The 86,784-nt window shown below is 49.6% G+C and carries 86 protein-coding genes and 1 pseudogene; 39 read left to right on the top strand and 48 right to left on the bottom strand.

Translation table 11 applies throughout. The features are described 5' to 3' along the window. From rsxC to blr, 6 genes are all read right to left on the bottom strand, one after another. A partial coding sequence (rsxC, locus tag FEK47_RS01100; protein ID WP_240730965.1) for an electron transport complex subunit RsxC occupies positions 1-1,799 on the bottom strand: 1,799 nt, incomplete at its 3' end. Then, positions 1,792-2,370, bottom strand: a complete 579-nt coding sequence (gene rsxB / locus FEK47_RS01095) for an electron transport complex subunit RsxB (protein WP_130224750.1) — start codon at positions 2,368-2,370, stop codon at positions 1,792-1,794. The genes rsxC and rsxB, both read right to left, overlap by 8 nt. Further along, positions 2,370-2,951 carry an electron transport complex subunit RsxA gene (gene rsxA / locus FEK47_RS01090; RefSeq protein ID WP_000133193.1) on the bottom strand — a complete coding sequence of 194 codons (582 nt, stop codon included), beginning with the start codon at positions 2,949-2,951 and terminating at the stop codon, positions 2,370-2,372. The genes rsxB and rsxA overlap by 1 nt, the downstream gene beginning before the upstream one ends. 76 nt (positions 2,952-3,027) lie before the next feature. After that, positions 3,028-3,468 (bottom strand): DUF2569 domain-containing protein, encoded by a 441-nt coding sequence (locus FEK47_RS01085; RefSeq protein ID WP_130209359.1) that lies wholly within the window; start codon positions 3,466-3,468, stop codon positions 3,028-3,030. Between the two features lie 86 nt (positions 3,469-3,554). Continuing rightward, the gene (gene ydgT / locus FEK47_RS01080) at positions 3,555-3,770 is read right to left on the bottom strand and encodes a transcription modulator YdgT (RefSeq protein WP_064530017.1); all 216 of its coding nucleotides are present in this window, start codon (positions 3,768-3,770) and stop codon (positions 3,555-3,557) included. A 272-nt stretch (positions 3,771-4,042) separates the two neighbouring features. Next, entirely contained in the window at positions 4,043-4,168 is a 126-nt protein-coding gene (blr, locus tag FEK47_RS01075) for a division septum protein Blr (protein WP_001296096.1), read from the bottom strand. A 242-nt stretch (positions 4,169-4,410) separates the two neighbouring features. Between blr and FEK47_RS01070 the strand changes: the two genes are divergently transcribed. Further along, the gene (locus FEK47_RS01070) at positions 4,411-5,451 is read left to right on the top strand and encodes an oxidoreductase (protein WP_064530016.1); all 1,041 of its coding nucleotides are present in this window, start codon (positions 4,411-4,413) and stop codon (positions 5,449-5,451) included. 35 nt (positions 5,452-5,486) lie between these two features. Here the strand turns inward: FEK47_RS01070 and add are convergent, their stop codons facing one another. From add to malX, 3 genes are all read right to left on the bottom strand, one after another. After that, complete coding sequence (gene add, locus FEK47_RS01065; RefSeq protein WP_130219027.1) at positions 5,487-6,488, bottom strand: adenosine deaminase; 1,002 nt, start codon at positions 6,486-6,488, stop codon at positions 5,487-5,489. A gap of 103 nt (positions 6,489-6,591) precedes the next feature. Next, on the bottom strand, positions 6,592-7,764 hold the full coding sequence (malY, locus tag FEK47_RS01060; RefSeq protein WP_138183074.1) for a bifunctional maltose regulon transcriptional repressor/cystathionine beta-lyase MalY: 1,173 nt from the start codon (positions 7,762-7,764) through the stop codon (positions 6,592-6,594). Between the two features lie 9 nt (positions 7,765-7,773). Next, complete coding sequence (gene malX, locus FEK47_RS01055) at positions 7,774-9,366, bottom strand: PTS maltose transporter subunit IICB (RefSeq protein ID WP_130224756.1); 1,593 nt, start codon at positions 9,364-9,366, stop codon at positions 7,774-7,776. Positions 9,367-9,540: 174 nt separating this feature from the next. Here malX and malI point away from each other — a divergent pair, with 174 nt between their 5' ends. From malI to uidC, 6 genes are all read left to right on the top strand, one after another. Beyond that, entirely contained in the window at positions 9,541-10,569 is a 1,029-nt protein-coding gene (malI, locus tag FEK47_RS01050; protein ID WP_135487747.1) for a mal regulon transcriptional regulator MalI, read from the top strand. A gap of 111 nt (positions 10,570-10,680) precedes the next feature. Continuing rightward, positions 10,681-11,448 carry a 7-alpha-hydroxysteroid dehydrogenase gene (gene hdhA / locus FEK47_RS01045; RefSeq protein ID WP_130219035.1) on the top strand — a complete coding sequence of 256 codons (768 nt, stop codon included), beginning with the start codon at positions 10,681-10,683 and terminating at the stop codon, positions 11,446-11,448. Positions 11,449-11,680: 232 nt separating this feature from the next. Beyond that, positions 11,681-12,268: a DNA-binding transcriptional regulator UidR gene (gene uidR / locus FEK47_RS01040; protein ID WP_075332258.1), complete on the top strand. Its 588-nt coding sequence runs from the start codon at positions 11,681-11,683 to the stop codon at positions 12,266-12,268. A gap of 384 nt (positions 12,269-12,652) precedes the next feature. Next, on the top strand, positions 12,653-14,464 hold the full coding sequence (uidA, locus tag FEK47_RS01035; RefSeq protein ID WP_135487748.1) for a beta-glucuronidase: 1,812 nt from the start codon (positions 12,653-12,655) through the stop codon (positions 14,462-14,464). Next, positions 14,461-15,834, top strand: coding sequence for a glucuronide transporter (gene uidB / locus FEK47_RS01030; protein WP_130219039.1), 1,374 nt, complete (start codon positions 14,461-14,463; stop codon positions 15,832-15,834). The genes uidA and uidB overlap by 4 nt, the downstream gene beginning before the upstream one ends. Before the next feature lie 38 nt (positions 15,835-15,872). Next, positions 15,873-17,138, top strand: a complete 1,266-nt coding sequence (gene uidC, locus FEK47_RS01025) for a glucuronide uptake porin UidC (protein WP_135487749.1) — start codon at positions 15,873-15,875, stop codon at positions 17,136-17,138. 225 nt (positions 17,139-17,363) lie between these two features. Here the strand turns inward: uidC and FEK47_RS01020 are convergent, their stop codons facing one another. Next, a complete protein-coding gene (locus FEK47_RS01020) occupies positions 17,364-18,872 on the bottom strand; it encodes a YdgA family protein (RefSeq protein WP_135487750.1) in 1,509 nt (502 codons plus the stop codon). Positions 18,873-18,972: 100 nt separating this feature from the next. After that, positions 18,973-20,148, bottom strand: a complete 1,176-nt coding sequence (gene manA, locus FEK47_RS01015; RefSeq protein WP_130258957.1) for a mannose-6-phosphate isomerase — start codon at positions 20,146-20,148, stop codon at positions 18,973-18,975. 198 nt (positions 20,149-20,346) lie between these two features. On the opposite strand from manA, the gene fumB reads away from it, so the two are divergent. Then, entirely contained in the window at positions 20,347-21,993 is a 1,647-nt protein-coding gene (gene fumB, locus FEK47_RS01010; RefSeq protein WP_130258958.1) for a class I fumarate hydratase, read from the top strand. Between the two features lie 142 nt (positions 21,994-22,135). Beyond that, positions 22,136-23,539 carry a class II fumarate hydratase gene (gene fumC, locus FEK47_RS01005; RefSeq protein ID WP_135405875.1) on the top strand — a complete coding sequence of 468 codons (1,404 nt, stop codon included), beginning with the start codon at positions 22,136-22,138 and terminating at the stop codon, positions 23,537-23,539. On the opposite strand, the gene tus is transcribed toward fumC, so the two are convergent. The 3 genes from tus to rstA form a co-directional block, all read right to left on the bottom strand. Beyond that, a complete protein-coding gene (tus, locus tag FEK47_RS01000; protein ID WP_130219049.1) occupies positions 23,536-24,465 on the bottom strand; it encodes a DNA replication terminus site-binding protein in 930 nt (309 codons plus the stop codon). The genes fumC and tus overlap by 4 nt on opposite strands. A 74-nt stretch (positions 24,466-24,539) precedes the next feature. After that, the gene (gene rstB / locus FEK47_RS00995; protein WP_135487751.1) at positions 24,540-25,841 is read right to left on the bottom strand and encodes a two-component system sensor histidine kinase RstB; all 1,302 of its coding nucleotides are present in this window, start codon (positions 25,839-25,841) and stop codon (positions 24,540-24,542) included. Positions 25,842-25,844: 3 nt separating this feature from the next. Continuing rightward, positions 25,845-26,564 (bottom strand): two-component system response regulator RstA, encoded by a 720-nt coding sequence (gene rstA, locus FEK47_RS00990; protein ID WP_130209325.1) that lies wholly within the window; start codon positions 26,562-26,564, stop codon positions 25,845-25,847. 127 nt (positions 26,565-26,691) lie between these two features. Between rstA and FEK47_RS00985 the strand changes: the two genes are divergently transcribed. Next, the gene (locus FEK47_RS00985; protein ID WP_130209323.1) at positions 26,692-27,027 is read left to right on the top strand and encodes a GlpM family protein; all 336 of its coding nucleotides are present in this window, start codon (positions 26,692-26,694) and stop codon (positions 27,025-27,027) included. On the opposite strand, the gene folM is transcribed toward FEK47_RS00985, so the two are convergent. The 3 genes from folM to ydgH all read right to left on the bottom strand — a co-directional run bounded on the left by folM (position 27,024) and on the right by ydgH (position 30,299). Continuing rightward, a complete protein-coding gene (folM, locus tag FEK47_RS00980) occupies positions 27,024-27,746 on the bottom strand; it encodes a dihydromonapterin reductase (protein ID WP_135405877.1) in 723 nt (240 codons plus the stop codon). The two genes, FEK47_RS00985 and folM, sit on opposite strands and share 4 nt — an antisense overlap. Before the next feature lie 37 nt (positions 27,747-27,783). Further along, positions 27,784-29,166, bottom strand: a complete 1,383-nt coding sequence (locus FEK47_RS00975) for an amino acid permease (protein WP_130209319.1) — start codon at positions 29,164-29,166, stop codon at positions 27,784-27,786. A 188-nt stretch (positions 29,167-29,354) separates the two neighbouring features. After that, positions 29,355-30,299 carry a DUF1471 family protein YdgH gene (gene ydgH / locus FEK47_RS00970; protein WP_130209317.1) on the bottom strand — a complete coding sequence of 315 codons (945 nt, stop codon included), beginning with the start codon at positions 30,297-30,299 and terminating at the stop codon, positions 29,355-29,357. Positions 30,300-30,821: 522 nt separating this feature from the next. On the opposite strand from ydgH, the gene pntA reads away from it, so the two are divergent. Continuing rightward, positions 30,822-32,354 carry a Re/Si-specific NAD(P)(+) transhydrogenase subunit alpha gene (gene pntA / locus FEK47_RS00965; RefSeq protein WP_135385941.1) on the top strand — a complete coding sequence of 511 codons (1,533 nt, stop codon included), beginning with the start codon at positions 30,822-30,824 and terminating at the stop codon, positions 32,352-32,354. A 10-nt stretch (positions 32,355-32,364) separates the two neighbouring features. Continuing rightward, the gene (gene pntB, locus FEK47_RS00960; protein WP_130219057.1) at positions 32,365-33,753 is read left to right on the top strand and encodes a Re/Si-specific NAD(P)(+) transhydrogenase subunit beta; all 1,389 of its coding nucleotides are present in this window, start codon (positions 32,365-32,367) and stop codon (positions 33,751-33,753) included. A gap of 24 nt (positions 33,754-33,777) precedes the next feature. Here pntB and tqsA read toward each other — a convergent pair whose 3' ends face one another. Further along, complete coding sequence (tqsA, locus tag FEK47_RS00955; protein ID WP_135385943.1) at positions 33,778-34,812, bottom strand: AI-2 transporter TqsA; 1,035 nt, start codon at positions 34,810-34,812, stop codon at positions 33,778-33,780. Between the two features lie 406 nt (positions 34,813-35,218). Between tqsA and mdtJ the strand changes: the two genes are divergently transcribed. Both mdtJ and mdtI read left to right on the top strand, forming a co-directional pair. After that, positions 35,219-35,584: a multidrug/spermidine efflux SMR transporter subunit MdtJ gene (gene mdtJ, locus FEK47_RS00945; protein ID WP_130219059.1), complete on the top strand. Its 366-nt coding sequence runs from the start codon at positions 35,219-35,221 to the stop codon at positions 35,582-35,584. Further along, positions 35,571-35,900: a multidrug/spermidine efflux SMR transporter subunit MdtI gene (gene mdtI, locus FEK47_RS00940; RefSeq protein ID WP_130219061.1), complete on the top strand. Its 330-nt coding sequence runs from the start codon at positions 35,571-35,573 to the stop codon at positions 35,898-35,900. Before mdtJ ends, mdtI begins: the two co-directional genes overlap by 14 nt. A 38-nt stretch (positions 35,901-35,938) precedes the next feature. Here mdtI and FEK47_RS00935 read toward each other — a convergent pair whose 3' ends face one another. The 4 genes from FEK47_RS00935 to FEK47_RS00920 all read right to left on the bottom strand — a co-directional run bounded on the left by FEK47_RS00935 (position 35,939) and on the right by FEK47_RS00920 (position 39,011). Next, the gene (locus tag FEK47_RS00935) at positions 35,939-36,760 is read right to left on the bottom strand and encodes a serine protease (protein ID WP_130209303.1); all 822 of its coding nucleotides are present in this window, start codon (positions 36,758-36,760) and stop codon (positions 35,939-35,941) included. A gap of 99 nt (positions 36,761-36,859) precedes the next feature. Continuing rightward, positions 36,860-36,943, bottom strand: coding sequence for a hypothetical protein (locus FEK47_RS00930; RefSeq protein WP_000233091.1), 84 nt, complete (start codon positions 36,941-36,943; stop codon positions 36,860-36,862). A 92-nt stretch (positions 36,944-37,035) separates the two neighbouring features. Then, the gene (gene asr / locus FEK47_RS00925; protein WP_240727875.1) at positions 37,036-37,344 is read right to left on the bottom strand and encodes an acid resistance repetitive basic protein Asr; all 309 of its coding nucleotides are present in this window, start codon (positions 37,342-37,344) and stop codon (positions 37,036-37,038) included. Positions 37,345-37,757: 413 nt separating this feature from the next. Continuing rightward, positions 37,758-39,011, bottom strand: coding sequence for an MFS transporter (locus FEK47_RS00920; protein WP_135487755.1), 1,254 nt, complete (start codon positions 39,009-39,011; stop codon positions 37,758-37,760). A gap of 106 nt (positions 39,012-39,117) precedes the next feature. On the opposite strand from FEK47_RS00920, the gene FEK47_RS00915 reads away from it, so the two are divergent. The 3 genes from FEK47_RS00915 to bioD all read left to right on the top strand — a co-directional run bounded on the left by FEK47_RS00915 (position 39,118) and on the right by bioD (position 42,187). Then, a complete protein-coding gene (locus tag FEK47_RS00915) occupies positions 39,118-40,011 on the top strand; it encodes a LysR family transcriptional regulator (protein WP_135487756.1) in 894 nt (297 codons plus the stop codon). A 134-nt stretch (positions 40,012-40,145) separates the two neighbouring features. Then, complete coding sequence (gene mlc, locus FEK47_RS00910) at positions 40,146-41,366, top strand: sugar metabolism global transcriptional regulator Mlc (protein ID WP_130219069.1); 1,221 nt, start codon at positions 40,146-40,148, stop codon at positions 41,364-41,366. A gap of 125 nt (positions 41,367-41,491) precedes the next feature. After that, a complete protein-coding gene (bioD, locus tag FEK47_RS00905) occupies positions 41,492-42,187 on the top strand; it encodes a dethiobiotin synthase (protein WP_130209293.1) in 696 nt (231 codons plus the stop codon). On the opposite strand, the gene clcB is transcribed toward bioD, so the two are convergent. From clcB to FEK47_RS00885, 4 genes and pseudogenes are all read right to left on the bottom strand, one after another. Beyond that, positions 42,140-43,432 carry a voltage-gated ClC-type chloride channel ClcB gene (gene clcB, locus FEK47_RS00900; RefSeq protein WP_130258967.1) on the bottom strand — a complete coding sequence of 431 codons (1,293 nt, stop codon included), beginning with the start codon at positions 43,430-43,432 and terminating at the stop codon, positions 42,140-42,142. The genes bioD and clcB overlap by 48 nt on opposite strands. 159 nt (positions 43,433-43,591) lie before the next feature. Continuing rightward, positions 43,592-44,206, bottom strand: coding sequence for a Tat proofreading chaperone DmsD (gene dmsD, locus FEK47_RS00895; RefSeq protein ID WP_135487757.1), 615 nt, complete (start codon positions 44,204-44,206; stop codon positions 43,592-43,594). A gap of 42 nt (positions 44,207-44,248) precedes the next feature. Next, positions 44,249-44,347: pseudogene (locus FEK47_RS00890) on the bottom strand (dimethylsulfoxide reductase); the annotation flags it as partial. Positions 44,348-44,398: 51 nt separating this feature from the next. Beyond that, positions 44,399-44,704, bottom strand: coding sequence for a DUF1161 domain-containing protein (locus FEK47_RS00885; RefSeq protein WP_135487773.1), 306 nt, complete (start codon positions 44,702-44,704; stop codon positions 44,399-44,401). A 106-nt stretch (positions 44,705-44,810) separates the two neighbouring features. Here FEK47_RS00885 and FEK47_RS00880 point away from each other — a divergent pair, with 106 nt between their 5' ends. Next, a complete protein-coding gene (locus FEK47_RS00880) occupies positions 44,811-45,521 on the top strand; it encodes a YnfC family lipoprotein (protein WP_130209287.1) in 711 nt (236 codons plus the stop codon). Positions 45,522-45,523: 2 nt separating this feature from the next. Here FEK47_RS00880 and speG read toward each other — a convergent pair whose 3' ends face one another. Then, positions 45,524-46,084: a spermidine N1-acetyltransferase gene (gene speG, locus FEK47_RS00875; protein WP_064529978.1), complete on the bottom strand. Its 561-nt coding sequence runs from the start codon at positions 46,082-46,084 to the stop codon at positions 45,524-45,526. Between the two features lie 34 nt (positions 46,085-46,118). Beyond that, positions 46,119-46,460: a DUF1283 family protein gene (locus FEK47_RS00870; protein WP_130219077.1), complete on the bottom strand. Its 342-nt coding sequence runs from the start codon at positions 46,458-46,460 to the stop codon at positions 46,119-46,121. A gap of 134 nt (positions 46,461-46,594) precedes the next feature. Between FEK47_RS00870 and FEK47_RS00865 the strand changes: the two genes are divergently transcribed. The 5 genes from FEK47_RS00865 (at position 46,595) to FEK47_RS00845 (ending at position 52,360) form a co-directional block, all read left to right on the top strand. After that, positions 46,595-46,921: a YnfA family protein gene (locus FEK47_RS00865; RefSeq protein WP_064529976.1), complete on the top strand. Its 327-nt coding sequence runs from the start codon at positions 46,595-46,597 to the stop codon at positions 46,919-46,921. 219 nt (positions 46,922-47,140) lie between these two features. Next, on the top strand, positions 47,141-48,355 hold the full coding sequence (gene rspA / locus FEK47_RS00860; protein ID WP_135487758.1) for a starvation-sensing protein RspA: 1,215 nt from the start codon (positions 47,141-47,143) through the stop codon (positions 48,353-48,355). A gap of 11 nt (positions 48,356-48,366) precedes the next feature. Beyond that, positions 48,367-49,386 carry a Zn-dependent oxidoreductase gene (locus tag FEK47_RS00855; protein ID WP_135487759.1) on the top strand — a complete coding sequence of 340 codons (1,020 nt, stop codon included), beginning with the start codon at positions 48,367-48,369 and terminating at the stop codon, positions 49,384-49,386. A 57-nt stretch (positions 49,387-49,443) separates the two neighbouring features. Continuing rightward, on the top strand, positions 49,444-50,811 hold the full coding sequence (ydfJ, locus tag FEK47_RS00850) for an MHS family MFS transporter YdfJ (protein WP_135487760.1): 1,368 nt from the start codon (positions 49,444-49,446) through the stop codon (positions 50,809-50,811). 88 nt (positions 50,812-50,899) lie between these two features. Further along, entirely contained in the window at positions 50,900-52,360 is a 1,461-nt protein-coding gene (locus tag FEK47_RS00845; RefSeq protein WP_138183073.1) for a mannitol dehydrogenase family protein, read from the top strand. A 39-nt stretch (positions 52,361-52,399) separates the two neighbouring features. On the opposite strand, the gene ydfZ is transcribed toward FEK47_RS00845, so the two are convergent. The 3 genes from ydfZ to ydfG form a co-directional block, all read right to left on the bottom strand. Then, positions 52,400-52,603 (bottom strand): putative selenium delivery protein YdfZ, encoded by a 204-nt coding sequence (gene ydfZ, locus FEK47_RS00840; protein WP_000214710.1) that lies wholly within the window; start codon positions 52,601-52,603, stop codon positions 52,400-52,402. 174 nt (positions 52,604-52,777) lie between these two features. Next, complete coding sequence (gene rspR / locus FEK47_RS00835; protein WP_135487761.1) at positions 52,778-53,464, bottom strand: DNA-binding transcriptional regulator rspR; 687 nt, start codon at positions 53,462-53,464, stop codon at positions 52,778-52,780. A gap of 88 nt (positions 53,465-53,552) precedes the next feature. Next, entirely contained in the window at positions 53,553-54,299 is a 747-nt protein-coding gene (ydfG, locus tag FEK47_RS00830) for a bifunctional NADP-dependent 3-hydroxy acid dehydrogenase/3-hydroxypropionate dehydrogenase YdfG (protein WP_130224796.1), read from the bottom strand. A 136-nt stretch (positions 54,300-54,435) separates the two neighbouring features. Here ydfG and dcp point away from each other — a divergent pair, with 136 nt between their 5' ends. From dcp to FEK47_RS00815, 3 genes are all read left to right on the top strand, one after another. After that, positions 54,436-56,481, top strand: coding sequence for a peptidyl-dipeptidase Dcp (gene dcp, locus FEK47_RS00825; RefSeq protein ID WP_138183072.1), 2,046 nt, complete (start codon positions 54,436-54,438; stop codon positions 56,479-56,481). Between the two features lie 278 nt (positions 56,482-56,759). Then, the gene (ydeI, locus tag FEK47_RS00820) at positions 56,760-57,152 is read left to right on the top strand and encodes a YdeI family stress tolerance OB fold protein (RefSeq protein WP_138183071.1); all 393 of its coding nucleotides are present in this window, start codon (positions 56,760-56,762) and stop codon (positions 57,150-57,152) included. Between the two features lie 260 nt (positions 57,153-57,412). Continuing rightward, the gene (locus FEK47_RS00815) at positions 57,413-58,303 is read left to right on the top strand and encodes a diguanylate cyclase (RefSeq protein WP_135487763.1); all 891 of its coding nucleotides are present in this window, start codon (positions 57,413-57,415) and stop codon (positions 58,301-58,303) included. Between the two features lie 114 nt (positions 58,304-58,417). Here FEK47_RS00815 and FEK47_RS25270 read toward each other — a convergent pair whose 3' ends face one another. The 3 genes from FEK47_RS25270 to ftrA form a co-directional block, all read right to left on the bottom strand. After that, complete coding sequence (locus FEK47_RS25270) at positions 58,418-58,522, bottom strand: hypothetical protein (RefSeq protein ID WP_240725485.1); 105 nt, start codon at positions 58,520-58,522, stop codon at positions 58,418-58,420. Then, a complete protein-coding gene (mgtS, locus tag FEK47_RS00810) occupies positions 58,522-58,617 on the bottom strand; it encodes a protein MgtS (protein ID WP_064529968.1) in 96 nt (31 codons plus the stop codon). The genes FEK47_RS25270 and mgtS overlap by 1 nt, the downstream gene beginning before the upstream one ends. Positions 58,618-58,724: 107 nt before the next feature. After that, complete coding sequence (gene ftrA / locus FEK47_RS00805) at positions 58,725-59,696, bottom strand: transcriptional regulator FtrA (protein WP_135487774.1); 972 nt, start codon at positions 59,694-59,696, stop codon at positions 58,725-58,727. Positions 59,697-59,790: 94 nt separating this feature from the next. On the opposite strand from ftrA, the gene FEK47_RS00800 reads away from it, so the two are divergent. Continuing rightward, complete coding sequence (locus FEK47_RS00800; protein WP_001271101.1) at positions 59,791-60,186, top strand: rhodanese-like domain-containing protein; 396 nt, start codon at positions 59,791-59,793, stop codon at positions 60,184-60,186. A gap of 40 nt (positions 60,187-60,226) precedes the next feature. On the opposite strand, the gene ydeE is transcribed toward FEK47_RS00800, so the two are convergent. Continuing rightward, a complete protein-coding gene (ydeE, locus tag FEK47_RS00795) occupies positions 60,227-61,414 on the bottom strand; it encodes an efflux MFS transporter YdeE (protein ID WP_130258980.1) in 1,188 nt (395 codons plus the stop codon). 194 nt (positions 61,415-61,608) lie between these two features. Between ydeE and eamA the strand changes: the two genes are divergently transcribed. Then, positions 61,609-62,508, top strand: a complete 900-nt coding sequence (gene eamA / locus FEK47_RS00790; RefSeq protein WP_135405888.1) for an O-acetylserine/cysteine exporter — start codon at positions 61,609-61,611, stop codon at positions 62,506-62,508. A gap of 30 nt (positions 62,509-62,538) precedes the next feature. On the opposite strand, the gene marB is transcribed toward eamA, so the two are convergent. The 3 genes from marB to marR are packed head-to-tail and all read right to left on the bottom strand — an operon-like array spanning position 62,539 to position 63,626. After that, entirely contained in the window at positions 62,539-62,757 is a 219-nt protein-coding gene (gene marB, locus FEK47_RS00785) for a multiple antibiotic resistance protein MarB (RefSeq protein ID WP_135487764.1), read from the bottom strand. A 30-nt stretch (positions 62,758-62,787) separates the two neighbouring features. Beyond that, positions 62,788-63,171: an MDR efflux pump AcrAB transcriptional activator MarA gene (gene marA, locus FEK47_RS00780; RefSeq protein WP_130209255.1), complete on the bottom strand. Its 384-nt coding sequence runs from the start codon at positions 63,169-63,171 to the stop codon at positions 62,788-62,790. 20 nt (positions 63,172-63,191) lie between these two features. Beyond that, complete coding sequence (gene marR, locus FEK47_RS00775) at positions 63,192-63,626, bottom strand: multiple antibiotic resistance transcriptional regulator MarR (RefSeq protein ID WP_130209253.1); 435 nt, start codon at positions 63,624-63,626, stop codon at positions 63,192-63,194. Between the two features lie 210 nt (positions 63,627-63,836). Here marR and marC point away from each other — a divergent pair, with 210 nt between their 5' ends. Continuing rightward, complete coding sequence (marC, locus tag FEK47_RS00770; RefSeq protein WP_130209251.1) at positions 63,837-64,502, top strand: NAAT family transporter MarC; 666 nt, start codon at positions 63,837-63,839, stop codon at positions 64,500-64,502. A 24-nt stretch (positions 64,503-64,526) separates the two neighbouring features. Here the strand turns inward: marC and ydeA are convergent, their stop codons facing one another. Together ydeA and FEK47_RS00760 are read right to left on the bottom strand one after the other, a co-directional pair. Continuing rightward, a complete protein-coding gene (gene ydeA, locus FEK47_RS00765; protein WP_138183070.1) occupies positions 64,527-65,717 on the bottom strand; it encodes an L-arabinose MFS transporter in 1,191 nt (396 codons plus the stop codon). Between the two features lie 88 nt (positions 65,718-65,805). After that, positions 65,806-66,687: a LysR family transcriptional regulator gene (locus FEK47_RS00760; RefSeq protein WP_135487765.1), complete on the bottom strand. Its 882-nt coding sequence runs from the start codon at positions 66,685-66,687 to the stop codon at positions 65,806-65,808. A 100-nt stretch (positions 66,688-66,787) separates the two neighbouring features. On the opposite strand from FEK47_RS00760, the gene sad reads away from it, so the two are divergent. From sad to FEK47_RS00730, 6 genes are all read left to right on the top strand, one after another. After that, a complete protein-coding gene (sad, locus tag FEK47_RS00755) occupies positions 66,788-68,176 on the top strand; it encodes a succinate-semialdehyde dehydrogenase (protein ID WP_138183069.1) in 1,389 nt (462 codons plus the stop codon). Positions 68,177-68,239: 63 nt separating this feature from the next. After that, on the top strand, positions 68,240-69,166 hold the full coding sequence (glsB, locus tag FEK47_RS00750; RefSeq protein WP_064529958.1) for a glutaminase B: 927 nt from the start codon (positions 68,240-68,242) through the stop codon (positions 69,164-69,166). Further along, positions 69,166-69,525, top strand: coding sequence for a DUF4186 domain-containing protein (locus FEK47_RS00745; protein ID WP_001191034.1), 360 nt, complete (start codon positions 69,166-69,168; stop codon positions 69,523-69,525). The genes glsB and FEK47_RS00745 overlap by 1 nt, the downstream gene beginning before the upstream one ends. Positions 69,526-69,663: 138 nt before the next feature. Then, positions 69,664-71,082, top strand: coding sequence for a diguanylate cyclase (locus FEK47_RS00740; protein ID WP_135405891.1), 1,419 nt, complete (start codon positions 69,664-69,666; stop codon positions 71,080-71,082). 245 nt (positions 71,083-71,327) lie between these two features. Beyond that, complete coding sequence (gene uxaB, locus FEK47_RS00735) at positions 71,328-72,779, top strand: tagaturonate reductase (RefSeq protein WP_130219107.1); 1,452 nt, start codon at positions 71,328-71,330, stop codon at positions 72,777-72,779. A 206-nt stretch (positions 72,780-72,985) separates the two neighbouring features. Then, entirely contained in the window at positions 72,986-73,900 is a 915-nt protein-coding gene (locus FEK47_RS00730; RefSeq protein ID WP_135487766.1) for a bestrophin family protein, read from the top strand. Positions 73,901-73,903: 3 nt separating this feature from the next. Here FEK47_RS00730 and tam read toward each other — a convergent pair whose 3' ends face one another. Genes tam through lsrA form a run of 7 tightly spaced genes read right to left on the bottom strand, consistent with a single transcriptional unit; the run spans position 73,904 to position 80,517 of the window. Next, complete coding sequence (gene tam / locus FEK47_RS00725) at positions 73,904-74,662, bottom strand: trans-aconitate 2-methyltransferase (protein WP_135487767.1); 759 nt, start codon at positions 74,660-74,662, stop codon at positions 73,904-73,906. A gap of 56 nt (positions 74,663-74,718) precedes the next feature. After that, entirely contained in the window at positions 74,719-75,009 is a 291-nt protein-coding gene (gene lsrG / locus FEK47_RS00720; RefSeq protein WP_138183068.1) for a (4S)-4-hydroxy-5-phosphonooxypentane-2,3-dione isomerase, read from the bottom strand. Between the two features lie 22 nt (positions 75,010-75,031). Continuing rightward, positions 75,032-75,907, bottom strand: coding sequence for a 3-hydroxy-5-phosphonooxypentane-2,4-dione thiolase (lsrF, locus tag FEK47_RS00715; protein WP_000774182.1), 876 nt, complete (start codon positions 75,905-75,907; stop codon positions 75,032-75,034). A gap of 26 nt (positions 75,908-75,933) precedes the next feature. Beyond that, positions 75,934-76,956 (bottom strand): autoinducer 2 ABC transporter substrate-binding protein LsrB, encoded by a 1,023-nt coding sequence (gene lsrB, locus FEK47_RS00710; RefSeq protein ID WP_135487769.1) that lies wholly within the window; start codon positions 76,954-76,956, stop codon positions 75,934-75,936. 11 nt (positions 76,957-76,967) lie between these two features. After that, complete coding sequence (gene lsrD / locus FEK47_RS00705; RefSeq protein ID WP_105288422.1) at positions 76,968-77,960, bottom strand: autoinducer 2 ABC transporter permease LsrD; 993 nt, start codon at positions 77,958-77,960, stop codon at positions 76,968-76,970. Continuing rightward, entirely contained in the window at positions 77,960-78,988 is a 1,029-nt protein-coding gene (gene lsrC, locus FEK47_RS00700; protein ID WP_130219116.1) for an autoinducer 2 ABC transporter permease LsrC, read from the bottom strand. Before lsrC ends, lsrD begins: the two co-directional genes overlap by 1 nt. Further along, entirely contained in the window at positions 78,982-80,517 is a 1,536-nt protein-coding gene (lsrA, locus tag FEK47_RS00695; protein ID WP_135487770.1) for an autoinducer 2 ABC transporter ATP-binding protein LsrA, read from the bottom strand. The genes lsrC and lsrA overlap by 7 nt, the downstream gene beginning before the upstream one ends. A 248-nt stretch (positions 80,518-80,765) precedes the next feature. On the opposite strand from lsrA, the gene lsrR reads away from it, so the two are divergent. The 4 genes from lsrR (at position 80,766) to hipA (ending at position 85,223) form a co-directional block, all read left to right on the top strand. After that, on the top strand, positions 80,766-81,719 hold the full coding sequence (gene lsrR, locus FEK47_RS00690) for a transcriptional regulator LsrR (protein ID WP_130258990.1): 954 nt from the start codon (positions 80,766-80,768) through the stop codon (positions 81,717-81,719). Positions 81,720-81,797: 78 nt separating this feature from the next. Then, positions 81,798-83,390, top strand: coding sequence for an autoinducer-2 kinase (gene lsrK / locus FEK47_RS00685; RefSeq protein WP_135487771.1), 1,593 nt, complete (start codon positions 81,798-81,800; stop codon positions 83,388-83,390). Between the two features lie 244 nt (positions 83,391-83,634). Further along, positions 83,635-83,901 carry a type II toxin-antitoxin system antitoxin HipB gene (hipB, locus tag FEK47_RS00680; protein ID WP_130219125.1) on the top strand — a complete coding sequence of 89 codons (267 nt, stop codon included), beginning with the start codon at positions 83,635-83,637 and terminating at the stop codon, positions 83,899-83,901. After that, positions 83,901-85,223: a type II toxin-antitoxin system serine/threonine protein kinase toxin HipA gene (gene hipA / locus FEK47_RS00675; protein ID WP_138183067.1), complete on the top strand. Its 1,323-nt coding sequence runs from the start codon at positions 83,901-83,903 to the stop codon at positions 85,221-85,223. The genes hipB and hipA overlap by 1 nt, the downstream gene beginning before the upstream one ends. Before the next feature lie 141 nt (positions 85,224-85,364). Here hipA and FEK47_RS00670 read toward each other — a convergent pair whose 3' ends face one another. After that, on the bottom strand, positions 85,365-86,762 hold the full coding sequence (locus FEK47_RS00670) for an ISNCY family transposase (RefSeq protein ID WP_089644703.1): 1,398 nt from the start codon (positions 86,760-86,762) through the stop codon (positions 85,365-85,367). Positions 86,763-86,784: the final 22 nt, after the last annotated feature.

Below are 86,784 nucleotides of genomic sequence, written 5' to 3'. Positions count from 1 at the left end.
GCTTTAGCACGGGCGATAGCCGCTTCGACGGCAGCTTTACGCGGGTCAACCTGTTCCTGCGGTTCTTCGTTAGCAGGCTGTTGCTCCTGCTTGCGTGCTTTAGCACGGGCAATTGCGGCTTCCACTGCCGCTTTACGCGGATCGGCAACGGTTACGGCTTCGTTAGTCTGTTGCAATTCAGCCTGTTTCGCTCTGGCTTGCGCTTTACGCGCTTCCCGTGCCGCAATAATCGCGCTGTTATCCGGGCGTTCGCCAGCTTTTATCACAATAGGTTGTGTGGCCTGGGCCTGTTTTTCTTTTACGCGTGCCAGTGCGGCAGCAATCGCATCTTTGTCTTTGGCCGCAGGTTGAACCGCCGCGTTCTTGTGTCGTTCAAGACGGGCGGCTTTTTCACGTTCCAGACGTGCCTGACGAGCTTCAAAGCGTGCTTTTGCTTCGGCTGCGCGTTTTTCTTCCTGACGAATGGCGGCAATCTCGGCTTTTTCCTGACGGAAATATTGCACAAGAGGGATATTGCTTGGGCAAACCCACGCACAGGCCCCACATTCAATACAATCGGCAATGTTATGTGTGGTGGCTTTATCGTGCTGCTGACCTTTGCTGAACCAGTACAACTGTTGCGGCAGGAGATCTGCAGGGCAGGCATCAGCACAGGCGCTACAACGGATGCAGCTTTGTTCTTCCTGTGGTTCGCCAAGTTCATTGGCAGACGGTGCCAGTAAACAGTTGGTTATTTTTACGACCGGGACATCCAGCCACGGCAAGGTAAAGCCCATTAGCGGGCCGCCCATAATCACCATTTGATCGGCAGAAGGGCAGAATCCTGCATCGTTCAATAAATGACGGACCGGCGTACCCAGTCGTGCCCAGACGTTGCCGGGGCGTGCAATTGCTTCGCCAGTTAGCGTTACGACACGCTCGGTAATCGGCTCGCCATCAATAACGGCTCGTTTCACTGCGTAAGCCGTGCCGACGTTTTGCATTAACACGCCGATATCTGATGAACGACCGCCGTGTGGAACCTGCTTTCCGGTCAGGATGTAGGTTAACTGTTTGGCGCCGCCAGAGGGATATTTGGTCGGAATAACTCGCAGAGAAATATCGTGAGAATCCGCCAACACCGCACGCAGCATGGAAATTGCCTGCGGTTTGTTATCTTCAATGCCGATCAGAATTTCGCGTGGCTGTAGAATATGCGCAAGAATGCGAATACCTTCCACGACCTGGGCGGCGCAATCCTGCATCAGTCGGTCATCGGCGGTAATATACGGCTCGCATTCTGCGGCATTAATGATCAACGTTTCGATTTTATCGCCGCCGCCCTGCAATTTAACGCCAGTAGGGAAGCCAGCACCACCCAGTCCGGCGACGCCAAATTGATGAATGCGTTCGATTAATTCTTCCCGAGTGCGTGAGCGGTAATCGGTCCAACCGTCACGTGGGATCCAGCAATCTTCCCCATCGGCGTCAATAATCACGCTTAATTCAGCTAAAGCTGAAGGATGAGCCGTAGAGTGGGGCGCAATAGCCGTAACGGTGCCAGACGTTGGTGCGTGAACCGGTAGCATTTTGCCGCGTCCACGGGTGAGTGGCTGTCCGCGCAGTACCTTATCACCAACGTTAACGCACAGCTCGCCTTCAGCACCAATATGCTGTTTAAGTGGAATAACAAATCGCTGCGCCAGCGGAACCTGGCGCAGGGGAGTACCGTTGGACTGAGTTTTCATCTCCGGTGGATGAATGCCGCCATCGAAGTCCCAGATTTTATTTTTTTTGAAAGCAGAGAATAACTTAAGCATGGTGTTCCACGGGAATGATGCGCACGGGAATGGTGTTCAGATCCCATTTCCAGCTGTCTGGCGTTTCTGCAACCGGTTGTAAGGAGATGCAATGCGTTGGGCATGGGTCTACACACAGATTACAACCTGTGCACAGATCGCTCATGACGGTATGCATTGCTCGGGTAGCACCGACAATGGCGTCCACCGGACACGCCTGAATACACTTAGTGCAGCCAATACAGTTATTTTCATCGATAACCGCTACCATACGCGCAGGCGTCAACTCTTGCACTTCGCCATCCAGCGGCTGTGGTTCGACGTTGAGCAACTCGGCAATTTTCAGCATTACTGCTTCGCCACCAGGGGCGCAGCGGTTGATTTTTTCACCGTTGCAACTGATAGCCTCCGCATACGGGCGACAGCCAGGATAACCGCATTGACCACACTGGCTCTGCGGTAAAATTTCGTCAATTTTCTCAACGACCGGATCGTCTTCCACCGCAAAACGGCGGGAGGCATAACCCAGAATGGCGCCAAACGCCAGGCCCAGCAGGCTTATGGCGGCAACGGCAATCCAGATAGCATTCATTACAACTTCACCAAACCACTAAAGCCCATAAAGGCCAGAGACATAAGACCTGCGGTAATCAGCGCAATGGCATTACCACGAAAAGGTGCCGGGACATCAGCCACAGCCAGGCGCTCGCGGATGGCTGCGAAAAGCACCATCACCAACGAGAAGCCGACAGCTGCTGAAAAACCGTACAGCGCCGACTGCAAGAAATTATGCCCGAGATTAATATTCAGCAACGCGACACCAAGCACCGCACAGTTGGTGGTAATAAGCGGCAGAAAAATCCCCAGCAGACGATAAAGCACCGGGCTGGTTTTACGCACTACCATCTCGGTGAACTGCACGACAACAGCGATCACTAAAATAAACGCTAGCGTGCGCAGGTAAATCAGATTGAGTGGAATCAAGATCCACGTGTCGATAAGCCAGGCGCAAATTGACGCCAGCGTCATCACAAATGTTGTTGCCAGCCCCATCCCCATTGCAGTTTCCAGCTTTTTGGAAACGCCCATAAACGGACAGAGGCCCAGAAACTTAACCAGTACAAAGTTATTGACCAGTACAGTTCCGACAAACAGTAACAGGTAGTCAGTCATTTTTCGGCCTGAAATAAAAAAGCCGCCTATTATCCGTTAATCCAGAGCAGGCGACAACAGGTTAACTGTAAGGTTATTACGGATTCACAAACGTCGCTTTGACCCGCAACGAGCGTTTGAAATAGGGGACTATCAATGCGGTTGCCAGCAAAGTGAACAACAACTGGCGCACGGCTACGCCATCTGCTACTGGCGAAAAAGCGAAGGTTTTAACAGCCAGTAATACGGAGATCAGTAGCCAGATAATATAGTGTTTAGGAACACAACGCCGACGTTTAAAGAAAGCGATGGTCAACCACAAAGTGTAATACCACATGGCGATGGCGGTAATAAAAGAAACGCCCCATAAGATTTGCGTTGTCAGTGCTTGTTCGCCGATCGTTTTATATGTTTGAGGAGAAGATAACGCTGCGGTATACAGTAACAGCGTCAGCGTCGTACTCAATAGAGCGACTAACAGCCAGGCCAAAGGGCCAAGCAACCAGCCTCCAATACGTTGTGGCGTTGTGGTGGTCATAGGTTCTCCAGAATAGCGACAGCAAACAGGCAAATCTAATTTTAGGGGCGTTATTATAAGGTTTTTATTATCAATCGCTACTTTCTTTATTGGACATAATGCCAGACGGACTTCGGCACCTGGCCCAGGTCAAACAAACGCCCGCCAGACACCAGCTCTGCGCGGCGGTGATCGGCGGCGCGATACATGTTGATAAGGTCCTGATCGTCGGTCAGTGTGTAATTAAGATGATCGTAGAGTTTTTCCAGGCTTTCGAGTGAACTGATTTTGCGAAATTTTAATAAGTAGTCCTGAACAGTCATAAAAGGCCCATAAAATAATTAATACCAAAGTGGTAGGTATTATATGTAATGATAAAACTTCACCAAAAGTGAACGCTTATGTAATAACAATAATAAGAATGTGCTGATGGTAAATATTCAGGGATAAAATACTGTCATGAAAAGAGTAACGCGCTTTACTATCCCTGCCAATCGCCGACAACACACCACAAGATAATAAATTCCTGGTTTAATACCCGACAAGTTAAAACATGCATCCGGACGGGCTGCATGCTGGTCTGCAAGTGCAGGTATTACTTATGTTGTACTGTTGTACTCTGTTCTGGCGGCTGGTAGTTGTCAATGTGACTCGCCACGCCAAGGAGAATGACAGAAACGACAAGAACGATCCAACCTGTTAATTCAATAAGACGATTCATTACTGCCCACATCTATGTTGAGTGATCCATTAACTTCAGGGGGTAAATGTTACTTAGCAATAATTGCCCCAGCAAGATTTTTGCTGAGGTTTTTGCGATATTTAGCTTTTATCATTAGAAAATTCGCCATTTCTTTGACTTAAGTTAAATAACATCCCTTATTGCGGGCAGGTTATTAAACTGTTGAGAGAGGGTAAAGGATAGTGTCAAATAGCGATCGTACTTCTCTGAGAGGCAATGACATGAGCGACAACATCCGTGTTGGGTTGATTGGGTATGGTTATGCGAGCAAAACCTTCCATGCGCCCCTGATAGCGGGCACGCCCGGACTAGAACTGGCAGTAATTTCCAGCAGTGACGAAACAAAAGTAAAAGCCGACTGGCCAACAGTGACGGTTGTCTCTGAACCAAAGCATCTTTTTAATGATCCCAACATAGACTTGATTGTCATTCCCACACCAAATGATACCCATTTCCCGTTAGCCAAAGCGGCGCTTGAAGCGGGTAAACATGTGGTCGTCGACAAGCCTTTTACCGTGACACTGTCACAAGCTCGAGAACTGGATGCGTTAGCAAAAAGTCTGGGTCGCGTATTGTCGGTGTTTCATAATCGTCGCTGGGATAGCGATTTTTTGACACTAAAAGGTTTGCTCGCGGAAGGCTCGCTGGGTGAAGTTGCGTACTTTGAGTCTCATTTTGACCGCTTCCGGCCGCAGGTGCGCGATCGCTGGCGTGAACAGGGCGGCCCTGGCAGCGGTATCTGGTACGATTTGGCACCGCATTTGCTCGATCAAGCTATTACGCTTTTTGGCTTACCTGTCAGTATGACGGTGGATTTAGCACAGTTGCGCCCGGGGGCGCAGTCGACTGATTATTTCCACGCCATTTTGTCCTACCCACAGCGGCGGGTCATTTTACACGGCACCATGTTGGCGGCAGCTGAGTCAGCGCGTTATATCGTGCATGGCTCCCGTGGCAGCTATGTTAAATACGGTCTCGATCCGCAGGAAGAGCGGTTGAAAAATGGTGAGCGTCTGCCGCAGGAAGACTGGGGCTACGATATGCGTGACGGTGTACTAACCCGCGTTGAAGGCGAGGAACGTGTTGAAGAAACGCTGTTGACCGTGCCGGGGAATTATCCGGCTTACTATGCTGCCATTCGTGATGCGTTGAATGGCGACGGTGAAAACCCGGTGCCAGCAAGTCAGGCCATTCAGGTAATGGAGTTGATTGAGCTGGGTATCGAATCCGCCAAACATCGCTCGACTTTGTGCCTTGCTTGAAAAGGGGATGGTGCAATTAGCACCATCCATTTTTGTTACTTCGCTGCGACTTTTTCTCGCAGTGCGCGTTTTTCCTCTGCGCTGAGGAAAGCCATTTCCAGACCATTAATCTGCGCCTGGCGGATTTGCTCGCGAGATAAACCTGCAGCGGGCGCGGCAACGGTATATTCGTGAATGATATCGACGCCCTGAACACCCGGGTCGTCGGTGTTAATACTGGCGCAGATACCATGCTCAAGGAACATTTTCAGCGGATGTGCCGCCAGAGATGCCACGGTACTGGTCTGAATATTGGAGGTCAGGCAGGATTCTATGCCAATTTGTTGCTCGGCGAGGAAATCCATCAGCGCCCGGTCTTCAATGGCTTTTACGCCATGCCCAATGCGTTCAGCTCCCAGCTCACGAATGGCTTGCCAGATACTTTCTGCCCCGGCAGCTTCGCCTGCATGGACGGTAATATGCCAGCCTGCATCACGCGCGTGGTTGAAGTGAGAGAGGAACAAACTCCCAGGAAAACCAAGTTCATCACCGGCTAAATCCAGTGCGGTAATCTGATCACGGTGGGCTAAAAATGCCTCCAGCTCTTGCTGGCAGGCAGCTTCGCCAAAGGTCCGGCTCATAATGCCGATAAGTTTCGCCTGCACACCAAAGGTGCGACAACCTTCACGTACGCCGTCAATAACGGCTTCGACAACGCCCGCAACAGGCAACTGATGCGTCATTGCCATATAACCTGGCGAAAAACGCAGTTCGACATAGTGCAGACCGTTTCGGGCAGCATCTTCAATATTTTCAAACGCCACGCGACGGCATGCGTCGAGCGAGGCGAGAACTTTAACGCCCCAGTCAAGCTTAGTCAGAAAACTCACCAGATCGGGTTCGTTGGCAATGACCTGAACGTGTGGAATTAGCGTTTCCAGGGATTGTGCAGGTAGCGAGATATTATACTGGCGGCCAAGTTCAAGGATGGTCTGGGGACGAATGTTGCCATCAAGGTGGCGATGGATATCAGTTAATGGCAGGGTGGTATCAATCATGGTCGCACTCTTTTTCTGGATATAAAAGTGCGCACCATTATAAAAACAAAGCAGGGTAAAAATCTACGATTGCGCAACGATTATTTGCGTTGCGCAATCGCAATTAGCGTACAGCTCGGATGGCGTTAATTAATCCAGCGACACCTTTTTCCAGTTTAGAACGTGGGCATCCAGCATTGAGCCGAACAAAGCCACGGCCTTCTTCACCGTAGGTATATCCCGGCATGATTGCGACTTTTTCTTGTTCAATCAGGGCTTTTTGCAACGCGTTGTCATCAATGTTCAACGGACGTAAATCAAGCCATGCGAGATAAGTGGATTGGGGAATCTGCCAGTTGAGTTCAGGGAACGCGGCGTTCATCATCTCTGCGATATACGTCAGGTTATCTTTCAGATAGACGCGTAAGGCATCAAGCCATGGTGCGCCTTGCTGATAGGCGGCGATATGGGCGGTTAACGCCAGTACCGCAGGGGAGGAAAGCCCATCACGGCTTTTCAGGGCCGATAAATACGCTTCACGGCTGTCGTTATTTTCAATAATCCCGTAAGCCCCGGTCAGAGCCGGAATATTGAAACTTTTCGAACCAGAAGTTAGTAGCGCCCAGTCGCCGCGAGCTACATTGCTCCAGGGAATATGCGGTTGCTCACCCCATACCATATCCATATGGATTTCATCGGAGATAACGCGCACACCATAGCGTTCGCACAGGTCAGCCATTGTTTCCAGTTCATCGCAAGTCCAGACTTTACCGGTAGGATTCTGAGGGCTACACAGGAGCATAATTTTACACTCCGGTTTCGCCAACACGGCTTCCAGTTTGCCCATATCGCAAAACCAGCCATCAACCCGCTTCTCTAAAGCAACGGGCATCACGGTGCGCTGATTACCTTCAATGGCTTTGTAAAATGCGTCGTAGGCCGGGGTATGGATCACCACACCTTCACCGACAGCGGACCACTGACGAATCAGTTCCGACACCATATAGATAACGGAAGGGCCATATACCACCGACTGCGTATCAATGGCAGTGTAATGCTGTGTGGAAAACCAGTGGGCGATAGCCGCGAGAAATTCATCGTTTTTCCAGCGACTGTAGCCAAACACGCCGTGCATCAGGCGCTGGTTCAGCGCCTCGATAATGCAGGGAGCGGTGGCAAAATCCATGTCTGAAATCGTGAACGGTAACAGATCAGCAGTGCCGAAACGGTCAGCGACATAATCCCACTGTGTGCACCATGTGCCATGACGATCCACGACCTTCGAAAAATCGAACATATCTTATCCTTATGCCTGAACAGTACGCATCAGACCGTCCATTTCATCTTTGACTGACTGAACTTGCGGCCCGATAACAACCTGCAGGTTATGTTGATTAAGTTGTACTACGCCAATTGCCCGATTGTCCTTCAGTGCCTGCACATTAACAAGGGACATATCTTTCACTGACAAACGCAGACGAGTAATGCAATTATCGAGGCTGACAATATTGTCGGCACCGCCTAAGGCTTCGAGGATTGCCGGAACGTTGTAACCTGATTTACCCGGCGTACCGGCAACGGCTTTTTCGATTGAGCTGGCAATTTCGCTATCGCGGCCAGGGGTTTTCAAATTGAAGCGGGTAATAGCGAAACGGAAGATGACGTAGTAAACAACAAACCAGATTGCCGCCACCACTGGCACCATGTACCACTTGGTTGACAGGCCATGCAGAATACCGAACACCACAAAGTCGATGATATTGCCGTCGGTATTACCGATGGTGACACCGAGCACAGACATGACGGTGAAGCCGAGGCCGGTTAACAGCGCGTGGATGACGTACAGAACTGGCGCTACGAACAGGAACAGGAATTCCAGTGGTTCGGTAGTGCCGCCAACGACACAGGCGATCAGGCCAGAAATCAGCAGGCCTTTAATTTTATGGCGATTTTCCGGGCGCGCACAGTGATACATCGCTAACGCTGCACCTGGCAGACCACCGAGGAATGCAGGCATTTTGCCCTGCGAGAGGAAACGCGTGGCGCTTTCAGAGAAACCGTGAGTGGTCGGGCAACTCAATTGCGCCTGGAAGATGGTTAGTGCGCCGCTGACGGTTTGACCGCAGACTTCCTGCGTGCCGCCCGCGTCGGTAAAGCGAATTAATGCCACCAGAATGTGATGCAGACCAAACGGCAACAGCAGACGTTCACCCGTACCAAACAGCATCGGTCCGAAATCGCCTGCGCTGTTGATCATATGGCCTAATCCACTAATACCCATGGCGAAAATCGGCCAGACTAACGGAATCACCAGACCGACAAGGCCCATCACCAGTGAGGAGATAATGGGTACGAAGCGCGTACCGCCGAAGAATGCCAGCGCATCCGGCAGGCGAATATTATGGAAACGTTCATGTAACATCCAGACGATAATACCGGCGATCACTGCACCGAGGATCCCAGTGTCGATCGACTGGATCCCAAGAATGCTCTGGATATTATTGGCTTTCAGCACGGCAGCATCGGTGGTCGGCAGAATGCCTTTATTGGTCAACCAGAAGTTTACCGCCAGGTTCATCACTGCGTAACCAACAAAACCAGCGAACGCCGCGACGCCTTTGTTTTCGCGCGCCAGACCCAGCGGGATGGCGATACAGAACATCACTGGCAGGAAACTAAACGCGAACGAACCAACCTTGCTCATCCAGGTAAAGATGGCCTGCAACACAGGGTTACCCAATGCCGGGATCAGTGTGATGACATCGTGGCTACTAAGGGAACTGCCAATCCCCAACATAATGCCGCAGAACGACAGTAATGCGACAGGTAACATAAAGGTTTTGCCTAACTGCTGGAAGAATTCCCACAGCGTGACTTTCGGTGCTGCTTTCGCCGTCATAAAACGACTCCTCGTAGAGAACAATCTGGATTCAATAAATTGCGCGAGAAGATAAAACGTTTTATCAAATTTTAGTGAGGCATAAATCACATTACGCAACGATAATAGCGGGTATAAGATAAATAAAAGGTAAAACGTTTTATCTGTCACATAATCAGGGAGTAGGTCATCTGCATGGCTACCGCCAAAAAAATCACCATTCATGATGTTGCGCTCGCTGCGGGCGTGTCGGTCAGTACCGTTTCGCTGGTGCTTAGTGGCAAAGGGCGAATCTCTACCGCCACAGGAGAACGTGTTAACGCCGCCATTGAAGAACTGGGGTTTGTGCGCAATCGCCAGGCGTCGGCACTACGCGGCGGGCAGAGTGGTGTGGTTGGCTTAATTGTGCGTGACTTGTCTGCGCCGTTTTACGCTGAATTAACAGCCGGGCTGACGGAGGCACTGGAAGCGCAGGGGCGAATGGTTTTTTTGCTCCACGGCGGTAAAGACGGCGAGCAACTGACTCAGCGCTTTTCACTGCTACTGAACCAGGGCGTCGATGGTGTCATCATTGCCGGTGCGGCAGGGAGCAGTGATGACCTGCGGCGCATGGCAGAAGAAAAAGGTATCCCGGTGATTTTCGCTTCCCGCGCCAGCTATCTTGATGATGTTGATACTGTTCGCCCGGATAACATGCAGGCAGCGCAGTTATTGACGGAGCATCTCATTCGCAATGGACACCAGCGTATTGCCTGGCTGGGAGGGCAAAGTTCCTCTTTAACCCGTGCGGAACGAGTGGGTGGCTATTGCGCGACACTATTAAAATTCAGCCTGCCGTTTCATAGTGATTGGGTACTGGAGTGTGCCTCGAGTCAGAAGCAAGCTGCGGAAGCCATTACGGCGCTTTTGCGCCATAACCCGACCATTAGCGCCGTGGTTTGTTACAACGAAACTATTGCGATGGGGGCATGGTTTGGTTTGCTGAAAGCAGGGCGGCAAAGCGGGGAAAGTGGCGTCGACCGTTACTTTGAACAACAGGTTTCACTGGCGGCATTTACCGATGCGACGCCAACCGCACTTGATGATATACCCGTTACCTGGGCCAGCACCCCTGCGCGGGAACTTGGTACGACACTTGCGGATCGCATGATGCAAAAAATCACTCATGAAGAGACGCATTCACGTAATCTTATTATTCCTGCCCGGCTCATTGCGGCGAAATAATCCTCCCTTTATCTGCTATACCTGGTAGTGTCCTTTCCTCAAAGTTAATGATAAAAAATGTGGCACACAGGCGGTGCCTTTTATTTTTACTGAAGTTCACAGGAGGTTTATGTGTTTAATTCTGACAACCTGAGACTCGACGGAAAATGCGCCATCATCACAGGTGCGGGTGCAGGTATTGGTAAAGAAATCGCCATTACATTCGCGACAGCTGGCGCATCTGTGGTGGTCAGTGATATTAACGCCGATGCAGCTAATCATGTTGTAGATGAAATTCAACAGTTGGGTGGGCAGGCATTTGCCTGGCGCTGTGATATTACTTCCGAACAGGAGTTATCTGCTCTGGCAGGCTTTGCCATCAGTAAGCTGGGCAAAGTTGATATTCTGGTTAACAATGCTGGTGGTGGTGGTCCTAAACCGTTTGATATGCCAATGGCTGATTTCCGCCGCGCTTATGAGCTGAATGTGTTTTCTTTTTTTCATCTGTCACAACTCATAGCGCCTGAAATGGAAAAAAATGGCGGAGGCGTTATTTTGACCATCACATCTATGGCGGCAGAAAATAAAAATAAAAACATGACCTCCTATGCGTCATCTAAAGCTGCGGCCAGCCATCTGGTCAGGAATATGGCGTTTGACCTGGGTGAAAAAAATATTCGGGTGAATGGCATAGCGCCTGGGGCAATATTAACTGATGCCCTGAAATCCGTTATTACACCAGAAATTGAACAGAAAATGTTGCAGCACACGCCAATCAGGCGTCTGGGCCAGCCGCAAGATATTGCCAACGCGGCGCTATTCCTCTGTTCACCAGCTGCCAGCTGGATAAGCGGACAAATACTCACCGTCTCCGGCGGTGGGGTACAGGAACTGAATTAATACGCTAACAGGTCGGTAAACAACCGAGTGAGTGTTGTTTACCGACACCGCTTGTAGAGTAGGGAAAACCTCCGCCAGATAACTGGTAGCCAAATTCCGCCTGCTGGTTGACCAATTATCGTGCAAATAGTAAACGAAACGGGTGTACCTTCGCACAATTCAACTGCAATGATAGGCGCTCACCGGACAACGCGGTAAACTAGTTATTCATGCTAACTATATTGGTTTAACGATGGATAACATGCAAACTGAAGCACAACCGACACGGACCCGGATCCTCAATGCTGCCAGAGAGATTTTTTCAGAAAATGGATTTCACAGTGCCTCAATGAAAGCCATCTGTAAATCCTGCGCTATCAGTCCCGGGACGCTTTATCACCACTTCATTTCGAAAGAAGCCTTGATTCAGGCGATTATTCTCCAGGACCAGGAGAGGGCGTTGGCCCGTTTCCGGGAACCGATTGAAGGGATCCATTTCGTTGACTATATGGTCGAGTCGATAGTCTCTCTCACCCATGAAGCCTTTGGACAACGAGCGCTGGTGGTTGAAATTATGGCAGAAGGGATGCGCAATCCACAGGTTGCCACCATGCTTAAGAATAAACATCTGACCATCACGGAATTTATTGCCCAGCGCATGAGGGATGCCCAGCAAAAAGGCGAGATAAGCCCTGACATTAACACGGCAATGACCTCTCGTTTACTGCTGGATCTGACCTATGGCGTGCTGGCCGATATCGAAGCGGAAGACCTGGCGCGAGAAGCGTTATTTGCCCAGGGGCTGCGCGCGATGATTGGCGGTATCTTGACCGCATCCTGATCCTCACTTTCCGCGGGCCGGTGAAGAGAGGGCCCGCGTTCAATGTCTCAATGCTGCTGAACAAAAAACGTTCTCCCCTGGTCGAAAAATCCCACTAAAACATTCGTCGAAACCATATGTCATGGGAATTTATCGCTTTATAAGTAGTCGAACGAGCGTTCGATTGCTTATTTTGTGTCTTCTGTCAACGCTGTTTTAAAGATTAATGCGATCCATATCACGCTGTGGGTATTGCAGTTTTTGGTTTTTTGATCGCGGTGTCAGTTCTTTTTATTTCCATTTCTCTTCCATGGGTTTCTCACAGATAACTGTGTTCAACACAGAATTGGTTAACTAATCAGATTAAAGGTTGACCAGTATTTTTATCTTAATGAGGAGTCCCTTATGTTACGTCCTGTAGAAACCCCAACTCGTGAAATCAAAAAACTCGACGGCCTGTGGGCATTCAGCCTGGATCGGGAAAACTGTGGAATCTCTCAGCGTTGGTGGGAAAGTGCGTTACAAGAAAGCCGGGCAATTGCTGTGCCGGGCAGTTTTAACGATCAGTTCGCTGATGCAGATATTCGTAATTATGTGGGCAACGTCTGGTATCAGCGCGAAGTCTTTATACCGAAAGGTTGGACGGGCCAGCGTATCGTCCTGCGTTTCGATGCGGTCACTCATTACGGCAAAGTATGGGTAAATAATCAGGAAGTGATGGAGCATCAGGGCGGCTATACGCCGTTTGAAGCCGATGTCACGCCGTATGTTATTGCCGGGAAAAGTGTACGTATTACCGTTTGTGTGAACAACGAACTGAACTGGCAGACTATCCCGCCGGGAATGGTGATTACCGACGAAAACGGCAAGAAAAAGCAGTCTTACTTCCATGATTTCTTTAACTACGCCGGGATCCATCGCAGCGTAATGCTCTACAGCACACCGAACACCTGGGTGGGTGATATCACCGTGGTGACGCATGTCGCGCAAGACTGTAACCACGCGTCTATTGACTGGCAGGTGGTGGCAAATGGTGATGTCAGCGTTGAACTGCGTGATGCGGATCAACAGGTTGTTGCGACTGGACAAGGCAACAGCGGGACTTTGCAAGTGGTGAATCCGCACCTCTGGCAACCGGGTGAAGGCTATCTTTATGAACTGTGCGTCACAGCCAAAAGCCAGACTGAGTGTGATATCTACCTGCTGCGCGTCGGCATCCGGTCAGTGGCAGTGAAGGGCGAACAGTTCCTGATCAACCACAAACCGTTCTACTTCACTGGTTTTGGTCGTCATGAAGATGCGGATTTACGCGGTAAAGGGTTCGATAACGTGCTGATGGTGCACGATCACGCATTGATGGACTGGATTGGTGCCAACTCTTACCGTACCTCGCATTACCCTTACGCTGAAGAGATGCTCGACTGGGCTGATGAAAATGGCATTGTGGTGATTGATGAAACTGCTGCCGTCGGCTTTAACCTCTCTTTAGGCATTGGATTTGAAGCGGGTAACAAGCCAAAAGAACTCTACAGCGAAGAGGCAGTCAACGGGGAAACTCAGCAGGCGCACTTACAGGCGATTAAAGAACTGATTGCGCGTGACAAAAACCACCCCAGCGTGGTGATGTGGAGCATTGCCAACGAACCGGATACTCGCCCGCAAGGTGCACGGGAATATTTCGCACCACTGGCGGAGGCAACGCGTAAACTGGACCCGACGCGACCGATCACCTGCGTCAATGTAATGTTCTGCGACGCTCACACCGATACCATCAGCGATCTCTTTGATGTGCTGTGCCTGAATCGTTATTACGGTTGGTATGTCCAAAGCGGCGATTTGGAAACGGCAGAGAAGGTACTGGAAAAAGAACTGATTGCCTGGCAAGAGAAACTGCATCAGCCGATTATCATCACCGAATACGGCGTGGATACGTTAGCGGGTCTGCACTCGATGTACACCGACATGTGGAGTGAAGAGTATCAGTGCGCATGGCTGGATATGTATCACCGCGTCTTTGATCGCGTCAGCGCCGTCGTCGGTGAACAGGTATGGAACTTCGCTGATTTTGCGACCTCGCAGGGCATTATGCGCGTTGGTGGCAACAAGAAAGGGATCTTCACTCGTGACCGCAAACCGAAGTCGGCGGCTTTTCTGCTGCAAAAACGCTGGACTGGCATGAATTTCGGTGAAAAACCGCAGCAGGGAGGCAAACAATGAATCAACAACTCTCCTGGCGCACCATCGTCGGCTACAGCCTCGGTGACGTCGCCAATAACTTCGCCTTCGCAATGGGGGCGCTCTTCTTGTTGAGTTACTACACCGACGTCGCAGGCGTCGGTGCCGCTGCGGCGGGCACTATGCTGTTACTGGTGCGGGTATTTGATGCCTTCGCCGACGTCCTCGCCGGACGAGTGGTGGACAGTGTGAATACCCGCTGGGGAAAATTCCGCCCGTTTTTACTCTTCGGTACTGCGCCGTTAATGATCTTCAGCGTGCTGGTATTCTGGGTGCCGACCGACTGGAGCCATAGCAGCAAAGTTGTATATGCATATTTGACCTACATGGGCCTCGGGCTTTGCTACAGCCTGGTGAATATTCCTTATGGTTCACTTGCTACCGCGATGACCCAACAACCACAATCCCGCGCCCGTCTGGGCGCGGCTCGCGGGATTGCCGCTTCATTGACCTTTGTCTGCCTGGCATTTCTGATAGGACCGAGCATTAAGAACTCCAGCCCGGAGGAGATGGTGTCGGTATACCATTTCTGGACGGTTGTGCTGGCGATTGCCGGAATGGTGCTTTACTTCATCTGCTTCAAATCGACGCGTGAAAATGTGGTGCGTATTGTGGCGCAGCCTTCGTTGAAGATCAGTCTGCAAACGCTGAAACGAAATCGCCCGCTGTTTATGCTGTGCATTGGGGCGCTGTGTGTGCTGATCTCGACCTTCGCGGTCAGTGCCTCATCGTTATTTTACGTACGCTACGTTTTGAATGATGCAGGATTGTTCACGGTGTTAGTGCTGGTACAGAACCTGGTCGGTACAGTGGCGTCGGCACCGCTGGTACCGGGGATGGTCGCCAGGATCGGTAAAAAGAATACCTTCCTGATTGGCGCGCTGCTGGGGACTTGTGGTTACCTGCTGTTCTTCTGGGTATCCGTCTGGTCGCTGCCGGTGGCACTGGTTGCGTTAGCCATTGCCTCAATTGGTCAGGGCGTTACCATGACGGTGATGTGGGCGCTGGAAGCCGATACCGTAGAATATGGTGAATACCTGACTGGTGTGCGGATTGAAGGACTTACCTATTCGCTATTCTCATTTACGCGCAAATGCGGCCAGGCAATAGGAGGATCAATTCCCGCCTTTATTTTGGGATTAAGCGGATATATTGCCAATCAGGTGCAAACACCGGAAGTTATTATGGGGATCCGCACATCAATTGCCTTAGTACCCTGCGGGTTTATGCTACTGGCATTTATAATAATCTGGTTTTATCCGCTCACGGATAAAAAATTCAAAGAAATCGTAGTTGAAATTGATAATCGCAAACAAATGCAGCAGCAATTAATCAGCGATATCACTAATTAATATTCCATAAAAATAATCAGAACATCAAAGGTGCAACTATGAGAAAAATAGTGGCCATAGCCGTTATTTGCCTGACGGCTGCCTCTGGCCTTACCACCGCTTACGCTGCACAACTGACTGACGATGAAGCGGGACTACGCATCAGACTGAAAAATGAATTACGCAGGGCTGACAAACCTAGTGCTGGCGCGGGAAGAGACATTTACGCGTGGGTACAGGGAGGATTACTTGATTTTAATAGTGGCTATTATTCTAATATTATTGGTGTCGAAGGCGGGGCATATTATGTTTATAAATTAGGTGCTCGTGCTGATATGAGTACCCGCTGGTATCTTGATGGTGATAAAAGTTTTGGCTTTGCCCTGGGGGCAGTAAAAATAAAACCCAGTGAAAATAGCCTGCTTAAATTAGGTCGCTTCGGAACAGATTATAGTTATGGCAGCTTACCTTATCGTATTCCGTTAATTGCTGGTAGTTCGCAACGGACATTGCCGACTGTTTCCGAAGGAGCATTAGGTTACTGGGCTTTAACGCCAAATATTGAATTGTGGGGAATGTGGCGTTCACGAGTATTTTTATGGACCGATTCAACAACCGGTATTCGTGATGAAGGGGTTTATAACAGCCAGACGGGAAAATACGATAAACATCGCGCACGTTCTTTTTTAGCCGCCAGTTGGCATGATGATACCAGTCGCTATTCTCTGGGAGCATCGGTACAGAAAGATGTTTCCAACCAGATACAAAGTATTCTCGAGAAAAGCATACCGCTCGACCCGAATTATACGTTGAAAGGGGAGTTGCTCGGCTTTTACGCGCAACTCGAAGGCCTAAGTCGTAATACCAGCCAGCCCAATGAAACGGCGTTGGTTAGTGGACAATTGACCTGGAGCGCGCCGTGGGGAAGCGTATTTGGCAGTGGCGGTTATTTGCGTCATGCGATGAATGGAGCCGTGGTGGACACCGACATTGGCTATCCCTTTTCATTAAGTCTTGATCGTAACCGCGAAGGAATGCAGTCCTGGCAATTGGGCGTCAACTATCGTTTAACCCCGCAATTTACGCTGACATTTGCACCGATTGTGACCCGCGGCTATGAATCCAGTAAACGAGACGTGCGGATTGAAGGCGCGGGTATCTTAGGTGGCGTGAACTATCGGGTTAGCGAAGGGCCGCTACAAGGGATGAATTTCTTTCTTGCTGCCGATAAAGGGCGGGAAAAGCGCGATGGCAGTGCGCTGGGCGATCGCCTGAATTACTGGGATGTGAAAATGAGTATCCAGTATGACTTTATGCTGAAGTGAGAAAAAAAGCCGGAGTGAAAATTCTCCGGCGTTTCAGATTGTTGACAAAGTGCGCGTTTTTTATGCCGGATGCGGCGTAAACGCCTTATCCAGCCTACAAAAGCTCATAAATTCAGGATGTTGCAGGAAAAGGTAGGCCTGATAAGCGTAGCGCATCAGGCAATCTCTGGTTTGTAATCAGACGAATACGCCGGAGTGAAGATTCTCCGGCGTTTTGGTCGTGAATTACTGCTGCGGAATTGCCGGTACAGCCGGAACGTTAAGAGCTGGCATCGCAAACATGCCAACAAAATCTTCTAACGACATTTTCTGTCCGTTTAACGTGATCTGACCGTTAGCATACTGCAGGCTGGTGGTGATGGTATTGTCCTGCAAGGTGGTCAGACGGAACATCTGCCCCATTGCTGATGCACCTTCAACTTGCTGTTTCGCCAGTTTTTTCGCTTGATCTTCCTGATATCCTTCCAGCTTCGCTACCTGAGTCATCAGCTCAGTTGCCATATCCACCGGAATGGTCAGTTTCGCATCCAGAGATTTGACCGAGCGGTCCACTTCCTGTGCCAGCGTTTGCGGCGCTTCTTTAGTCGTTGCCGGATCTTTCAGGAACAGCGACAGATTCAGCGCACTTTCACCCTGACTGTTTTTCCAGCTCAATGGTGCGATAGTAATCACCGGATCGCCTTTCAACATCAGCGGCAGGGCGCTAAAGAAGGCTTCCGTCACTTTCTCCTGATAAAGTTCAGGATTGTTGGCAATTTCTGGCTGTGCCAGCAGCGCCTGAGTTTGCGCGTTATATTGCTGGCTAAACTGATGCCAGGCCTCGCCATCAATCTGGCCGACTTTTAAGGTCAGCTTGCCACTGCCCAGATCCTGATTCTGTACCTTCAGGCTATTTAGCGAGTAATCCAGTTGGCTATTGATCGTTTTACCGTCATTGACCAGATCCGATTTACCGCTGATCTCCATGCCTTCCAGCAGTGCCAGTTCTTTGCCTTCCACTGAAATGGTCATTTTTTCCAGCGACAGTTTTTGGTTACCTACGCGCTCACCAAAACTTGCCAGCGTGCTGGAACCGTCAGTTTTCAGATTATTAAAGGTCAACTGTACTTTCTGGTTATACTCATTAACCGCATCCACCCGACCGCTTTGTGCTTCCCCGGACAGGGAGATGGCTTTGCCGTCTCTGTCAGCATTTAACTGGAACTCGCCGCCGCTAAAGGCGACCTTTTCATCCTTTTGCTCGTAATTCAGTGGCTTGAGTGAAATATCGGAACTGGAATCACCGCTGTAACCAATGCGGGAGTTAATCTCAAAAGGCGTTTCACCTTTTGCCATATCAAACAGTGGCTTGCTTACTTCGTTATTGACCAGCGTGGTTTGAATTGATGCCATCGACGGAATCAGGTTCAGTTTTTTAAGCTGGGCAAGGGGGAAGGGACCATGATCAACCGATTCGTTGAAGATGACGCTCTGACCGCTTTTAATCCACGGATTTTCTTTCCCGGCAATGGGTTTCACCACCAGTTGCAACTGGCTGCTGAATACGCCGCGATGATAGTTTTGATAACTTACTTCCAGGTTGGATTCAGGAGCTGTCAGTTTGAGTTGCGCGTTTGCCTGCGCGACCATGTCTTCGAGATGGGTTTCAATCTTCTTGCCTGTGTACCATGCGCCGCCTGTCCAGACTACGCCGAGCGCAACAATGACGCCTACCGCTACCAGCGATTTATTCATAATGATTATCCATAAAATAAAATCAGGCGGACTGGCCGCCTGAAGGTGTTATAAGCCTTTAATAAGCTTAGCAAGAGATGTTAATTTTTTCAGTAAGCTCTTACAGCTTGTTGTAAACACGGGCTAAACGGCCGTGGCCTTTGACCGTCACCGGTGACTCGTTGGCGGCAATAAACGCTGATTCACCCGGTTTAAGCTGTAACTGCTGAGAACCTTTACACAGCGTTGCATCGCCCTCGACGCAGAACAAAATGGCGGCACTCTGCTGGCTGATGGTGGTTTCTTGATCGCTAAGGTCATGCAGCGAGAAGGCAAAATCATCCACCGGAATCGGGAAGTCCAGCTCTGAGCCTTGTTTCACCGGCTGGGTCAACAACTGGTTGGCCGGTTTGGCTTCAAACTTCACGTTGGCAACCAGCTCCGGAATATCAATGTATTTAGGCGTCAGACCTGCACGCAGCACGTTATCGGAGTTCGCCATCACTTCTAATGCCACGCCTTGCAGGTAAGCGTGCGGTGTTTCAGCGAACAGGAACATCGCTTCGCCAGGATTCAATTTCACGACATTCAGCAACAGCGGGGAGAACAGACCGCTGTCATCCGGGTAAAATTCAGAAATTAAACGAATCGTTTGCCACGGTTCGCCCTGCTGACTGTCGAGCGCCGATTTCAAAATCGCCAGCGCGCGGGATTTCTCTTCACCCTGCATATTTAACAGGCTGGCAAACAGTTCGCTTAAACGTTCGGCATTGGGCTGCTGCAAAAAGTGAGCAATGGCCGGATGTGCGCCCGCGACGGGCTGAAGCAGGGAGACGATGTCGGAAAACTCACGAAACGCGTTCATCGCGAGGAAAGGGGTCAGGGCGAAAACCAGCTCAGGCTTGTGATTAGGATCTTTATAGTTACGCTCGGCGGCATTCATCGGAATACCTGCGGCATTTTCTTTGGCAAAACCGATTTCAGAATTGCGTTTGTTTGGATGCACCTGAATGGAGAGCGGCTGGGCTGCGCATAATACTTTGAACAGGAAAGGCAACTCGCCAAAGCGTTTGGCAACGGCATCTCCCAAAAGAGTCGCTTTATCACTCTCAATCACATCACGCAGTGAAACGATATCTCCTGCGGCATCGTGCACACGTGAACTGCTCTTTGGATGCGCGCCCATCCACAACTCGGCCATCGGCTGGCTGGACGGATTTTCCATGCCATAAAGTTCAGTCAACGCCGTTTTGCTGCCCCAGGCATAGTTTTGCACTGAGTTAATGAGTTTTTGCATGATCAATCCCTGTTTAAATGTGGAAATTAATCTCGCTATTAAAGCAAGAATCCTACGGGAAGTAACCTGGAGCCGCAAAAAGTCGTACTAGTCTCAGTTTTTGTTAAAAAAGTGTGTAGGATAATGTAACTCGCTTTTAACAGGGCAATGGAACACCCGCCCAAAGCATAACCAAACCAGGCAGTAAGTGAGAGAACAATGTCAAACAAACCCTTTCATTATCAGGCTCCTTTCCCACTCAAAAAAGATGATACCGAGTACTACCTGCTGACCAGCGAATATGTCAGCGTATCTGAATTTGAAGGGCAGGAGATTTTGAAAGTTGCACCAGAAGCGTTAACTCTTCTGGCGCGTCAGGCGTTTCATGATGCGTCATTCATGCTGCGTCCGGCCCATCAACAGCAGGTAGCCGATATTTTGCGTGACCCGGAAGCCAGCGAAAACGACAAGTATGTGGCACTGCAATTCCTGCGAAACTCCGATATCGCCGCAAAAGGCGTTCTGCCAACCTGCCAGGACACCGGCACCGCGATCATCGTTGGTAAAAAAGGGCAGCGTGTATGGACCGGTGGTGGCGACGAAGCGGCGCTGGCGCGCGGTGTCTATAACACTTATATCGAAGATAACCTGCGCTACTCGCAAAACGCGCCGCTGGATATGTATAAAGAGGTGAATACCGGCACCAACTTGCCAGCGCAGATCGATCTTTATGCCGTTGATGGCGATGAGTACAAATTCCTCTGTATCGCCAAAGGTGGCGGTTCGGCAAACAAGACGTATCTCTATCAGGAAACCAAAGCGTTACTGACGCCGGGGAAACTGAAAAATTACCTGGTTGAGAAAATGCGCACACTGGGTACGGCGGCGTGTCCTCCATATCATATTGCGTTCGTTATTGGCGGAACTTCTGCGGAAACTAACCTTAAAACGGTGAAACTGGCTTCCGCTAAATACTATGACGAACTGCCAACGGAAGGGAACGAGCACGGTCAGGCGTTCCGCGATGTGGAACTGGAAAACGAATTGCTGATTGAAGCGCAAAATCTCGGTCTGGGCGCGCAGTTTGGCGGGAAATATTTCGCCCATGACATTCGAGTGATTCGCCTGCCACGCCATGGCGCATCCTGCCCGATTGGTATGGGCGTCTCTTGTTCTGCTGACCGTAATATCAAAGCGAAGATTAACCGTCAGGGGATCTGGATCGAAAAACTGGAACATAATCCTGGCAAATACATCCCTGAAGAACTGCGTAAAGCGGGGGAAGGCGAAGCGGTACGCGTTGACCTTAACCGTCCAATGAAAGAGATCCTCGCACAGTTGTCGCAGTATCCCGTTTCTACACGCTTATCGCTTAACGGCACGATTATCGTCGGTCGTGATATCGCTCATGCCAAACTGAAAGAGCGGATGGATAACGGTGAAGGGCTGCCACAGTACATTAAAGATCATCCAATTTACTACGCGGGTCCGGCCAAAACGCCGGAAGGTTATGCCTCCGGTTCTCTTGGCCCAACGACTGCCGGACGTATGGATTCTTACGTCGATCAACTGCAAGCGCAGGGCGGCAGCATGATCATGCTGGCGAAAGGTAACCGCAGCCAGCAGGTGACGGATGCCTGTAAAAAACATGGTGGTTTCTATCTCGGCAGTATCGGCGGGCCTGCGGCAGTGCTGGCGCAGGGGAGTATTAAGAGTCTGGAATGTGTTGAATATCCGGAACTGGGAATGGAAGCCATCTGGAAAATCGAAGTGGAAGATTTCCCGGCGTTTATCCTGGTGGATGATAAAGGAAATGACTTCTTCCAGCAGATACAACTCACGCAGTGTAGCCGCTGCGTGAAATAAGCAGAGCCGCCCTTCGGGGCGGCTTTTTTACATGGCACGAAATACCAAACATTTGTTATCAAATAGTAAATAATGAGTGAGCTAAAAGTTGCTTAACGAAAGCAAAACAGAAAGAAAAAATTAATCAGGTGAGGAGCAGGCCATGAAAACAGTACGCAGCGAAAAAGATTCGATGGGTGCGATCGATGTCCCGGCAGATAAGCTGTGGGGCGCACAAACTCAACGCTCGCTGGAGCATTTCCGCATTTCGACGGAGAAAATGCCAACCTCACTGATTCATGCGCTGGCGCTAACCAAGCGCGCAGCGGCAAAAGTTAATGAAGATTTAGGCTTGCTGTCTGAAGAGAAAGCGAGTGCCATTCGTCAGGCGGCGGATGAAGTACTGGCGGGGCTGCATGACGACGAATTCCCGCTGGCAATCTGGCAGACCGGCTCCGGCACGCAAAGTAACATGAACATGAACGAAGTGCTGGCTAACCGGGCCAGTGAATTACTCGGCGGCGTGCGCGGGATGGAACGTAAAGTTCACCCTAACGACGACGTGAACAAAAGCCAAAGTTCCAACGATGTCTTTCCGACGGCGATGCACGTTGCGGCGCTGCTGGCGCTGCGCAAGCAACTCATTCCGCAGCTTAAAACCCTGACACAGACGCTGAGTGAAAAATCGCGTGCATTTGCCGATATCGTCAAAATCGGTCGAACCCACTTGCAGGACGCCACGCCGCTGACCCTGGGGCAGGAGATTTCCGGCTGGGTAGCGATGCTCGAGCATAATCTCAAACATATCGAATACAGCCTGCCTCACGTAGCGGAACTGGCTCTTGGCGGTACAGCGGTGGGTACTGGACTAAATACCCATCCGGAGTATGCGCGTCGCGTGGCGGACGAGCTTTCGGTCATTACCTGTGCGCCGTTTGTTACCGCACCGAACAAATTTGAAGCACTGGCGACCTGTGATGCGCTGGTTCAGGCGCACGGTGCGTTAAAAGGATTGGCGGCGTCACTGATGAAAATTGCCAATGACGTCCGCTGGCTGGCTTCCGGTCCACGTTGCGGCATTGGCGAAATCTCAATCCCGGAAAATGAGCCGGGCAGTTCAATCATGCCGGGAAAAGTGAACCCAACGCAGTGTGAAGCGTTAACCATGCTTTGCTGCCAGGTGATGGGGAATGACGTGGCAATCAACATCGGCGGCGCTTCTGGTAACTTCGAACTGAACGTCTTCCGTCCGATGGTGATCCACAATTTCCTGCAATCGGTGCGCTTGCTGGCAGATGGCATGGAAAGTTTTAACAAACACTGCGCGGTGGGAATTGAGCCAAATCGCGAGCGTATCAACCAACTACTCAATGAATCGCTGATGCTTGTGACCGCGCTAAACACCCATATTGGCTATGACAAAGCTGCGGAGATCGCCAAAAAAGCGCATAAAGAAGGGCTGACCTTAAAAGCTGCCGCCCTTGCGCTGGGCTATCTTAGCGAAGCCGAGTTTGATAGCTGGGTACGACCAGAACAGATGGTCGGCAGTATGAAAGCAGGGCGTTAATCTGCAACATACAGGTGCAGCCGGGGAATGATCAAACGAAGCGGCTGCGCCTGGGGTTTAAAACGATGCTGAACATTGTCGGCATCGTAATTTAACAGCTCACCAACGTCTGGCATGCCTGCGCCATTATCCCGATTAATCAGCGCGATAAGCGGTGTCGGGCAGGCGTGCTGAACTTGTTTTTGATCCCCCTTGTACCAGACACGGGCAATTGGCTGAACCTTCACCGGACGTTTGATTTTTAACTTCGCGTCCTGTGGCAGGGCGGCAATATCCTGATACTCGCGTTCCAGTTTTCCCTGCCACTCCTCGCGCGTCCACGGTGCAACGCTACGTGGTGATTTCAGGCTCTTTTCCAACTGCGCCAGCACCTCATCACGATGCAAATTTTTAATGATATGTTTATTCGCCCAGCCAAAACGTAAAGTGGCGGGGTCGTGCAGAACGGTGAGCGTGCGATAAGCATTAAGGGTAATCAGCCCCGGCAAATGACGATGTACCCATTCAAAACGCGCTGCCGTAGGCAGTTCTGACTCAACCGTGACGATATGTTCGAAAGTGGTTTTAAGTTGATTGATGCGCTGTATATGACTTGCCAGCGCCGTTTGTGAAAGGTTATCGACCTGATAGCACAACACGCCAGGCAGACGAACAGCCGCCTTGCTGCTGCGATTTTCGGACTGTTGTTGAATAAACAAATGGCGGAAATGACGTAGTGCCAGCGCCTGCGCTTCTTTCCCGAGATGTTGCTTAACCTCAATGCGATTAAGCGGATTATGCTCATCCTCCTTTTTGACCTCCGGTAACGAGAACACGCGGGCAACCAGCAACTTGTGCTGTTCAAGTTCAGCGGCAAACGCTGCCAGTTCTTGTTCCATCTGGCGAAAAGTCGTATTGAGTCGGTCAACAAGATCGTAACGGGCCATAAAATTACCACTTTAGTTACAACATACTTTATTTATAGCACATTGACGACAACTTAACCACCGTGCGTTTGGTGTCAGGCAGAAGTGAATTGCGGGATGTTGTGCCACAGTGGCCAGCTGAACGAGAAGCGGGCGCCCCCCAGTTCGCTGGTGTCACAATTGACCGTACCGCCCATTGCCAGAGCGATGGAGTGGACAATCGCCAGCCCCAGCCCACAGCCACCAGTTGCACGGTCCCGGCTGGGATCGAGGCGAACAAAGGGTTCAAAGATATGCTCGCGATTTTCTGCCGCAATTCCCGGACCATCATCTTCAACAATCAATGTTGCTCTGTTTCCTGCCAGTAGCAGGCTGGTTTCAACGGTTGAATGGCAGTAGCGCAGGGCGTTGTTGAGTAAGTTATCCAGCACGCGCTCCATTAAGCGCATATCCAGTGCCGCGTAATTACCTGGCGTGATCGTTTTTATCCGTACCGTTTTGTCGGGGGTTACGGCCTGAATATCTTGCAGATGTGTTGACAGCCACAACGGCAGGTCTGGTTCGCTAAGATGCAGTTCATTTTGTGGGCGATCGAGCCGGGCATAAGTCAGCAGTTCTTCAATTAAGGCTTCCAGTTGACTGATATCGCGATTCAAGGCCTGGGACTCTATGGCGTTCAGGTTGTCGCTCATCTCCAGCCGATAACGCAGGCGCACTAATGGCGTTCGCAGTTCATGGGCAATGCCATCGATAAGCTGCTTTTTACTGGCAATCAACGCGTTGATATTGTCCGCCATCTGGTTAAACGCCACGCCAAGTCGTTCAAAGCTTGAACCATCATCAAAGTGAATACGTTCATTGAGATGCCCATCGCCGAATCGTTGCGACGCCGCTTCCAGTTTTAACATGTCTTTCCAGTGCGGACGCATCCAGATAAACACCGGAAAGGCGAGGGAGATGGCAATAAAGGCGATCAGCACGATATCCAGCAAACGCATTTGATGGAGGAAATAAAGATAAGGAACGGGACCCACGGCAAGCACGTAGTGGCTGCGCGGGATACGCTGTAAAAAAGTGTACTGATCATCCAGAGCAACAATCTCTCCGCCACGCAATCGGTGCATGGCGTTATTATCGAGATGATATTTACTCAGCGGCTCGACGCGCAGATCGAAAGAGAGATTTAAATCCATCTCCTTCAGCGTTTTTCCCCAGTCGTGCGGAGGGATCTCGCGTAATTCGCTACGCATCAGATACAGCGAACTGTTCATCAAATCATCCAGTGACTGTTTGCCCGCGCGTTCGGCGGTAAATTTGTACACCAGCCCAACCAGCAGAGACATCACCAGAAAGCAGACAAACAGCAAAAGATAAAACTGGATAAACAGTTTTTTCATCGCTTATTCCCACGCATGAGGCGCAAAAAGATAGCCTTTGTTACGCACGGTTTTAATGCGGTAGGGTTCGGCAGCGTTATCGAGCAGTTTTTTTCGTAACCGCGAAATAGCTACATCCACGCTACGATCCAGCCCGTCATAACTGACGCCGCGTAAATTCTTCAGCAACGCATCGCGGTCCATAATTTGTCCGGCATGGGTAGCTAATTCCCATAACAATTCAAAATCAGCCGTCGAGAGTGAAATCTCATGGTTAGCAAGTGTCACTACGCGGTTGATGGGGTCGATAGTTAACGTACCGAAATGCAATGGTTTGTAAGGTGTCAGAGACGTTTCCTGAATACCTTTGGTCAGCGTCGCTTGTTCGTTCTGGCGCAAATGTAAACGTAAACGCGCCAACAGAACAGCGGGGGGCGTTGTTTTGAGAATATAGTCGCAGGCGCCCATTTCCAGCGCCAGAATGTGGTTCATATCGCTATCGAGAGAGGTCAGCAGAACAATCGGCCCGGACCACTTTGCGCGTAAATCGCGGCAGATGGACATTCCGTCTTTGCCAGGCAGCATGATATCGAGCAGCACCAGATCCGGATTTTCCCGCAGAATTGTCTCTTCGGCATGGTCGCCGCGCGGTTCCACGGTAACCTGCATATCATGCTTTGCCAGGTACGCAGCAATCAGTGAACCGACTTCTGTGTCATCTTCCACAAATACGATAGTGTTCATATTATTCACGGCAGATATAAAAACGTCACAATACACCGCGCTGATTTTACTTACTATCAATCGTTTCTAAACAAGGTTGCATCGGGTATTCTACAGATAACTTGTTATGGAAGTGTTAAGGTAAAAAATGGGGCTGGTAATCAAAGCCGCGCTTGGTGCGCTGGTGGTGGTGTTGATTGGTGTATTAGCAAAAACGAAAAATTACTATATCGCCGGGCTGATCCCGCTTTTCCCGACCTTTGCGCTTATCGCGCATTATATTGTTGTCAGTGAACGCGGCATTGAAGCTTTACGCGCCACAATCGTTTTCAGTATGTGGTCGATTATTCCCTATTTTGTTTATCTGGCGTCCTTGTGGTATTTCACCGGAATCATGCGCTTGCCCGCTGCTTTTGTGGGTTCTGTTGCGTGCTGGGGGTTAAGCGCATGGGTGCTAATTATTTGCTGGATGAAGCTGCATTAACGCAAATGACGGCCGCCATCAAGCGGGAAACTGCGTCCGGTTACAAAGCAACTGGTGAGTAAGTAATCGACAAGATCGATAACTTCTTTCTCACCAGGCGCGGTTTTCATCAGTGATTTATTCAGCGCCTGTTGGCGATATTCGGCATCATCATGCTCGTTAAACAGGATCAGCGATGGTGCAATAGAATTCACTTTCACTTCCGGTGCCAATTTGCGGGCAAACGAACGGGTCATATTATCCAGTGCCGCTTTGCTTGCAGCATAGGCAATATGTTTGTCGCTTCCGCGCTCCACCACATAATCGGTGAAGTGAATGATATCGCTGGCGGCGTGTCCGTGACCGCGCAGTAATCTTTCCAGCGCATGGTTGAGCAGGTAAGGGGTATTAACATGGATCTGCATCATGCAGGCCAGAACATCAGTCAGTGGCGTACCTGGTTTTTCTGCCATCCACGCACTGGCGTTATGCAAAATGGCACGCAGGCCGTGGGTGGTTTTTAACACTTCATCGGCAAACGCCATCACGCCGTCGTTCGTTGAAAAATCAGCCTGAATACACTGCGCGCCCGCATTAATCAGTCCATCAATGGCAGGATAGTGCGTTCGATAGCTGACAATCACCGGTTGCTTTTGATGAATGAAATGCCAGGCGAGAGCGAGGCCGATACGACGGCCTCCACCAGTGATTAATATTGGCAAGGGCTGGGTTTTCCCCATCGTTAATCTCCTTTGCAAGCATACGATGGGACGAACGTTATCCCACCAGCATCCAGGTTGCCGGAACTGCGGCAATTAACAGCATGCCAATCAGCACCATTTCCTGACGATTCAGTACATTATCATGTGTATGCGTTTTACGCGCGTACAGGAAAACCAGCAGCCCTGGCGCATACAGAACGACGGACAACAACAGGTGCATTGGGCCCGAAGCGTATAATAACCATAAGCCATAAATGCAGGCACCGACACCTACCGCTTTATGCAGCGGACGAGTAGCGATTTTCAACAAGAACGCGCCAACCAGGAAATAGGGCACCAGAATCATTTCTGAGGCGATGGTCAGCAACGTGTTGTAATCGGAACCAGTCAGCCAAATCAGCACCAGACAAATTTGCACGCAGATGTTGGTCAGCCACAGCGAGGCAGACGGCGCTGCTTGTGCATTCTGGCGCGCAAAAATACGCGGGAATGCCTTATGGGTAGCTGCCAGGAAGGGGACTTCTGCCGCCATAATGGTCCAGCTTAAATACGCGCCACAAACAGAAACGATCAATCCGGCAGCGATGATAATCTCGCCCCACGGCCCCATCATTTTCACCATCAGACCGGCCATAGACGGGTTACGAATCTCAGCCAGTTCAGGACGAGCAACGACCCCCAGCGAAAGCAGCGTGACCAATAAATAAACGCCCAGTGCAGAAAGCACCGCCAGAAGCGTTGCTTTGCCAACATCATGTTTATTCCGCGCCCGTGAAGAAACAACCACCGCACCTTCCACACCAATGAATACCCACAGTGTGATTAGCATGGTGTTTTTCACCTGTTCCCATACTGGCACGCCAAGCGCAAGGCCTGTAAAGTCGAGCTTGAAGGTGTCCAGTTTGAACATCATCATCGCCAGCACAATAAACAAACCAAGCGGCAATAATTTTGCCAGTGTCGCCACCAGGTTAATGCTGGCGGCGGTTTGTACGCCGCGCAGAATCAAAAAGTGAACAATCCACAACAATGCCGATGCACCGACGATCGATTGCCAGGTATTACCATCGCCAAACAGGCGTAGTTCCGGCGTATCGGTGAAGAAACTTAATGCGGAAAAGACGATAACCAAATAAGAGACGTTGGCGATAACCGCACATAGCCAGTATCCCCATGCGGAGCAGAAGCCGATTAACTCGCCAAACCCCTCCCGTGCATAGGTAAAAATACCGCCGTCAAGGTCGGGACGAATGCGTGTCAGGATCAGCATGGCAAAGGCCAGCAATAAGATGCCAGCGCCAGTAATACCCCAGCCGATGAGCAGTGCTGCCGGGCTGGCAACCGCCGCCATATTTTGCGGCAGACTGAAAACACCCGCGCCCAGCATTGAGCTTAATACCAGCGCGGTGAGTGCGCTCAGTCCCAGTTTCTTTTCCATCGATATCCAGTATTTAAAACGTGTTCAGAAGAATAAATATTAGGGCAAAACGCATAAAAATGGTGAATGCCACTAAAGCGCGGGATTTTACGAAGAGAAGTGGCGGCATGCAATGGTTGCGGGAAAATTTGTAGCTAAAAATCTGAAAGGCGGCATAAAGCCGCCTTAATGTGATACTGAATAGTTATTTATTTATACAGGTCTGCACTGATGGTCAGGTTGTTACCACGTTCCTGCCACTGGCGGGTGATGTGGTAATACTTAGCACCTTTCTTCGCGGCACGTTTAGCAACCTGGTAGGAGACTTCGGTCATGTTGCCGTAGTTACCCGAGAACTTAATGCTATCGAACGGGACCATCATTGCTGCGGTCGCTTTGTTTAATTCTTCTACTTTTGTGCCGTCAGGAAGCGTGACAGTGTAACGTCCGCCTTTTGAGGACTGAGTTTCAAAGAAACGACCAACTTCAGCACTTGGTGATGCAGTGGTGGCAACCCCCGGGATTTCAACTTTCTTCGCGGCTTCGCCACCTGCGGCCAGTGCCGCGCGACCAGCATCAGAATCCGCAGGGATCACATCCGGGCTCTGGACGATGCGTTTTTTAGCATCTTGTTTGTAGATGAACGCAGTAATACGCTGGTTGCCGCCCTGGTTGGCATCTATCTGGCGAACGATGTAGTAAGAGTAGGCACCTTTCGCTTTTGCTGCTTTGGTGATGGCATCGTTCACTTCCGGTTGGCTGCGGAAGAAGCCCTGGACGGTAACGGTGTCATACGGTTCGATCAAAACAGCCTGGTCTTTAGGCAGTTCAATAACGCCATTAAAAACGCGATTCTTATCAGCTTCTGCTTTTTCAGCATCGGCTTTATAAAGATCGGCAACTACACGCCAGTTACCGCTGTTACCGAAATCTGAAGTGTCGACAACATAAAAAGAGGCGGCGCCTTCTTTATCAGCGCGACGGGAAACGGCTTTAACCGCTTCGCCAATGGCATTAAAACGACCGGTAACCACTACACGGTCAAAAGGTTTAACCGCTGCCGCTTGCTCCGGTGTCAGTTCTGTTGCTGCGTTAACGGAAAATGCCGTAGCAGAAAGCAGTGCCGACGCCAGGAGGGTGTTCTTAAGCTTCATAAAAATAATCCTTCGCCTTGCGCAAACCAGGTACTGGTATTGTTATTAACGAGAAACGTGGCTGATTATTGCATTTAAAGTGTGTAACTGTCTGCGTGATTTTTTCATATCAGACTTCTTGATTTGATTTTAAATCTGATCGAATGAGCGTCCGTGCTTAAAAAATAGCCACAATAACAGAAGAATGACTGAACTGGCTGAATTGTATAAGTTAATTTAATGTTAACCGGTGGCTGGCGTCGGTGATATCTCATGTTTTAGCTGATTATCAAAGACAATTATCGCCCATTATCCTGTGTTCTATGGTGTTTATCCCGCTATCAAGGCTGAATCGTTAATATTTTGCGAGTTCACGCCGAAATACTGATTTTTGACGCTAGATCACAGGCATTATTTTCAGTACGTTATAGGCGTTTGTTACTAATTTATTTTAACGGAGTAACATTTAGCTCGTACATGAGCGGCTTGTGTATCAAAAACACAGGCAAACCATCATCAATAAAACCGATGGAAGGGAATATCATGCGAATTGGCATACCAAGAGAACGGTTAACCAATGAAACCCGTGTTGCAGCAACGCCGAAAACAGTGGAGCAGTTGCTGAAACTAGGTTTTACCGTCGCGGTAGAGAGCGGCGCAGGTCAACTGGCTAGTTTTGACGATAAAGCGTTTGTGCAAGCGGGCGCCGAAATTGTAGAAGGGAATAATGTCTGGCAGTCAGAGATCATTCTGAAGGTCAATGCGCCGTTAGATGATGAAATTGCGTTACTAAATCCGGGAACCACGCTGGTGAGCTTCATCTGGCCCGCGCAGAATCCGGAGTTAATGCAAAAACTCGCGGAGCGTAACGTGACGGTGATGGCGATGGACTCTGTACCACGCATTTCTCGCGCGCAATCGCTTGATGCGTTAAGTTCGATGGCGAATATCGCCGGCTATCGCGCCATTGTTGAAGCGGCTCATGAGTTTGGGCGTTTCTTTACCGGGCAAATCACTGCAGCAGGTAAAGTGCCGCCCGCAAAAGTGATGGTGATTGGTGCGGGTGTTGCTGGTCTGGCCGCCATTGGCGCAGCAAACAGCCTCGGCGCAATTGTGCGTGCATTTGATACTCGCCCGGAAGTGAAAGAACAAGTTCAAAGTATGGGCGCGGAGTTCCTCGAGCTGGATTTTAAAGAGGAAGCAGGTAGTGGCGATGGTTACGCCAAAGTGATGTCGGAAGCGTTCATCAAAGCAGAAATGGAACTCTTTGCCGCCCAGGCAAAAGAGGTCGATATCATTGTGACCACTGCGCTTATTCCAGGCAAACCAGCACCGAAACTGATTACCCGTGAAATGGTTGATTCTATGAAGTCGGGTAGTGTGATTGTCGACCTGGCATCCCAAAACGGTGGTAACTGTGAATACACCGTGCCGGGTGAAATATTCACCACGGAGAATGGCGTCAAAGTGATTGGCTACACCGATCTTCCTGGTCGCCTGCCGACGCAATCCTCACAGCTTTACGGCACCAACCTTGTCAATCTGCTGAAACTGTTGTGCAAAGAGAAAGACGGCAATATCACGGTTGATTTTGATGATGTGGTGATTCGCGGCGTGACTGTGATCCGTTCTGGCGAAATTACCTGGCCGGCGCCGCCGATTCAGGTTTCAGTCCAACCGCAGGCAGCACAGAAAGCGGCACCTGATGTTAAAACCGAAGAAAAATGCGCCTGCTCACCGTGGCGTAAATATGCGCTGATGGCGCTGGCAATCATCCTTTTCGGCTGGTTGGCAAGCGTAGCACCGAAAGAATTCCTCGGGCACTTTACCGTTTTCGCGCTGGCCTGCGTCGTAGGTTATTACGTGGTGTGGAATGTCTCCCACGCGTTGCATACGCCGCTGATGTCGGTTACTAACGCGATTTCAGGGATTATTGTTGTCGGAGCTCTATTGCAGATTGGCCAGGGCGGCTGGGTTAGCTTCCTTAGTTTTATCGCGGTGCTTATCGCCAGCATTAATATTTTCGGTGGCTTTACCGTGACTCAGCGCATGCTGAAAATGTTTCGCAAAAACTAAGGGGTAACATATGTCTGGAGGATTAGTTACAGCTGCATACATTGTTGCCGCGATCCTGTTTATCTTCAGTCTGGCCGGGCTTTCTAAACATGAAACGTCTCGCCGTGGTAACAACCTCGGTATTGCCGGGATGGCGATTGCGTTAATTGCAACTATCTTCGGGCCGGATACTGGCAATGTTGGCTGGATCCTGGTTGCGATGGTCATTGGTGGCGCGATTGGTATCCGTCTGGCGAAGAAAGTCGAAATGACCGAAATGCCGGAACTGGTGGCGATCCTGCATAGCTTCGTGGGGCTGGCGGCGGTGCTGGTTGGCTTTAACAGCTATCTGCATCATGACGCGGGAATGGCACCGATTCTGGCCAATATTCACCTGACGGAAGTGTTCCTTGGCATCTTTATTGGTGCGGTAACCTTTACCGGTTCGGTTGTGGCGTTCGGTAAGCTGTGCGGAAAGATTTCGTCTAAACCGTTGATGCTGCCAAACCGCCATAAAATGAACCTGGCTGCATTGGTCGTTTCCTTCCTGCTGTTGATGGTGTTTGTTCGTACCGATAGTGTTGGCTTGCAGGTGCTGGCATTGCTGATAATGACCGCTATAGCGCTGGTCTTCGGTTGGCATTTGGTGGCTTCCATCGGTGGTGCAGATATGCCAGTGGTGGTGTCGATGCTGAACTCCTACTCCGGTTGGGCGGCGGCAGCGGCGGGCTTTATGCTCAGTAATGACCTGCTGATTGTGACCGGTGCGTTGGTCGGTTCGTCGGGCGCGATTCTTTCTTACATTATGTGTAAGGCGATGAACCGTTCCTTTATCAGCGTCATTGCGGGCGGTTTCGGCACTGATGGTTCCTCTACCGGCGATGATCAGGAAGTGGGCGAGCACCGCGAAATCACCGCAGAAGAGACGGCGGAGCTGCTGAAAAACTCGCACTCAGTAATCATTACTCCTGGGTACGGCATGGCGGTAGCGCAGGCACAGTATCCGGTCGCAGAAATCACCGAGAAACTGCGCGCCCGTGGTATCAATGTGCGCTTCGGGATTCACCCGGTTGCGGGCCGTTTGCCAGGGCATATGAACGTGTTGCTGGCGGAAGCGAAAGTACCGTATGACATCGTGCTGGAAATGGACGAAATCAACGATGACTTCGCTGATACCGATACCGTACTGGTGATTGGTGCCAACGATACGGTTAACCCGGCGGCACAGGACGATCCGAAGAGCCCGATTGCTGGTATGCCTGTTTTGGAAGTGTGGAAAGCGCAGAACGTGATTGTCTTTAAACGCTCGATGAACACCGGCTATGCTGGCGTGCAAAACCCGCTGTTCTTCAAGGAAAACACCCACATGCTGTTTGGTGACGCCAAAGCCAGCGTGGATGCAATCCTCAAAGCTCTGTAACCTCAACGGCCTCTACGGAGGCCGTCACTCTTTATTGAGATCGCTTAACAGAACGGCGATGCTTTGACCTCCCGCTGTTTGTTCAAGCGCAATTTTGACAATAATTGTCAACGGCACGGAAAGCAGCATACCCACCGGTCCTAACAGCCATCCCCAAAAAATCAACGACAAAAATACTACCAATGTCGAAAGCCCCAGCCCACGCCCCATGATGCGCGGCTCCAGAATATTGCCGAAGACCAAATTAATCAGCAGATATCCAGCCAGTACAAGTAACGCCTCGTAGAAACCATTAAACACCAGTACCTGAGCGATAGGGGGAATCGCTGCCAGCACTGAGCCAATATTGGGTATGTAATTAAGCGCAAAGGCCAGCAATCCCCAGACAAAAGCAAAGCGAACATCCAGTGCAGCGAGCATCGCCCAGGCGACCAGTCCGGTGATGATGCTGATAGCCGTTTTTAGTACCAGGTAATGCGACACACTGTCAATCGCGCGCTGAATTGCCGCCATTCCTTCAACCGGACGCGCCATCATTTGCTGGAGTTTACCGGGCAGTTGCGGCACTTCGAGCAGCATAAACAACACCGTCAGCAACAATAAAAATATTGACGACATGGCATTAGATAACTGAGTCAGTAAGTTGGTGAGCAACGTCATTGCCGAGTTCGGATCAATGTAATGAGCCAGTTGGTCAACTGAGACATCAATCCCCACGCGCTGTAATAAAGGTTCCAGAGCCTGCAGGGGTTTTATGATTGAGCTGCGATACTGTGGCAAAGTGCGGGTCAGTTCATTGAGTGTTGAACCGAGATAGGCCAGCATTAACACCATCGCCATCACGATAATGGTCATCAAAATTGACACCGCCAACACGCGCGGCACTCGCCAGCGAACCATGCGTTGTACCAGCGGGTTAAGAATTACCGCGATAAATAGAGAGAGGATAAAGGGGACGATGATATCGGCGGCAAACCGGATACCGCACAGAATAATGACCAGCATTCCCAGCATAATGACGATTTTTAAGCCATTGAGCGTGATGATCGGCTTTGCCATGTTTATCCTCGTTTTTTCTTCCTTCGCTAATAATATTTTCTTTTTTGCTGCGGCATTATAACGAAAATCAAACCACTCAGGTAAAGAAGTGAAAATGTTTTGAGTTAATTCTTAAGCTATGATACAAATCAGACGTGTTCAACTACCGAGGACAATTATCATCCGCGATGACGAGAAGCAACACTGCGGATAATTGTAATTTTATGGACAATTTGTTCAGGACGTTATTTTCTACATTTACCCATTTTCGTACCTCATCCACTATCTTGCTCGCAGGTGAGCAGCACTGGCGCAACGCGCTTTAGTCCTTTCTTCTGCCGAAGCTTACGCTATGCGCTAGGCTTGACCTCTTTACTTTCGCTGAATTAAGCGAATATTAAAATAATTCTCTTGCAGGAGAAGGGTAATGTATTTTTATTGGTTTTTATTAGGTTTGGCTATTGCCACAGAAATTACCGGCACGTTATCTATGAAATGGGCTAGCGTCAGTGATGGAAACAGCGGGTTTATTTTAATGCTGGTGATGATTTCTCTGTCATATATACTTCTCTCTTTCGCCGTTAAAAAAATTGCGTTAGGCGTAGCCTATGCGCTGTGGGAAGGTATCGGTATTTTATTTATTACGCTGTTTAGCGTTCTGTTATTTGATGAAAGTTTATCGCTGATGAAAATTGTCGGGTTAACAACTCTGGTTGCCGGGATTGTATTGATCAAATCGGGTACACGTAAAGTGCGTAAATCTACGCTGGAGCAGAATCATGGCTCAGTTTGAATGGATTCACGCCGCCTGGTTGGCACTGGCGATAGTGCTGGAAATTATTGCTAACGTCTTTTTGAAATTTTCTGATGGCTTTCGCCGTAAAGTCTATGGCTTGCTGTCGCTGGCGGCGGTACTTGCTGCTTTTAGTGCACTATCCCAGGCAGTGAAAGGGATCGACTTGTCAGTGGCGTATGCGCTGTGGGGTGGGTTTGGTATTGTCGCCACATTAGCAGCAGGTTGGGTCCTGTTTGGTCAGCGGTTAAACCGCAAAGGCTGGGTTGGTCTGGTCCTGTTGTTAGCCGGAATGATCATGGTGAAACTCGCCTGATGTTTATGCTGCCCGTATTTTCGGGCAGCATTTAAATGCTATTGCCGGGATAACTCTTCCAGTTTGTCGCGAAAGCCGGTAACAGAGATAGCCCGGTTATCAGCCCGCCAGCGATCCTTAGCCGCAGGCGCCGAACTTTGCACGCCAATCAACTGCCAGCCGTCATCAGTATGCAGCATTAGCGGCGAACCGCTGTCACCCGGTAGGGTATCGCACTGATGCGACATCACCGACGTTTGCGCCCAGCCAGTCACTTCGCAATTTTTATGACTGTACAACGTATCCAGGTGATCCTCGGGATAGCCTGCCTGGGTCACTTTACGACCTGCCGTTTTTAATGCGGCGGTGAGTGCTGCTTTGTCTCCCTCGAAAAGTGGTAAGGGTGTAATGCCAGAAGGCGGATTGCGCAGCACAATCAAACCAAAATCCCACGGCGCGGCAGCAGGCGGGACAATCCAGCCATCTCCATTAGCCTTTAACCGTTTACCTAATGTCGGATCAACGCGGCCTTCAATGTTGTGGATCTCATAGCGCCATAGCCCCTTATTCGACACAAAACGCAGCGCAATTGCTTTGTCTGGTTTGCCTTTTGGCGGCGTTAATAAACAGTGACCCGCCGTTAATGCGAGATTGGGCGCAATCAGGGTGGCCGTGCAGAGATTTCCACTGGCAGTCTCCAGTTGCCCAACCGCATCCCACGGAGATTGGGTCGTGTTAATTACTGGCACTCGATCATCATGACCAAAAAAAAGGGTGCTGACTTCATCATTAGCCGATTCAGGACTGTCTGGTTTATCTGCAAATACCAATGCAGATGTCAAACTAATTGCACCCAGCACTACAGCAATGGTTGTACGCATATCACACTCTGGTGGGTAATTATGATTATTAAAAGCAAACCCTCATAAATACTATAGCCGGGACGGGATTAAAGTGGGAGTGAAATCAGATAACTACGATCAGAAAAGATAAAAGCGAGTGGCAATCAATGCACATAAAATAAGGATGATAAGAATGAACTCAAAGCGATAACGGCCCACCATAGTACCCTCCGCTTAAGGCGGCGCTAAACGTTATCCGTCTAGCGCCGTAATTTTCAGGCGCGAGGGGGCGCGCCATTATTGCTGTTGAAAACTTAAGCTGCTGGTTGGGCAGCTGGTTTTGCAGGTTGCTGATGGCTGTGTTTCTTGGTGTGTTTTTTCGCGGCTTGTGCTTTTTGTTCCGGAGCTTTCTGTTCAGTTGTCGCTTTTTTATGATGCTTTTTAGCCGCCTGCGCTTTTTGGGCAGGTGCTGCTTTATGCTGTTTTTTATGATGCATGGTTTTTGCAGGTGCAGCTTTGGTGGCAGTAGTTGCAGGGGCAGGTGTGGTCGCAGTCTCTGCGGCAAAAGCGGCAGAAGAGAGACTCATCGCAGCGGCAACAACCAGAGCTAATACTTTTTTCATTGTCATACCCTCAATTTGGTTTTTTTATGCAACCCCACTACGGGGCCGATGTAATGACTATATCTCGGGTAATGAGAGGCTTCCGTGAGTGGTTGGTTTCGGCATGTAACGATATGTACAAAGTAAATTGGTAAATAATAACGCGATGTGACTTAAGGTAAATTCCCTACTAATATCAGTAGTCTTGATCGAGTTTACTATTTCTCTGTTCCCAAAACGGTAGAATTACTTTGCATCATCAATAAATGACACACAGTAAATGAATCCGCTAATTTGGGTATTTATTATCCTGATGACATTAGATGCGCTGCGGGAATTGGCTGGCGCTTCGTCTATTTTAGGATGGTTATTAACGTTGAGTTGAGCAGACAATAAGCCCGGGTGGGTATTTTACTCAGCCCGGGCTTATTTTTTCAGGCGTGCAATCGATGGTGCAAACGTGTACCCACTATAATCGCGACCACCAGCATCGACGCAATAAAGGCGCCAACGCCGTTCCAACCGTAGTTATGCCAGAAGACCCCACCTAATGTTCCGGCAATACTTGAACCCACGTAGTAACTGAACAGATACAGCGAGGAAGCCTGGCCTTTGGCGCGTTTAGCTCGGGGGCCAATCCAGCTGCTGGCGACCGAGTGAGCGGCAAAGAATCCGGCGGAGAAGAGCAGCATCCCGGCAAAAATCAGCCATATCGAACTGAACAATGTCATTAACAGGCCAACAAGCATGACACCTGTCGAAGACAACATCACCGGACCGCGTCCGAAGCGGGTGGTCATGCTTCCGGCTTTTGGTGAACTCCAGGTACCGGTCAAATAGACCAGCGATAATAAACCCACCACCGCCTGGCTGACATGCCACGGGGAAAGCATCAAGCGATAGCCAATATAATTAAACAGGGTGACGAATGAGCCCATCAGCAAAAAACCTTCTGCGAATAATAAAGGCAATCCCTGGTCGCGCCAGTGCAGACGGAAGTTGATAAACAATGTTTTAGGGCGCAGTGAGGAAGGGCGGAAATGGCGAGATTCTGGAAGAATTTTCCAGAACATTAACGCCGAGGCCAGTGCGAAACAGCCAATCGCTGCCAGTGCAATTCGCCAGCTGAAGAAATCGGTGAAAACACCGCTAATTAAGCGTCCGCTCATGCCGCCAATCGAGTTACCGCTGATGTACAACCCCATCGAAAAGGCGACAAAACTCGGGTGGATCTCTTCGCTAAGGTAGGTCATGCCCACCGCAGCCACGCCGCTTAATGAAAGGCCAATCAAGGCGCGCATCACCAAAATGCCGTGCCAGCTGGTCATCATCGTCGAAAGTAACGTGCAGATGGAGGCCAATAACAGCGCCGTAACCATCACTGGCTTGCGACCAATGGCATCGGAAAGCGGGCCAGTAAACAGCAATCCGATAGCCAACATTGCCGTTGAAATTGACAGTGAAATACTACTGTTTGCGGGTGTTAAGCCAAACTCCTGCGAAAGTACCGGAAGGATAGGTTGCACACAATAGAGAAGTGCGAAGGTTGCCAGTCCGGCAGAAAAAAGCGCCAGGGTCACGCGCATAAATTGCGGCGTACCGCGTTTGATGAACTGATTTGGCTGGGAAACGTTTTGCTTGTCAGTGGCGCTTGCCGGAGCACCATCAACAGTTGTGGTACGACTCACTTGAAATCCTTACTAAATATGCGCGTTGTGTTAGCTCAGGAATAGAGTAGGAAAATCGAATTGTTATGTCTAATATATTAATAGTCTCAAATAATATGTATGAAATATGAATATCGAATTGCGTCACCTACGTTACTTCATCGCTGTTGCAGAAGAATTGCATTTTGGTCGTGCTGCTGCGCGCCTGAATATTTCTCAACCGCCACTAAGCCAACAGATTCAGGCGTTGGAGCAACAAATTGGCGCGCGCCTGCTGGCCAGGACCAATCGAAGCGTTGCGCTCACCGCTGCAGGCAAGCAATTTCTTGCCGATAGTCGTCAAATTCTTTCTCTGGTAGACGATGCCGCAGCGCGGGCAGAACGACTGCATCAGGGGGAGGCGGGAGAATTACGCATTGGTTTTACCTCATCGGCGCCATTCATTCGCGCAGTGTCAGATACCTTATCGTTATTTCGCCGCGAATTTCCCGATGTCCATTTGCAGACGCGCGAGATGAATACCCGCGAGCAAATTGCGCCCCTTATCGAAGGGACGCTCGATATGGGACTGTTACGCAATACTTTGCTGCCGGAGACGTTGAACCATGCGGTAATTGTGCATGAACCGCTTATGGCGATGATTCCGCACGATCATCCGTTAGCCAGTAAATCTGTAGTTACGTTGGCGGAACTGGCAAAAGAGCCGTTTGTTTTCTTTGATCCTCACGTTGGGACAGGGCTTTATGATGACATTCTGGGCCTGATGCGACGCTACAATCTTACACCGGTTATTACCCAGGAAGTGGGCGAGGCGATGACCATCATTGGCCTTGTGTCTGCCGGTTTGGGCGTTTCGATTTTGCCCGCCTCATTTAAGCGTGTTCAGCTTAATGAAATGCGTTGGATACCTATTGCTGAAAAAGATGCGGTTTCTGAAATGTGGTTGGTCTGGCCGACGCATCATGAACAAAGTCCGGCAGCGCGAAACTTTCGTATTCAGCTGCTGAATGCTCTCAGGTGAGGTAAAATTCAGCTAAAAAACCCGAAAAGTGTGCTGTTAATCACATGGCTAAGTAAAAATTTGACGGCACGCATTGAAGTGTTTCACCATAGCCTACAGATTATTTCGGAGCGCGAAAATATAGGGAGTATAAGGTGGTTGCAGAAAACCAGCCTGGACATATTGATCAAATAAAGCAGACCAACGCGGGTGCTGTTTATCGCCTGATTGATCAGCTTGGTCCCATTTCGCGAATCGACCTTTCCCGCATGGCGCAACTGGCTCCCGCCAGTATCACCAAAATTGTCCGCGAAATGCTAGAAGCGCACCTGGTGCAAGAGTTAGAAATTAAAGAAGGGGGAAACCGTGGCCGCCCTGCGGTGGGATTGGTGGTGGAAACAGAAGCCTGGCATTATCTTTCTCTGCGCATCAGTCGTGGTTTAATTTTTCTTGCCCTGCGTGATTTAAGCAGCAAGCTGGTGGTGGAAGAGACACTGGAGCTGGCGCTTCAGGATGAATTGCCCTTACTGGAACGTATCATTGCGCATATTGATCAGTTTTTTATCCGTCATCAGAAAAAACTCGAACGCCTGACATCCATCGCCATTACTTTGCCGGGAATTATTGATACGGAAAATGGTATTGTGCACCGGATGCCGTTTTACGAGGATGTGAAAGAGATGCCGCTCGGCGAAGCGCTGGAGCAGCACACAGGTGTACCGGTTTACATTCAGCATGATATTAGTGCATGGACGATGGCCGAGGCATTATTTGGAGCCTCTCGCGGGGCGCGCGATGTGATTCAGGTGGTAATTGATCACAATGTTGGCGCGGGCGTGATTACCGACGGTCACTTGTTACATGCCGGAAGCAGTAGCCTGGTAGAAATTGGTCATACCCAGGTGGATCCGTATGGTAAACGCTGTTATTGCGGTAACCACGGTTGTCTGGAAACCATCGCCAGTGTGGACAGCATCCTCGAACTGGCGCAATTACGCCTTAATCAGTCAATGAGTTCGATGTTGCACGGGCAGCCTTTGAGCGTTGATTCATTATGCCATGCGGCGTTGCAGGGTGACTTGCTGGCAAAGGATATTATCACTGGCGTAGGCGCGCATGTTGGGCGCATTCTGGCCATCATGGTGAATTTATTTAACCCACAAAAAATACTGATTGGCTCGCCGCTAAGCAAAGCGGCAAATATTCTGTTCCCTGTGATTTCTGACAGCATCCGCCAGCAGGCGCTTCCAGCATACAGCCAGCATATTAGCGTTGAGAGCACTCAGTTCACCAATCAGGGGACAATGGCAGGGGCCGCGCTGGTAAAAGATGCGCTATATAATGGATCTTTGCTGATTCGTCTGTTGCAGGGTTAACATTTTTTAACTGTTCTACCAAAATTTGCGCTATCTCAAATTGAGTGCAGAAAGCATAACTTAGACTTTCCACGTTGAATTATTTTCCTGGCTTATATTAGTGAAGCATAACGGTGGAGTTAGTGATGCTGAAGCGTTTCTTTATAACAGGTACAGACACTTCTGTAGGGAAAACGGTGGTTTCCCGCGCATTGCTACAAGCGTTAGCCTCCCAGGGAAAAACGGTTGCGGGATACAAACCCGTAGCGAAGGGGAGCAAAGAGACACCTGAGGGGCTGCGTAATAAAGATGCCCTGGTGTTGCAGAGTGTTTCATCAATTGAACTGCCTTATGAAGCAGTCAATCCCATTGCGTTAAGCGAAGAAGAAAGTAGCGTGGCGCACAGTTGTCCAATCAATTACACGCTCATTTCAAATGGTCTGGCTAACCTGACTGACAAAGTTGATCATGTTGTCGTTGAGGGGACTGGCGGATGGCGCAGCCTGATGAATGATCTGCGTCCGCTCTCTGAATGGGTGGTCCAGGAGCAGCTACCGGTGTTGATGGTGGTGGGCATTCAGGAAGGCTGTATTAACCATGCGCTTCTGACCGCACAAGCGATTGCGAACGACGGTCTGCCGCTCATTGGCTGGGTGGCTAATCGTATTAACCCCGGGTTAGCGCATTATGCTGAAATCATTGATGTGCTGGGTAAAAAACTCCCGGCACCGCTCATTGGTGAACTGCCTTATCTGCCCCGAGCTGAACAGCGAGAACTGGGTCAATACATCCGCTTAGCCATGCTGCGTAGTGTGCTGTCGGTAGATAGAGTCAGGGTGTAAGGTCCGCGACATTACCGACGCGATCACGCAGGCAATTAATAAACCGGGGAGTAGCTGATACTCCCCGGTCATTTCACATATCATCAATGTTGACATAATTGGCGCATGCGTGGTCGCAGCCAGCAGTGTTGCCATCCCTGTTAGTCCGAGTAGAAGGGTCATTTCTTCGCCGCCTGGAAGCCATAACCCCAGGCTACGTCCATACAGCATGCCAATTGCAAGCCCGATAAATAGCGTTGGCGTAAACACGCCGCCAGGCGCGCCGGAACCGCTACTGGCCAGCACGGCAAAAAGTTTGCAGATGAAGATCGCAGCAATGACCGTAAACAGTGGTGGGGTGGTTAAAAATGATTGCACCGTACTATAACCATTGCCCCATACGGCAGGCGTGAGCAGGGAAAGCAGGCCGACGATCAACCCCCCTAACGCCAACTGCCAGGGCGGCGTCAGTTTTAGGTGAACAAAACCTTGATGACTGGCGCTCATCATTTTCAACAGTAATGGTCCGCAAAGACCAGCCAGCACGCCGGTACTGATAATTAGCGCATAGTCCCGCACATGCAGCGTCACCTCGAGCTGAACGCTGTAGAGCAATGCATCGCTGTGATTAATAAGATTGCTGACAAGCAATGCCACCACGGCTGAAATCACCACTGGGCCAAGAGAGGCCAACATCATGGTGCCAAACAGCACTTCGGCAATAAATAAACTCCCGGCAAGCGGTGCGCGATAGGCTGCAGCCATGCCTGCCGCAGCACCGCAGGCAATCCATAATTTCCACTCTTCACGCGGCGTAAAACGTTGGGCAAACCAGGATGCAGCAAGAGCCGCCAGCAGAATCATCGCGCCTTCACGGCCAATTGCGCTACCGCTGGTCACCACCAGCAGTGAGGCAAGTGATTTTACCAGGCTTGCTGCGTAATCGAACTGCCCCTCGCTCTGCAACGCTTCCATATAATCGGTCGGCGCATGGGGTCGTTGCTGCGTAACTCTCTGCCAGCCCATGAGCAATAAACCTGCCACCAGACCGCCGAGCGCAGGAGTTAACAAGCGTCGCCACGGAGAAAGGTTTGTCGCAGCATTGACCAGACTCCCGGAATCATTGCTCAGGAACAACCACTCCAGCAACAGCATGGCATGACGGAATCCGGCAACGGCAAACGCCGCGAGAATACCGATTATCGTTGCGATAAGCAGACGACGAAACAGGGAGCGCAGATCCGGGTAAAGGTGTAGATGATGCATGAGTAGAAATGGCAATTTAAACACGGGCATCTATTTTGCGGGAAAAGACGTCAGGCGCAAAAGCTGTACGTGCTTTAAGTGGGGAAATGGTGTGACACTGTAACTTATTTAATATGGGATGGCGCGCTAATGTCGCCATCCGGTAATGCTACGGGAACCTTAACGAAACAGTGGCTTAACTGCGACGGGAATCAGCAATTGTGACTGCCACTCAGCCAGCGTTAAGCGAGCCAGTTCACCAAGCGTGCGGTAAAAAGGGTGTTCTGCTTTTTCGATAAACACCTCGAGAAAGCGCGTCGACCACGGTAAAAGATGCCACGCCAGCAACTCTTCGCACTCAGTCTGACGACCGCTCTCCGCCAGCCAGGCCGCCATCAGTAGCAAGGAACCAAAATGATCTTCAGGTTCGTTTTGCTTCATCTCAAACTGAATGCCTTTTTCGCGCATCCATTGACGAAGCGCCAACGTTGAATCGCCAAACAGTACCGATTCACGATCCAACCAGACCGATCCCCACGGCGGGGACGGCAACGCCCACGGGCCAACGAATAAACGCTGCCAGGCCTGCGTACGCGACTCTTCACTCTGTTGCTGAAAAGCCGTTACCAGCGGTACTAAAGACATTTGCGGTAGAGGCCACTGAGTTTCCCAGCCATCGTTGGTCATTGCAGAAACCAGAGGCGCGGCTTCCTCGCTTTCTGGGGCGTAATAAAACAGCGCCCCCAGCACACGCGCCGCGACAGAAAAATTATCTTGTTGTGAAAAATGCGTCATTCCTATCATCCTGAAACGTGCGGCTTACCCCGCACCAAGTTGTTAACCTGCGACGGCCATTCCGACCGTCATGTGCAGGCCATAAAATCGCGCTCGCCCGATCATCTCACCGCCCGGTTTGAGAGTTAACCCTAACACAAGCACGTTGCAGAATGTAGACCTGATAAGACGCGCCAGCGTCCATCATACTTTTTATTGCGGTTCGGCAGGCGCGCCATCCTGAGTCGGTTGTGTAGGGGCAGAATTGTTACCGCTGGTGGTGCGGTTATAGAGAATTTTATGCGTATCATTGGCACAATGGCCAACCACCCTGGTGTCAGGCTGATCGACCTGATCATTCGGCACAATACTTAAAGTAAAGCTACTTTCTGGCACACCGTTATTGATAATACGCTGTGAAATATCGCTCTTTATCCGTTCACAAGAATCTGGCGCGGCCAGCACGGCGGGTGAGGTAATTGTGAGCAGTAGAGCGGCGCAATAAGTTGAGATTTTCATCATTGGCTCCTTAAATGAATATTACTCACTAAGCATAGCATTTCACGTGTAAAGTACTGTATTTACTACTATGATTGATAATAATCTCTACTGTCTGGTGACTAAAGTGAATTTCAAATTACTGCCATGTTTGCTCGCGATAATGCTTACAGGATGCGATCGCGCAGAAGTGACGTTTTCTTTTACGCCAGAGATGGCCAGCTTCTCTAATGAATTTGATTTCGATCCGCTGCGTGGTCCGGTTAAAGATTTCACCCAGACATTGATGAATGAACAAGGGGAAGTGACGAAACGTGTTTCAGGCAGCTTATCGGAAGAAGGTTGCTTCGATTCGCTTGAATTATTGGATCTGGAAAATAATACCGTGGTTGCCTTAGTGCTGGATGCGAATTATTACCGTGACGCGCAGACACTGGAGAAAAAAGTACGTTTACAGGGTAAATGTCAGTTAGCAGAATTACCTTCCGCCGGAGTGAGTTGGGAAACTGATGATAATGGCTTTGTAGTTAAAGCCAGCAGTAAACAGATGAAGGTGGATTATAGGTATGATGAACAGGGCTATCCGCTGGGTAAAACCACAGTAAGCAACGACAAAACGTTATCAGTCACTGCAACACCGTCAACTGATCCGATCAAAAAACTCGATTACACGGCGGTTACTTTACTGAATAATCAACAAGTTGGTAATGTTAAGCAAAGCTGTGAATATGACAGTCACGCCAATCCGGTGGACTGCCAATTGATCATTGTTGATGAAGCGGAAAAACCCGCCGTCGAACGGGTTTACACTATCAAAAATACCATTGATTATTATTAACGCTATTGCGCGGTCGGCTTCAGCATTGCCTGACCCGGCGTTTTATGTTCCGCCAGATACTGATGCTGGAATATACACATGCGAATGGCATTGCGATATTGACCATTAATAAAGAATTCATGCATCAGTTCACCTTCGACCGTAAAACCGAGCTTACGGTAAATGTGAATCGCTTTTTCATTCTCTTTATCGACAATCAGATACAGCTTATAGAGATTAAGAACAGTGAAGCCATAATCCATTGCTAATTTTGCTGCGCGGGTTGCCAGACCTTTACCCTGGTATTCCGGGGAGATGATTATCTGAAATTCTGCGCGGCGGTGGACATGGTTAATTTCAACCAGTTCCACCAGACCCGCTTTTTCACCATCGCACTCCACCACGAAACGGCGCTCACTCTGATCGTGAATATGTTTATCGTACAGATCAGAGAGTTCAACAAAGGCTTCGTAGGGTTCCTCAAACCAGTAACGCATCACACTGGCGTTATTGTCGAGTTGATGCACATAGCGTAAATCTTCACGCTCCAGCGGACGTAGCTTAACACTGTGGGCGCTTGTCATAACGTGTCCTTACATTCCTTATATCAATAACAGGTTAGGGGGTAATTACGCGGCCAGTACGACGGTCCAGGCAACGTAAAGTATTCGGTTCCCAGTAGGCATTAATGTTGGCGCTTTGTTCGCATTTATCGCGGCTATCGAATGCGGCGTCAACCTTATCCCATTCTTTCTCGGTGCGTTTATTGACTTTTTGACGCAGATTGCGAGTTTCATTCCATTGCTCTTTTTGCATTGTCGCCTGTTGGCGACTCTGTGCGCTGTCGCCAGACTCAATCACCAGTTTATTGGTTTCTGCATGAGTCGTTGCGCTAAATGCCAGTGCGCAAGGTAGCAGAAAAGCGAGCAGTCCGAGCCGTTTGCAGAAAGTAATATTCATGATTCATTCCTTACATGAATGTTTAAAGGGGATTTTACACGATCCACTGCGAACGCAAAACGTACCAGAAGGATGTATAGGGTGATGATATTATGTCGAGCCATAAATATACATGATGTCAATGAGTGACAAAGATGATTAAAACAACGTTACTGTTTTTTGCTACCGCCTTGTGTGAAATTGTCGGATGCTTCCTGCCCTGGCTATGGCTTAAACGGAACGCCAGCGTATGGCTGCTGGTTCCGGCGGGGATTTCCCTGGCGCTTTTCGTCTGGCTGTTAACATTGCATCCGGCGGCCAGTGGGCGAGTGTATGCAGCTTATGGTGGCGTTTATGTTTGCACGGCGCTGCTGTGGCTGCGGGTTGTGGATGGCGTAAAACTCAGTCTTTACGACTGGACAGGAGCATTGGTCGCGCTATGCGGGATGTTGATTATTGTTGCTGGCTGGGGACGAGCTTGATTTTGTCGGGAATGACCAATGTCTTTTATTATTAATAAGATATGCTCTACCCGGTGTCCAGGATAACAGCAAAGTCTGGCTTTTTTTAGATTTATTCACTGCGCAAATACACTCTTTTTTTTGTGATCACGCTTCCCTTTTCCAATATTTATACTTGTATGGTAGTAGCTCAGTTGCGTAGATTTCATGCATCACGACAAGCGATGCAAGGAATCGAACATGAAGATCGTAAGGGCTGAAGTTTTTGTTACCTGTCCGGGGCGTAATTTCGTCACCTTAAAAATCACCACCGAGGACGGTATTACCGGTCTTGGCGATGCCACACTGAATGGACGCGAGCTTTCCGTTGCGTCTTATCTGCAAGATCACCTTTGTCCGCAGCTTATAGGCCGCGATGCTCACCGTATCGAAGATATCTGGCAGTTTTTCTATAAAGGGGCGTACTGGCGTCGCGGTCCAGTCACCATGTCGGCCATTTCGGCTGTTGATATGGCGCTGTGGGACATTAAAGCCAAAGCCGCCAACATGCCGCTTTATCAGTTACTGGGTGGCGCGTCTCGCGAAGGGGTTATGGTTTATTGTCACACAACCGGTCACTCCATTGATGAGGCACTGGATGATTATGCTCGTCATCAGGAACTGGGGTTCAAAGCCATCCGCGTACAGTGCGGCATTCCAGGTATGAAGACCACCTATGGCATGTCCAAAGGCAAAGGTTTGGCTTATGAACCTGCGACAAAAGGGCAGTGGCCGGAGGAGCAGTTGTGGTCGACGGAAAAATATCTCGACTTCATGCCAAAACTGTTCGACGTGGTACGTAACAAGTTTGGTTTTGATGAACATCTACTGCATGACATGCATCATCGCTTAACGCCTATTGAAGCGGCGCGCTTTGGTAAAAGCATTGAAGATTATCGCATGTTCTGGATGGAAGACCCGACGCCTGCGGAAAACCAGGAGTGTTTCCGCCTCATTCGCCAACACACCGTCACGCCAATTGCGGTGGGTGAAGTCTTCAATAGCATTTGGGACTGCAAACAACTGATAGAAGAACAACTCATCGACTATATCCGCACTACGCTGACTCATGCGGGCGGCATCACCGGTATGCGTCGGATCGCTGATTTCGCATCCCTGTATCAGGTACGCACTGGCTCACACGGTCCTTCTGATTTGTCGCCTGTCTGCATGGCAGCGGCGCTGCACTTTGATCTGTGGGTGCCGAATTTCGGTGTTCAGGAATATATGGGCTATTCAGAACAAATGCTCGAAGTCTTCCCGCATAACTGGACTTTCGATAACGGCTATATGCATCCGGGCGACAAACCGGGTCTTGGCATCGAGTTTGATGAAAAGCTGGCAGCAAAATACCCCTACGAACCCGCTTATCTGCCAGTCGCACGTCTGGAAGATGGCACGCTGTGGAACTGGTAAGGAGAAAAATAATGAAAAGTATTTTAATTGAAAAACCAAATCAACTGGCAATTATCGAACGTGAAATACCGAACCCGTCTGCGGGTGAAGTACGGGTAAAAGTGAAACTGGCTGGGATTTGTGGCTCTGATAGCCATATTTATCGCGGTCATAATCCGTTTGCAAAATATCCGCGCGTCATTGGCCACGAATTTTTTGGCGTGATTGATGCCGTCGGCGAAGGTATTGAAAACAGCCGGATCGGTGAACGTGTTGCGGTAGATCCGGTAGTAAGCTGTGGGCATTGCTATCCGTGCTCAATTGGTAAACCGAATGTTTGTACAACGCTGGCTGTATTAGGTGTTCACGCTGACGGTGGTTTTAGTGAATATGCCGTTGTTCCGGCAAAAAATGCGTGGAAAATCCCCGATGCAGTGGCAGATAAATTTGCGGTAATGATCGAGCCCTTTACCATTGCGGCGAACGTTACCGGACACGGTAAACCTACTGAAGATGACACCGTGCTGGTTTATGGCGCAGGTCCGATTGGCCTGACTATTGTTCAGGTATTAAAGGGTGTTTATAACGTCAAAAACGTGATTGTTGCCGATCGCATTGATGAACGACTGAAAAAAGCGAAAGAGAGCGGGGCGGATTGGGCGATTAATAATGGTCAGACTCCGCTTGGTGAAATATTCGCTGAAAAAGGAATCAAGCCAACATTAATTATTGATGCTGCTTGCCATCCGTCAATTTTGAAAGAAGCGGTTACATTGGCTTCTCCAGCGGCACGTATTGTGTTAATGGGCTTCTCCAGTGAACCGTCTGAAGTCATTCAGCAGGGAATTACCGGAAAAGAACTTTCTATTTTCTCATCCCGGTTAAATGCCAACAAATTCCCGGTCGTGATCGACTGGTTAAGCAAAGGGTTAATTAAACCAGAAAAATTAATTACCCACACGTTTGATTTTCAGCATGTTGCTGATGCCATAAGTTTATTTGAACAGGATCAAAAACATTGCTGCAAAGTCTTACTCACTTTTTCTGAATAATACCAATAACAGCGAGTAAGTAGTACGCATCTTACCTCTTATTTAGAGATATCCATTATGACAATAGAAAAACACGAAAGAAGCACTAAGGATTTGGTGAAAGCAGCAGTGTCGGGATGGCTGGGGACTGCGCTTGAATTTATGGATTTTCAGCTATATTCGCTCGGCGCAGCGTTAGTGTTTCATGAAATATTTTTCCCGGAATCATCAACCGCAATGGCGTTAATTCTGGCAATGGGAACCTACGGTGCAGGCTATGTGGCACGTATTGTCGGAGCATTTATTTTCGGCAAAATGGGCGACAGAATAGGGCGTAAAAAAGTACTCTTTATTACCATCACCATGATGGGGATCTGTACCACCCTAATTGGCGTGTTGCCGACCTATGCGCAGATTGGTGTTTTTGCGCCAATCTTGCTGGTGACGCTGCGTATTGTTCAGGGGTTGGGAGCCGGCGCGGAAATTTCTGGTGCAGGTACTATGCTTGCTGAATATGCACCGAAAGGAAAGCGCGGAATTATCTCCTCGTTCGTCGCGATGGGAACGAACTGCGGAACCTTGAGCGCAACGGCAATCTGGGCCTTTATGTTCTTTATTCTCAGTAAAGAAGAACTGCTGGCATGGGGATGGCGTATACCGTTCCTGGCGAGTGTGGTAGTGATGGTCTTTGCTATCTGGCTGCGTATGAACCTGAAAGAAAGCCCGGTATTTGAGAAGGTTAATGACAGTCAGCAACCTGCGCCAAAAGCTGTGCCTTCTGGTAGTATGTTCCAGAGCAAATCTTTTTGGCTGGCAACGGGTCTTCGTTTTGGGCAAGCAGGAAACTCCGGCCTGATTCAAACTTTTCTTGCAGGTTATTTAGTACAGACGTTGCTTTTTAATAAAGCGATTCCGACAGATGCTTTAATGATCAGCTCAATTATTGGCTTTATGACTATTCCATTCCTGGGATGGTTGTCCGATAAAATTGGTCGTCGTATTCCCTACATTATTATGAATACTTCAGCCATTGTGCTGGCGTGGCCAATGCTGTCTATTATCGTCGATAAAAGCTATGCCCCGAGCACCATCATGGTTGCGTTGATTGTGATTCATAACTGTGCGGTGTTGGGATTATTTGCCCTGGAAAACATTACCATGGCAGAGATGTTCGGCTGTAAAAACCGCTTTACCCGGATGGCAATTTCTAAAGAAATTGGTGGTCTTATTGCCTCCGGTTTTGGTCCTATCCTGGCGGGTATTTTCTGCACCATGACTGAATCCTGGTATCCGATTGCGATAATGATTATGGCATATTCTGTTATCGGTTTAATATCCGCGCTGAAAATGCCAGAAGTGAAAGACCGCGATTTGAGTGCGCTGGAAGATGCGGCAGAAGATCAACCGCGCATTGTAAGAGCTGCGCAACCTTCAACAAGTCTGTAAATCCAGAATCCCTTCTCCTGGTGAGGAGGGATTTTTTATTCATATAACAAACCATTCAGCTTGCCATATTGAAATTAAAGGAATTGTCATGGGAAATAATTTGTTATCAGCAAAAGCGACACTCCCTGTTTATGATCGTAATAACCTGGCGCCCAAAATTGTTCATTTAGGTTTTGGCGCATTTCATCGCGCGCATCAGGGCGTGTATGCCGATATCCTGGCTGCCCAGCATCACAGCGATTGGGGCTACTATGAAGTGAACCTGATTGGCGGTGAACAACAAATCGCCGATCTAAAACAGCAAGATAATCTCTATACCGTTGCGGAAATGTCGGCCGATGCCTGGACCGCTCGTGTAGTGGGGGTAGTGAAAAAAGCGTTGCACGTGCAAATAGACGGTTTAGAAGCTGTGCTTGCTGCCATGTGCGAACCGCAAATTGCAATTGTTTCTCTGACTATTACAGAGAAAGGCTATTTTCACTCTCCGGCGACCGGGCAGTTAATGCTGGATCATCCGATGATCGTTGACGATCTAAATAATCCCCACCAGCCGAAAACGGCAGCAGGGGTTATTGTGGAGGCGCTGGCCCGGCGCAAGGCCGCAGGCTTACCGGCATTTACGGTAATGTCGTGCGACAATATGCCGGAAAATGGTCATGTGATGCGTGACGTTGTCACTTCTTACGCGCATGCAGTCGATACAGAACTGGCGCAATGGATTGTCGAAAACGTGACTTTTCCTTCGACAATGGTTGATCGCATTGTTCCGGCGGTGACGGCAGAAACGCTGAATAAAATTGAGCACCTTACCGGCGTGTGCGATCCAGCAGGTGTAGCCTGTGAACCGTTCCGTCAGTGGGTTATTGAAGATAACTTTGTTGCCGGACGCCCAGAATGGCAAAAAGCAGGTGCTGAACTGGTCAACGATGTGCTGCCTTATGAAGAGATGAAATTGCGTATGCTCAATGGCAGCCACTCATTCCTGGCGTATCTGGGCTATCTGGCCGGATATCAGCATATTAACGACTGCATGGAAGATGAAAATTATCGCCGTGCGGCACATGCCTTGATGTTGCAGGAACAGGCGCCGACGCTGAAAGTGCAGGGCGTGGATCTGCAAAATTATGCGGATCGACTGATTGAACGCTACAGTAATCCAGCGTTACGCCATCGAACCTGGCAGATTGCGATGGATGGCAGTCAGAAACTCCCACAGCGTATGCTGGATTCCATTCGCTGGCATCTGAAACAGGGCCGCGCGTTCGATTTGTTGGCGCTTGGCGTCGCTGGTTGGATGCGATATGTCGGCGGTGTTGATGAGCAGGGTAATCCCATCGAAATCAGCGACCCGTTATTACCGGCCATTCAGAAGGCCGTGCAAAGTAGTGCACAAGGGAAAGCGCGCGTGCAGTCCTTGATGGCGATTAATGCGATATTTGGTGATGATTTGCCGAACAATGCGTTGTTCACTGCAAAGGTGACGGAAGCGTATTTGTCTTTATTAGCGCATGGTGCGAAAGCGACCGTGGCGAAATATGCGGTGAAGTGATAAGTGACAGCAATGCCGCCGATGGCGGCATTCACACGCTTAGTTCATGCCGAGACGAATCAGGTCCAGAGGTGCGAGTTTTTCATCACAACCTTCAACTACTACGGTTTTACCGCGGCGGATTTGCTCTGCGGTCAGACCTTCAGTATCAATCGACAGGATCTTGCCAGTGTGACCGGTGCCGCTAACCATAACACGGCTGCCAGTAGTGATTGCGTTACGGTTACGATCGTAGGTCGTCATAGGTGTTTTCTCCTTTCTGATTTACAGTCGAAGCCCACGTAACGGGCGCAATATAAATACTCCTGTCGAGTGAATTTTTTTTTGTTTATGATCAAGTTCACATCTTTTTTGATGCTTGCATAAACCAGAAGAAGGGGATGAACTCTCACCCCGAATGGGATGAGAGGTAAAGAATTACTCTTCGCTGAACCAGTCGCTATTTTCCTGGCGTATTAGCTGTACGGACTCGCTAATCTCCTGCAAATGCAATGCCATTGCCTTTTCAACGGCATCACCATCATGTGTTTGCAGCGCAGAGAAAATATCCATGTGCTGGCGAAGCAGCATTTCCGGCGGCGAAACGTGGTCAAAACTCATGTAGCGCACCCGGTCAACGGTCGCTTTCAGGTTTTCAATGGTGTCCCACGCGAGCTGACAGTCAGCAATATCGGTAAGGAGTTGATGGAAGTTGTCATCAAGTTCAAAAAAATCATCCAGTTGTTTGCGCTCAATGGCAATGCGTTGCTGGTGAAGATTTTGCTCAAGTTGGTAGTACTGGCTTTCAGTGATCATGCTCGCTGCCCGCCGAGCCACCGCGCACTCAATGGCCTGTCGAATAAAACTGCCATTGCGAACCTGGGTCATGGAGATTTTATTGACGTAGCTGCCACGCTGCGGGCGAATTTGAATCAGGCCGTTTTCAGCCAGTTTAATGAAGGCTTCGCGAACCGGCTGGCGTGACACATTGAAACGAACAGAAACTTCTTTTTCCGACAATGGCGTACCTGGTGCAATCAGACAATGCACAATGTCGCGGCGAAGAATACGGTAAATTTGCTGATTGACAGGCTGTGTGGGATTAAGTTGTGTTTCGACGGTCATTCGTTATTGCTTTTGAGTGGGTTAACTGCAAGAGTCTACCACTTTTTTGTGACAAGCAATAACCCGGCGGTGAGGCCGGGTATAAAAATTAATGCCGATGGACATTCAACCCGGCATAGCTTTGGGTAACCGGCATCATTTCCAGGGTATTGATGTTAACGTGAGCGGGGAGAGTGGCTACCCACCAGACGGCTTCACTGACATCTTCTGGCGTCAGTGCAACGGTATTTTGATAGGTTTTTTCTGCTTTGCCGTCATCGCCTTTAAAGCGGACATTGGAAAATTCGGTACCACCCACCAGCCCGGGTTCGATGTCTGTGACACGTACTGCCGTACCGTGCAGATCTGTGCGTAGATTCAGGCTGAACTGACGAACAAACGCTTTTGTCGCGCCGTAGACGTTGCCACCTGCATATGGCCAGCTACCCGCCGTTGAACCAATGTTAATAATGTGACCACGATTGCGCTCAACCATGCCCGGCAGGACTGCGCGCGTCATATACACGAGGCCCTTATTGTTGGTATCAATCATGGTTTCCCAGTCTTCAACGCTCGCTTTATGTGCAGGTTCCATACCCAGCGCCAGTCCAGCATTGTTCACCAGAATATCAATGTCACTCCACTCGGCAGGAAGCAATGCCAGCATTTCTTCAATGGCGGCGCGGTTACGGACGTCCAGTTGGGCAATATACAGATTATCGCCCAGCTCGTCTTTTAACTCCTGCAACCGCTCCTGACGACGGCCAGTGGCGATAACTTTATGCCCTTGTTGAATAAAACGACGAGTAATGCATTCACCAAAACCTGCCGTTGCTCCAGTTACTAAAACGATCATCTCACTGTTCCTCAACGCTTTTGTGTGTCACTAACATAGCACGTGATGCTTAAGAGCGGGTAATACTGGTTTGCAACATTGCACTCCGTTATCAGTAAGCCTACGCTATGGAACACCTCGTTTTCAGGAGTAGAAAATGTCAACGACGAATCCTTTTCTTACGCAGAGCACGCTGCCTTATATGGCGCCCCATTTTGATCAGATTGCAAATCATCACTATCGCCCGGCATTCGACGAGGGGATGCGGCAGAAGCGGGTTGAGATAGAAGCGATAGCGTTAAACCCACAGACGCCCGATTTTACTAACACTATTCTGGCTCTTGAAAAGAGCGGGGAATTACTCACTCGTGTGACCAGCGTCTTCTTCGCTATGACCTCGGCGCATACCAACGATGAATTACAGCGTCTTGATGAACAGTTCTCGGCAGAACTTGCAGAACTGGCTAATGACATTTACCTGAACGGCGAATTGTTCGCTCGGGTCGATGCCATCTGGCAGCGCCGTGAATCTCTGCGTCTTGATAGCGAATCTATTCGACTGGTCGAGGTGATTCATCAACGTTTTGTTCTTGCCGGGGCCAAACTTGCAGAGGCCGATAAGGCAAAATTAAAAGTGCTGAATACAGAGGCGGCGACCCTTATCAGTCAGTTTAACCAGCGGTTATTAGCGGCGAACAAATCCGGTGGGCTGGTGGTTGACGATATTGGGCAACTGGCCGGGATGAGTGAGCAAGATATTGCCCTGGCGGCGGATGCAGCGCGCGAGAAAGGTCTGGATAATAAGTGGCTTATCCCACTGCTGAATACCACCCAGCAACCGGCGCTTGCCGAACTGCGCGATCGCGCGACGCGTGAAAAACTGTTCACTGCGGGCTGGACTCGGGCAGAAAAAAAAGACACTAACGATACCCGTGCCATTATTCAACGGCTGGTGGAGATCCGCGCGCAGCAGGCTAAACTGCTTGGTTTCCCTCATTATGCTGCGTGGAAAATCGCCGACCAGATGGCAAAAACACCCGAAGCAGCACTTAACTTCATGCGTGAAATTGTCCCGGCCGCGCGTAAGCGAGCAGACGATGAACTGGCGTCTATTCAGGCGGTTATCGATAAGCAGCAAGGCGGATTTAGCGTCCAGCCATGGGACTGGGCATTTTATGCCGAGCAGGTAAGACGCGAGAAATTCTGTCTCGATGAAGCGCAGCTCAAGCCTTATTTCGAATTGAACACAGTGTTGAATGAGGGGGTATTCTGGACTGCAAATCAGCTTTTCGGCATTAAATTTGTCGAGCGCTTTGATATACCGGTCTATCACCCGGATGTGCGCGTATGGGAAATATTTGACCATAACGGAGTCGGTCTTGCGCTATTTTACGGTGATTTCTTTGCCCGTGATTCCAAAAGCGGCGGCGCGTGGATGGGGAATTTTGTTGAGCAATCTACGCTCAATGACACACGTCCCGTTATTTACAATGTTTGCAATTATCAGAAACCAGCGACAGGCGAACCTGCATTGTTATTGTGGGACGATGTTATAACCTTATTCCATGAATTTGGTCATACGCTGCACGGCCTGTTTGCCAGCCAACGTTATGCGACGCTTTCTGGCACCAACACGCCGCGTGATTTCGTCGAGTTCCCTTCACAAATCAACGAACACTGGGCGACAAATCCGCAGGTATTCTCTCGCTATGCGAGGCATTACCAAACCGGAGAAACCATGCCGGAAGAGTTACAACAGAAAATGCGCAATGCCAGCCTGTTCAATAAAGGCTACGAGATGAGCGAGTTACTTAGCGCTGCGCTTCTTGATATGCGCTGGCATTGTCTGGAGGAGAATGAAGCACGCCAGGACGTGGACGATTTCGAGCTTCGGGCGCTGGCGGCGGAAAACATGGATCTTCCCGCTGTACCGCCGCGTTATCGCAGTAGTTATTTCGCTCACATTTTTGGTGGCGGATATGCGGCGGGTTACTACGCGTATCTGTGGACGCAAATGCTGGCAGACGATGGTTATCAATGGTTTGTCGAGGAGGGTGGTTTAACGCGTGAAAATGGGCAACGTTTTCGCGATGCTATCCTTTCCAAAGGTAATAGCGAAGATTTAGAACACCTGTATTGCCAATGGCGAGGTAAGGCACCACAGATTACACCGATGCTGCAACATCGCGGCTTGAACGTATAATTTTGCAAGAGTAAGCCGGATTGACTGCAATCCGGCTTACAAATTAATGTCGTTGTAAATTTTTATCGATAATAACCTGTGGTCGGGGAATTATCTTAAGTTTATTATTTATTCTGCAATATTATGCTGTTGATAATAATTTTCATCACTTAATAAAATTTAGGTTTTAATCGGCTGATTTTAACCGAGTTATGATAATTAGACTAATTCTTAGTGGCCATTTCACAAAACAACAACCAGACTTAATAAGTTAAACTAAACGCCATTAAGGAGTCAGTATGAAATTTCAGGCTATTATATTAGCGAGTTTTCTTGTCATGCCTTATGCGTTGGCAGATGAACAGGGTGGTTTAAAACAGGATACGGCGCCACCGCCGCCGCATGCAATAGAAGATGGCTATCGCGGAACCGACGATGCGAAAAAAATGACCGTTGATTTCGCGAAAACGATGCATGATGGCGCTTCAGTTTCATTGCGGGGTAATTTGATTTCTCATCAGGGAGAAGACCGTTACGTTTTCCGCGATAAGAGCGGTGAAGTTAATGTTGTTATTCCTGCCGCTGTCTTTGATGGGCGAGAAGTTCAGCCTGACCAGATGATCAACATTAGCGGGAGTCTGGATAAAAAAAGCTCCCCAGCAGTCGTACGGGTTACCCATCTGCAGAAATAGTCATAAAAATAAATTAGCCTTATGGCCCAATATGTTGGGTCACTGGGCTTTTGTTGTTTTGGCTGTTTATCTGCGTTTTACCAGCGAAAGTGCAGAGGCAGTTACAGAGTTAAACACTTTTTTTCTGGCAATTTAGTTCTAAATCACAATGTTATCTTTAACATCACTTCCGGATTAGGATTTCTATTAAAATATTGACGTAAGTTTTCTTTTCTCCAGTTAGAATAAAGCGCACAAGGAACTGTGAAAAAGGAGTGGCAATGATCAAGAAGACAACGGAAATCGATGCCATCTTGTTAAATCTCAATAAGGCTATCGATGCCCACTACCAATGGCTGGTGAGTATGTTTCATAGCGTGGTCGCGAGAGATGCCAGTAAGCCAGAAATAACGGATAGCCATTCTTATGGGCTGTGCCAGTTTGGTCGGTGGATTGATCATCTGGGGCCACTCGATAACGATGAATTACCTTACGTTCGGCTAATAGATTCTGTCCATCAACATATGCATAACTGTGGTCGGGAATTAATGCTGGCTATTGTTGAAAATCGCTGGCAGGACGCTCATTTTGAAGAATTTCAGGAAGGGTTGCTTTCTTTTACCGCAGCATTAACAGATTACAAAATTTATTTGCTGACTATTCGTAGCAATATGGATGTATTGACGGGATTACCTGGTCGTCGGGTACTTGATGAATCCTTTGATCATCAATTACGTAATGCTGAACCATTAAATCTTTATTTAATGCTGCTGGATATAGACCGATTTAAATTGGTTAATGATACCTACGGGCATTTAATCGGTGATGTGGTATTACGAACCCTGGCGACTTACTTAGCCGGTTGGACGCGTGACTACGATACGGTTTATCGCTATGGTGGTGAAGAGTTTATTATTATCATCAAAGCGCAAAATGATGATGAGGCGTGTCGTGCTGGGCTACGTATTTGTCAGTTAGTCGATAACCATGCCATAGCGCATCCTGGCGGACATATCCCAATAACAGTGACCGCTGGCGTGAGCCGCGCATTTCCTGAAGAACCGTTGGATGTGGTTATTGGAAGGGCTGACAGAGCAATGTACGAAGGCAAGCAGACCGGAAGAAATCGCTGCATGTTTATTGATGAGCAGAGTGTGATAGCCCGAGTTTAAGCTCTGTTTAACATTCATTGAGAAAAATAATGCTACTGTGTCAAAGAACCGTTACCAGTGCAGAGAAATGCCTGATAGCGTAAAAGCAAAACACAAATCGATCCATGCAAGCATTCACCGCCGGTTTACTGGCGGTTTTTTTTTCGCCGTCAAAAAATCAGGCCCCTTGCACGCAACTGTAACAAGGGGCCGGTTAGGTGAGGGATTATCTCCGTTCATTAGTCATCCCATTTGTAGCTGAAATATGCGGCCAGAAAGCCAGAAAACAAAATTATTCCCAGAACAGCTATAAAAACATTCATATTACCCAACATTATTTTCCTCCGTTTATTGTGTGGTGTGTTTCCTCGCTTACCTTAATTTTCATTTCAATGAGAAAGATATTAGCAGAGATTACCTAAACAAAGGCTGAATCAGGCGGTTATTGTGATGGGGAACGGCTGTTTTTACGATATTGCGAAGGGGATAATAAAAAACGTTGGTGAAAGTGATGACGCAATAACGCTGAATTGCCAAAACCCGTCAGCTCGGCAATTTTATCGATGTTAAAAGCCGAATTTTGCAGATAATCCTGTACGCGTATTAAGCGCTCATTGAGCAGCCAGCGGGCGGGCGTCATGCCGGTTAACGCCTCAAAACGTCTCAAAAAAGTGCGCGGACTCATATTTACCCGCTCGGCGAGGGAAGACACAGTATGTGTTTGTGCCAGATTCTGCTGCAAAAAGTCGAATAATGCACCTAACGTCTGGCTTTCACGCGGTGAGGCCATTGGGCGCGTCAGATTTTGTGGTTGATCCCCCTGGCGATGTGGCTGTATGACCAGCCGCCGGGCGACATTATTAGCAATCTCATGGCCAAAATCTTTGCGCACGATATGTAAACACAGATCGATCCCCGCAGCGCTTCCGGCGGAGGTCATCACTTGTCCTTCATCCTGATATAACACATTGTCACTTACGCTGATTGAAGGGTAACGGTGCCGGAGTTGTTCAGTGTAGCGCCAGTGGGTGGTCGCTTTTCGCTGGTGAAGAAGGCCCGCAGCGGCAAGGACAAACACGCCAGAGCATATCGATACCAGGCGAGTACCGCGCTGGTGTGCCTCGCGCAATGCCTGACATAGCATCTCTGGCACTTTTGCATCTATTCCGCGCCAGCCAGGAATAATAACCATATCGGCGTTGGGCAATAATTCCAGCCCTCCATCTGCCACCACGTGGATCCCCCCGGTGGCTTGCAGCGCACCAGGCTCTACCGCAGCAACGGCAAAACGATACCAGTTATCGCCCAGTTCCGGTCGTGGCAGGCCGAATATTTCAACGGCTACGCCAAATTCGAAAGTACATAGCCCGTCATAAGCCAGTGCAACGACCAGCGGACGTTGTAACGTTGTCATCATTTTGCTCTTTTCTGGCATATCGGGAGGCGGTCAGTGAAAAGTAGATTGGTTACATTATTGTTAACACAACAAACCAAAAGGAAAAAGCACTATGCGTTATGTCACTGAATTTACCACAGCGAAGCCAGAAGTTGCTGAGGCGCATTTTCTCGCGCGCTTGAGTGTCGAAACAGATTGTGCCGATGTTCATGACTCTCTGGCTTATATTGGCGATGATTTCGTTTTACTTCATGTGGTTGGTCGTGAAGAGGACTTCGCGCGTCGGCATATCCCAGGCGCTCTCCATCTACCCCATAAGCAAATGACCGCAGAGAGAATGGCCGAATGGCCGGACGATACTCTATTTGTGGTGTATTGTGCGGGGCCACATTGTAACGGTGCAGACCGTGCGGCACTCAAACTGGCTCGACTCGGAAAGCCGGTTAAAATCATGCTTGGCGGGATAACCGGCTGGGAAGATGAAGGCTATGCCTTTGCCTCAGAATAATGATTAGCAAAGCCGTGCCAGCAGTGGCACGGCACGAATGTCAACAGAGTGCTGGCTGCCCCTGGGGTCTGGCGTTAATACCTTTTAACATCAGCGCCCACGCGGCAATGATGACTACCGCCAGGATGATAAACAGCGAGGAAGACGGGAGAGTGGTCAGTACCACACCACTCACTAATGGATTTACCGCTGCACCCAACCAGCCTAATGACTGAGCGGAAAAATAGCTGGCTTTCATTCCAGGCGGCGCAATATGGTCAATCAACATATACTCACCGGGAGCATAAATAATTTCACCAACAGTAAATACCGCGGCTGAAATTCCCCACAATAGCAGGCTGTTTCCGGAAAAAATAAAACCGACCAGACCGACGACAAAACAGAGTGTGCCTACCGTCATCAGCGCGCGGATGTTGGTCGGGTTAATTCGTCGCCCAACGGAATACTGCAACGTAACCACCATCGCGGCATTAACAGGCAGGACCACTGCGACCACTTTTTCAGCAAAACCACTATCCGCTATCACCATCACATATTGCGAGATACAAGAGGCAAAGGCACCGCTCACGAAAGAAGCCAGAAAGGCCGAGCAGGTGAACCACAGCAGCGCTTTATCCCGTAACAAAACCTTTGGCGACCAGACGCTGCCTGTTTCTGTGGCGATGATTTTCTCGCTGCGCTTTACCCAAATTTGAATGAAAACCATGGGAAACGCTGAGCAGATAGCTGCCAGCCAAAAGGGCAGATTGATGCTCTGCATGACTAACAGGGTGCCGAGTGGTGGGCCGACGGTCCAGCCAATGTTGAGCATGGTGTAGTTGATCGAGAAGATCTTCGTTTTGCTGGTAGATGAAAGATTGTCGGCAAACCAGGCTTTCAATACAGTGGCAAAAACGGAATAGGCACAGTTGATGAGTGCGAAAAAAAGTACCACCAGCGTGACGCTGTCCACCAGGGGAATGGCAATAAAACCGCTGGCGAAGGCCGTAATTGCCAGTAACATATAGCGTTTCTTGTCGAACTTATCCGCCAGGATACCAAAACCGAGGCTAAAAACGACGCCAATAGTGAGCGCAATTGTCATCGCATAACCAATGAGATCGACACCCAGACTGTACTGGCGACTCAAGTAAATAGTCATAAATGGCAGCGTAGCGCCGCGTCCGATAGTTAATAACAACGACGAGGCGAGAAGGGCGCAAGTAGAGCGTCTCAGAGATAAGTTCATTTGGCTGTCCGACAATGCATTTCGTTATGTTTTGTTTGTGAGATGTAAAGAAATAGCATGGCAAAAATCCGAAGTATAGCGACTTATTTGCCATTAATGCCGTGGTAAACGGTGATTAACGAATGAACTGTTAAAAAAAAGTAAATTCAGCTAAGTTGATTGCTGACAAAAAATGAAAATTCAGAGGCGGGAAAATGTCGCGGAAAGATGGGTTGTTGGCGCTATTAGTCGTCGTTGTATGGGGGCTTAATTTTGTGGTCATCAAAGTGGGGCTCCATAACATGCCACCGCTGATGCTGGCCGGTTTACGCTTTATGCTGGTCGCCTTCCCGGCAATCTTTTTCGTGGCGCGGCCAAAAGTACCGCTGAATTTACTGCTGGGGTATGGTTTAACTATCAGTTTTGCGCAGTTTGCCTTTCTCTTTTGCGCCATTAACTTCGGTATGCCGGCAGGACTAGCCTCGCTGGTCTTACAGGCTCAGGCGTTTTTTACTATCGTGCTTGGTGCTTTTACTTTTGGCGAACGACTGCACGGTAAGCAACTGGCGGGGATTGCGTTAGCGATTTTTGGCGTACTGGTGTTAATCGAAGATAGCTTTAACGGTCAGCATGTGGCGATGCTCGGTTTTATTTTGACCCTGGCGGCGGCATTTAGTTGGGCGAGTGGCAATATCTTCAATAAAAAGATCATGTCTCATTCATCCCGTCCGGCAGTGATGTCTCTGGTCGTCTGGAGCGCATTAATCCCGATCATCCCGTTTTTTGTCGCCTCGCTCATTCTCGATGGCTCCGAAAAAATGATTCACAGTCTGGTCACTATCGACATGACCACCATTCTGGCGTTGATGTATCTGGCATTTGTGGCGACGATAGTTGGTTATGGGATCTGGGGTACGCTGCTTGGACGCTATGAAACATGGCGTGTCGCACCATTATCATTACTGGTGCCGGTAGTCGGTCTGGCAAGTGCAGCGTTACTGCTGGATGAACGCCTAACAGGCCTGCAATTCTTAGGTGCCGTGCTTATTATGACCGGACTGTATATCAATGTGTTTGGTTTGCGGTGGCGTAAAGCGGTGAAGGTGAGAGGCTAACAAGCCCCGATATGCCGGGGCCTGAATAAACTACATGGCGTGTTGGTTATAATAGGGCACGCCCAGCGCATCCGATTTGTCACTGCCTGTACCCATGTGATTTAAATCGAACGGTGGCTGTTCCTGCGATGGGGGAACAACCACCACATCGCCACAGGAAGTAACGACCGGTTGCGAGGTTTGTTCCGCAAAGCTCTGCGCGGAAAAGAGAATAAGCGCGGTTACCATTGCGGATAAAAGTGGTTTCATGATTGCCTCAGTGACGTTGTCACATTTTTATTAACTGTTGTAATGATTCAATGGATGCAAATACCGCGACTCGCACTGCATATTGGTCATCCGATATTTATGCGGTGGAACATCAAAGTAATTTTTGAAGGTGCGAGTCAGCGTTTGCTGTGACTCGAAACCATAACGTTCTGCCAGATAGAGGATGGGCTCGTTACTTTCTTTCAGCTTTTGCGCGATTTCTGTCATCTTACGGCTGCGGATGTATTGACCTAATGAATGGCCGGTTTCTTTTTTAAACATCCGTTGCAGGTGCCATTTGGAATAACCTGAACGCTCTGACACTTTTTCCAGTGACAGTGGTGATTCCAGGTTGTCCTCGATCCAGTCCAAAATGCTATGAATGGTAATAGCGTCAGTATTGCGTCTGGACATCGTCATACCTCTTTTTTTGTTTACGGCAGGACTTTCTTAAGCAAATGCTCAAGCGTTGCCACTTCGTCCGCCGTCAGGTTTTTTGTTAATTCTTGATGCAGGTCCTGGCCAACTAATTGATGGCATTGTTCACATATTGCCGCGCCGCTGCTGGTAAGTTTCACCAACACGCCGCGCTTGTCATTCGGGTTAGGCAACCGCTCAATCCAGCCTTTGCAAACCAGGCGATCCAACATGCGGGTCAGCGCGCCAAGGTCAACCGAAAGGACTTTTTTCAGCTCAACGGGAGTAATGCACGCCGCGCAGCGGATAGAGCAGAGCACCTTAAACTGTGCCGCGGTGATATCGAGCGGTGACAGATAATCGTTAAGCAGACGGTCTTTCTTCTGATTAACCATATGGATTAAGCGACCTAATGGGATGATTTCATTGAACAGGTCGCTGGTACTTTTCACAATGGTTGCCCTGGCAAGTAATTAGTTGCAGGGGATAATATTGCCCAGGCAAGTATAAGTCAAACGAATGAATCCCTTGATGCCACGATTTGCTAAATCGGTTCAAGTATTGCGCAGTGTGCTGCAAGATTAGTTAAAGAGTGAAACTTTCTCCTTGTTTACCCTTTATACTTTTCGCAGATAACTAGCGACACAGGATGACAACCACCAATGTTAGATTTGTTTAAAGCGATAGGCCTGGGGCTGGTGGTGTTATTGCCGTTAGCTAACCCGTTAACTACCGTAGCGTTGTTTCTCGGGCTTGCGGGTAACATGAACACCGCCGAACGTAATCGTCAGTCATTAATGGCCTCGGTATATGTTTTTGCCATCTTGATGGTGGCGTACTATGCCGGACAACTGGTGATGGACACATTCGGGATTTCGATTCCCGGTCTGCGTATTGCTGGCGGCTTAATTGTCGCGTTTATTGGTTTCCGTATGCTCTTCCCCCAGCAAAAAGCGATTGACTCACCGGAGGCGAAAAGCAAATCCGAAGAGCTGGAAGATGAACCCAGTGCCAACATCGCCTTTGTTCCACTGGCAATGCCAAGTACCGCTGGACCGGGGACCATTGCGATGATCATCAGTTCGGCGTCCACAGTACGTCAGAGTTCAACCTTCGCAGACTGGGTACTGATGGTTGCGCCGCCGCTGATTTTTTTTCTGGTTGCGGTCATTTTGTGGGGAAGCCTACGTAGCTCTGGCGCAATTATGCGTCTGGTGGGCAAGGGGGGAATTGAAGCGATCTCCCGCCTGATGGGCTTCTTACTGGTGTGTATGGGGGTGCAGTTTATTATTAACGGCATCCTGGAAATCATTAAAACGTACCATTAAAAAAGGCCCGAATGGGCCTTTCAACTATTGTGTCTGTTCTTCGAGTTTCACTGGCCAGCGGCGGAATATGACGATTGACCATATTAACGCAGCGAGAGCAGGCACCGCGCCAACATAGCCAATCATCGACATCGACCAGTGAAGACTCACCTGATTACCCACCAGCGCCCCGGCGCCGATACCAATATTAAATATTCCCGAAAATAGCGCCATCGCAACGTCGGTAGCATCCGGTGCCAGCGCCAGCACTTTTACCTGCATCCCAAGGCCGATGATCATCATCGCAATCCCCCAGAAAACGCTCAGTACGCCGAGGTGCATCTCACTGTTCGCCGCAGGTAACAGTAGCGCCAGGCACACCAGCAATAACGCAATTGCCGTACTCACCAGCGTAGACGCATACTGATTGCCGAGTTTGCCGAAAATCAGGCTACCAATGATGCCTGCGCCTCCGAGCATTAACAGCAATGCGGTGGCAAAATTGGCGCTGAACCCAGCTACGTTTTGCACAAAAGGCTCGATATAGCTGTATGCCGTGTAATGCGCGGTAACCACTACTACCGTCAACAAATAAATGCTCATCAATGCCGGGCGGCGGAACAGTTGCGGAAGACTTTTCAACGACCCGGAATGCTCGCTGGGGAGTAATGGAAGTAACTTAATCAGGCATAGCAGGGTGATAAGCGCTCCAATACCAATGGCAAAAAACGTCGTTCGCCAGCCGAAATATTGCCCCACAATTCGACCAATGGGTAAACCTAATACCATTGCCAGTGCTGTACCGGTAGCAATTAAACTCAACGCCTGCGCTCGTTTACCTGCTGGCGCCATGCGAATCGCCAGAGACGCCGTTATCGACCAGAAAATAGCATGTGCGAAAGCAACGCCGATTCGACTGATCACCAGAACGGTAAAGCTCCACGATAAAAATGACAGCACATGGCTGGCAATAAACACCACAAACAGGCAGATCAGCAATTTGCGGCGTTCAACCTGACTGGTCATTAGCATAAAAGGCAATGACATTAGCGCTACTACCCATGCATAAATGGTCAACATGATGCCGACCTGAGCAGTTTGCATGTGAAAACTTTGCGCAATGTCAGAAAGCAGGCCAACAGGGACAAATTCGGTAGTATTGAAGATGAAGGCGGCTACTGCCAGCGTAACTACCCGTAGCCACGCCACTTTGCGGGAAACAGTGTTTGTTGTCATAACAGATTATCGGGTGAGTTGCAAAAAGGTGATGAAATGATCTTAAAACGGTTAATGATGTGAATACAATGACTTTGTGATCTACATCTCATTTTGCCGCTTCATGCTGTTCCAGCGATGTGTCAAGCAGTTCAATAAACGCCTCAAGCTGACGAGTCTTCGCGCCACGACGCCAGACCAGCCATGTCGTTAACCAACGCCATTGCTCATCTAATGGCCAGGCTTCAACCTGATGATGCCCCGGCATACTTTCCAGCATGGAACGAGGAATAAGCGCAATTCCCGCTCCGGCGATAACACAGGCCAGCATACCGTGATATGACTCCATCTCATGAATTGTCCCCGGCGCTGCGCCGTCGGCATGAAACCAGCTCTCAAAGTGGCGGCGATACGAGCAGTTAGCGCGGAAGGCATAGATATTACAACCATTAACCTGACTGGCGCGGGTAACGGGAGTATGTCCTTGCGGCGTAACGATCATCAACTCCTCGCGGTACACCGGCATCCCGTCAATGGCTGTATGGTTAATCGGACCATCAATAAATGCCGCATTCAGTTTTCCCTCAAGTACACCGTCCAGCATAGTTCCGGAAGGGCCAGTGGAAAGGGAAAACTGAATTTTAGGATAACGACGGTTAAATTCTGCCAGTGTAGCTGGGATGCGTACCGCTGCGGTGCTTTCCAGCGAACCGAGAGAAAACAAGCCTTGTGGCTCATCGCCAGCGACAACGCTCCGCGCTTCATCCACTAACGCGAGAATTTGTTGGCTATAGCGTAAAAAGTTATGCCCGGCAGGCGAGAGACGTAAACGCTGATTCTCGCGAATAAACAGTTCAACGCCGAGTTCTGTTTCCAGCTGGCGGATACGGGTAGTCAGGTTAGATGGCACACGATGCACTTTTGCTGCCGCCTGGGTAATGCTGCCAGCCTCGGCAACGGCGTTAAACATCTCCAGTTGGGTCAGATCCATAGCATTCTCAATTCGTGAACAAGTGACTTAATATTATTCATTTTTACGAAAGAGTAAATTTGCGTATCTTCACACCATAACTCACGAAGGAGATACCCGGATGACCATTACTCCGCTTACCCATGCTATTTCAATAAATCCAGCCAATGGCGAACAACTTTCTGCACTGCCGTGGGCTGGCGCTGACGATATTGAACACGCACTTCGGCTCGCGGCGGCAGGCTTTCGCGACTGGCGCGTAACAAACGTAGATTATCGCGCAGAAAAACTGCGTGATCTCGGTAAGGCTTTGCGCGCCCGTAGCGAAGAGATGGCGCAAATGATCACTCGAGAAATGGGGAAACCGATCAAACAGGCGCGTGCCGAAGTGGCGAAATCAGCAAACTTGTGCGACTGGTATGCAGAGCATGGCCCGGCAATGCTGAAGAGCGAACCTACGCAGGTAGAAAATCAGCAAGCGGTTATTGAATATCGTCCTATGGGGACGATCCTGGCGATTATGCCGTGGAACTTTCCGTTATGGCAGGTGATGCGAGGGGCTGTTCCCATTATCCTGGCAGGTAACGGTTATTTGCTTAAGCATGCGCCAAATGTGATGGGCTGTGCACAGTTAATTGCTCAGGTCTTTAACGATGCAGGTATCCCACAAGGCGTATATGGCTGGTTGAATGCCGACAATGACGGTGTAAGCCAGATGATTAAAGACCCGCGCATTGCTGCGGTTACAGTCACCGGAAGTGTCCGTGCGGGAGCAGCCATTGGCGCGCAGGCTGGGGCGGCGCTGAAAAAATGTGTGCTTGAACTGGGCGGTTCCGACCCGTTTATTGTGCTTAACGATGCCGATCTGGACCTGGCCGTGAAAGCCGCGGTTGCCGGACGTTATCAGAATACCGGGCAGGTTTGTGCAGCAGCAAAACGCTTTATCCTCGAAGAGGGGATTGCCTCTGCATTTACCGAACGTTTTGTAGCGGCGGTATCGGCGTTGAAAATGGGCGATCCGAGTCATGAGGAAAACGACCTCGGACCGATGGCGCGTTTCGATTTGCGTGATGAGCTACATCATCAGGTTGAAAAATCACTGGCACAGGGCGCCCGTCTGTTACTCGGAGGGGAAAAGGTAGCAGGCGCAGGAAACTACTATCCGGCAACGGTTCTGGCAGACGTCACGCCAGAAATGACCGCGTTTCGTGAAGAATTGTTTGGACCCGTCGCGGCAATCACCATTGCTAAAGATGCTGAACATGCGCTTAAACTTGCTAATGACAGCGAGTTTGGACTTTCTGCAACCATTATTACCTCTGATGTAGCACTGGCGAAACAAATGGCAGCACGTCTGGAATGTGGAGGGGTGTTTATCAATGGTTTCAGCGCCAGTGATGCACGGGTAGCGTTTGGCGGTGTGAAGAAGAGCGGCTTTGGTCGTGAACTTTCCCATTTTGGGTTACATGAGTTCTGTAATATCCAGACGGTATGGAAAGACCGGATCTGACGTCACATATTTAGCTCTGTTATACTCGCAGGTCTTTTCAGACCTGCAAGCAAGGAGCAGAGAGTGGCAGTCGCCATGGATAATGCAATTTTAGAAAACATTTTGCGGCAAGTACGTCCGCTAATTGGTCAGGGGAAAGTCGCGGATTATATTCCGGCACTGGCAACGGTAGAGGGTTCCCGACTGGGCATTGCTATCTGTACCGTTGACGGACAGCTTTTTCAGGCCGGAGACGCGCAAGAGCGTTTTTCAATTCAGTCTATTTCCAAAGTGCTCAGTCTCGTTGTTGCAATGCGTCATTACTCCGAAGAAGAGATTTGGCAACGTGTGGGCAAAGATCCGTCGGGATCGCCTTTCAATTCCCTGGTGCAACTTGAAATGGAGCAGGGTATTCCACGAAATCCTTTTATTAATGCCGGTGCGCTGGTGGTCTGCGACATGCTGCAAGGGCGATTAAGCGCCCCACGGCAACGTATGCTGGAAGTGGTGCGTGGACTAAGCGGTGTGTCTGATATTGCCTACGATACGGTGGTCGCGCGTTCAGAGTTCGAGCATTCTGCGAGAAATGCGGCGATAGCCTGGCTGATGAAGTCGTTTGGCAATTTCCATCATGATGTGACAACAGTACTGCAAAACTACTTTCACTACTGTGCACTAAAAATGAGCTGCGTTGAGCTGGCCCGAACGTTTGTCTTTCTGGCAAATCAGGGGAAGGCTATTCATATCGATGAGCCCGTGGTGACGCCAATGCAGGCGCGACAAATTAACGCGCTGATGGCAACCAGTGGTATGTACCAGAACGCGGGCGAGTTTGCCTGGCGGGTGGGACTTCCGGCGAAATCTGGCGTTGGTGGCGGTATTGTGGCGATCGTCCCACATGAAATGGCCATTGCGGTCTGGAGTCCGGAACTGGATGACGCAGGTAACTCTCTTGCCGGTATTGCAGTACTTGAACAATTGACGAAACAATTAGGACGCTCGGTTTACTAATGCAGTCTCTTGATCCACTCTTCGCGCGTTTATCCCGTTCAAAATTTCGCTCCCGCTTTCGTTTAGGCGTGAAGGAGCGTCAGTATTGTCTGGAGAAGGGCGCGCCGGTTATCGAACAACATGCGGCAGATTTTGTCGCTAAACGTCTTGCCCCGGCCTTACCGGCGAACGATGGCAAGCAAACTCCCATGCGCGGGCATCCGGTGTTTATTGCCCAGCATGCTACAGCAACATGTTGTCGCGGCTGTCTGGCTAAGTGGCACAACATTCCGCAGGGTGTTTCGTTAAGTGAGGAACAACAACGTTATATTGTGACGGTTATCTACCACTGGCTGGTTATTCAGATGAATCAGCCATAAGAATGTCAGATTTCGACAAAGCCGTATCGGATTAATATCTTTATTTGTCACCGCTGCCAGTGAACATGCTATCCTTTATGAGAATTTACTTATTGCGTTAAAATAATTGCAGCCTGCAATTGTATGGACAGATAATTAATGCGTGTACACCCCATCTCAACTTTCCATTTGTTCCTGGAAGGCCATTTGCTACGTAATAGCATCGCGATTTTTGCGCTAACCACGCTGTTCTATTTTGTTGGTGCAGAGTTACGTCTGGTTCATGAACTCTCTCTCTTCTGGCCGCTGAATGGTGTGATGGCAGGGGTTTTTGCCCGGTATGTCTGGCTCAATCGACTGCATTACTATGCAATCAGTTACGTGGCGATGCTGGCTTATGATGCGATGACTACCGAATGGGGTTTAGTTTCACTGGTCATCAACTTGTCCAATATGATGTTTATTGTGACCGTGGCTCGGTTAGTGGTGAGGGATAAGCGACTGGGGAAAAATAAGTATGAGCCAGTAAGTGCCTTACGCTTGTTTAATTATTGCCTTATAGCCGCATTATTATGCGCAATTGTCGGGGCGGTTGGTTCAGTAAGTATTGATAGTCTGGATTTCTGGCCCTTACTTGCTGACTGGTTTAGCGAACAGTTTTCGACGGGCGTGTTAATTGTTCCGTGTATGTTGACGCTGGCGATCCCCAGGGCGTTGCCACGCTTTAAAGCAGAACAGATGATGCCGTTTATTGCGCTCATTGTATCGGTCATTGCCTCGGTAGTGATTGGCGGTGCGGGGAGTCTGGCGTTCCCATTGCCTGCATTGATCTGGTGTGCGGTACGCTATACCCCGCAGGTAACGTGTTTGCTGACTTTTTTGACGGGAGCGGTGGAAATCGTGCTGGTGGCAAATTCGGTGATAGATATCGCCGTCGGTTCGCCGTTCTCTATCCCACAAATGTTCTCCGCTCGTCTGGGGATTGCTACCATGGCAATTTGCCCAATCATGGTTTCCTTTAGCGTGGCGGCAATTAATTCGCTGGTTAAGCAAGTTTCTCTGCGTGCCGATTTTGATTTTCTCACCCAGGTTTATTCGCGCTCAGGTCTTTTTGAGGCGTTAAAAAATCCGTCACTACAACAGACACAACATCTGACGGTGATGCTGCTTGATATCGACTATTTCAAAAGCATAAACGACAACTATGGCCATGAATGCGGCGATAAAGTTTTAAGCGTGTTTGCCCGGCATATACAGAAGATAGTTGGTGATAAGGGGCTGGTGGCACGGATGGGCGGCGAAGAATTTGCGGTTGCAGTGCCTTCAGTGAATCCTGTGGATGGTCTGCTGATGGCGGAAAAAATCCGTAAAGGCGTAGAAATGCAACCGTTTATCTGGCAACAAAAAACGCTTTACTTGACGGTTAGCATTGGTGTCGGAAGTGGAAGTGCAACATTTCGTACGTTAATAGATGATTTCAACAAACTAATGGTAGAAGCCGATACTTGTCTTTATCGCTCGAAAAAAGACGGGCGAAATCGTACCAGCACTATGCATTATGGCGAGGAAGTTGTCTGACAAATTTGCGAGTTTTTGTGGGGAACATCTAATTTGTTCTACCAATTTGGACATTTTCCACTTTTACCTCGAGTCATGATTACAAGCTTTAACTTTCCGGAACCTTGACCAGCAGCACATTTTTCGCCAAAAACCGTGAATTGTTCACCGCGAGTTGATCAAAACAGGGGTTCAGCGTATTAAAGTTTGCTAACCTGTCGTACCAATTCAAACAGGTTGTATGACTAATCAAAAGGGAACCCATTGTGAAAACACTAAATCGTCGCGATTTTCCCGGTGCACAGTATCCAGAACGTATCATTCAGTTTGGTGAAGGTAACTTCCTGCGTGCCTTTGTCGACTGGCAAATCGATCTCCTGAACGAGCACACCGATCTGAATTCTGGTGTGGTCGTAGTTCGTCCGATTGAAACTTCATTCCCGCCGTCACTGAGCACTCAGGATGGTCTGTACACCACCATCATTCGTGGTTTGAATGAGAAGGGCGAAGCGGTTAGCGATGCGCGTCTGATTCGTTCTGTTAATCGTGAAATCAGCGTCTACAGTGAATACGATGAATTCCTGAAACTGGCGCACAACCCGGAAATGCGCTTTGTTTTCTCTAACACCACCGAAGCAGGCATCAGCTACCATGCAGGCGACAAATTTGATGACGCCCCAGCGGTAAGCTATCCGGCAAAACTGACTCGCCTGTTGTTCGAACGTTTTAGCCATTTCAACGGTGCGCTGGATAAAGGTTGGATCATCATCCCGTGTGAACTGATCGACTATAACGGCGATGCGCTGCGTGAACTGGTTCTGCGCTACGCGCAGGAGTGGGCGCTACCAGAAGCATTTATTCAATGGCTGGATCAGGCTAACAGCTTCTGTTCAACGCTGGTGGACCGTATCGTTACCGGTTATCCGCGTGATGAAGTGGCGAAACTGGAAGAAGAACTGGGGTATCACGATGGTTTCCTCGATACCGCTGAACACTTTTACCTGTTTGTGATTCAGGGGCCGAAATCTTTAGCTTCAGAACTACGTCTGGACAAATATCCGCTCAACGTATTGATTGTAGACGATATTAAACCGTATAAAGAACGCAAAGTGGCAATCCTCAACGGTGCGCACACCGCGCTGGTGCCGGTGGCGTTCCAGGCAGGGCTGGATACCGTAGGTGAAGCGATGAACGATGCTGAAATTTGCGCATTCGTTGAAAAAGCCATCTACGAAGAAATTATTCCAGTACTGGATTTGCCACGTGATGAACTGGAATCTTTCGCCAGTGCGGTAACCGGGCGTTTCCGTAACCCGTACATTAAGCATCAGCTGCTTTCCATCGCGCTCAACGGTATGACCAAGTTCCGTACCCGAATTCTGCCGCAGTTGCTGGCAGGACAGAAGGCGAACGGTAAACTTCCGGCCCGACTGACCTTCGCGCTAGCGGCATTGATTGCATTCTATCGTGGAGAACGTAACGGGGAAGCGTATCCGGTACAGGATGATGCCCACTGGCTGGAACGCTATCAGCAACTCTGGAGCCAGCATCGTGACCGTATCATCGACACCCAGGAGCTGGTCGCTATTGTGCTGGCAGAAAAAGACCACTGGGAACAGGACCTGACGCAAGTGCCTGGCCTGGTCGAACTGGTTGCTAATGACCTGGATTCCATTCTGGAAAAAGGGATGCGTGAAGCTGTACGTCCGTTGTGCTAAATAGCTTCGTTATCTGAACCCGGTTTCGACCGGGTTTCTTATTTAGCTATTTTAGTTACAACATCCTATATTCTAATTATCATAACCAGGTGCCATATGTAGCACCTGTAAATGTTGTAGTCTTGTAGGTAATTTGTAAGTACTGTCTTGAGAATGTGATCGTAATCACGTTTAATAGGGCGACTTTTCCACGCCTGAAGATAACCATGATTGTTCGTCCACAACAACACTGGCTGCGCCGTATTTTTGTCTGGCACGGTTCAGTATTATCCAAGATATCCTCGCGCTTACTACTCAATTTTCTCTTTTCTATCGCTGTTATTTTCATGCTGCCCTGGTACACACATCTGGGCATCAAATTCACCCTCGCACCGTTCAGCATTCTTGGTGTCGCCATCGCCATCTTTCTGGGGTTTCGTAATAACGCTGGTTACGCCCGTTACGTTGAAGCGCGCAAACTTTGGGGGCAGTTGATGATTGCTTCACGGTCATTATTGCGTGAGGTAAAAACGACATTGCCGGATTCGGCAAGGGTAAGGGAGTTTGCCCGACTGCAAATCGCCTTCGCCCACTGTTTACGCATGACATTACGCAAACAACCACAGGCGGAAGTGCTGGCACATTATCTCAATGCCGAAGATCTTCAGCGTGTACTGGCTTCGAACTCTCCAGCTAACCGTATCTTGTTAATAATGGGGGAGTGGTTGGCGGTTCAGCGCCGCAATGGACGACTTTCGGACATTCTGTTTATTAGCCTCAACGATCGGCTTAATGATATTTCAGCGGTTCTGGCAGGCTGCGAGCGCATTGCCTATACGCCAATTCCCTTTGCCTACACCCTGATTTTGCATCGTACCGTTTATCTGTTTTGTATCATGCTGCCGTTCGCGCTGGTCGTGGACCTGCATTACATGACGCCTTTTATCTCTGTGCTGATTTCCTACACTTTTATTTCGCTGGATTGTCTGGCGGAAGAATTGGAAGATCCGTTCGGTACTGAAAACAATGATTTACCGCTGGATGCCATCTGCAACGCTATTGAAATTGACCTGTTACAGATGAACGATGAAGCAGAAATTCCAGCGAAAATTCTTCCCGATCGCCATTACCAGCTGACGTGATAATTACTCCGTACGTCGGGCAACAATAAACAGTCGCGGGAATGCCAGCAGTATCTGCCCGTTCTCTTGCAGTGGATACTGTTCTTCCAGCATCTGATGGTAGCGTGTAAGAAAATGCTGCTGTTCGCTCTCAGTCAGATCCTGCAACCACGGGCGTAATCCGGTTGCGGTCACCCAGTCAATAATCGCCTGGTGCGACGGCATCTGGTGATAGTAAGTGGTTCGCCAGATATCGACCTCACATCCGGCTTCGCTCAAAATATCGTAGTAAGCATGAACGCCAGCCAGCGGCTCACGCCCGCGATCTGGATAATTTTGTTCCCAGGCGACTTCGCGCATGAGCACATGGGTCGGCTCCAGCCAGTTATCTGGCATCTGTACTGCCAGCACGCCTTGCGGATTAAGTAAAGAAACCAGATGAGGAAACAATTCGTAGTGGTCGGGCAGCCATTGCAATGAGGCATTAGCAAAAATCAGATCGAGTCCCTGTTTCGGTTGCCAGGTGCGGATGTCTGCTTCCACAAACTGGCAGTCCGGCAAAGCACTGAGCGCTTCGGCAATCATCGCCGGAGACGAGTCGATGCCCGTTATCCTGGCCGCAGGCCAACGTTGATGCAGCAGGGCGGTGCTGTTACCTGGGCCACAGCCAAGATCGGCAACGTATTCGACATTTTCCAACGGCACTCTGGCAAGCAGCTCCACCGCCGGACGCGATCGTTCAGCGGCAAAGTGCAGATATAAAGAGGGGTTCCAGTCAGACATTTTTTTACTCCCGTCAGCGCGTTACCCCAATTGTAGATAAAACTGATGAATTCGCCTCACGGCATCAACCCATTGAACACACGTTTTTTACGCGGCCCGGTCATTAGCTCTTCAAGTTTCGCGACACAGGTTTTGTAGTGGGGCGTGGTTTTATGGAATGCCACTGCGTCTTCATCTTTATAGGCTTCGTAAATATAAAAGCGCGAATTCACTTCCGGGTCCTGTAAGACATCGAAGCGCAAATTACCTTCTTCCTGTACCGAGCCCAGGTGGTTCTGGCGAAAGACCTCGATAAACTCGTCAACCTTGTCTTCATGAACGTTAATTTCAACCAGTGTGACGTGCATAATTCTTCTCCTTAATCCGCAGTTACTGTTTTTCACTCAGATAAAGTTCATATGCCCGATCAGCCGTTTCGTTATGGTGTACCACCGCCTGTACGGCTTTCATCATCGCCACCGGATGGTCAGACTGGAAAATATTACGCCCCATATCCACACCAGATGCGCCCTGATTGATAGCCTGCCAGCACATTTCCAGCGCCTCGCGCTCTGGTAATTTTTTACCGCCAGCAATAACAATGGGTACCGGACATCCGGCAACAATCCGTTCAAAACCTTTATCGACATAATAGGTTTTGATAATTTGCGCCCCCATTTCAGCGGCGATTCGGGTCGCGAGCGAGAAATAACGCTGATCGCGCACCATATCTTTGCCCACGCCAGTGACTGCCATGGTCGGCATTCCCACTTTCATTCCAGCATCGACTAACTGAATAATATTTTTGATCGACTGATGTTCATATTCGCTGCCGATATAAACCTGCGCCGCCACTGCGCAACTGTTCAGGCGCACAGCGTCATCCATCGATAACGCTACTGCTTCATTACTTAATTCCGCCAGAATAGAGTTCGCACCTGACGCCCGCAGTACCACCGGCTTATTGGTCGCCGGGGGCACTACGCTGCGCAAAATACCGCGCGTACACATTAATACATCGGCATGTTCAAACAACGGGGCGATATTTATATCGATGCGTTCAAGTCCGGTAGTAGGCCCCTGAAAATAACCATGATCAAAGGCCAGCATCACGGTTTTACCCGTTTTCGGATTAAATATCCGCGATAAACGAGACTGCATTCCCCAGTCCAGTGCACCGCAACCTTTGAGGGTAAAAGGGATATTTTGTTGCGGTTGATCGGTGCGAAAATCTTTACCATCTTTAATATCGTCTAAATCTGCCATAACTTACTCCGGTTAAGTAATGCACATCAGAAATCGTATTTGCCGATATTTTCTTTATTGAAAACCACGCGCTCCGGTAACAGTACAATGCCATTACCATCCGCTTCGTAGTCATAGCCCTGAACGCTATTTGGCGAGACTTCCACCTGACCTACGCCCTCGATATCCAGCTTGTCGCCCGTTTTCATTGCACCTTTTTTCAATAATGCATCCGCGACATAAACTGAAATTTTGCCTTGCTGAACCACATCCCACAGGCCAAATTCTTTCACCGTGCCGCGCTCTACATACGGACGCATCACGTTTGGCGTGCTGAATCCCACAATCGCAACTTTGTCATTTTTGAGGTTTTCAGCGGCTTGCGCGGCGGCGGGCAGGGCGTTGGCGTCGGGGGCGATAATGACATCGAGATCGCTATAGGCTTTTAATATGCCTTCTGCGGTTTGTAACGATTTAGTGGCATCGTTATAGCCAAACTGCGTAGTGACAATTTCCCAGCCTGGATGCTCTTTGGCGATTTTCGCTTTCGCTTCTTTCACCCACTGGTTTTGGTCCGTAACGGTGGGGCTGGAGTAGAAAAACGCGACTTTGGCTTTATCTTTATTTACCTGGCGCGCCGCCATATCCACCAACATACCTCCTAACTGGGCGGGCGTTCCCTGATTAATGTAGTAGGAGCGGCACTCCGGTTTAGTATCAGAGTCCCAGGTCAGCACTCTCACACCACGTTGCATAGCGCGTTTCAGTGCCGGACACAAGCCATCAGGCGAAACCGCAGAAACGATAATGGCGTTATATCCCTGATTGACGAAGTTATTAATCAACTGTACCTGACCAGAAACACTGGGTTCTGTTGGCCCATCGTAGGTCACATCAACGCCCAGCTCTTTACCCGCTTGTTGTGCGCCGTTGCCACCGCTGGTAAAAAATCCCACGCCAACCAGTTTGGGAATAAATGCAATACGCTCTGCGGCCTGCACATTCATAGAGATTGCGGCAATGCCAAGGGCGCTAAGTAAGGCGATTTTCTTAAAGCGATGAAGTGTCATGAAGATATCCTTTATGGCAATGGGTTATTGGCCCGACGCGCCAGCCACTCTTTAATTTGCTGGCGATGCAGGCTAACGGAACGACCTACGACAACGACGATAAGTAGCGCACCGGAAAGGGCGCTGGACACCTGATTTGGCACTCCTGCCATTTGCAAACCTTGTTGCAAATATCCCACTAATAAAACCGCAATGGCGGTGCCGATAATGGAACCGGAACCACCATAAATATTGGCACCGCCAAGCACCACGGCGGTGATGGCGGGCATCAGAAACGATGCACCGAGATCGGAACGTGCTGAACCAAAATACGATACTAGCAGCACAGCGGCGACCGCAGACGCCAGCCCCGTCATGGCATAGAGCGCACATAAGGTGCGGTTAACTGGAATCGCGCTATAAAGCGCCACACGCGGGCTTTGCCCAATCAAAAACACGTTACGTCCGGCATGAGTTTTATGCAGCCACAGCCAGAAAACGAGGAGACATATCAGGAAGATAATCAGCGGAACGGGGAGTCCAAGCACATCCAGGTTAGCGAAATCTGTAAACGCCATCGGGAATCCACCAATACCTTCGTACCCCGTCGCTCCGGCCATCCCGGAAAGCAGCAGAGCGCTTCCGGCAAACAGATACAGCGTGCCAAGCGTAATCACCAGCGGGTTAACTTTGGTATAGATAATTAATCCGGCGTTAATCAGCCCGCACAATGCGCCGAGCAGAAAGGTCAGAAGAATCGCCAGCGGCATCGGCACACCACTTTGAAACAGTACGCCTAATGCAATGGCGCACAAGCCGATGGTCGAACCAAACGAAATATCGATCCCGCCACTGACAATCACCATCGTCAGCGGTAGGGCGACAATGCCAATGCAGATAAAGTCACTGGTGCTGAACAGCAACATATTGAGATCTAACATCCGTGGGTTAATTGCACCAAATGCGACAATCTCAATAACGAGCAGTGCGGCAAGGGCCAGTTCCCAACCGTAGCGAATACGCATTACACGGCCTCCCGTTTTTTACCTGACGAAGCGGGTTTAACGGATGGCGGTGGCGTCATAAAGCGGGCATATTTTTGCCGCCGCAGATTACGTTCCAGCGCACAACGCAGTCGCCCATCAAACACCAGCACGGCCAGCAGCACGAGGCCCGCGATAAAATCGTTCCACCATGCCGGAATGCGCAACAGCACAAGTACGCTATCGATCTGCGTCAGGAACCAGGCACCGAGTACCGCACCGATGATCGCACCGGAACCGCCGAGCAAACTAATGCCGCCCAGCACGCAGGCTGCAATCGCTTTCATCTCCAGCCCGGTACCGGTCTGGTTGGGGATAAAACCGATCTGCGAAGCAAACACAATCCCCGCCAGTGCCGCCATGCAGCCGTTCAACGAAAATGCCACAATCCTAATGGCTTCCGTACGAACGCCCAGTTGACGAGCGCCCTGCAAATTATCGCCCGTGGCATAAAAACTGCGTCCAAACGCCGTCTTCGCCAGCAGCCAGGCCATAAATGCCACCAGAATTATCGTCAACCAACCAATCGCGGAAACGCCAAACAGTAGCGGGGCGGAGAGTTGTTTCAGTTCGGCGGGTAACCCTTCAATCCATTTTCCGCCAGTCCACAGCAGCATGATGCCTCTGTACAACCCTAATGTACCGAGCGTGGCGACAATGGCTGGGATCTTTAGCCACGCGACCAGGACTCCGTTGAAAAATCCCGCGAGCAAGCCGAGCAGTAGCGTCGCGACACAAGCAACAGGCAGTGAATACCCGGCGTTCAGTAATATCCCCAACAGCACCGCGCACATACCCGTAATTGAGCCTACCGAAACATCAATATTGCGCGTCAGCATCACCAGCGTCGCGCCCATTGCCAGCAGGATCAGGATTTGTGCGCTGCTATAAACCATGGTCAGCGTTTGCAGACTTAAATACTGACGGTCGAGAAAACCGGGTAATACAAACAGCAGCACCACCGCCAGCAGTGCCGTGATTTCACGGTTGTTCTGAATAAACTTCAGCATGACGCCTCCTGACGCTGACTATCGCCGAAGGCAACGCGCATAATGGTCTCGACATTAATATCGCGCCCGGTCAGTGCCGAGTGGGTAATTTCACCCTGATGCATCACATACACGCGGTCAGCCATCAGTTCGATCTCTTCCAGATCGGAGGAGATAAGCAGCACGGCCACATTTTGTGCGGCGATGCTGCGCAACAGCTGGTAGATATCATTACGCGCCGAGACATCCACGCCGCGCGTCGGCTCATCGACAATCAATACTTGCGGCGAAGCTTCCAGGCATTTGGCAATCAGGATTTTTTGCTGGTTGCCACCGGATAATGTCCGTGCAGCTTGTTCCGGTTGGTTAAATTTAATATTCAGCGCGCGACGATATCGCTCCAGTGTGGCGTTATCTTTCGCGGTTTTTGCCCAGAATCCGCGTTGATTATGGGTGAGGGCGCAGACGTTCCACGCCAGCGAAGCATCGAGATTCAATCCTGAGGACTGGCGATCTTCTGGTAGATAAACCAGACCGCGATGCAAACGTTCTCCGGTAGATAATTTATTGATCTCTTTACCATTCAATATGATGCGCCCGCCACGAAAAGGCCGCAGACCATACAACGTTTCTGCCAGTTCAGTGCGCCCGGCCCCCACTAGCCCAGCCAGGCCAAGAATTTCTCCGGCATTAAGCGTAAAACTGACATTCATAAAACCTTCGCCAGTCAGATTTTCCAGCGCCAGTACCGATGTTCCGGCTGCATGTTGTGGGCGATTACCGGGCAACTCCAGCCATAACTTTTGACTGGCTGAAAGAGATTTTTCCCGCGTTGCTGGCGTAATGGCCTGAATGATGTCGTCGGTAGACAGCTCGCTGGTTCTGCCACTTAACGCAATAGTTCCGTCGCGCATCACGCTAATACGATCGGCAATCTGGCGAATTTCCGGCAGCTTATGTGAGATAAAAACAATACCCACGCCAGTGGCGAGTAGTTCCCGCAAACGGCCAAACAAGCGTTCGGTTTCCGCAGGGGTAAGCGACGCTGTAGGTTCATCGAGAATAAGAATTTGCGAATCGCGCATCAGACCGCGCAGGATTTCCACCATTTGGCGGTCGGCAACATCCAGTGAGCCCGCCAGACTATGGAGATCAAACTGGCAGCCCAGCGCCGCCAGCAAGTTCTTCATTTTCTGCATAGAGAGCTGTTTTTTTGCCAGACCAAACAGGATGTTTTCTTTTATCGACAGGCTTGGGAAAAGCAGCGGTTCCTGGGGAACGAGATAAATACCCAACTGATGAGCATGAACTGGCGTTAATCTGGTGTAGTTGTTGCCACCAACCTCCAGCGTGCCGCTATCAGCGGGGGTAATACCGGCGATGATTTTCATTAGCGTCGATTTACCCGCACCGTTACCGCCGAGCAGGGCGTGAACTTCCCCCTGATGCAACGTAAAATCGATGCCTTTCAGGACATTAACCCCTGAATACTGTTTATAAACCGAGCGGGCGCAAAGTAGCGGTAACGCGCGGGTATCACTCGTTTGCATATTTTCCCCCGTTCAGTTTTGCAGGTGAGTTTTGAACAAATGTAATTCTGCTTTTAATTTGTTCATAACCTTAGGTGGACATTGCACATATTTCCGACGAATAGATCACAATTTATGCTATTTTGATTTTCATGGTTGCGTTTGTTCATACTCGTTAGTCAAACTGTGGTTGCTATCACAGATATAAATGCGCAAGAACTGAACAATTGCATTAAAGATTTAAATATGTTCAAAGTGAAGAATGAATTATGACAATCAACGATTCGGCAATTTCAGAACAGGGAATGTGCGAAGAAGAACAGGTCGCGCGGATCGCGTGGTTTTACTATCACGACGGGCTGACCCAGAGCGAGATTAGCGATCGCCTCGGGCTAACGCGTTTGAAAGTGTCGCGGTTACTGGAGAAAGGGCACCAGTCCGGCATCATTCGCGTGCAGATTAATTCTCGCTTTGAAGGCTGTCTGGAATATGAAACGCAATTACGTCGCCAGTTTTCATTACAGCATGTGCGGGTGATCCCTGGACTCGCAGATGCTGATGTCGGCGGGCGCTTAGGAATCGGCGCAGCACACATGTTGATGGGATTGCTCCAGCCACAGCAAATGCTGGCGATTGGCTTTGGCGAGGCAACGATGAACACGCTTCAACGCTTAAGTGGTTTTATTTCGTCACAGCAAATCCGCCTGGTCACGCTCTCCGGTGGCGTCGGCTCTTATATGACAGGTATCGGGCAACTTAACGCAGCGTGCAGCGTCAACATCATTCCGGCGCCATTACGGGCATCTTCGGCTGAAATTGCCCGAACGCTGAAAAATGAAAACTGCGTCAAAGATGTCCTTTTAGCCGCGCAAGCTGCGGATGTGGCAATTGTCGGCATTGGCGCCGTGAATCAAAAAGAGGATGCGACGATTATTCGCTCCGGTTATATCAGCCAGGGCGAACAGTTAATGATTGGTCGAAAAGGGGCCATTGGCGATATTTTAGGTTACTTTTTTGACGCTAAAGGTGACGTTGTCACGGATATCAAAATACATAACGAACTGATTGGCTTACCTTTAACCGCGATGACAACCATTCCAATTAGAGTAGGTGTCGCAGGGGGCGAAAATAAAGCCGAAGCGATCGCCGCTGCGATGAAAGGCGGCTACATCAACGCGCTGGTTACCGACCAGGATACTGCCGCTGCGATTTTACGTGGTTAATTTAGCATCACCTTATTACCGGGAACGATGGAGAACGTATAGAGGAACAGACAGAACGCTTAAGCCGAGGACAATCTAATGGCTCGACTCTTTACCCCTTCAGAATCAAAGCATTACCTGATGGCGCTGGACGCAGGCACCGGAAGTATTCGGGCTGTGATTTTCGACCTGGAAGGCAATCAAATCGCGGTAGGACAGGCGGAGTGGCGGCATCTGGCAGTACCTGATGTTCCCGGTTCAATGGAATTTGATCTGAATAAGAACTGGCAACTGGCGTGCGAATGTATGCGCCAGGCGTTACATAATTCTGGTATCGCGCCGGAATATATTGCTGCCGTTGCGGCATGTTCGATGCGCGAAGGCATTGTTTTATATAACAATGAAGGAACACCGATCTGGGCCTGCGCCAATGTGGATGCCAGAGCGGCGCGGGAAGTCTGCGAACTAAAAGAACTGCATAACAATACCTTTGAAAACGAAGTGTATCGCGCGACCGGACAAACGCTGGCTTTAAGCGCCATCCCCAGATTACTTTGGCTGGCGCATCATCGTTCTGATATCTACCGACAGGCGTCGACCATCACCATGATCAGCGACTGGCTGGCCTATATGTTAAGTGGGGAACTGGCAGTCGATCCGTCTAACGCTGGCACCACGGGACTTCTCGATCTAACCACCCGTGACTGGAAACCTGCATTGCTGGATATGGCCGGACTGCGGGCTGATATTCTTTCTCCTGTCAAAGAAACCGGCACATTGCTGGGCGTGGTAAGTTCACAAGCTGCGGAACTTTGCGGCCTGAAGGCTGGCACTCCGGTGGTCGTGGGAGGAGGGGACGTGCAACTCGGTTGTCTTGGATTAGGCGTTGTGCGTCCGGCACAAACCGCTGTTCTTGGCGGCACATTCTGGCAGCAAGTTGTAAACTTAGCCGCGCCGGTAACCGATCCAGAAATGAACGTGCGCGTTAATCCCCATGTTGTTCCTGGCATGGTACAAGCTGAATCTATTAGCTTTTTTACCGGACTCACCATGCGCTGGTTTCGCGATGCCTTTTGTGCCGAAGAAAAACTGATTGCCGAACGTTTAGGTATCGACACCTATACGCTGCTGGAAGAGATGGCCAGTCGGGTGCCGCCTGGGTCGTGGGGCGTGATGCCGATATTCTCCGACAGAATGCGCTTTAAAACCTGGTATCACGCTGCGCCTTCCTTTATTAACTTGTCCATTGACCCGGATAAATGTAACAAAGCGACATTGTTCCGTGCGCTGGAAGAAAATGCGGCGATTGTATCAGCGTGTAACTTGCAGCAAATTGCTGATTTTTCGAATATTCATCCCACATCGTTGGTCTTTGCAGGCGGAGGTTCAAAAGGGAAATTATGGAGTCAAATTCTCGCTGATGTCGCGGGATTACCCGTTAATATTCCGGTGGTCAAAGAAGCCACCGCATTAGGATGTGCCATTGCAGCTGGCGTCGGTGCCGGGATTTATTCATCAATGGCAGAAACTGGAGAACGTCTTGTACGCTGGGAACGAACGCATACACCAGACCCGGAAAAGCATGAACTTTATCAAGATTCACGCGATAAGTGGCAGGCTGTATATCAGGATCAACTGGGGCTGGTTGATCACGGACTGACGACATCGTTATGGAAAGCGCCTGGGTTATAGTTTTATTGACAGCCACATCCTGATAACCGTGGCTGTTAATTTTTGAGTATCGGTATTCCTATTTCTTTTTAACCGGCGCATCAGCGCCGTTTTTTTAAATTCTCCCTTTTATCCGCGATCGCGGATATCGCAGCATTTATCCCGTATAGCGGATAAAATGCGTTTACAGATTGACTTTATCCTCACTAAGGGATAAAACTGACAATATCCCCTTAAGCGGATAAACTTTCTGTGGACGTATGGCATGATAAGCTTTCCGATGATCTATAGCCCAACGCAATTAGCGAATGCAATGAAACTGGTTCGTCAGCAAAATGGCTGGACGCAGAGCGAGCTGGCGAAAAAAATAGGCATTAAGCAGGCGACGATTTCGAATTTCGAGAATAATCCCGATAACACCACGCTGACGACATTTTTTAAGATATTACAGTCACTTGAACTCTCAATGACGCTATGCGACACGAAAAACGCTGCGCCAGAATCAACAGAACAGCAAGACCTGGAGTGGTAATGCCTAAACTTGTCACTTGGATGAACAACCAGCGGGTAGGCGAGTTAACCAAGTTGGCCAATGGCGCGCACACTTTTAGGTATGCGCCGGAGTGGTTAGCCAACCGTTATGCCAGGCCGTTGTCGCTATCGCTGCCATTGCAGAAGGGGAATATCACCTCTGATGCCGTGTTTAACTTCTTCGATAACCTGTTACCCGATAGCCCGGTTGTACGCGACCGGATCGTTAAACGTTATCATGCTAAATCCAGACAACCGTTTGATTTATTGTCAGAAATAGGGCGAGACAGCGTTGGCGCCGTGACGTTATTACCAGAAGATGAAACCGTAACGCACCCGATAATGGCATGGGAAAAGCTTACTGACGCCAGACTTGAAGAAGTATTAACGGCTTATAAAGCAGATATTCCGCTAGGCATGATAAGAGAAGAAAATGACTTTCGCATCTCGGTTGCTGGCGCGCAGGAGAAGACCGCGCTGCTCAGAATGGGCAATGACTGGTGCATTCCGAAAGGAATAACGCCGACGACGCATATCATTAAATTACCGATTGGTGAAATCAGGCAGCCCAACGCGACGCTCGATCTCAGTCAAAGCGTGGATAATGAATATTACTGTCTGCTGCTGGCGAAAGAACTCGGGTTGAATGTTCCGGACGCAGAAATCATAAAAGCGGGTAGAGTGCGCGCGTTAGCGGTCGAACGCTTTGACAGGCGCTGGAATACTGAACGAACGGTTTTACTTCGCTTGCCACAGGAGGATATGTGTCAGACATTCGGTTTACCTTCATCGGTGAAATATGAATCTGACGGAGGCCCAGGTATCGCGCGGATTATGGCGTTTTTAATGGGGTCCAGCGAGGCGCTTCGCGATCGTTATGATTTTATGAAATTCCAGGTATTCCAGTGGTTGATTGGCGCGACGGACGGCCATGCGAAAAATTTTTCAGTTTTTATCCAGGCCGGTGGTAGTTATCGACTCACGCCATTTTACGACATCATTTCAGCATTTCCGGTATTGGGTGGCGCGGGAATACACATCAGCGATCTCAAACTGGCAATGGGGCTTAACGCATCCAAAGGCAGAAAAACGGCAATCGATAAAATTTATCCGCGACATTTTTTGGCGACAGCAAAGGCGCTGAAATTCCCGGAAGTGCAGATGCATGAAATCCTTAGTGACTTTGCCAGAATGACTCCCGCAGCACTGGATAACGTGAAGACTTCATTACCGGCAGATTTTTCGGAGAATGTGGTGACGGCAATTGAAACCAATGTGTTGAGGTTGCACGGTCGGTTAAGCCGAGAATACGGAATTAAGTGAGATGTGGGTTTTGATCGTGGCTAATGAGCAGGACAATCATGACCGCTAAAGACTGGATTTTCCCTTTGTTTATGTTTGTCTGGGCTGTTTTTAAAGGTCCGCTTTGCAGCTAAATTAAGATGTCCGCATGTGGGTTATATTTCAGCTTTTACCAAAGATTTCTTCGCTTCTTGTCTGGAGTTGCTGCAGGGCTTCCAGCATGTCGTCCTGATTCAGGCTTCGTTGTGATTTCTTTCCGGGCTGTTTCTTTCTGCGTGAGGTCTGGCCGTCCAGTGATGGCAGAGCCTGCGAACGGGTGTTGTCACGTTTGTCCTGAACCAGTTTTATCATCTCCAGTGCTCGTCCCAGTCGCTTGTTGTCGACTATGGCGCCCTGGTCCAGTTCTCCCAGACGGTCATAGGTTATGAAGGGCAGGGAAGTACCATTAGCCCGGAGTTCGATAGTGCCATCCGGATACTGCCAGACATCAATGTATTTACCCTGAAAACGCCGGTTTTCCTCATTATCTTCAAGGAGATAAAGCTTCTTATCATACTGTAGTGTCAGGTTTTTTGAGACCTTACGTTGTTCACGCCAGGTGAATATTGCCTCCAGATTCTCATTATTCTCAAGCGGACGGTGAACGTCGAAATCATGACGAGGCGGCTTTGCAAACCGGCGGTTGTAGTCAGCCATGAACTCTTCGACAAAGGCGTTTGCAGCCTCAGGTGTACTGATACCACGGAGCCGCAACTCCTTGACCAGGCGATCCTGTAACGTGAGGTGCGCCCGTTCAACGCGGCCCTTGGCTGAACTGGTGTTGGCACAGATACCGGTGATGTTCAGCTCGTTCATGGCTCGACCGAACTGAGTCTGACCATCGCCACCAGTGGCCTGTTTGTTGTTAATCCTGAAAACGCTGGCTTTGTCGCTGTAAAACGCCAGAGGCTTACCGTAGCGCTCGAGATAGCCCCGGGTGGCTTCAAAATAGGTGAAAGTAGACTCGGAACTAACAAACAGAAGTTGCATCAGCCGGCTCGTTGCATCATCAACGTAAACGAGAAGTGTGCAGGCCGGGCCTCGCTCCTCGAACCAGCGATGCTCGCAGCCATCAATCTGGATCAGCTCTCCGGTACAGGCACGTCGCGGACGTGGCTGATGTACACGCGGTGGCCGTAACTTGCGGGGGATCCATAAACCAGCCTGTATCATCAGCTTGCGTACTGTTTCTTTGGCCAGATACAGACCATGGAGTTCGGCGAGCTTCTCACAGGCTAACGTCGGACCAAAATCAGCGTAGCGTTCACGGATAATAAGCAGTGCACGCTCAGCGAGGCCCGGCATCAGTTGCCGATTACCTGGCTGCCCACGGCGACGATTTACCAGCGAAAGTGGTCCGTGTTCGCGGTAACGTTCAAGCAGACGGCGGCAGTGTCTGTCAGAAATCTCCAGCCGGCTGGCTGCGAGACGTGTAGTGAGGCGTCGGTCGATAACGTCCTGGAGGATCCTGAGTCGGTTTACATCGTTCATTGAGAAAAACTCCGTTCCGTATGCCGTCATGAGTCCCATCCTTTGAAAGCAG

It is taken from the genome of Escherichia sp. E3659 (assembly GCF_005781135.1).
Taxonomy (GTDB): domain Bacteria; phylum Pseudomonadota; class Gammaproteobacteria; order Enterobacterales; family Enterobacteriaceae; genus Escherichia.
The sequence above is the reverse complement of the archived record's forward strand: the minus strand, read 5'-3'. Positions and strand labels throughout refer to the sequence as shown.

Bases quoted from the DNA above. Each gene is read 5' to 3' on its own strand.
- rsxB (WP_130224750.1), bottom strand. From the start codon at position 2,370: ATGAATGCTATCTGGATTGCCGTTGCCGCCATAAGCCTGCTGGGCCTG.
- rsxA (WP_000133193.1), bottom strand. From the start codon at position 2,951: ATGACTGACTACCTGTTACTGTTTGTCGGAACTGTACTGGTCAATAAC.
- FEK47_RS01085 (WP_130209359.1), bottom strand. From the start codon at position 3,468: ATGACCACCACAACGCCACAACGTATTGGAGGCTGGTTGCTTGGCCCT.
- ydgT (WP_064530017.1), bottom strand. From the start codon at position 3,770: ATGACTGTTCAGGACTACTTATTAAAATTTCGCAAAATCAGTTCACTC.
- blr (WP_001296096.1), bottom strand. From the start codon at position 4,168: ATGAATCGTCTTATTGAATTAACAGGTTGGATCGTTCTTGTCGTTTCT.
- FEK47_RS01070 (WP_064530016.1), top strand. From the start codon at position 4,411: ATGAGCGACAACATCCGTGTTGGGTTGATTGGGTATGGTTATGCGAGC.
- add (WP_130219027.1), bottom strand. From the start codon at position 6,488: ATGATTGATACCACCCTGCCATTAACTGATATCCATCGCCACCTTGAT.
- malY (WP_138183074.1), bottom strand. From the start codon at position 7,764: ATGTTCGATTTTTCGAAGGTCGTGGATCGTCATGGCACATGGTGCACA.
- malX (WP_130224756.1), bottom strand. From the start codon at position 9,366: ATGACGGCGAAAGCAGCACCGAAAGTCACGCTGTGGGAATTCTTCCAG.
- malI (WP_135487747.1), top strand. From the start codon at position 9,541: ATGGCTACCGCCAAAAAAATCACCATTCATGATGTTGCGCTCGCTGCG.
- uidR (WP_075332258.1), top strand. From the start codon at position 11,681: ATGGATAACATGCAAACTGAAGCACAACCGACACGGACCCGGATCCTC.
- uidA (WP_135487748.1), top strand. From the start codon at position 12,653: ATGTTACGTCCTGTAGAAACCCCAACTCGTGAAATCAAAAAACTCGAC.
- uidB (WP_130219039.1), top strand. From the start codon at position 14,461: ATGAATCAACAACTCTCCTGGCGCACCATCGTCGGCTACAGCCTCGGT.
- uidC (WP_135487749.1), top strand. From the start codon at position 15,873: ATGAGAAAAATAGTGGCCATAGCCGTTATTTGCCTGACGGCTGCCTCT.
- FEK47_RS01020 (WP_135487750.1), bottom strand. From the start codon at position 18,872: ATGAATAAATCGCTGGTAGCGGTAGGCGTCATTGTTGCGCTCGGCGTA.
- manA (WP_130258957.1), bottom strand. From the start codon at position 20,148: ATGCAAAAACTCATTAACTCAGTGCAAAACTATGCCTGGGGCAGCAAA.
- fumB (WP_130258958.1), top strand. From the start codon at position 20,347: ATGTCAAACAAACCCTTTCATTATCAGGCTCCTTTCCCACTCAAAAAA.
- fumC (WP_135405875.1), top strand. From the start codon at position 22,136: ATGAAAACAGTACGCAGCGAAAAAGATTCGATGGGTGCGATCGATGTC.
- tus (WP_130219049.1), bottom strand. From the start codon at position 24,465: ATGGCCCGTTACGATCTTGTTGACCGACTCAATACGACTTTTCGCCAG.
- rstB (WP_135487751.1), bottom strand. From the start codon at position 25,841: ATGAAAAAACTGTTTATCCAGTTTTATCTTTTGCTGTTTGTCTGCTTT.
- rstA (WP_130209325.1), bottom strand. From the start codon at position 26,564: ATGAACACTATCGTATTTGTGGAAGATGACACAGAAGTCGGTTCACTG.
- FEK47_RS00985 (WP_130209323.1), top strand. From the start codon at position 26,692: ATGGGGCTGGTAATCAAAGCCGCGCTTGGTGCGCTGGTGGTGGTGTTG.
- folM (WP_135405877.1), bottom strand. From the start codon at position 27,746: ATGGGGAAAACCCAGCCCTTGCCAATATTAATCACTGGTGGAGGCCGT.
- FEK47_RS00975 (WP_130209319.1), bottom strand. From the start codon at position 29,166: ATGGAAAAGAAACTGGGACTGAGCGCACTCACCGCGCTGGTATTAAGC.
- ydgH (WP_130209317.1), bottom strand. From the start codon at position 30,299: ATGAAGCTTAAGAACACCCTCCTGGCGTCGGCACTGCTTTCTGCTACG.
- pntA (WP_135385941.1), top strand. From the start codon at position 30,822: ATGCGAATTGGCATACCAAGAGAACGGTTAACCAATGAAACCCGTGTT.
- pntB (WP_130219057.1), top strand. From the start codon at position 32,365: ATGTCTGGAGGATTAGTTACAGCTGCATACATTGTTGCCGCGATCCTG.
- tqsA (WP_135385943.1), bottom strand. From the start codon at position 34,812: ATGGCAAAGCCGATCATCACGCTCAATGGCTTAAAAATCGTCATTATG.
- mdtJ (WP_130219059.1), top strand. From the start codon at position 35,219: ATGTATTTTTATTGGTTTTTATTAGGTTTGGCTATTGCCACAGAAATT.
- mdtI (WP_130219061.1), top strand. From the start codon at position 35,571: ATGGCTCAGTTTGAATGGATTCACGCCGCCTGGTTGGCACTGGCGATA.
- FEK47_RS00935 (WP_130209303.1), bottom strand. From the start codon at position 36,760: ATGCGTACAACCATTGCTGTAGTGCTGGGTGCAATTAGTTTGACATCT.
- FEK47_RS00930 (WP_000233091.1), bottom strand. From the start codon at position 36,943: ATGGTGGGCCGTTATCGCTTTGAGTTCATTCTTATCATCCTTATTTTA.
- asr (WP_240727875.1), bottom strand. From the start codon at position 37,344: ATGAAAAAAGTATTAGCTCTGGTTGTTGCCGCTGCGATGAGTCTCTCT.
- FEK47_RS00915 (WP_135487756.1), top strand. From the start codon at position 39,118: ATGAATATCGAATTGCGTCACCTACGTTACTTCATCGCTGTTGCAGAA.
- bioD (WP_130209293.1), top strand. From the start codon at position 41,492: ATGCTGAAGCGTTTCTTTATAACAGGTACAGACACTTCTGTAGGGAAA.
- clcB (WP_130258967.1), bottom strand. From the start codon at position 43,432: ATGCATCATCTACACCTTTACCCGGATCTGCGCTCCCTGTTTCGTCGT.
- dmsD (WP_135487757.1), bottom strand. From the start codon at position 44,206: ATGACGCATTTTTCACAACAAGATAATTTTTCTGTCGCGGCGCGTGTG.
- FEK47_RS00885 (WP_135487773.1), bottom strand. From the start codon at position 44,704: ATGAAAATCTCAACTTATTGCGCCGCTCTACTGCTCACAATTACCTCA.
- speG (WP_064529978.1), bottom strand. From the start codon at position 46,084: ATGACAAGCGCCCACAGTGTTAAGCTACGTCCGCTGGAGCGTGAAGAT.
- FEK47_RS00870 (WP_130219077.1), bottom strand. From the start codon at position 46,460: ATGAATATTACTTTCTGCAAACGGCTCGGACTGCTCGCTTTTCTGCTA.
- FEK47_RS00865 (WP_064529976.1), top strand. From the start codon at position 46,595: ATGATTAAAACAACGTTACTGTTTTTTGCTACCGCCTTGTGTGAAATT.
- rspA (WP_135487758.1), top strand. From the start codon at position 47,141: ATGAAGATCGTAAGGGCTGAAGTTTTTGTTACCTGTCCGGGGCGTAAT.
- FEK47_RS00855 (WP_135487759.1), top strand. From the start codon at position 48,367: ATGAAAAGTATTTTAATTGAAAAACCAAATCAACTGGCAATTATCGAA.
- ydfJ (WP_135487760.1), top strand. From the start codon at position 49,444: ATGACAATAGAAAAACACGAAAGAAGCACTAAGGATTTGGTGAAAGCA.
- FEK47_RS00845 (WP_138183073.1), top strand. From the start codon at position 50,900: ATGGGAAATAATTTGTTATCAGCAAAAGCGACACTCCCTGTTTATGAT.
- ydfZ (WP_000214710.1), bottom strand. From the start codon at position 52,603: ATGACGACCTACGATCGTAACCGTAACGCAATCACTACTGGCAGCCGT.
- rspR (WP_135487761.1), bottom strand. From the start codon at position 53,464: ATGACCGTCGAAACACAACTTAATCCCACACAGCCTGTCAATCAGCAA.
- ydfG (WP_130224796.1), bottom strand. From the start codon at position 54,299: ATGATCGTTTTAGTAACTGGAGCAACGGCAGGTTTTGGTGAATGCATT.
- dcp (WP_138183072.1), top strand. From the start codon at position 54,436: ATGTCAACGACGAATCCTTTTCTTACGCAGAGCACGCTGCCTTATATG.
- ydeI (WP_138183071.1), top strand. From the start codon at position 56,760: ATGAAATTTCAGGCTATTATATTAGCGAGTTTTCTTGTCATGCCTTAT.
- FEK47_RS00815 (WP_135487763.1), top strand. From the start codon at position 57,413: ATGATCAAGAAGACAACGGAAATCGATGCCATCTTGTTAAATCTCAAT.
- FEK47_RS25270 (WP_240725485.1), bottom strand. From the start codon at position 58,522: ATGAACGGAGATAATCCCTCACCTAACCGGCCCCTTGTTACAGTTGCG.
- mgtS (WP_064529968.1), bottom strand. From the start codon at position 58,617: ATGTTGGGTAATATGAATGTTTTTATAGCTGTTCTGGGAATAATTTTG.
- ftrA (WP_135487774.1), bottom strand. From the start codon at position 59,696: ATGACAACGTTACAACGTCCGCTGGTCGTTGCACTGGCTTATGACGGG.
- FEK47_RS00800 (WP_001271101.1), top strand. From the start codon at position 59,791: ATGCGTTATGTCACTGAATTTACCACAGCGAAGCCAGAAGTTGCTGAG.
- ydeE (WP_130258980.1), bottom strand. From the start codon at position 61,414: ATGAACTTATCTCTGAGACGCTCTACTTGCGCCCTTCTCGCCTCGTCG.
- eamA (WP_135405888.1), top strand. From the start codon at position 61,609: ATGTCGCGGAAAGATGGGTTGTTGGCGCTATTAGTCGTCGTTGTATGG.
- marB (WP_135487764.1), bottom strand. From the start codon at position 62,757: ATGAAACCACTTTTATCCGCAATGGTAACCGCGCTTATTCTCTTTTCC.
- marA (WP_130209255.1), bottom strand. From the start codon at position 63,171: ATGTCCAGACGCAATACTGACGCTATTACCATTCATAGCATTTTGGAC.
- marC (WP_130209251.1), top strand. From the start codon at position 63,837: ATGTTAGATTTGTTTAAAGCGATAGGCCTGGGGCTGGTGGTGTTATTG.
- ydeA (WP_138183070.1), bottom strand. From the start codon at position 65,717: ATGACAACAAACACTGTTTCCCGCAAAGTGGCGTGGCTACGGGTAGTT.
- FEK47_RS00760 (WP_135487765.1), bottom strand. From the start codon at position 66,687: ATGGATCTGACCCAACTGGAGATGTTTAACGCCGTTGCCGAGGCTGGC.
- sad (WP_138183069.1), top strand. From the start codon at position 66,788: ATGACCATTACTCCGCTTACCCATGCTATTTCAATAAATCCAGCCAAT.
- FEK47_RS00745 (WP_001191034.1), top strand. From the start codon at position 69,166: ATGCAGTCTCTTGATCCACTCTTCGCGCGTTTATCCCGTTCAAAATTT.
- FEK47_RS00740 (WP_135405891.1), top strand. From the start codon at position 69,664: ATGCGTGTACACCCCATCTCAACTTTCCATTTGTTCCTGGAAGGCCAT.
- FEK47_RS00730 (WP_135487766.1), top strand. From the start codon at position 72,986: ATGATTGTTCGTCCACAACAACACTGGCTGCGCCGTATTTTTGTCTGG.
- tam (WP_135487767.1), bottom strand. From the start codon at position 74,662: ATGTCTGACTGGAACCCCTCTTTATATCTGCACTTTGCCGCTGAACGA.
- lsrG (WP_138183068.1), bottom strand. From the start codon at position 75,009: ATGCACGTCACACTGGTTGAAATTAACGTTCATGAAGACAAGGTTGAC.
- lsrF (WP_000774182.1), bottom strand. From the start codon at position 75,907: ATGGCAGATTTAGACGATATTAAAGATGGTAAAGATTTTCGCACCGAT.
- lsrB (WP_135487769.1), bottom strand. From the start codon at position 76,956: ATGACACTTCATCGCTTTAAGAAAATCGCCTTACTTAGCGCCCTTGGC.
- lsrD (WP_105288422.1), bottom strand. From the start codon at position 77,960: ATGCGTATTCGCTACGGTTGGGAACTGGCCCTTGCCGCACTGCTCGTT.
- lsrC (WP_130219116.1), bottom strand. From the start codon at position 78,988: ATGCTGAAGTTTATTCAGAACAACCGTGAAATCACGGCACTGCTGGCG.
- lsrA (WP_135487770.1), bottom strand. From the start codon at position 80,517: ATGCAAACGAGTGATACCCGCGCGTTACCGCTACTTTGCGCCCGCTCG.
- lsrR (WP_130258990.1), top strand. From the start codon at position 80,766: ATGACAATCAACGATTCGGCAATTTCAGAACAGGGAATGTGCGAAGAA.
- lsrK (WP_135487771.1), top strand. From the start codon at position 81,798: ATGGCTCGACTCTTTACCCCTTCAGAATCAAAGCATTACCTGATGGCG.
- hipB (WP_130219125.1), top strand. From the start codon at position 83,635: ATGATAAGCTTTCCGATGATCTATAGCCCAACGCAATTAGCGAATGCA.
- hipA (WP_138183067.1), top strand. From the start codon at position 83,901: ATGCCTAAACTTGTCACTTGGATGAACAACCAGCGGGTAGGCGAGTTA.
- FEK47_RS00670 (WP_089644703.1), bottom strand. From the start codon at position 86,762: ATGACGGCATACGGAACGGAGTTTTTCTCAATGAACGATGTAAACCGA.